At 70.9% G+C, this 84726-nt stretch carries 80 protein-coding genes and 1 pseudogene (1 of these 81 running past the window's edge); 34 read left to right on the top strand and 47 right to left on the bottom strand.

The genetic code is table 11. From position 1 onward, the window contains the following. Window positions 1–189: 189 nt before the first annotated feature. The 7 genes from ACGFZA_RS03785 to ACGFZA_RS03755 all read right to left on the bottom strand — a co-directional run bounded on the left by ACGFZA_RS03785 (window position 190) and on the right by ACGFZA_RS03755 (window position 8270). The gene (locus ACGFZA_RS03785; protein WP_393676921.1) at window positions 190–1776 is read right to left on the bottom strand and encodes a dipeptide ABC transporter ATP-binding protein; all 1587 of its coding nucleotides are present in this window, start codon (window positions 1774–1776) and stop codon (window positions 190–192) included. After that, window positions 1773–2762: an ABC transporter permease gene (locus tag ACGFZA_RS03780; protein WP_385275454.1), complete on the bottom strand. Its 990-nt coding sequence runs from the start codon at window positions 2760–2762 to the stop codon at window positions 1773–1775. Before ACGFZA_RS03780 ends, ACGFZA_RS03785 begins: the two co-directional genes overlap by 4 nt. After that, complete coding sequence (locus ACGFZA_RS03775; protein ID WP_393676918.1) at window positions 2759–3742, bottom strand: ABC transporter permease; 984 nt, start codon at window positions 3740–3742, stop codon at window positions 2759–2761. Before ACGFZA_RS03775 ends, ACGFZA_RS03780 begins: the two co-directional genes overlap by 4 nt. 2 nt (window positions 3743–3744) lie before the next feature. Then, a complete protein-coding gene (locus tag ACGFZA_RS03770) occupies window positions 3745–5472 on the bottom strand; it encodes an ABC transporter substrate-binding protein (RefSeq protein WP_393676916.1) in 1728 nt (575 codons plus the stop codon). A gap of 225 nt (window positions 5473–5697) precedes the next feature. Then, window positions 5698–5793 carry an Ms4533A family Cys-rich leader peptide gene (locus ACGFZA_RS03765; RefSeq protein ID WP_326738590.1) on the bottom strand — a complete coding sequence of 32 codons (96 nt, stop codon included), beginning with the start codon at window positions 5791–5793 and terminating at the stop codon, window positions 5698–5700. Window positions 5794–5949: 156 nt separating this feature from the next. Next, window positions 5950–7296: a DUF3152 domain-containing protein gene (locus ACGFZA_RS03760; RefSeq protein ID WP_393676913.1), complete on the bottom strand. Its 1347-nt coding sequence runs from the start codon at window positions 7294–7296 to the stop codon at window positions 5950–5952. An 8-nt stretch (window positions 7297–7304) separates the two neighbouring features. Further along, complete coding sequence (locus ACGFZA_RS03755; RefSeq protein WP_385275467.1) at window positions 7305–8270, bottom strand: alpha/beta fold hydrolase; 966 nt, start codon at window positions 8268–8270, stop codon at window positions 7305–7307. Between the two features lie 109 nt (window positions 8271–8379). On the opposite strand from ACGFZA_RS03755, the gene ACGFZA_RS03750 reads away from it, so the two are divergent. The 4 genes from ACGFZA_RS03750 to ACGFZA_RS03735 all read left to right on the top strand — a co-directional run bounded on the left by ACGFZA_RS03750 (window position 8380) and on the right by ACGFZA_RS03735 (window position 10256). Then, window positions 8380–8595 (top strand): hypothetical protein, encoded by a 216-nt coding sequence (locus ACGFZA_RS03750; protein WP_385275470.1) that lies wholly within the window; start codon window positions 8380–8382, stop codon window positions 8593–8595. Window positions 8596–8763: 168 nt separating this feature from the next. Continuing rightward, window positions 8764–9405 (top strand): TetR/AcrR family transcriptional regulator, encoded by a 642-nt coding sequence (locus ACGFZA_RS03745; RefSeq protein ID WP_385275473.1) that lies wholly within the window; start codon window positions 8764–8766, stop codon window positions 9403–9405. Between the two features lie 131 nt (window positions 9406–9536). Beyond that, window positions 9537–9764, top strand: a complete 228-nt coding sequence (locus tag ACGFZA_RS03740) for a DUF3107 domain-containing protein (RefSeq protein WP_024490505.1) — start codon at window positions 9537–9539, stop codon at window positions 9762–9764. 222 nt (window positions 9765–9986) lie between these two features. Continuing rightward, on the top strand, window positions 9987–10256 hold the full coding sequence (locus ACGFZA_RS03735) for a hypothetical protein (protein ID WP_385275476.1): 270 nt from the start codon (window positions 9987–9989) through the stop codon (window positions 10254–10256). 24 nt (window positions 10257–10280) lie between these two features. Here the strand turns inward: ACGFZA_RS03735 and ACGFZA_RS03730 are convergent, their stop codons facing one another. Then, window positions 10281–11015, bottom strand: coding sequence for a ferritin-like fold-containing protein (locus ACGFZA_RS03730; protein ID WP_326738584.1), 735 nt, complete (start codon window positions 11013–11015; stop codon window positions 10281–10283). 475 nt (window positions 11016–11490) lie between these two features. On the opposite strand from ACGFZA_RS03730, the gene ACGFZA_RS03725 reads away from it, so the two are divergent. Both ACGFZA_RS03725 and ACGFZA_RS03720 read left to right on the top strand, forming a co-directional pair. Then, entirely contained in the window at window positions 11491–13428 is a 1938-nt protein-coding gene (locus tag ACGFZA_RS03725; RefSeq protein ID WP_393676909.1) for a DEAD/DEAH box helicase, read from the top strand. A 100-nt stretch (window positions 13429–13528) separates the two neighbouring features. Further along, the gene (locus ACGFZA_RS03720; RefSeq protein ID WP_385275482.1) at window positions 13529–14374 is read left to right on the top strand and encodes an alpha/beta fold hydrolase; all 846 of its coding nucleotides are present in this window, start codon (window positions 13529–13531) and stop codon (window positions 14372–14374) included. A 42-nt stretch (window positions 14375–14416) separates the two neighbouring features. Here the strand turns inward: ACGFZA_RS03720 and ACGFZA_RS03715 are convergent, their stop codons facing one another. Further along, on the bottom strand, window positions 14417–15304 hold the full coding sequence (locus ACGFZA_RS03715; protein WP_385275485.1) for an NYN domain-containing protein: 888 nt from the start codon (window positions 15302–15304) through the stop codon (window positions 14417–14419). A 222-nt stretch (window positions 15305–15526) separates the two neighbouring features. Between ACGFZA_RS03715 and ACGFZA_RS03710 the strand changes: the two genes are divergently transcribed. Continuing rightward, window positions 15527–15679, top strand: coding sequence for a hypothetical protein (locus ACGFZA_RS03710; protein WP_198676864.1), 153 nt, complete (start codon window positions 15527–15529; stop codon window positions 15677–15679). Window positions 15680–15774: 95 nt separating this feature from the next. On the opposite strand, the gene ACGFZA_RS03705 is transcribed toward ACGFZA_RS03710, so the two are convergent. The 3 genes from ACGFZA_RS03705 to ACGFZA_RS03695 all read right to left on the bottom strand — a co-directional run bounded on the left by ACGFZA_RS03705 (window position 15775) and on the right by ACGFZA_RS03695 (window position 18135). Then, window positions 15775–16380: a MarC family protein gene (locus tag ACGFZA_RS03705; protein ID WP_385275488.1), complete on the bottom strand. Its 606-nt coding sequence runs from the start codon at window positions 16378–16380 to the stop codon at window positions 15775–15777. Window positions 16381–16549: 169 nt separating this feature from the next. Continuing rightward, window positions 16550–17416 (bottom strand): PHP domain-containing protein, encoded by an 867-nt coding sequence (locus ACGFZA_RS03700; protein ID WP_393676905.1) that lies wholly within the window; start codon window positions 17414–17416, stop codon window positions 16550–16552. A gap of 74 nt (window positions 17417–17490) precedes the next feature. Further along, entirely contained in the window at window positions 17491–18135 is a 645-nt protein-coding gene (locus tag ACGFZA_RS03695; protein WP_385275494.1) for a DUF6758 family protein, read from the bottom strand. 157 nt (window positions 18136–18292) lie between these two features. Here ACGFZA_RS03695 and ACGFZA_RS03690 point away from each other — a divergent pair, with 157 nt between their 5' ends. Beyond that, window positions 18293–19525 carry an MFS transporter gene (locus tag ACGFZA_RS03690; RefSeq protein ID WP_385275497.1) on the top strand — a complete coding sequence of 411 codons (1233 nt, stop codon included), beginning with the start codon at window positions 18293–18295 and terminating at the stop codon, window positions 19523–19525. A 64-nt stretch (window positions 19526–19589) separates the two neighbouring features. Here the strand turns inward: ACGFZA_RS03690 and ACGFZA_RS03685 are convergent, their stop codons facing one another. Further along, entirely contained in the window at window positions 19590–20174 is a 585-nt protein-coding gene (locus ACGFZA_RS03685; RefSeq protein ID WP_385275500.1) for a suppressor of fused domain protein, read from the bottom strand. Window positions 20175–20584: 410 nt separating this feature from the next. Between ACGFZA_RS03685 and ACGFZA_RS03680 the strand changes: the two genes are divergently transcribed. Further along, window positions 20585–21706, top strand: a complete 1122-nt coding sequence (locus ACGFZA_RS03680) for a magnesium and cobalt transport protein CorA (RefSeq protein ID WP_385275503.1) — start codon at window positions 20585–20587, stop codon at window positions 21704–21706. A 33-nt stretch (window positions 21707–21739) separates the two neighbouring features. Next, on the top strand, window positions 21740–22258 hold the full coding sequence (locus tag ACGFZA_RS03675; protein ID WP_385275506.1) for a hypothetical protein: 519 nt from the start codon (window positions 21740–21742) through the stop codon (window positions 22256–22258). 3 nt (window positions 22259–22261) lie between these two features. Here the strand turns inward: ACGFZA_RS03675 and ACGFZA_RS03670 are convergent, their stop codons facing one another. Next, complete coding sequence (locus ACGFZA_RS03670; RefSeq protein ID WP_393676900.1) at window positions 22262–23038, bottom strand: hypothetical protein; 777 nt, start codon at window positions 23036–23038, stop codon at window positions 22262–22264. Window positions 23039–23242: 204 nt separating this feature from the next. Here ACGFZA_RS03670 and ACGFZA_RS03665 point away from each other — a divergent pair, with 204 nt between their 5' ends. From ACGFZA_RS03665 to ACGFZA_RS03655, 3 genes are read left to right on the top strand one after another with little or no spacing between them, the layout of a single operon-like run. Beyond that, on the top strand, window positions 23243–24517 hold the full coding sequence (locus ACGFZA_RS03665) for a magnesium transporter MgtE N-terminal domain-containing protein (protein WP_385275512.1): 1275 nt from the start codon (window positions 23243–23245) through the stop codon (window positions 24515–24517). After that, entirely contained in the window at window positions 24507–25061 is a 555-nt protein-coding gene (locus tag ACGFZA_RS03660) for a DUF1003 domain-containing protein (RefSeq protein WP_393676898.1), read from the top strand. Before ACGFZA_RS03665 ends, ACGFZA_RS03660 begins: the two co-directional genes overlap by 11 nt. Before the next feature lie 44 nt (window positions 25062–25105). Next, window positions 25106–26239 carry an Mrp/NBP35 family ATP-binding protein gene (locus ACGFZA_RS03655; protein WP_385275518.1) on the top strand — a complete coding sequence of 378 codons (1134 nt, stop codon included), beginning with the start codon at window positions 25106–25108 and terminating at the stop codon, window positions 26237–26239. A 75-nt stretch (window positions 26240–26314) separates the two neighbouring features. Here the strand turns inward: ACGFZA_RS03655 and ACGFZA_RS03650 are convergent, their stop codons facing one another. The 5 genes from ACGFZA_RS03650 to sigE all read right to left on the bottom strand — a co-directional run bounded on the left by ACGFZA_RS03650 (window position 26315) and on the right by sigE (window position 31296). After that, a complete protein-coding gene (locus tag ACGFZA_RS03650; RefSeq protein ID WP_385275521.1) occupies window positions 26315–26977 on the bottom strand; it encodes a hypothetical protein in 663 nt (220 codons plus the stop codon). Window positions 26978–27095: 118 nt separating this feature from the next. After that, window positions 27096–27572, bottom strand: a complete 477-nt coding sequence (locus tag ACGFZA_RS03645; protein WP_385275525.1) for a sec-independent translocase — start codon at window positions 27570–27572, stop codon at window positions 27096–27098. Between the two features lie 99 nt (window positions 27573–27671). Next, window positions 27672–29417, bottom strand: coding sequence for a S1C family serine protease (locus ACGFZA_RS03640; protein WP_393676895.1), 1746 nt, complete (start codon window positions 29415–29417; stop codon window positions 27672–27674). Window positions 29418–29539: 122 nt separating this feature from the next. Further along, a complete protein-coding gene (locus ACGFZA_RS03635) occupies window positions 29540–30538 on the bottom strand; it encodes a zf-HC2 domain-containing protein (protein WP_393676893.1) in 999 nt (332 codons plus the stop codon). Further along, window positions 30535–31296: an RNA polymerase sigma factor SigE gene (sigE, locus tag ACGFZA_RS03630; RefSeq protein ID WP_393676891.1), complete on the bottom strand. Its 762-nt coding sequence runs from the start codon at window positions 31294–31296 to the stop codon at window positions 30535–30537. Before sigE ends, ACGFZA_RS03635 begins: the two co-directional genes overlap by 4 nt. A 182-nt stretch (window positions 31297–31478) precedes the next feature. Here sigE and ACGFZA_RS03625 point away from each other — a divergent pair, with 182 nt between their 5' ends. Then, window positions 31479–32144 (top strand): O-methyltransferase, encoded by a 666-nt coding sequence (locus ACGFZA_RS03625; protein WP_385275537.1) that lies wholly within the window; start codon window positions 31479–31481, stop codon window positions 32142–32144. 112 nt (window positions 32145–32256) lie between these two features. Here the strand turns inward: ACGFZA_RS03625 and ACGFZA_RS03620 are convergent, their stop codons facing one another. After that, entirely contained in the window at window positions 32257–32424 is a 168-nt protein-coding gene (locus ACGFZA_RS03620) for a DUF3117 domain-containing protein (protein ID WP_003966491.1), read from the bottom strand. A 314-nt stretch (window positions 32425–32738) separates the two neighbouring features. Between ACGFZA_RS03620 and ACGFZA_RS03615 the strand changes: the two genes are divergently transcribed. Continuing rightward, entirely contained in the window at window positions 32739–33551 is an 813-nt protein-coding gene (locus ACGFZA_RS03615; RefSeq protein ID WP_385275540.1) for an enoyl-CoA hydratase/isomerase family protein, read from the top strand. Between the two features lie 19 nt (window positions 33552–33570). Here ACGFZA_RS03615 and ACGFZA_RS03610 read toward each other — a convergent pair whose 3' ends face one another. Continuing rightward, complete coding sequence (locus ACGFZA_RS03610) at window positions 33571–34197, bottom strand: DNA-3-methyladenine glycosylase I (RefSeq protein WP_393676889.1); 627 nt, start codon at window positions 34195–34197, stop codon at window positions 33571–33573. After that, window positions 34194–34607 carry a hypothetical protein gene (locus tag ACGFZA_RS03605; protein ID WP_385275546.1) on the bottom strand — a complete coding sequence of 138 codons (414 nt, stop codon included), beginning with the start codon at window positions 34605–34607 and terminating at the stop codon, window positions 34194–34196. The genes ACGFZA_RS03610 and ACGFZA_RS03605 overlap by 4 nt, the downstream gene beginning before the upstream one ends. A 127-nt stretch (window positions 34608–34734) precedes the next feature. Here ACGFZA_RS03605 and folP point away from each other — a divergent pair, with 127 nt between their 5' ends. After that, window positions 34735–35607 (top strand): dihydropteroate synthase, encoded by an 873-nt coding sequence (gene folP, locus ACGFZA_RS03600; protein WP_385275549.1) that lies wholly within the window; start codon window positions 34735–34737, stop codon window positions 35605–35607. Between the two features lie 266 nt (window positions 35608–35873). On the opposite strand, the gene ACGFZA_RS03595 is transcribed toward folP, so the two are convergent. Together ACGFZA_RS03595 and dapE are read right to left on the bottom strand one after the other, a co-directional pair. Then, window positions 35874–36659 carry a TIGR00730 family Rossman fold protein gene (locus ACGFZA_RS03595; protein ID WP_385275552.1) on the bottom strand — a complete coding sequence of 262 codons (786 nt, stop codon included), beginning with the start codon at window positions 36657–36659 and terminating at the stop codon, window positions 35874–35876. A 96-nt stretch (window positions 36660–36755) separates the two neighbouring features. Further along, window positions 36756–37835 (bottom strand): succinyl-diaminopimelate desuccinylase, encoded by a 1080-nt coding sequence (gene dapE, locus ACGFZA_RS03590; RefSeq protein ID WP_385275555.1) that lies wholly within the window; start codon window positions 37833–37835, stop codon window positions 36756–36758. Window positions 37836–37870: 35 nt separating this feature from the next. On the opposite strand from dapE, the gene ACGFZA_RS03585 reads away from it, so the two are divergent. Continuing rightward, the gene (locus tag ACGFZA_RS03585; protein ID WP_393676884.1) at window positions 37871–38812 is read left to right on the top strand and encodes a hypothetical protein; all 942 of its coding nucleotides are present in this window, start codon (window positions 37871–37873) and stop codon (window positions 38810–38812) included. Window positions 38813–39101: 289 nt separating this feature from the next. Then, the gene (locus ACGFZA_RS03580) at window positions 39102–39506 is read left to right on the top strand and encodes an ATP-binding protein (RefSeq protein ID WP_385275560.1); all 405 of its coding nucleotides are present in this window, start codon (window positions 39102–39104) and stop codon (window positions 39504–39506) included. An 82-nt stretch (window positions 39507–39588) separates the two neighbouring features. Here ACGFZA_RS03580 and dapC read toward each other — a convergent pair whose 3' ends face one another. Next, the gene (dapC, locus tag ACGFZA_RS03575) at window positions 39589–40683 is read right to left on the bottom strand and encodes a succinyldiaminopimelate transaminase (protein WP_393676882.1); all 1095 of its coding nucleotides are present in this window, start codon (window positions 40681–40683) and stop codon (window positions 39589–39591) included. Between the two features lie 133 nt (window positions 40684–40816). Beyond that, the gene (gene fdxA / locus ACGFZA_RS03570) at window positions 40817–41137 is read right to left on the bottom strand and encodes a ferredoxin (RefSeq protein WP_018956287.1); all 321 of its coding nucleotides are present in this window, start codon (window positions 41135–41137) and stop codon (window positions 40817–40819) included. 117 nt (window positions 41138–41254) lie between these two features. Between fdxA and ACGFZA_RS03565 the strand changes: the two genes are divergently transcribed. Both ACGFZA_RS03565 and ACGFZA_RS03560 read left to right on the top strand, forming a co-directional pair. After that, entirely contained in the window at window positions 41255–42256 is a 1002-nt protein-coding gene (locus ACGFZA_RS03565) for a GNAT family N-acetyltransferase (RefSeq protein ID WP_393676880.1), read from the top strand. A gap of 4 nt (window positions 42257–42260) precedes the next feature. Further along, the gene (locus ACGFZA_RS03560) at window positions 42261–43100 is read left to right on the top strand and encodes a tetratricopeptide repeat protein (protein ID WP_385275569.1); all 840 of its coding nucleotides are present in this window, start codon (window positions 42261–42263) and stop codon (window positions 43098–43100) included. 24 nt (window positions 43101–43124) lie between these two features. On the opposite strand, the gene ACGFZA_RS03555 is transcribed toward ACGFZA_RS03560, so the two are convergent. Further along, on the bottom strand, window positions 43125–45140 hold the full coding sequence (locus tag ACGFZA_RS03555) for a GTP-binding protein (RefSeq protein WP_393676878.1): 2016 nt from the start codon (window positions 45138–45140) through the stop codon (window positions 43125–43127). A 402-nt stretch (window positions 45141–45542) separates the two neighbouring features. Between ACGFZA_RS03555 and ACGFZA_RS03550 the strand changes: the two genes are divergently transcribed. From ACGFZA_RS03550 to thrS, 3 genes and pseudogenes are all read left to right on the top strand, one after another. Beyond that, window positions 45543–46322, top strand: coding sequence for a hypothetical protein (locus ACGFZA_RS03550; protein ID WP_385275575.1), 780 nt, complete (start codon window positions 45543–45545; stop codon window positions 46320–46322). Between the two features lie 196 nt (window positions 46323–46518). Further along, window positions 46519–47277 carry a class F sortase gene (locus ACGFZA_RS03545; protein ID WP_385275578.1) on the top strand — a complete coding sequence of 253 codons (759 nt, stop codon included), beginning with the start codon at window positions 46519–46521 and terminating at the stop codon, window positions 47275–47277. A gap of 198 nt (window positions 47278–47475) precedes the next feature. Beyond that, window positions 47476–48705, top strand: a pseudogene (thrS, locus tag ACGFZA_RS03540) (threonine--tRNA ligase); the annotation flags it as partial. Window positions 48706–48778: 73 nt separating this feature from the next. Here the strand turns inward: thrS and ACGFZA_RS03535 are convergent. Continuing rightward, window positions 48779–49975 (bottom strand): MFS transporter, encoded by a 1197-nt coding sequence (locus ACGFZA_RS03535; protein WP_393676875.1) that lies wholly within the window; start codon window positions 49973–49975, stop codon window positions 48779–48781. A 78-nt stretch (window positions 49976–50053) separates the two neighbouring features. On the opposite strand from ACGFZA_RS03535, the gene ACGFZA_RS03530 reads away from it, so the two are divergent. The 3 genes from ACGFZA_RS03530 to ACGFZA_RS03520 all read left to right on the top strand — a co-directional run bounded on the left by ACGFZA_RS03530 (window position 50054) and on the right by ACGFZA_RS03520 (window position 52166). Then, complete coding sequence (locus tag ACGFZA_RS03530) at window positions 50054–50632, top strand: sugar O-acetyltransferase (RefSeq protein WP_385275584.1); 579 nt, start codon at window positions 50054–50056, stop codon at window positions 50630–50632. Between the two features lie 26 nt (window positions 50633–50658). Further along, entirely contained in the window at window positions 50659–51216 is a 558-nt protein-coding gene (locus tag ACGFZA_RS03525; RefSeq protein ID WP_385275587.1) for a TetR/AcrR family transcriptional regulator, read from the top strand. A 104-nt stretch (window positions 51217–51320) separates the two neighbouring features. Further along, window positions 51321–52166: a class I SAM-dependent methyltransferase gene (locus ACGFZA_RS03520; RefSeq protein WP_393676872.1), complete on the top strand. Its 846-nt coding sequence runs from the start codon at window positions 51321–51323 to the stop codon at window positions 52164–52166. Here the strand turns inward: ACGFZA_RS03520 and ACGFZA_RS03515 are convergent. After that, window positions 52132–52932: a class I SAM-dependent DNA methyltransferase gene (locus ACGFZA_RS03515; RefSeq protein WP_393676870.1), complete on the bottom strand. Its 801-nt coding sequence runs from the start codon at window positions 52930–52932 to the stop codon at window positions 52132–52134. The two genes, ACGFZA_RS03520 and ACGFZA_RS03515, sit on opposite strands and share 35 nt — an antisense overlap. Before the next feature lie 429 nt (window positions 52933–53361). Here ACGFZA_RS03515 and ACGFZA_RS03510 point away from each other — a divergent pair, with 429 nt between their 5' ends. Next, on the top strand, window positions 53362–55173 hold the full coding sequence (locus tag ACGFZA_RS03510) for a coagulation factor 5/8 type domain-containing protein (protein WP_393676868.1): 1812 nt from the start codon (window positions 53362–53364) through the stop codon (window positions 55171–55173). A 154-nt stretch (window positions 55174–55327) separates the two neighbouring features. Here the strand turns inward: ACGFZA_RS03510 and ACGFZA_RS03505 are convergent, their stop codons facing one another. Continuing rightward, on the bottom strand, window positions 55328–55900 hold the full coding sequence (locus tag ACGFZA_RS03505; RefSeq protein ID WP_393676866.1) for a TetR/AcrR family transcriptional regulator: 573 nt from the start codon (window positions 55898–55900) through the stop codon (window positions 55328–55330). 147 nt (window positions 55901–56047) lie between these two features. Between ACGFZA_RS03505 and ACGFZA_RS03500 the strand changes: the two genes are divergently transcribed. Continuing rightward, on the top strand, window positions 56048–56977 hold the full coding sequence (locus ACGFZA_RS03500) for an SDR family oxidoreductase (protein ID WP_385275602.1): 930 nt from the start codon (window positions 56048–56050) through the stop codon (window positions 56975–56977). Between the two features lie 64 nt (window positions 56978–57041). Here ACGFZA_RS03500 and ACGFZA_RS03495 read toward each other — a convergent pair whose 3' ends face one another. From ACGFZA_RS03495 to ACGFZA_RS03485, 3 genes are all read right to left on the bottom strand, one after another. Further along, window positions 57042–58418, bottom strand: coding sequence for an alpha-amylase family protein (locus ACGFZA_RS03495; protein ID WP_393676863.1), 1377 nt, complete (start codon window positions 58416–58418; stop codon window positions 57042–57044). A gap of 182 nt (window positions 58419–58600) precedes the next feature. Further along, window positions 58601–59458, bottom strand: coding sequence for an ABC transporter permease (locus ACGFZA_RS03490; protein WP_393676861.1), 858 nt, complete (start codon window positions 59456–59458; stop codon window positions 58601–58603). Beyond that, window positions 59455–60363 carry an ABC transporter ATP-binding protein gene (locus ACGFZA_RS03485; protein WP_385275611.1) on the bottom strand — a complete coding sequence of 303 codons (909 nt, stop codon included), beginning with the start codon at window positions 60361–60363 and terminating at the stop codon, window positions 59455–59457. The genes ACGFZA_RS03490 and ACGFZA_RS03485 overlap by 4 nt, the downstream gene beginning before the upstream one ends. A 132-nt stretch (window positions 60364–60495) precedes the next feature. Here ACGFZA_RS03485 and ACGFZA_RS03480 point away from each other — a divergent pair, with 132 nt between their 5' ends. Next, window positions 60496–61719 (top strand): sensor histidine kinase, encoded by a 1224-nt coding sequence (locus ACGFZA_RS03480; protein ID WP_393676858.1) that lies wholly within the window; start codon window positions 60496–60498, stop codon window positions 61717–61719. Continuing rightward, the gene (locus ACGFZA_RS03475) at window positions 61716–62399 is read left to right on the top strand and encodes a response regulator (RefSeq protein ID WP_385275617.1); all 684 of its coding nucleotides are present in this window, start codon (window positions 61716–61718) and stop codon (window positions 62397–62399) included. The genes ACGFZA_RS03480 and ACGFZA_RS03475 overlap by 4 nt, the downstream gene beginning before the upstream one ends. A 224-nt stretch (window positions 62400–62623) precedes the next feature. On the opposite strand, the gene ACGFZA_RS03470 is transcribed toward ACGFZA_RS03475, so the two are convergent. The 8 genes from ACGFZA_RS03470 to ACGFZA_RS03435 all read right to left on the bottom strand — a co-directional run bounded on the left by ACGFZA_RS03470 (window position 62624) and on the right by ACGFZA_RS03435 (window position 70667). Then, complete coding sequence (locus tag ACGFZA_RS03470; protein ID WP_393676856.1) at window positions 62624–63235, bottom strand: response regulator; 612 nt, start codon at window positions 63233–63235, stop codon at window positions 62624–62626. Next, entirely contained in the window at window positions 63232–64422 is a 1191-nt protein-coding gene (locus ACGFZA_RS03465) for a sensor histidine kinase (protein ID WP_393676854.1), read from the bottom strand. The genes ACGFZA_RS03470 and ACGFZA_RS03465 overlap by 4 nt, the downstream gene beginning before the upstream one ends. Next, a complete protein-coding gene (locus tag ACGFZA_RS03460) occupies window positions 64419–65159 on the bottom strand; it encodes an ABC transporter permease (protein ID WP_385275626.1) in 741 nt (246 codons plus the stop codon). The genes ACGFZA_RS03465 and ACGFZA_RS03460 overlap by 4 nt, the downstream gene beginning before the upstream one ends. Further along, window positions 65156–66091, bottom strand: coding sequence for an ABC transporter ATP-binding protein (locus ACGFZA_RS03455; RefSeq protein ID WP_385275629.1), 936 nt, complete (start codon window positions 66089–66091; stop codon window positions 65156–65158). The genes ACGFZA_RS03460 and ACGFZA_RS03455 overlap by 4 nt, the downstream gene beginning before the upstream one ends. 401 nt (window positions 66092–66492) lie before the next feature. Continuing rightward, window positions 66493–68409 (bottom strand): hypothetical protein, encoded by a 1917-nt coding sequence (locus ACGFZA_RS03450; protein WP_393676851.1) that lies wholly within the window; start codon window positions 68407–68409, stop codon window positions 66493–66495. A gap of 594 nt (window positions 68410–69003) precedes the next feature. Beyond that, the gene (locus ACGFZA_RS03445; protein ID WP_393676849.1) at window positions 69004–69465 is read right to left on the bottom strand and encodes a DUF6113 family protein; all 462 of its coding nucleotides are present in this window, start codon (window positions 69463–69465) and stop codon (window positions 69004–69006) included. Continuing rightward, window positions 69462–70388, bottom strand: a complete 927-nt coding sequence (gene mshB / locus ACGFZA_RS03440) for an N-acetyl-1-D-myo-inositol-2-amino-2-deoxy-alpha-D-glucopyranoside deacetylase (RefSeq protein ID WP_393676847.1) — start codon at window positions 70386–70388, stop codon at window positions 69462–69464. The genes ACGFZA_RS03445 and mshB overlap by 4 nt, the downstream gene beginning before the upstream one ends. 84 nt (window positions 70389–70472) lie before the next feature. After that, a complete protein-coding gene (locus ACGFZA_RS03435) occupies window positions 70473–70667 on the bottom strand; it encodes a hypothetical protein (RefSeq protein ID WP_326738529.1) in 195 nt (64 codons plus the stop codon). A 211-nt stretch (window positions 70668–70878) separates the two neighbouring features. Here ACGFZA_RS03435 and ACGFZA_RS03430 point away from each other — a divergent pair, with 211 nt between their 5' ends. Then, window positions 70879–72960, top strand: coding sequence for a prolyl oligopeptidase family serine peptidase (locus ACGFZA_RS03430; RefSeq protein WP_393677622.1), 2082 nt, complete (start codon window positions 70879–70881; stop codon window positions 72958–72960). A 6-nt stretch (window positions 72961–72966) separates the two neighbouring features. On the opposite strand, the gene ACGFZA_RS03425 is transcribed toward ACGFZA_RS03430, so the two are convergent. The 6 genes from ACGFZA_RS03425 to ACGFZA_RS03400 all read right to left on the bottom strand — a co-directional run bounded on the left by ACGFZA_RS03425 (window position 72967) and on the right by ACGFZA_RS03400 (window position 80309). Then, on the bottom strand, window positions 72967–74019 hold the full coding sequence (locus ACGFZA_RS03425; protein ID WP_385275642.1) for a hypothetical protein: 1053 nt from the start codon (window positions 74017–74019) through the stop codon (window positions 72967–72969). Window positions 74020–74239: 220 nt separating this feature from the next. After that, window positions 74240–75700: an ABC transporter ATP-binding protein gene (locus ACGFZA_RS03420; RefSeq protein ID WP_393676844.1), complete on the bottom strand. Its 1461-nt coding sequence runs from the start codon at window positions 75698–75700 to the stop codon at window positions 74240–74242. After that, on the bottom strand, window positions 75690–76667 hold the full coding sequence (locus tag ACGFZA_RS03415) for an ABC transporter ATP-binding protein (RefSeq protein WP_385275648.1): 978 nt from the start codon (window positions 76665–76667) through the stop codon (window positions 75690–75692). The genes ACGFZA_RS03420 and ACGFZA_RS03415 overlap by 11 nt, the downstream gene beginning before the upstream one ends. Window positions 76668–76680: 13 nt before the next feature. Further along, window positions 76681–77655 (bottom strand): ABC transporter permease, encoded by a 975-nt coding sequence (locus ACGFZA_RS03410; RefSeq protein WP_385275651.1) that lies wholly within the window; start codon window positions 77653–77655, stop codon window positions 76681–76683. Then, window positions 77648–78571: an ABC transporter permease gene (locus ACGFZA_RS03405; protein ID WP_385275654.1), complete on the bottom strand. Its 924-nt coding sequence runs from the start codon at window positions 78569–78571 to the stop codon at window positions 77648–77650. Before ACGFZA_RS03405 ends, ACGFZA_RS03410 begins: the two co-directional genes overlap by 8 nt. A gap of 106 nt (window positions 78572–78677) precedes the next feature. Next, window positions 78678–80309, bottom strand: a complete 1632-nt coding sequence (locus ACGFZA_RS03400; protein ID WP_385275657.1) for an ABC transporter substrate-binding protein — start codon at window positions 80307–80309, stop codon at window positions 78678–78680. Window positions 80310–80815: 506 nt separating this feature from the next. On the opposite strand from ACGFZA_RS03400, the gene ACGFZA_RS03395 reads away from it, so the two are divergent. From ACGFZA_RS03395 to ACGFZA_RS03385, 3 genes are all read left to right on the top strand, one after another. Further along, window positions 80816–81844: an ABC transporter permease gene (locus tag ACGFZA_RS03395; protein WP_385275660.1), complete on the top strand. Its 1029-nt coding sequence runs from the start codon at window positions 80816–80818 to the stop codon at window positions 81842–81844. Between the two features lie 74 nt (window positions 81845–81918). After that, a complete protein-coding gene (locus ACGFZA_RS03390; RefSeq protein WP_393676839.1) occupies window positions 81919–83703 on the top strand; it encodes an ABC transporter substrate-binding protein in 1785 nt (594 codons plus the stop codon). An 86-nt stretch (window positions 83704–83789) separates the two neighbouring features. Beyond that, window positions 83790–84726 carry the 5' portion of an ABC transporter permease gene (locus tag ACGFZA_RS03385; RefSeq protein WP_385275666.1) on the top strand. The gene runs 44 nt beyond the window's last position, so 937 of the gene's 981 nt are visible here — the first part of the coding sequence; the start codon lies at window positions 83790–83792; the stop codon falls past the right edge of the window.

Below are 84726 nucleotides of genomic sequence, written 5' to 3'. Positions count from 1 at the left end.
CCTCTCCCTACCTCCGCCTTTGTGCGGGGCCGCGTTTGGTGGGGCTACCCGCCGGGGCCCCACCTTATGCGTATCCGCGGGTGGGGCGCCGGAGGTTTGCCCGCCCCACCACCGAAAGGGGTGAACCGTCGTAACTTTCCCGCCCCGGTAGCGTTCTGTCGCGCTATAGAAGCAGTGCGTTACGCAGGGTCAGGCTGCGGCCAGCTCCTTGCGGGCCGCGCGGCGCACCGCCGCGAGCGCCGGATCGAGGGCCGGCACGGCCGCCAGCAGCTGCCGCGTGTAGGGGTCGCGGGGGTCCGCGTACACCTGCTCCACCGGTCCCTCCTCGACGATCCGGCCCCGCCGCATGACGGCGACGCGGTCGCTGACCTGCCGTACGACGGCGAGGTCGTGGGCGATGAAGACCAGGGCGAGTCCCAGCTCCTGCTGGAGTTCCGCCAACAGCGCGGTCACCTGGGCCTGGGTCGTGACGTCGAGGGCGGAGACCGCCTCGTCGCAGACGATCAGCTCCGGTTCGGCGGCCAGCGCCCTGGCAATCCCGACGCGCTGGCGCTGTCCGCCGCTGAACTCGTGCGGATAGCGGTCGTACTGCTCCGGGTCGAGCCCGACGCGCTGCAGCAGATCGCCGACGCGCGCCCTGATCACGCCCTCGTCGCGCTGTCCGCGCGCCCGCAGGGGGTCGGCGACCGACTCGCCGACGGAGCGGCGCGGGTTGAGCGAGGAGACCGGGTCCTGGAAGACCATCTGCACCCGGTCCACCCGGGTCAGCCGTCCGGAGGTGGGCTCCAGCAGGCCGACGAGCATCCGCCCGAGGGTGGTCTTGCCGCTGCCGCTCTCGCCGACGATGCCGAGCGTCTCGCCGCGGCGGACGGTGAGGGACACCCCGTCGACGGCGGCCAGTGCGGACCTCTTCCGGCCGAACACCTGCCCGACGTTCTCGGCCTCGACCAGCACCTCTCCCGCGGCGTCCGCCTTCCGGCCGCCGCCGGCGGTCCCCGTCTCCGGGGCGATGCGCGGCACCGCCGACAACAGCGCCTTCGTGTACGGCTCGCGGGGCGCGCCGAGCACCTCGGCCACCGGACCGCGCTCCACGGCGATCCCCGACCGCATGACCAGCACCTCGTCCACCGACTCCGCCGCCACACCCACGTCATGGGTGACCAGCAGCAGCCCCATGCCCGTCTCGCGGCGCAGATCGTGCAGCAGGTCGAGGATCTGGGCCTGGACGGTGACGTCCAGCGCGGTCGTCGGCTCGTCGGCGATCAGCAGCTGCGGCTCGCAGGCCAGCGCCATGGCGATCAGCGCCCGCTGGCGCATCCCGCCGGAGAACTCGTGCGGCCGGGACCGGGAACGGCGTACCGCGTCGGGAATCCCGACCCGGTCCAGCACTTCGACGGCCCTGGCCCGCGCCGCCCGCCGGGAGACGCGGTGGTGGACCCGGTACACCTGGGCGATCTGGTCGCCGACGGCGTAGTACGGGTCCAGCGAGGAGAGCGGGTCCTGGAAGACCATCGCGGCCTTCGCCCCCCGCAGCCCGCGCAGTTCCGTGTCGCCGGCGGCCTGGACGTCCACGCCCGCGACCCGGATCGAGCCGCCGACCTTCGCACCGGTGCCCCGGTGCAGTCCGAGCAGGGCGTACGCCGACGCGCTCTTGCCGGAGCCGGACTCGCCGACGACGCCGAGCGCGCCGCCGGCCTCCAGCGAGAACGACAGTCCGCGCACGGCGTGCACGTCGCCGAACGAGATCGAGAGATCGGTGACCTCGACCAGACTCATGAGAGCACCACCCGTCGGTCGGCCATCGCCTGGAGGATGTCCGCGACGGCATTGGCAAGGACGACGAAGAACCCGGTGACGAGCACCAGACCGACGACGACCGGGAGGTCCACCTGCTTGACGGCCTCGACGAGTTCGCGCCCGACTCCGGGGATTCCGAAGAGGGACTCGGTGAGCACGGCGCCGCCGAACATCGAGCCGACGTCGAGGGCGCCGAGTGCGATCACCGGGGCGAGCGCGCCGCGCAGGGCGTGCCGTCCGACGATGGTCCGCTCGCCGACCCCGTACGCCCTGAAGGTGCGCACATGGTCCTCGGCGAGCGTCTCCAGCATCGAGGCCCTGGTCATCCGGGCGTACGGGGCGGCGGAGATGAGCGCCAGCGAGATCCAGGGCAGCAGCAGGTTCCAGGCCCACTGCTCGGGGTTCTCGGTGAACGGGACGTAGTCGGGGAACGGCAGGATCTGGAGCGCGGTGACGCAGATGATGATCAGCAGCAGCCCGATCACGAAGACGGGCGTGGCCATGCCGGCCAGGGTGATCCCGGTGAGGATGCGCTCGGTGACGCGGCCGCGCCGCCACACCGAGAGCACCCCGGTGCCGACTCCGAGCACCATCCACAGCACGAAGGCGCCGACGGCGAGCGAAGCGGTGGCGGGCAGCTTGGCGACGATCAGCTGGGTGACCTGCTGACCGCTCTGGTACGAGAGTCCCAGGCACGGGGCCTGGCAGTGCACGACACCGGTACCGGTGGAGTAGTCGCGGCCGGCGACCAGGGCCTGGAGGAAGTGCGCGTACTGCACGTAGAGCGGGTCACCGAGATGCAGTTGTTCGCTGACCTGGGCGACCTGCGCCGGCGAGCAGCGCGGCCCGCAGGCGATCTGCGCGACGTTGCCGGGGGCGACGTAGAAGGCCGCGTAGACGACGACGCTGAGGGCGAGGAGGACGAAGAGCGCCCCGCCGAGGCGGCGCAGCAGGAACCCGCTCATGCTCCGGCCTCCTTCTTGCGCCCGGTGCCGATCCGCAGCCGGGAGGCGGCGCGGGGGTCGAGCGCGGTGCGCACGCCCTCACCGAGGACGGTGAGCGCGAGCACGGTGACGAAGAGCAGCAGGGCCGGGATGAGCAGATAGGTGGGCGCCGCCTGGTACCAGGTGTCGGCGTCGCTGAGCATCTGCCCCCAGGACGGGGTGGGCGGCTTGATCCCGACGCCGAGGAAGGACAGGGCCGCCTCGACGACGATGTTGGCCGGGAAGAGCAGGACGGCGTACGTGATGACGGGGGCGGCCAGCGCGGGCAGCAGTTCGCGCCGGGCGATCTGCCAGGAGCCCCAGCCGCTGAGCCGCGCGGCCGCGACGTGGTCGCGCGACTTGAGGGACAGTGTCTGGGCGCGCACGATCTTCGAGATGCCCGACCAGCCGACCAGGCCGACGATGACGGCGATCAGTACCGGTCGGGGGAAACCGGCCGGGACGACCGCGAGCGCGCCGAGCGCGGTCACCATGACGGGCAGGGCGACCACGACGTCGGTGATCCGGCTCAGCGCCTGGTCGACGAAGCGGTTGCCGAGACCGGCCGAGAGGCCGACGACGACACCGATGGCCACCTGGAGCAGGGTCGCTCCGAGCGCCACGCCGAGCGAGACCCGGGCGCCGTACGCGACGCGGGCGAACAGGTCGCGTCCGGTGAGCGGTTCGACGCCGAGCCAGTGCTCGGCGCTGATCCCGCCGAAGGAGCCGAGCGGCACCCCGCCGGTCGCGGAGTCGACGAGGCCGGGGTGGTACGTGGTGGGGTTCTGGCCCTCGATGCCCGTGAGCAGGGGTGCGGCAAGCGCGAGGAGGACCAGCAGGGCGACGACGGCGGCCGCCACCAGTGCGGCGCGCGCGGTGCGCAGCCGCTGCCAGAACGGATGGGCCCCGGAGGCGGGGGCCGGCACGGCCCCCGCCTCCTCGACCAGCAGTGCTTCGGCCATGGTTACTTGACCGCGACCTGCGAGATGTCGAGCACGCCGGTCCAGTCGCTGATCACGACGTTCTTGACGGACTCGCCGTACAGGCGCTTGTAGACCGGGTGGAACAGCGGCACGGTCAGCGCCTGCTCACCGACCTTCTTGTCGAGCGCGCCCCAGCGCGCGGCGGCGGCCTTCAGGTCGGTCAGCTTGTTGATCTCGTCGATCTCCTTGTTGACCGCGGGGTCGTCGAACTGGGCGGAGTTGAAGTTGTATCCGGCCTTGACGATCTGGCGTCCGTCGAAGATCGGCGCGAAGAACGGACCACCGGAGGGCCAGTCGGCACCCCAGCCGCCGAGGAAGAAGCCGGGCTCGGTCTTCACGTTGTAGACGGTGTCCGAGTAGGCGTTGTCCTCCAGGCCCTGGAGCTTGACGGTGATGCCGGCCTTCTTCAGCGCCTCCTGGAGCGCGGTGGCGATCTCCGGGCTGGTCTCGAAGTTCTTGTCGTTGTTGTGCGTGAGGGTGACCGTCAGCCCGTCGGGGTAGCCGGCCTCCTTCAGCAGTTCCTTGGCCTTGGCCGCGTTGCCGGACTTGCCGGCCGGGAAGGCGTCGTACGGCGTGTAGCCGAACGACGCCTGGTCGGGCAGGAAGGTGGTGGCGGGTTCGGCGAGCGAGGAGCCGCCGGCGGCGTTGACCACGGAGGTGCGGTCGACGGCGTACGAGATGGCCTGGCGCACCTTCGGGTTGTCGAACGGCTTCACCTTGGGGTTGAAGGCGATGTAGTTCGTGTAGCCGAAGTGGCCGGTCCCGACGCGGGCGGCGAGCTTCTTGTCGCCGCTGACCTTGGCGAGTTCGGCCGGGCCGAGGTTGGTGTCGGTGGTGACGGCCGCGGCGTCGGTGCCCTGGGAGGCGGACAGCCGCTGGTTGATGACGGCGGAGTCGAGCCCGGAACGGACGTCGATCCGGTCGGGGTAGGCCTTGCGCTCCTCGTCGGTGGCTGCCGACCAGTGGGTGTTGCGCTCCAGGACGAGGCGCTCGCCGTCCCCCTCGTTCCTGACGACCTTGTACGGCCCGGAGGAGAGGGGGTGCTCCTCGTACTTGGTGCCGGTGTCCTTGGCCTTCGGCACGGGGGTGGTCTGGGTCTGCGTGGCGAGGAAGGGGAACTCGCCCTCGGGCTTGTTGAGGTGGAAGACGATCGTCTTCGCGTCGGGCGTCTCGATCGAGTCGAGGCCCTTCTTGTCCTTGTACGGGCCCTGGTAGTCGGCCCCGCCGATCAGCCAGTCGCGCAGGTAGGGCGCACCGCCGGAGAGCTCGGCGGCGAAGGAGCGCTCGATGCCGTACTTGATGTCGGCACTCGTGATCGCGGTGCCGTCCTCGTACTTGATGCCGTCCTTGAGGGTGTACGTCCAGACGGTGGCGTTCTTGCTGGGCCTGCCCAGGTCGGTCGCCAGGTCGGGGACGACCTTCGAGCCCGCGGCGCCGTTCTCCCGGTTGCGGGTGGTGAGGGTGCGGAAGACGAGGGAGGGGACGTTGCCGCCGCCGGAGGTGTAGAGCCGCGCGGGGTCGAAGTCCTCCTGCGGGCTGCTGTTGAGGACGGTGAGCGTGCCGCCCTTCTTGGGCGCGCCCGCTGCACCGGAGGTGCCGTCGCCGCCCTTGCTGCTGCCCTCGGGCCCGCAGGCCGCGGCGCCCGCTGCCACGAGGAGTACGGCGGCGGCCGCTGCTGTGCGGCGCGATATGACGGACGGATGACGCATCGGAAGATGACCTCTCGGAGTACTGCCTGAACGGAGGGAACAGAAGGTGATGTCCGTGCAGGCGGCGACGAGAGGCATGTGCACACGACCGGTCGGAGCGAGTGAAGGTGACCGGAACACTGGAACTGCCGCGCCTGCGGACGGAGTACGCCCGGGCGCGGCAGTCGGGGAAGGGCGGTCCGGGCCATAGGGCTCGGACGGGGGGCCGACGCGCGCGGGCAGGCGTCAGCAACAGTCGATGTCGGCGACGCTGTGCCCGGTCACGCCGATGAGCGCCAGCTCAATGGCGGCGCGATCGGAGGTGACGAGGCTGCGTGACATGCCGAGAAATATCGGCCAAGGCCCGCCCGATGTCAACGCAATCTGAGACAGGCATCTCACCATGCGGACACCCGTTCCGGGCGGGCGCTTCGCGAGCCGCCCCCGCACACCCGCCCGGGGTGGCCCCGCGGCCACCCCGGCAGGCCCGCCGCGGGCTCAACCCTTCGGGTACACCCAGGGGTTGGGGCGGCACTTGATGCCGTCGATGTCGAGGGACTTGGTCTGCTGCTGCATCACCGGAGCGAGGGCACCCTTGGTGCCGCAGCTCACATGGTTGTGCCCCAGCCGGTGGCCCACCTCGTGATTGATCAGCATCTGGCGATAGGCGAAGAGCTTGTCCGGCCCGAAGGTGGAGGAGCCCTGGGCCCAGCGGTACGCGTTGATCATCACGCGCTCGGTGGCCGCGGAGTCACAGGAGACGTTGTCCTCCGTGGTGTCCAGCCCCGATTTCTCGCACCACTCGCCGGTGGTCCCCGGACTGGCCAGCGTGATCACGAAGTCCGGCTCACCGGCGGAGATCCGCTCGAAGGTCATGTCCCCGTCGTGCGCCCAACTCCGGTCGTCGTTGAGGGTTTTCTGTACCGCCTCGGCAAAGAGCGCGGAGTCGAGCCCGAGGCCCTTCTCGATGTCGATCCGATAGCGGTACCTCTGCCCCTTGCCCGGAGCCTTCGCCGTGCCGGCGACCGCCTGGAACTTCCCCGAGGCGGTCAGCTTCGGCGCGAGCGGATAGGCCTTGGCCATTTTCTGCTCGTACGAAAGGGGCTTGACCGCCGCCGCCTTGGGCGCGGGCGTCTTCCGGACGTCGGAGCGCGAGGCGTCGCCCTCGCCCTCGCGGTCCACGCCCGCGGCCTGCGCCGCGCCGGACCGGCTGCCGCCGTCGTGGGCGACCTGGCCCGCCACGATCACCGCGAGCACGGTCGTGACCGCGGCTGCGGCGATGCCGGTGAAGGTGCGGCCCTTGCCGGCCTTGCCGCCCTTGGCGTCCCTGGCGTCCTCGGCGGGAACCTCCGCGGACGGCGGGCGCTCGTCCCACTCGGTGACGGAGCGGTACGGATCGGCCGGGCCGGAGGGAGCGGTGGCCGGACGGCGGGACGCGGACGGAGCGGGCCGGCCGTCGAACGCCTCGACGAACTCGCGTCGCGGTCCCGGTACCAGCGGTCCGGCTGCGGTGCCCTGGGCGTTCCGCTGCGCCTGCGGGGCCTGCGGACCCCGTGGCCCCTGCGGCCGTCCCGGCGCCTGCGCCGGCCGTTCGCCGTACCGGCCGACGGGCCCGGTCCCCCAGCCGCCGCCGGGTTCACGCTGTTCGGGGTGGCCGCCGCGCACCTGGGGCGTGCCCTGGAACGGGGTGTGGCCGTCGGTGCCCGGAGCGCCGTCCCCCGGCCGTCTGCGCCGGCCGCTGCCGGCGACGGGCCGGGCGCCCTCGCGCCCCGTTTCCGCGTTCGCCTCGGCCGGCCCGGACTCGGGCGCCGTGGGCGCAGGGCCCTTTCGGCTGTGTCGTCCCACGCCCCAAATCAGCTCCCGCCGCATTCGTCGAGCAGTTCCCGGAACGCCTGGGCGACCGCCTCCGGGTACTCCATCATCGCCACGTGCCCGGCGTCGGGCAGTGTCAGCAGTCTCGCATCGCGGAAGGCCGCGGACGCCCTGCGTGCCATCCGGGGCGAGACGAGCCTGTCCCGTCCGCCGTACACGAGTTGGGTCGGCGCCAGCACCCGCTCGGCCTGGCGCCACAGCCCGTGCTGACCGCCCAGTGTGTACGCGTCGACGATGCCACGTGCCGAGCGCGCCATCGCGTCCCAGAAATACGGCAGCGCCAGCCGCCGCTCCATTTCGGCCACCGCATGACGGAAGGCGTCCGCGGAGACACGTGCCGGATCGCCGTAACAGAGTGCCATGACTCCGCGGGTGCGTTCTTCCGCGCTCCAGCCCCGGGTCATCCGGGCGAACAGGGACACGATCCCCGGAACGGCGAGCAGCGCGGTCGGCGTGGCCGACCACTGCACCCGGATCTCGGGCAGTGCGGGCGAGATCAGGGTGAGGGTACGCACCAGGTCGGGACGGACCGCGGCGACCCTGGTCGCCACCGCCCCGCCCAGCGAGTTGCCGATCAGGTGGACGGGACCGCGCTCCCCGGCGTCGAGGAAGCGGATCACCGCGCGGGCGTGGCCGGTGACCGAGTAGTTGCCGTCATCGGGCGGCGGGGAGTCCCCGAAACCGGGCAGGTCGAGCGCCTCACTGTCCACCACGTCCTGGAGCAGCGGCATCAGCGCGGACCAGTTCTGCGAGGATCCGCCGAGCCCGTGCACGAAGAGAGCGGGCGGCAGCCCGGTCCGCTCCGGCGGCCGCGAACGGACGGCCAGCGTCAGCCCGGGCAGCGTGACGGAGCGAAGCCTCTCCCCCTCGGCGACCCTGACGGCGCTCACCGTGGGGGCCACCGCTGCGGCGGCGGCACGGACTCCCGGCAGCTCGGTCGAAGACATGCGGCAATGTTACGAGACGATCACACCGTGGTTCATGTGTTCGCCGTCACAGACCGCATGGCGGCTTCGGGGGGTAGCTCCTAGGCTCGGAGCAAGGAAGGGAGTCACCATGACGGTCGACCCCAGTGACCCGGAGACCTTCGAGGGCGTCCAGCCGGACGAACCCGACCAGGAGGCACCCGACGCGGACGCCGCCGAGCAGCGGAAGGATCTTCGTCCGCAGGACGACGAACCGCTGGCCGACGTCGACCGGGACCGTGCGAACGAGGCGGATGCGGCGGAGCAGGCCCGCCTCGTCCCACAGGATGAGGACGATTACCGCTGATACGCCCCGCTATGCGGCGGGGCGTACGGAAACTATGGCTACCGCAGTCGTCCGGTCCGTGAAATTCTGCGTCCGCGCCGCGCATACCGGGGTTACCCAAAAGTACGATGTCGGTAGGGCGCAGCGTGCACGGAACTGCTGGGTCCGATCACAATTTTGGGAGGCGGCGTGACAGCCATCGAGCAGACCGAGGCGGCGCGCCCGCGGGGCACTCGTTTGCCCCGCCGCGCCCGACGCAACCAGCTCCTGGGCGCTGCGCAGGAGGTCTTCGTCGCGCAGGGGTACCACTCCGCGGCGATGGACGACATCGCGGAGCGGGCCGGGGTCAGCAAGCCGGTGCTCTACCAGCACTTCCCGGGCAAGCTTGAGCTCTATCTGGCCCTGCTCGACCAGCACTGCGAGGCGCTGCTCCTGGCGGTGCGCACAGCGCTGGCGTCGACCACCGACAACAAGCTGCGCGTGGCCGCGACGATGGACGCCTACTTCGCGTACGTCCAGGACGAGGGCGGGGCCTTCCGGCTGGTCTTCGAGTCGGACCTGACCAACGAGCCCTCCGTCCGCGAGCGGGTCGACCGGGTCTCGCTCCAGTGCGCCGAGGCGATCTCCGACGTGATCGCGGGTGACACGGGGCTGTCCAAGGACGAGTCCATGCTGCTCGCGGTCGGGCTGGGCGGTGTGTCCCAGGTGGTCGCCCGTTACTGGCTGTCCAGCCAGTCCACCATCCCGCGTGACACGGCGGTACAGCTCCTCACCTCGCTGGCCTGGCGGGGCATCGCGGGCTTCCCGCTGCACGGCATCGACCAGCACTGACCGGACGGCCGGCGCCGGTGTTCGCTGCGGGCGTTGCCCGGTGAACGCTGCCCGGTCCCCTCAGCGGGCTAATGTGTGCTGCGTAGGGCGCGGTTCACCGCGCAGGGACTGACCGTCGGAGGGACATAGCCGTGGAGGTCAAGATCGGGGTGCAGCACACGCCCCGGGAGATCGTTCTGGAGAGCGGGCTTTCCGCCGAAGAGGTGGAGAGCGCGGTTTCCGAGGCTCTCGCCGGCAAGGCGCAGCTGCTCAGCCTCACGGACGAGAAGGGCCGCAAGGTCCTGGTGCCGGCCGACCGGATCGCCTATGTGGAGATCGGCGAGCCCAGCACACGACGGGTGGGGTTCGGCGCGCTGTAGCGGCACGCCCGGACGCAGAGACCGTGGAAGCGGCCCGGTGGGGGATTCCCCACCGGGCTGCTTTCCTTTGCGTCCCGGGGGACGGCGGGCCCCGCACCGGTGGGCCGATTCCTGTGAGGCGGCTGAGCGAAGCCTGTCCGTCGGAGGGTTGTCCTCCGCTGCCCGGGGGTAGTACCGCCTACGACCGATTTGCCCGCCCCCGCACCTGCGAGGTGATCGCCTGTGATCCTGGAAACCCTGGGCTCCGTCGTACTCGGACTCGCCCTCTCGTTGGCGGCCCTGCGCACCCTGGCGCCCCGGCTCCCGTCCCGCCGCGCCGTGCTCGGCACCGGCGCGCTGGGGGCCCTGTTCGGCGCCTGGCTCACGCACTCGGTGCTGGGATCGGGCCACGCGGCCGCCACGCTGGTCGGGTCGGTGCTGATCTCCGCGGTGACGCTGTCCCTGCTGCTGAGGCCGCGCAACCGCCGGCTCCGCCGGTCGGCGGCGGTCTGACGCCGCCGACCAGGGTCCATACACCTAGGCCGCCAGCCCCAGGGCCGCCATCCGCTTGGTGTGCGCCTCGGTGATCCGGGAGAACATCCGGCCGACCTCGGCCAGGTCGAATCCGTCGGCCACCCCGCCCACCAGCATGGTGGACAGCGCGTCGCGGTCGGCCACCACGCGCTGCGCCTGCGAGAGCGCCTCGCCCATCAGCCGGCGCGCCCACAGCGCGAGCCGGCCCCCGAGCCTCGGGTCGGCCTCGATCGCGGCGCGCACCTTCTCGACGGCGAAGTTTCCGTGACCCGTGTCGTCGAGGACGGCGAGGACGAGGGAGCGGGTGTCCGAGTCGAGCCGCGCCGCGACCTCGCGGTAGAAGTCACTGGCGATCGAGTCGCCGACGTAGGCCTTCACCAGGCCCTCCAGCCAGTCCGACGGCGCGGTCATGCGGTGGAAGTCGTCGAGGGCCTTGGCGAACGGCTCCATGGCCCCGGTCGGCTCCACCTCGATCGCGGTCAGCCGGTCCGTCAGCCGCTCGAAGTGATGGAATTCCGCCGAGGCCATCTTCGCCAGCTCCGCCTTGTCGGCCAGGGTCGGCGCGAGTTTCGCGTCCTCGGCGAGCCGCTCGAAGGCTGCCAGTTCCCCGTAGGCGAGTGCTCCCAGAAGGTCGACGACGGCGGCCCGGTACTGCGGCTCCGCGGACGCGGTGGCCCAGTCCTGGTCGGCGATTTTGGTGGATGCGGGGGTTTCCGTGGCGTTGTCAGGCGTCTCCATGGAGCGCAGAATAGCCCGCCCGGCGAGGGGTGCACGGGCCCGGCCGCCGACTGACGTCACACCGTTCCGATGAATTCGCCCAACACAGATGCGCGAATCCGGGGTACAGTGGTATTGCGCTTACTGAGCATTTTGCAACTGCTCGTTGCGCGAAATTGAATGAGGATGCCCGGTCGGTGGCCCGATCGGCTCCGACCCGACAGCCCTCCACGCGGTGCGTACGACACGTACGACCGCAGATGAGGGGCCCCCTCAGCGGCACGAGCGCTCGAGCGACGGCAGTGGTCCCGCGCCACCCGGCCCATCCACGGCCGGATGACCAACCCCGGCACGGTACGACCCCCTTCGTTCGCCTCGGACCGCGTTTCACAGAAGAGGCAGCACCCTGACTACGTTCCGAGACCTCGGGATCCTTTCCGAGACGGCCGAAGCCCTTGAGGCTGTCGGCATCACGTCCCCCTTCCCCATCCAGGAGATGACGCTCCCCGTAGCGCTCTCCGGCTCCGATGTCATCGGACAGGCCAAGACCGGCACCGGCAAGACGCTCGGTTTCGGCCTGCCGCTCCTGGAGCGCGTCACCGTCCTCGCGGACGTCGAGGCAGGCCGGGCCGAGCCCGGGAAGCTGACCGACGCCCCGCAGGCGCTGATCGTCGTCCCGACCCGCGAGCTCTGCCAGCAGGTCACCAACGACCTGCTGACCGCCGGCAAGGTGCGCAACGTCCGCGTGCTCGCCATCTACGGCGGCCGGGCGTACGAGCCCCAGGTCGAGGCCCTCAAGAAGGGCGTCGACGTGATCGTCGGCACCCCGGGCCGTCTGCTCGACCTGGCCGGCCAGCGCAAGCTCGACCTGTCGAAGGTCCGCGCCCTCGTCCTCGACGAGGCCGACGAGATGCTCGACCTGGGCTTCCTGCCCGACGTCGAGCGCATCATCACCATGCTGCCGGCGAAGCGCCAGACGATGCTGTTCTCGGCGACCATGCCGGGCGCGGTCATCAGCCTCGCGCGCCGCTACATGTCGCAGCCGACGCACATCAACGCCACGTCGCCCGACGACGAGGGCACGACCGTCAAGAACACCGTGCAGCACGTCTACCGCGCGCACAACATGGACAAGCCCGAGATGGTCTCGCGCATCCTCCAGGCCAACGGCCGCGGACTCGCGATGATCTTCTGCCGCACCAAGCGCACCGCGGCCGACATCGCCGAGCAGCTGGAGAAGCGCGGCTTCGCCTCCGGCGCGGTCCACGGCGACCTCGGCCAGGGCGCCCGCGAGCAGGCGCTGCGCGCCTTCCGCAACGGCAAGGTCGACGTGCTCGTCTGCACCGACGTCGCGGCCCGCGGTATCGATGTCGAGGGTGTCACCCACGTCATCAACTACCAGTCGCCCGAGGACGAGAAGACCTACCTGCACCGGATCGGCCGGACCGGCCGCGCGGGCGCCAAGGGCATCGCGATCACGCTGGTCGACTGGGACGACATCCCGCGCTGGCAGCTGATCAACAAGGCTCTGGACCTGAAGTTCCCGGACCCGCCGGAGACGTACTCCACCTCGCCCCACCTGTATGAAGAGCTCGACATCCCGGCCGGCACCAAGGGTGTCCTGCCGCGTACCGAGCGGACCCGCGCGGGTCTGCGGGCCGAAGAGCTCGAGGACCTCGGCGAGACGGGCGGCCGCGGCCGCAAGTCCGCCGCCGCGTCGGCCCCCGCGGTCCGCGAGGAGCGTGCTCCGCGTACGCCGCGCCAGCGTCGTCGCACCCGGGGCGGCTCCGCCGCGGAGGAAGGCGCCGTGACGGTGCCCGCACCGGCCACCGAGGCCACCGAGGCCCCCGAGGCCGCTGACGGCCCCTCCGAGCCGCGTACCCCGCGCCGCCGTCGGCGCAGCCGTGTCGGTGCCGCGGACGTCGCGGCCGTGGACACCGCTGCCGAGGCCGCGGTGGCCGTCGCCGAGGCTCCGGCCGTGGTCGTCGACATCGAGCCCGTGGCCGAGCCGAAGAAGCGGACCAGGACCAGGACGGCCAAGGCGAAGCCCGAGGTCGAGGTGGCGGTCGTGGTCGACGCCGAGCCCGAGGCCGAGGCCAAGCCGCGCCGCCGCCGTGCCCGCGCCGTCAAGCCGGTGACGGAGGAGGTCGACTTCCAGACCGCTCCCGTGGCCGAGCCCGCGCCCGCCGCGGCGACGGTCACCAAGCCGCGCCGCCGCGCCCGGGTGATCAAGCCCGTCGAGGACGAGGTCGACTTCCAGATCGCACCGATCGCCGAGCCCGAGTCCGACTCCAGGCCGCGCCGCCGCCCCCGTGCGGCCGCGAAGCCGAAGACGGAGGCCGTGGCCGTGGTCCAGACCCCGGCCGCCGAGGGCGAGGCCAAGCCGCGCCGGCGCCGCGCCCCGCGCACGGCCGCAGCCAAGTCCGAGGGCTGAGCACGCGTCAACGATCGCCGGACGGGCCCGAGGCACTGCCTCGGGCCCGTCCGGCGTTCCCCGGCATGACGGACCTGGCCCGCGGCCGTAACCTCGTGCCATGAGCAGGCCACCCACCTTCATCCCGCCGCCCTGCGCCCGTCCCCGCGCGCTGCGCACCGAGCGCGGGGACTTCGCCGTCCTGGACGCGGTGCCGCGTACGCCGTCACGGGGCACCGTCCTCCTGCTGCCCGGGTACACCGGCAGCAAGGAGGACTTCATCGCGCTGCTGGAGCCACTCGCCGCCGCCGGCTACCGCGCGGTCACGGTCGACGGGCGGGGACAGTACGAGAGCGAGGGAACGGACCGTCAGGAGTCGTACGCACAGGACGAGTTGGCGCGCGATGTGCTGGCCCAGGCGGCGGCACTCGACCTCGGGGACGGCGCGGTCGACCTGCTCGGCCACTCACTCGGCGGGCAGATCGCACGCGCCGCCGTGCTCCTGGACGCCTCGCCGTTCCGTTCGCTCACCCTGATGTCCTCCGGGCCCGCCGAGGTCGTCGAGGCCCAGCAGATCAAACTGAAGATCCTCGGTGACGCGCTCGCCACGATGAGCATGGACGACGTCTGGGCCGCCATGCGCGCCTTCGACCCGCCGGCCGAGGCGGAGACGGGCGGCGAGGAGCTGCGGCGGCGCTGGCTGCGCCATCACCCCGCGCAGCTGATCGCCACCGGCCGCCTGCTCGCCACCGAGCCGGACCGGGTGGCCGAGCTCGCGGCCGCGGGACTTCCGGTCCATGTGATCTCGGGCGAACGCGACGACGTGTGGCCGGTCCCGCTGCTCGACGCGATGGCGGAACGCCTCGGAGCGCGCCGGACCCGGGTCGAGGGCGCCGAGCACTCCCCCAACACGGACCGGCCGGGGCCCACGGCGGCCGCGCTCGCATCCTTCTGGGACGGCCTGTAAGCGGCTGCGAGGGCGCGGGCGGCAGCCGCGGGGCGGCAGCCGTCAGTACTGCGCCTGAAGGTGCTGCCAGAAGCCGTCACGCAGCGACCGGCGCAGATGGGCATGGCCGCGCAGCGAGTGCTGGAGCAGCCGTTCGGCCTCCACCAGCAGATCCTGGTCGACGGAGCCCGGCAGGTACGGATGCCCCGGCAGCAGGTCGGCCAGGGACTCGCGGCCGCGGGCGGAGAGCCAGGTGGCGGCGATCTGCGCCCCGACGAAGCGGACGTCCTCGCGCGAGGGTGCGGGGGCGTCCTCCTCATAGGTGGTGACGGGGCGTCTGGTCACGTAGGGGCGGCAGAAGTCGAGGTCGAAGGTGCGCTGGCTGTCGACCTCCCAGAGCAGCGGCTCGGCCTGGTTGCGCCCTTCCGCGGCCTCGATGCCCCACAGGTGGACCCGGGCCCCGTAGCCCTGCGCGGCCTCCACGGCCGATACCAGGTCCTCGTCGCCGCCGACCAGGGCGGCATCGCTGATGGCGCGGTGGCGGGCGAGGGATTCGAGGTCGGTGCGGATGAGTGAGTCGACGCCCTTCTGCTGGTTGTTGGCGTTGAGGTTGCCCAGCCTGACCTTGACGTCGGGCAGTTCGGCGATGGACTGCTGCTCGACGGTGTGGATCCGGCGCCTGGCCCCGTCGTACCAGTACACGCGCAGCAGCCTGCTGTCCGCGAAGATGGTGCGGGCCTTGTCGATGAAGGCCTCGATCAGCCCTTCGGAGTCGAGGTCGAAGGAGCGCCGGTCCTCGGTGCCGGTGACGAGCAGCCCGGCGGCGGCGTACACATAGCCCGCGTCCACGAAGATCGCGTGGGTCGACGGGGTCTTCGACACCTCGGCGAGCACGCGCTGGAGCAGTTCGTTGGTGCGGTCCAGGCGGTCGCCGATCTCTGCCTCGTTCATGCGGGCCTCGTCGCGGAATCCGTCGTCCGCGCATGCTCAGTTACCTGCTGGTACTTAGACATCCAAAAAATTTCCTTAGCGTAGGGAATGATTGCAGGGGGCAAGCCGTTGTACACACCGTGGGGCGCGGGACAGGAATGCCGTGCGCTCCACATCCTTGCGGACGGGTCCCCCGTCCTCCCAGTAGTTCTCCAGCAGGAGGATCAGACGAAGGGAAGCCATATGCGCTTCGAGATCATGCGACTCGACGATGTCGACGGTACCGCCGTGGACAGCACCGTCGTGGACGCCGCCTCCGTCAACCGGATCGTGCAGCAGGCCGCAGCAATCGGCCAGCGCATCTATATCCGCCCGGCCGAAAGCTCGGCTTCGTAACGCATTGCCGACGTAAAAAAGACGCCGACGTATAAAGACGCGAAGCGCCCCCGTACGGAAGATCCGTACGGGGGCGCTGTGGTGTCCGGGGCCGGTCAGGCGTTCTGGATGACCTGGGTGACGCCGTTGATGATCTGCTGGACGGCGATGGCGGACAGCATCATGCCCGCGAGCCTGGTGACCAGCACGACGCCGCCGTCCTTGATGACCCGGATGATCAGCAGCGAGTAGCGCATGGTCAGCCAGAGCACGACGTGCATGGCGATGATCGCCGTCCAGACCGAGACCTGGCTGCCGAAGGTGTCGGCGTGCTGCACCGCGAGGATCACCGAGACGATCGCGCCCGGTCCGGCGAGCAGCGGCATGCCGAGGGGCACGAGCGCCACGTTGACGTCCTTGGTCTGCGTCGGCTCGTCGGTCTTGCCGGTCAGCAGATCGAGCGCGATCAGCAGCAGGAGCAGTCCGCCCGCGATCATCAGCGCGGGGACGGAGACGTGGAGATAGTCCAGGATCTGCTGACCGAGCAGTCCGAAGACGGCGATCACGCCGAAGGCGACGGCGACCGCCTGCAGCGCCATCCTGCGCTGCATCCGGGCCGGCCGGCCGGCGGTCAGGGCGAGGAAGATCGGGGTGATCCCGGGCGGATCCATAATCACAAAAAGGGTGAGAAAAAGGGATCCGAAGACAGCGACGTCGAACACAGTGAGCCTTGCGAGGAGAGAGCGGAAATGCGGCGGGGAGGAGCGCACCGCGGCCCGGCTGCCGTCGCACGGGCGACAGCAGCGGCGGCGGACCGGTGCGCGGGGCGGGAACGAGCGGCGTCACACGGACGCGCGCCGGCGTGAGCGTGAAGGGGTGGCCTGTGGGCCGTTACGGGGCGACGGGTCCGCCGGCCCCCGGCACCGGGAAGGCTCCCGTGGCGCGCCGGGTGATCTCGCCGTAGATCTCGGGGTCGGTGGTGTACGCGCCGAGTTCCACGGTCTTGCGGCTGCCGTGGTAGTCGCTGGACCCGGTGGTGAGCAGGCCGAGCTCGCGGGCGAGTCCGCGCAGCCGGGCCCGGGTGGGCTCATCGTGATCCATGTGGTCGACCTCGATGCCGTCGAGCCCCGCGGCCGCGAGCTTCGCGATCGCGGACTCGGGGACCACGTCACCGCGCTTGACGGCGGCCGGATGGGCGAAGACGGTGACGCCACCGGCGGCCTTGACCAGCCGGATCGCGTCGAAGGGGTCGAGTTCGTGCTTCTCGGCGTAGGCGCGCCCGCCGTCGGCGAGCCACTCGGGCGTGAAGGCGTCGGAGACGGTCTCGACGACGCCGAGCTCGACCAGCGCGGTGGCGATGTGAGGCCGCCCGACCGAGCCGTCCCCGGCGATCCGGGCGACCTGCTCCCACTCGACCGGGACGCCCAGCTCGCGGAGCTTGCGCACCATGGTCTGCGCGCGCGGCACCCGGTCGTCGCGGACCAGCTCGCGCTCGCGCGCCAGCTCGGGTTCGTCGGGGTCGAAGAGGTACGCCAGCATGTGCAGGCCCACGCCGTCGACGCGGCAGGAGAGTTCGGCGCCGGTGACGAGGGTGAGCCCCTCGGGGAGCGCGGCCTTCGCCGCCGCGTGACCGCGGACGGTGTCGTGGTCGGTGAGCGCGACGACGTCGAGCCCCGCGGCGGCGGCGTTGCGCACCAGCTCGGCGGGGGTGTCCGTACCGTCCGACGCGGTGGAGTGGGTGTGCAGATCGATGCGCACGACACGTACTCCATTGCTCGCGGCCGGGTGGGGGACGCTCAAGGATAACCGGCGGGCGGGCCCGTTCCGGCCGCTCAGGGTCCCGTGAGCAGCCGGGGCGTGAGCGCGCCGCAGGGCACCAGGTCGACCTCTCCCCCGGCGTCGCGCAGATCGGTCAGCACCAGCTCGTCGTACATCAGCAGTCCCGACTGCTCGGGCCAGACGATCGCCCACAGCCAGAGCCCGCGCGCCTCACCGGCGAAGACCGCCCGGTCGGCGGGGGCGTCCTTCACGTGCCAGAGCGGGGTCGGCCGGCCGGCCGCGAGCACCTTGACGTCCGGCGGCCCGTCGACCCGCAGCAGCGGGCCCGGGTCCGGGCCGTCGATCCCGGCGTACCGCGCCCCGAGTCCGACACCGAGCTCCTCGGCGACGAGCAGCAGCTCGCCGATCCCGCCGAGCGGCCCGGGTCCGGAGCAGGCGACGGCGGTGGCCCGGCCGCCGCTGCGGTCGTCGCCCGCGGCCGCGACGCCGGTGAACAGCCAGCCGACGGGCAGCGGCCAGGGCATCCACACGGGCACCTGGGCGCGGTGCACCACCACCCCGAGCGCCTCGACACTGGGCGGGATGACCGGCTGCATCGGATGCACGCTGCCGTGCATGTCGCACTGCCAGGTGTCGTCGAAGAAACCGGGCGCCTTGACCCGGCCTCCGCACTTCGGGCAACTGGGTTCGCCCCTCATAACGCCCAACGGTCCTCCCCGGTCGTCGCCGCGTCAAGGACGATCACCCTTCCGCAGCGCGGCTCCCACCAGCGGATTTAGATGTAGTTTGCATTTATTAGACGCTCTAACTTATTCTGTGTACAACACACCGATCTAGTGGAGAGCGAGCAGTCCCATGCAGGGAGAGGATCCGTTCGAACAGGGAACGGCGAGCATCCTGCGCCAGCCGAAGGCCGTCTGGGCCACAGCGGGCGCATCCGTCGTCGCGTTCATGGGAATCGGCCTGGTGGACCCGATTCTCCCGTCCATCGCCAAGGGACTGGAGGCGACGCCGAGCCAGGTGTCCCTGCTGTTCACCTCGTACTTCCTGATCACGGCTGTCGCGATGCTCGTCACCGGCTTCGTCTCCAGCCGCATCGGGGGACGCAAGACGCTGCTGGCCGGTCTCGCGCTCGTCGTGGTCTTCGCCGCGCTCTCCGGCACCTCGTCCTCCGTCGCGGAACTCGTCGGCTTCCGGGCCGGCTGGGGCCTGGGCAACGCGCTCTTCGTGTCGACGGCACTCGCCGTGATCGTCGGTGCGGCGGCGGGCGGCAGCTCGGCGGCGATCCTGCTGTACGAGTCCGCGCTCGGCCTCGGCATGGCCTGCGGGCCGCTGCTCGGGGCGCTGCTCGGTGACGCCAGCTGGCGCTACCCGTTCTTCGGTACGGCCGCGCTGATGGCGATCGGCTTCGTCTGCATCACGGCGTTCCTGAAGGAGCAGCCCAGGCCGGCCCGCAAGACCTCCCTGCTCGATCCGATCAAGGCGCTGGGCCACGGCGGACTCGCCTCCGTCGCGACCTCGGCGTTCTTCTACAACTACGCGTTCTTCACGATCCTGGCGTTCACGCCGTTCGTGCTGAACATGACCCCGTACAAGTCCGGCGCCGTCTTCTTCGCCTGGGGCCTGCTGCTGGCGGTCTTCTCGGTGCTCGTCGCGCCGCGGCTGCAGAAGCGCTTCGGTTCGCTCAAGGTGGTCGGCGCCTCGCTGGTGCTGCTCGCCGCGGACCTGGTGATCCTCGGGTACGGCAACCACACGACGGCGATCGTCTGCACCATCGTCTCCGGCGCCTTCATCGGCATGAACAACACCGTCTACACGGAACTGGCGCTCGGGGTCTCGGACGCGCCGCGCCCGGTGGCCAGCGCGGGCTACAACTTCGTCCGCTGGTTCGCGGCCGCCGCCGCCCCCTACCTGGCCCCGAAGATCGAGGAGTGGAGCGACATCCACATCCCGTTCGTCGTCGCCGCCGCCGCCGCGGTCGTCGGTGCGGTCGTCATCTGGGTCCGGCGCTCGGCCCTGTCACACGAGGCGCAGGAGCTGGAGCCGAAGCACGCCACCGAGGACGGCGTCACGGTCTTCGCCAACTGACCGCCCACACCGCCCCGCCCACGGCCCCGGCCGTGCGGCGGGGTCTTTTCCTGTCTCGTTCGTCTCAGTCCAGGGCGACCGAGGCCCGCAGCGGATCGCGCAGGTCCGTCCCCTGCGAGAGCCAGCGCTCCTGAAGCTCCTGCGCGCCGCGGACCCGCTTCCAGGCCGCCTCGTTGTGGGTCATCGGCAGCAACGGCAGGAACCGCACGGGCTCCATCGGCTCCGCCAGTTCCAGGTCCTCCACCAGCCCGCCGGACTCGGCGACCAGCACGGAGCTGAACGGCGCCCCGGGCCACAGCGGTTCGCCCACGTCCAGAGAGGCGCCCGGGGCCACGATCACCCCCTCCACCTGGGGCGAGGCCGCCAGCACCGCGAGCTTGCGCAGCACCTGGTCGGTGTCGGCCAGGCCGACCCGTACCGAGAGGACCAGTTCGGCGCGCGGGCCCTTCACCGGATCGGCGAGCGTGGCGGTCGGATCGGCCATCGGCTGGGCGGACATGCCGAGGGTGGCGTACCTCACCACGTCGCCGTCGATGAATCGGAGTACCTCGATCCGGTCCGTCCCGAGAAACGTCACTGCTGCACGCGCGTCCGGTTCACCCAGGGCCGTCCGCAGACGCGCCTCGACCGGAGCAAGAATTTCTGCCATGTCGCGAGCATAGGACGCGTATGGAACGGGCAAAGTAAGGGATTGGCCCTGTACCGGCTGCTAGCCTGGGGTGCCGGTCGGGACAGCACGCAGAAGCGTCGCTCTCAAGTCCCGACGAAACGTCATCCCCTACGGGGGACCGACCGGAGGAGGTGGGGCTGCGGTGGATCCAAGTCGACCGTGCAGTACCAACCGCTCTTCCGCTCGACACCTTTCTTCTGTGATCTGACGCCTTCTCGGTCAAGGCCCCTGGCATTTCGCACGACGGAAGAGCACTCCCTTTTTGCCTGTCTGTAGCGAACGCCGTCGTCGTGCCTCCGCGGTGCCGCCCGCTTTGCGGACGTGAGCCCACGTCCCCATTCCGGGCTGTTCCACGCCTGCGCCGGCGGCCCTCCGTGAAGGAGCCAGCCATGTCGATGATCCGTGACCTGCGCGCCGTGGTGCGCCCGTCCCTGCGCAAGACCAACCCCCTGCACAACAGCTACGACACCACGCGTGACCCGTCCGCCTCCAGCGCGGTCGTCGACTGCGCGGTCTACCGCGACGGCCGCCGCATCGCCGAGGTGGAGGGCACCTGCCGTACGCCGCACGAGGCGATGCTCCGCGTGCGGGAGAAGGGCGGCTTCGCCTGGATCGGCCTCCACGAGCCGACCGAGGAGGAGTTCGCGGGTATCGCCCGGGAGTTCGGCCTTCACCCGCTTGCCGTCGAGGACGCCGTCCACGCCCATCAGCGGCCCAAGCTGGAGCGCTACGACGACACGCTGTTCACCGTCTTCAAGACCATCCACTACGTCGAGCACGCCGAGCTGACCGCGACCAGCGAGGTCGTGGAGACCGGCGAGGTGATGTGTTTCACCGGCCGGGACTTCGTCATCACCGTGCGGCACGGCGGGCACGGCTCGCTGCGCGCACTGCGCCACCGGCTGGAGGACGACCCCGAATTGCTCGCCAAGGGCCCGTCCGCGGTGCTGCACTCCATCGCCGACCACGTCGTCGACGGGTACATCGCGGTGGCGGCCGCGGTGCAGGACGACATCGACGAGGTGGAGATCGAGGTCTTCTCCACGCCGGACAAGGGCAGTCCGCGCGGCTCGGACGCGGGCCGGATCTACCAGCTCAAGCGCGAGGTGCTGGAGTTCAAGCGGGCCGTCTCGCCCCTGCTGCGCCCGATGCAGCTGCTCAGCGAGCGGCCGATGCGGCTGATCGACCCGGACATCCAGAAGTACTTCCGGGACGTCGCCGACCACCTGGTCCGGGTGCAGGAGGAGGTCATCGGCTTCGACGAACTGCTGAACTCGATCCTCCAGGCCAACCTCGCCCAGGCGACCGTCGCGCAGAACGAGGACATGCGCAAGATCACGTCCTGGGCGGCCATCGTCGCCGTACCGACGATGATCTGCGGCGTCTACGGCATGAACTTCAAGCACATGCCGGAGCTGCGCTGGACGTACGGCTACCCGATGGTGATGGGCTTCATCGGCGTGGTCTGCTTCTCCATCCACCGCATGCTCAAGCGCAACGGCTGGCTCTGACCCCCGCGTGCGGGACCCTCTAAGCTCTGGCCCATGACTGCTGCTGACACGCTGCTCGGACCGGCCCTCGTCGAGGAGGCCACCAAGAAGTCGGGCCTCATCTGGGTGCGCGGCACCGGTCCCGCGCGGGCGCTGTGGCACGTATGGCACGAGGGTGCGGCGCATCTCGTCGGGGACGGTCCCGGCGAGCAGCCGCTCCCGGCCGGTCTCACCGACGGTGCCACCGCGGAGGTGACCGTCCGCAGCAAGGACAAGGGCGGCCGGCTCGTCGCCTGGTCGGCCTCGGTGAAGCAGCTCGCTCCGCACTCCGGGGAGTGGGAGGCGGCCGTAGCCGAGCTCAAGGGCAAGCGGCTCAACGCACCGGACGCCGAGCAGATGCCCGAGCGGTGGGCGCGCGAGTGCCGGATCGTCACGCTGACGCCGCTCGGCTCCCGTACGGAACTGCCCGACACCTCGGGAGCGGCGGCCCCGCTGCCCACCACCGCGACGACCCGGCTGCCGGTGCCGGCCGGGCTGCCGCGGTTGCTGAAGAAGTCCCTGCGCCGGTCGTAGCCGCTACGACGTCGACTTCGGCAACTGCTGCCCGTAGTCGACCGTGTCGTCCTCGGCCGGCGCGGCCAGCGCGAAGTCCTTGCCCCAGTCGGCGAGCGTGACGACTCCCCCGCCACCTCCGCGGGCGAAGCTCAGGGGGTACGGGGTGCCCTCCAGGGACACGTCCAGGGCGCCGCCCTCCCCCGTGCCGCCCAGGATCCGGATGGTGCGCACCCCGCCGACCTTGTCGCGGTCGCCCTTGCCGACCTCGCCGTGCAGCGTGAGCAGCCCGTCGAGCAGCACCTTCTTGTCCGTGAAGCCGCGCAGCTGTTTGTAGGTGGGGTCGTCCTCGGGAACCTTCACGTACTTGTCGTCGAGCTTGTCGGCGGCGGCGCCACCGGCATCGCTCGTCTGCCCGGCGCCCGACTTCTCGTCGTCGTGGCTCCAGAAGCCGGCGTCGGCCTTGAGATAGAGCTCGTCACCGATCCGCAGCAGCTCGAAGGTGCTGTTCTTCGAGGTGACCGAGCCCGCGCCGCCCTTGTCCTTCAGCTTCATGTCGATCTTGTACGTGCCGCCCTTGCTGACCAGCGTGCCGGCCAGCCGGACCGCGTCGGCGGAGCCCGCCGCCGTCCGGGCCTTCTTCTCGATCTCCGGCCCCGTCAGTCTGCCGATGCCGTTGGTCCCCTTGTCCGGATCCTCACCCGCGCACGCGGTCAGGGCCGCGGTCAGCCCGGCGCAGAGCACGAGGGCGAGGGTGGCGGTCCGGCGGCGGGCCCGGACGGGCGGGACGAAAGAGGTCACAGGCGCACTGCCTCTCATCTGCATGGCGGGGGGTGGCAGACGGCAGCGTACCCGTGCGGCCTACGTCTTCCGGCAGAGAGCCGTACGGACGGTTCGCCGGGGCGACACACAGCGGTACGGGCTAGCCTGATCACGTCATAAGCGTGCAAGAACTGTCGGAACAGACCGGATGCGCAGACCGGTCGCGAACGAGGAGGCGCAGGCATGGCACCAGGCACGCCCCGCGTCTTCGTCTCGCACCTGTCGGGCGTACCGGTCTTCGATCCCAACGGCGACCAGGTGGGGCGCGTCCGCGACCTGGTCGCGATGCTCCGGGTCGGCGGCCGGCCGCCCCGGCTGCTCGGCATCGTCGTCGAGGTGGTGAGCCGGCGCCGGATCTTCCTTCCGATGACCCGGGTGACGGGCATCGAGTCGGGGCAGGTCATCACCACCGGCGTGGTCAACATGCGGCGCTTCGAACAGCGGCCCACCGAACGTCTGGTGCTCGGCGAGTTCCTCGACCGGCGGGTCAGCCTCGTGGAGACCGGCGAGGAGGTCACCATCCTGGACGTGGCCATCCAGCAGTTGCCGGCCCGCCGCGACTGGGAGATCGACAAGTACTTCGTCCGCAAGGGCCGGGGCGGGGCGCTGCGCCGCAAGGGCGAGACCCTGACCGTCGAGTGGTCGGCCGTCAGCGGCTTCTCGCTGGAGGAACACGGGCAGGGCGCGGAGTCGCTGGTCGCCACGTTCGAGAAGCTGCGTCCCACCGACGTGGCCAACGCCCTGCACCATCTGTCCCCGAAGCGGCGGGCGGAGGTCGCCGCCGCGCTGGACGACGACCGTCTCGCCGACGTCCTGGAGGAGCTCCCCGAGGACGACCAGGTGGAGATCATCGGCAAGCTCAAGGAGGAGCGCGCCGCGGACGTCCTGGAGGCCATGGACCCCGATGACGCGGCCGACCTGCTTTCCGAGCTGCCCGAGGCGGACAAGGAGCGGCTGCTGACGCTGATGCGTCCGGACGACGCGGCCGACGTGCGGCGCCTCATGTCGTACGAGGAGCGGACCGCGGGCGGTCTGATGACCACCGAGCCGATCATCCTGCGCCCGGACGCGACGGTGGCCGACGCGCTCGCCCGGGTCCGCCAGTCGGACCTGTCCCCGGCGCTCGCCGCGCAGGTGTACGTGTGCCGGTCGCCGGACGAGACGCCGACGGGCAAGTACCTGGGCACGGTGCACTTCCAGCGGCTGCTGCGCGACCCGCCGTTCACCCTGGTCAGCTCGATCGTCGACAGCGACCTGGTGGCACTGACGCCCGGGACCCCGCTGTCGGTGGTGACCAGCTATCTGGCGGCGTACAACCTGGTCTCGGTGCCCGTGGTGGACGAGAGCGGCTCGCTGCTGGGCGCGGTGACGGTCGACGACGTCCTGGACCACCTGCTGCCGGACGACTGGCGGGAGACCGACTTCCACGGCCGCGAGGGGGTGCCCGGTGACCGGTGAGGAGCGTTCCAGGGGGTCGAACGGCTCGTCGGCGCTGACCCGCCCCCCGCGCGCCCGGCTCGACCAGCCAAAGGCCCCGCGCCGCCGGCTGCTGCCGGAGTACGACCCCGAGGCGTTCGGCCGGTTCTCGGAGCGCATCGCGCGCTTCCTGGGCACCGGGCGGTTCATCGTCTGGATGACGCTGATCATCATCCTGTGGGTGGTGTGGAACATCTTCGCGCCCGGGCCGCTGCGGTTCGACGAGTACCCGTTCATCTTTCTGACCCTGATGCTCTCGCTCCAGGCCTCCTACGCGGCCCCGCTGATCCTCCTCGCGCAGAACCGGCAGGACGACCGCGACCGGGTCACCCACGAACAGGACCGCAAGCAGAACGAGCGCTCCATCGCCGACACCGAGTACCTGACCAGGGAGATCGCCGCGCTGCGGATGGGCCTCGGCGAGGTCGCCACGCGCGACTGGATCCGCTCCGAACTCGAGGACCTCGTGAAGCATCTGGACGAGCGGCGGGCACTGCAGCACGCCGAGAGTGACGAAGACCGCTGACGGAGCTACCCGCGCGTAGCAGCGGGCGCCGTACCATCGTCCGTATGGCTACGGAAGACGCGGTGCTTGAGGCACTGGCGACAGTGAACGACCCGGAGATCCACCGTCCGATCACCGAGCTCGGCATGGTGAAATCGGTCGACATCGATCCTGACGGTGTGGTCGCTGTCACGGTGTATCTCACCGTCTCCGGCTGCCCGATGCGCGAGACGATCACCAAGAACGTGACGGACGCGGTGGCCCGCGTCGAAGGGGTGTCGCGGGTCGAGGTCACGCTCGACGTGATGAGCGACGAGCAGCGCAAGGAGCTCGCGACCTCGCTGCGCGGCGGCACGGCGGAGCGCGAGGTGCCGTTCGCCAAGCCCGGTTCGCTGACCCGGGTGTACGCGGTCGCGTCCGGCAAGGGCGGCGTCGGCAAGTCCTCGGTGACGGTGAACCTCGCGGCGGCCATGGCGGCCGACGGGCTCAAGGTCGGTGTCGTGGACGCGGACATCTACGGGCACAGCGTGCCCCGGATGCTCGGTGCGGACGGCAAGCCGACCCAGGTCGAGAACATGATCATGCCGCCGTCGGCGAACGGTGTGAAGGTCATCTCCATCGGCATGTTCACCCCGGGCAACGCCCCGGTGGTGTGGCGCGGACCGATGCTGCACCGCGCGCTCCAGCAGTTCCTCGCCGATGTGTACTGGGGCGACCTGGACGTCCTGCTGCTCGACCTGCCGCCGGGCACCGGTGACATCGCGATCTCCGTGGCCCAGCTGGTTCCGAACGCGGAGATCCTGGTCGTCACGACCCCGCAGCAGGCCGCGGCCGAGGTGGCCGAGCGGGCCGGTTCGATCGCCGTGCAGACCCACCAGAAGATCGTCGGCGTCGTCGAGAACATGTCCGGCATGCCGTGCCCGCACTGCGACGAGATGGTCGACGTGTTCGGCTCGGGCGGTGGCGCACGGGTCGCCGAGGGGCTGACGAAGACGGTCGGCGCCGAGGTGCCGGTGCTCGGCTCCATCCCGATCGACGTACGGCTGCGCGAGGGCGGCGACGAGGGCAAGCCCGTCGTGCTGTCCGACCCCGACTCCCCGGCCGGCAAGGCCCTGCGCTCCATCGCGGACAAGCTGGGCGGCCGTCAGCGCGGCCTGTCCGGCATGTCCCTGGGCATCACCCCGCGCAACAAGTTCTGACCGCGGGCGCGACGCGCGAAGGTGCCGGGACCCGAGGGTCCCGGCACCTTTCGTTTCGTCCGTGAGCCGTCGGCGCTACGCGTCGTACGACGCGATGTCCCCGACGACGGAGAACCCGAGACCGTACGCGCTCATCCCCCGCCCGTACGCCCCGATGTGGACGCCGCGCGCCGATCCTGCCAGCACCCAGCCGAATTCGGACTCGCGGTAGTGGAAGGGCACCGGCACGCCGTCGACCGGCAGGGAGAGCGCCGACCACGCGGGGCCGTCGAGGTCGTCGGCGAGCTCGAACGCCGTCTCCGTCTGCTGGTCCAGCCAGTCGTCGCGCAGCGTGTGGTCCATCTGCGGGGGCCAGGTGTAGGCGAGCAGGCCGGAGCCGGCCAGCCAGGCCGCGGAGGAGACCGTCGTCGCGTCCAGGACCCCCGTGCCGTCGCCGCTGCGCCGCACCGGGCTGCTGGCCACGGTCACGACGACCGCGAACCGCTGCTTGTCCGCACCACAGTCGCCGCCCCGTACCGAAGGTTCGTCACCGTGACCGGTGGAACCGTGCTGCACCGTGCCGTCCGCGGCGGTGCCCACCTGCATCAGCCAACGGGGCCCGGTGAAGGCCTCGTCCAGTCCGTACCAGGGGAACGGCGCCTGCAGATAGCCGTCGACCGTGAGCCGGGCCGCCGGCACCCCCTCCGCCGTGGCTGTGTCCGGCGCACCATCCGCGCCCACCCGACTCGTTGTCTCCATCTGCCCGGCCGCCTCCTCGATCGTCAAGGTCCGGAGCGGCCCACCCCCCGCGGGCGTACTCACAACCGGACAGATGGAGAATAGCCATACCGTCCGGATGAGTCGGGATTGACGGGTGTCAGGTGGCGTCTGCGTCGAACGGCGGGTGGTCGGTCTTCGCGGGCTGCTCACGCTTCTTGAGCAGGTCGGGAGCGCCCGGCGAGCCGTTCGCCGCGGTGACCGCGGCAGCGCCCGACACGCCGCTCTTCGCCTCGACTGCGGAGCTCGCGCGCCCGTTCACCGCGTCGGTGACCTCGGTGACCTCCTTGCGCAGGTCGAAGCTCTCCCGGATCTCCTTCAGCCCCAGATCGTCGTTGCCGTCCATGAGCTGCTTGCGGACGAACGTCTTGGGGTTGAGGTCCTCGAACTCGAAGTCCTTGAACTCCGGGCCGAGCTCCGTGCGGATGTCTTCCTTGGCGCTCTCCGAGAACTCCCGGATCTTGCGGATGAAGCGCGAGGCGTCCTGGATGACCTTGGGAAGCTTGTCCGGGCCGAAGACGAGCACGCCGATGATGGCGAGCGCCACCAGCTCGAGTGGTCCTATGTCATTGAACACCTTGCGGCTCCTCGTGTTCTCCGCGACCAGGTCGGCTGAGGTCCGGACCCGGCCCACGGTACCCGGCGAAACTGTCCGGGCGGTAGCTCCTCATGACCGTCATGTGCCCGTTGCCGAACCGAGCGTCAAAGTCATGGACAGGTCTTTACCACCTCGGGTCAGTGTGAGCTTCAGCCGGTCGCCCGGCCGGTGCGAGCGGATCTTCACTATCAGCTCCTCGCCGCTGTGCACCCGCCTGCCGTTCACTTCGGTGATGACGTCGCCGGGCTCGATGCCCGCCTCGGCCCCGGGACCCCCCTCGGTGACGGAGGACTTGCCGTCGGCGCCCTTGGCCCCGACCTTGGCCCCGTCCCCGGTGTACTTCATGTCGAGACTCACACCGATCACCGGGTGGGTGGCCTTCCCGGTGTTGATGAGCTCCTCGGCGACGCGCTTTCCCTGGTTGATCGGGATGGCGAAACCGAGACCGATGGAACCGGCCTGGCCGCCCTCCGTGGTCGAACCGCTGTCCGCGGCGCGGATGGCGCTGTTGATCCCGATCACGTGTGCGTCGGTGTCCACCAGCGGGCCGCCGGAGTTGCCCGGGTTGATCGGGGCGTCGGTCTGGAGCGCGTCGACGTAGCTGATGTCGCTGCCGTCGCCCTTCTCGCCGCCCGCGGTGATCGGCCGGTCCTTGGCGCTGATGATGCCGGAGGTGACGGTGTTGGACAGGTCGAAGGGTGCGCCGATGGCCACCACCGGGTCCCCGACCTGCACGTTGTCGGAGTTGCCCAGGGGCAGCGGCTTCAGCCCCGAGACGCCGCTGACCTTGACCACGGCCAGGTCGTAGCCGCTGTCCTTGCCGACGATCTCGGCGCTCGCCGTCTCGCCGCCGCTGAACGTCACGGTGATGTCGCCGGAGGAACCGGCCGGGGCGACCACGTGGTTGTTGGTCAGGATGTGGCCCTGGTCGTCGAGGACGAAGCCGGTGCCGGTGCCCGATTCGGTGGTACCGCTGACGTGCAGGGTGACCACGCTGGGCAGGGCGCTGGCCGCTATGCCCGCGACGCTGTCGGGGGCGCGTCCGCCGCCGTTGCGCTCGTCCTGGCTCAGTTCGACCTGGGTGAAGCCGCCGTTGCGCTCTATGTACGCGCCGATGCCGCCGCCGATGCCGCCCGCCACCAGGGCGAGGAGCAGTGCGCCGACGAGGACCGGTCCGCGCCGGCTCTTCCGGCGGCCGTCGGGGCCGAGCGGGGGCCCGGGCCGGGTGACGAGCGGCTGCCGGGGCGCGCCCCAGGGGTCGTACTGGAGCCACTGCGGCGACGGGGGCTGAGGTTGGGGGTGCGGCTGGGGTTGCGGGTGCGGCTGGGGTTGCGGGTGGGCGGCCTGGCCCGGGACCTGCGGGTGCGGCGGCAACGGGGGCGGGGGCTGGAACGCGGGCGGGACCGTCATGCCGGAGCCGTTCGTCCCCGCGTAGGCCGAGGGTACGGGGGTGCCGTGCGCCGGGGTCGGCCGCTGCACGGGCGGTGCCGGCGCCCAGGGGCCGGGACCGCCGTAGGGCGGGGTGCTGTACTGGTCGGGCTCGTGGAGCGGCTGGGCGGCCCGCGGTGCGGGGGCCTCGCCCTCGCGTGCGGGGATCCCGGCTGTCGCGGTTTCGAACCCCGCGGCCTCGGGTGCCACGGTTTCGGCCCCGTGCGGCACGGCCTGAGGGGTCTCACTCACGGGCGGCGCGTCTGCCGGCACGGCTGCCGGGGGCATCGCGTCCTCTACGGGCGACGGCTCCTGAGGCGCTGTGCGCGTGCTGCGTCCCGGCGTGGGCCGGCTCCACCACTTCGCCTTCGGCTCGGTGGTCTTCCCGTCGTCCATGCTCTCCCCGCAACTGCCGTCACCGGCCTCCGCACACCCCGACAGGGGCGTCCCTCCGGAAATCCTGCCGGAATTCAACCAGGTTTACGGATGCCCTGCGCAGCCCCGTACACGGACCTTCATCAGCGGCGGGGCGAAAGCGGCAGGCCGTGATCGGCGGGGGCCGGTACTCCGGAGGCCGATGTGGGCGTTCGGGAGGGCTTCGCGGAGGGCGCGGTGGATTCGGCCGGGGCGAGTCCGCTGCCGAGGGCGCGGGAGAACAGGGGGTTGGTGGCGTCGGGACGTATCAGCGAGGGCGCGGACACGGTGGACTGGACGGGGAGGGCGAACGGCTTCCCGCTGAGGCCGCCGGTGCCGAGCAGGGAGGGCGCCGAGGAGAACGCCAGCGGCGCGGCGTTCACCGCGAGCGAGAACGGGCGATCGGCACCGGCCGCGGACAGTGTGCCGTGGCTGCCGCCACCGCGCCGGCTGACGGTGCCGCTCGCCGCACGGGCGTCGGCGTCGAGCGGGGCCACGGTGTTGCCCGGGCCCCCGGCCCGTGCCGGGGTCTCGATACCGGTGTCCGTCGGCAGGGCGCCGCCGAGCGCGATGGCGGCCAGCGAAACGGCGCTGGCTGCTGCGAAGGCGAACCGGCGTCCCCGCCACGGCGAGCGCTCGCTCTCACGGCCGACCTCATGGATCCGGAAGACGGATCCGGCCTGACCGGCAGGCAGCACCGCCGTCGACCCGTGCAGGGTCGGGAGATAGCCGAAGGCGGCCGGCGGGGAGGCGGCCGAGGGCGCCTGGGCGCGGCTGCCCGAGGGCTGCATCACGGGAAAGACCCCGTCACCGAAGCGCCCTGAGTCGCCCGACGGTCTTCCCCGGACGTCGTCGTCACCACCGGGTCCGCCGGGAAGGCCCTGGAGCCGGGCGAGGAAGCCCTCGGAGGGCGAGGGCGGGGCCGACTGCGCGAAGACACTCTTCAGGCGCCGCTGGGCGGCAGCCTCGGCCTTGCACTTGGCGCAGGTCGCGAGGTGCGCGAGCACCCGGTCGCGGGCGTCGTGCTTCAGCTCCCCGTCGACGAGCGCGGCGAGGCGGTCCCCCAGGTGTTGTTCCGCGGAGGTCGGACCTGTGCCGCTCACGCCGTTCCGCCCTCCCCTGAGACGAGGGCTCCCGCCAGCGTGCGCTGCTCGGCACGGGCCTCGGGCGAACGGTGCTGGAGCGCCTTGCGCAGGTGCGAGCGCCCGCGGTGGATACGGCTGCGCACGGTGCCGAGCTTCACGCCGAGTGTCGCGGCGATCTCCTCGTACGAAAGTCCCTCGATGTCACAGAGCACGACCGCGGCCCTGAATTCGGGCGCAAGGGTGTCCAGCGCCTGCTGGACATCCGCGTCGAAGTGGGTGTCGTTGAAGACCTGCTGCGGCGACGGCTCACGGCTCGGCAGCCGCTCGGCGGCGTCGTCCCCGAGGGAGTCGAAGCGGATGCGCTGCTTGCGGCGGACCATGTCCAGGAACAGATTGGTCGTGATGCGGTGCAGCCAGCCCTCGAAGGTGCCGGGCGTGTACGTCGACAGCGATCGGAACACCCGGACGAAGACCTCTTGGGTGAGGTCCTCGGCGTCGTGCTGGTTACCCGTCAGTCGGTAGGCAAGGCGGTAGACACGACCGCTGTGCGTGCTGACGATCTCTTCCCATGTGGGCGGCGTCCACGCCTGGGAGTCCGCATCTGAGGCGAAGGTCGCGGTCGGTGCGGAGTCGTTGGAAGAACGGTCAGCAATGTTGGTCACGGATTTCGGCTCACCCGCCGACCTGAGAAAGCGCCACAGCACTCCTCCCCGATCCACAGGCGCAGCCGCACCTCCCCTGTCGGCTCTGGTGGTGTCCAGTGGAGCCCCTACCATAGCCACCTCGCCCGTTAGCTCCGGATAAGCCTTTTTCCTGCTGGGGCCGGGGATCTCCCCGGGAACCGCCTGCCCGCCGGTCCGGCGCCCGGTCTGCGGGCCCGATCCACGTGCTTTCCCCTGCCCTTCTCTAACGCCCGGTCCCATCTGCGGGTTCCCGGGCGCAGCGGATACAGTCACCGTTGCGCCAACTACGGGGACAGGAGAGGGTCATCACCGCCAACCGGCAGACGAGCTGGGCGTTCGCCGACGCCTTTGTCGCCGAGGACGAAGCACTGCGCTGGGCCCGGGACCGGGCACGGGATGCGGGGCTCCGCTCGGTGTCGCCAGGCACCGGCTCCGCGCTGCGCCTGCTCGCTGCCACGACGGACGCCAAGGCGGTGGCCGAGATCGGCACCGGGACGGGCGTGTCCGGCCTCTATCTGCTGCACGGCATGCGGCCCGACGGGGTGCTGACCACGGTCGACCCGGAGCCGGAGCGCCAGCAGTTCGCCCGCGAGGCGTTCCGCGCGGCGGGCTTCGCCGCCAATCGGGCCCGCTTCATCCCCGGCCGCGCCCTCGACGTACTCCCCCGGCTGGCGGACGGCGGATACGACCTCGTGTTCTGCGACGGCGACCGGCTGGAGAGCCTGGACTGCCTCGCTGAATCGTTGCGCCTGCTACGACCTGGGGGTCTGGTCTGCTTCGAGGGCGTCTTCGCGGACGGCCGTACGGTCGACTCCGCCGCCCAGCCCGCGGAGGTACTGCGCCTGCGCGAGCTGCTGCGCGCGGTCCGCGAGAGCCAGGAGCTGATGGCGACACTGCTGCCGGTGGGCGACGGCCTCCTCTGCGCGGTACGACGCGGCTGACCCCGGCGGGCGGCCGGCGCGGCCGGCCTCCGCGCGGCGTGTCATGCCCCCGGACACACCGCTGCCCCGGCACGGAAACCGCGCCGGGGCAGGTGAAGTGTGGGCGCCTCTGTCAGCCGACGACCTTCTTGAGGGCATCGCCGAGTGCATCGGCCTCGTCCGGAGTCAGCTCCACGACAAGCCGACCGCCGCCTTCGAGCGGAACGCGCATGACGATGCCCCGCCCCTCCTTTGTCACCTCGAGCGGGCCGTCGCCCGTCCGCGGCTTCATGGCCGCCATGCTCGTTCCCCTTCCTGAAACCAGCTCATCGCAACCGGCGGCCCCATGACAGGCGCTGCCTCACCGGCATCGAACACATTGCTTCCAGGCCATTATCCCGCATCACAGACCCCGATGACCAACATCGCTCTGCATCGCTTGCGCAACGCGCTCACTCAAAACCACCCAATTCGGCGATCCGACTGCGATACTCCGTCCCCTTCCACCCTGCATCGGGGCGCAATCGTTAGACGCAGGTCACATGTTCGCTCCCGTCGAAGTCCGCCATGCTTGCCTGGACAGGCACGTTCGACGAGGCGCAAAGGGGACCGCACATGGCCGATCACGACGACACCGTGCTCTACGAGGTGAGCGACGGGCTCGCGACGATCACGATCAACCGCCCCGACGCGATGAACGCGATGAACACCGCGGCCAAGGTGGCGCTGCGCGACGCCCTGCAGTCGGCCGGCGCCGACACCGCCGTGCGGGCGGTTCTGCTCACCGCCGCCGGCGGGCGCGCCTTCTGCGTCGGCCAGGACCTCAAGGAACACCTCTCCAAGCTGGCCGAGGTCCGTGCGTCGGGCGGCGGCAACGCGCTGAGCACGGTGCAGGAGCATTACAACCCCATCGTGCGAGCACTCACCGAGATGCCGAAGCCGGTCGTCGCCGGGGTCAACGGCGCCGCGGCCGGGGCGGGCTTCGGTTTCGCACTCGCCTGCGACTACCGGGTCGCGGCCGACACCGCCTCGTTCAACACCTCGTTCGCCGGGGTCGCCCTCACGGCGGACTCGGGCGTCTCCTGGACGCTGCCCCGGCTGATCGGCCACAGCCGCGCCGCCGATCTGCTGCTCTTCCCGCGCTCCATCTCCGCGCAGGACGCCCATGACCTGGGCATCGTGAACAAGCTGGTGCCTGCGGCCGACCTCGTCGCCGAGGCCACCGCCGTGGCCCGCGCCCTGGCGGACGGCCCGACGGTGGCGTACGCCGCCCTCAAGGAGTCACTGGCCTACGGGGCCGGCCACACCCTGGGCGAGACGCTGGAGAAGGAGGACGAACTCCAGACGGCGGCGGGCGCGTCGCAGGACCACGCGATCGCGGTGCAGGCGTTCCTCGACAAGGAGAAGCCGAAGTACCTCGGCCGGTAGAGCCGGTCCGGCCCACCTCTCAGGGCGCTCCGGGCGACGGAGCGGCTCCGGCCCGCGCCGCGGTGCCGGCGCCGCGTGCCACGCAGTCCGCCAGATGGTCGTCGACCAGGCCGCACGCCTGCATCAGGGCGTAGGCCGTGGTCGGGCCGATGAACTTCAGCCCGCGCTTCTTGAGGTCCTTCGACAGTGCCGTGGACTCCGCGGTGACGGCCGCCACGTCCCCGAGGACGCGCGGCACGGGGCGGCCCGCCGGATCGGGGGCGTAGGACCAGATCAGCTCGTCCAGCTCGCCGTCCTGCCAGCCGGCCAGCACCTGGGCGTTGGCGAGGGTGGCGTCGATCTTCGCCCGGTTGCGGATGATGCCCGCGTCGGCGAGGAGCCGCTCGCGGTCCTCGTCGGTGAACGCCGCCACCTTCTGGATGCCGAACCCGGCGAACGCGGCGCGGAAGCCCTCCCGGCGGCGCAGGATCGTCAGCCAGGACAGTCCGGACTGGAACGCCTCCAGGCACAGCCGCTCGAAGAGGGCGTCGTCGCCGTGGACCGGGCGGCCCCATTCGGTGTCGTGGTAGACGAGGTAGTCCTCGGTGGACAGGCCCCACGGGCAGCGCAGCCGGCCGTCCGCCGCCGCTTCGGCGCCGCCGCTCATCGTCCGGTCTCCTCGTCGGGGCGCGGGACCCCGCCCTGCGGCTCCGGGGCCTCCCAGGGCGACCGTGTGGCGTCCTCGGGCTGCTTCAGAAGATCGGGACGGCCGGCTCGGGTGGCCTGGGCGCCGGCCAGCGCCGACTCCAGCTCCGCGATCCGCGCGTCCCGCTCGGCGAGCTCGGCGCCGAGGCGGCCCAGCGCGTCGTCCACATCGGCCATCCGGTAGCCGCGGGCGGTGACGGGCAGCCGGAGCGCCTCGACATCCGCCCGGCCGACCGGGCGCGTCACGGGCAGCGGATCCGTCAGCTGCTCGGGCGCCACGTCCTGCAGGATGGCACTCTTCCCTCCACCGACCACCGCGAGGGTGACCGCGGCAACCACCACCACCATCGCGAGCAGCAAGAACCAGAACACGCGTATCTCCCCGGGAGCGGAATTCGTCCGGGTCCGATCGTGCCATGCGGCACTGACAGTTAGGGTCGCAGTCGGCTCCGGCGGAGATCTGCTGGGCGGATTCAAAGGTTCGAAGGAGAGACACGGGATGCGAAGCGGTGCGCTGAGGCTGGGCCGGCGCGAGTTCGGCGCGCACGAGCCGGTGATCATGGCGATCGTGAACCGCACCCCGGACTCTTTCTACGACCAGGGCGCCACCTTCCACGACGAACCCGCGCTCTCCCGGGTCGAGCGGGCCGTGGCCGACGGTGCCGCGATCATCGACATCGGCGGGGTGAAGGCGGGCCCGGGCGAGGAGGTCACCGCCGAGGAGGAGGCCCGTCGCACCGTCGGATTCGTCGCTGAGGTGCGCCGCCGCCACCCGGACGTGGTGATCAGTGTCGACACCTGGCGCCACGACGTCGGCGAGGCGGTCTGCGAGGCCGGCGCGGACCTGCTGAACGACGCGTGGGGCGGGGTCGATCCGAAGCTGGCCGAGGTCGCCGCGCGCTACGGGGCGGGCCTCGTCTGCACGCACGCGGGCGGCGCCGAGCCGCGGACCAGGCCCCACCGGGCCGGATACGAGGACGTGATGGCCGACATCCTGCGGGTGACCGTGGGGCTGGCCGAGCGGGCCGTGGAGCTGGGGGTCCGGCCGGACGGAATCATGATCGACCCCGGTCACGACTTCGGGAAGAACACCCGGCACTCACTGGAGGCGACGCGCCGGCTCGGGGAGATGGCGGAGACGGGGTGGCCGGTGCTGGTCTCGCTCTCCAACAAGGACTTCGTGGGCGAGACGCTCGACCGGCCGGTGAAGGAGCGGCTGCTCGGCACGCTGGCCACGACGGCGGTGTCCGCATGGCTGGGGGCGCGGGTCTACCGGGTCCACGAGGTGGCGGAGACGCGGGACGTCCTGGACATGGTGGCGTCCATCGCCGGGCACCGGGCCCCGGCGGTCGCGCGGCGCGGGCTGGCGTAGCCCGGGGCCGGCGGGCGTAACCCGGAACGGGCAGGCATGACCAGGGACGGGCAGGGCGGGCGGGTTGCTCCTGAGGCGGGGCTCTCCCCCTGCCCGCCCTCTCCCTGTCACACGGGGCCACCCTCTCCCCGTGGCGGCGGGCTCTCCCCCGCCCGTCCCTTCCCGTAGCCAGGAGTTCCGCCTCCGGGCCCCTGCTCCTCACCCGCAGGAAGGGCCGGACGGCAGACGCCGGAGGGGCTCGAAGGCACGCCGGGCGCGACCGGGGTTCAGCGCCCGACCTCCTTGGTCACCAGGTTCACCGCCTCGTCCACGTCGTCCGTGACGTGGAACAGCAGCAGGTCCTTGGCCGAGGCCTTGCCCTGGGCCACCACCGTGTCGCGCAGCCAGTCCACCAGGCCGCCCCAGTACTCCGTACCGAACAGCACGATCGGGAAGCGGGTGACCTTGCCCGTCTGGACGAGGGTGAGGGCCTCGAAGAGCTCGTCCAGGGTGCCGAGGCCGCCGGGCAGGACAACGAAGCCTTGCGCATACTTCACAAACATCGTTTTCCGGACAAAGAAGTACCGGAAGTTGACGCCGATGTCGACGTGCGGGTTGAGGCCCGACTCGAAGGGCAGCTCGATGCCGAGGCCGACCGAGACACCCTTCGCCTCCCGCGCTCCCTTGTTCGCCGCTTCCATCGCTCCGGGGCCTCCCCCGGTGATCACGGCGAAGCCCGCCTCGACGAGCGCCCGGCCGATCCGCACGCCGGCCTCGTACTCCGGCGAACCGGCCGGGGTACGGGCGGAGCCGAAGACGCTGATGGCGCTCGGCAGTTCGGCGAGCGCACCGAAGCCCTCGACGAACTCCGACTGGATGCGCATGACCCGCCACGGGTCGGTGTGCACCCACTCGGAGTCGCCCTCGGAATCCAGCAGCCGCTGATCGGTCGTGCCGGGCTGTACCTGGTCCCTGCGGCGCAGCACCGGGCCGAGCCGCTGCTCCTCGGGCCTGACCGCGCCCTCGGGGATCTCCGCGCCCTCAGGAATCCGTGCGTCCTCCGGGTTGCCCATGATCTGCTCCCTACGCCGACGTCAGAGCCGCCCTGCGGCGCCCTGTCTCAGGCCAGCGTAGATCCCCGGAGGTTACGGACAGGGGAACGCCCGAGGTCAGGTCGTGAGCCAGGAGCGGAGCCGGTCCTCGCAGTGGGTGATCCGGTCGGTCCGTACGTGCTCGTTGCGCTTGTGCGCCAGGATCGGGTCGCCGGGTCCGTAGTTCACCGCGGGGACGCCGAGGCCGCCGAAGCGTGCCACGTCCGTCCAGCCGAACTTGGGCCTGGCGGTGCCTCCGACTGCGTCCATGAAGGCCTTGGCCGCCGGGTGGGAGAGGCCGGGCATGGCCGCCCCGGAGTGGTCGTCGACCACGAACTCGGTGACGCCGCAGCCGGCGAAGACCTCGTGCACGTGGGCGATGGCCTGCTCGGCGCTCAGGTCGGGGGCGTAGCGGTAGTTCACGACGACCGTGCAGGCGTCGGGGATGACGTTGTTGGCGACTCCGCCCTCGATCCGTACGGCGTTGAGGCCCTCGTGGTACTCCAGCCCGTCGATCACCGGCTTGCGCGGTTCGTAGGCGGCGAGCCTTTCGAGGACGGGCGCGGCCGCGTGGATGGCGTTGGACCCCATCCAGCTGCGGGCGGAGTGCGCCCGCTCGCCCTCCAGACGCAGGAAGACGCGCAGCGTGCCCTGGCAGCCGCCCTCGACCTCGCCGTTGGAGCCCTCCAGGAGCACCGCGAAGTCGGCCGTCAGCCAGTCGGGGTGGGCGTCGGCGATGTGGCCGAGGCCGTTGAGGTCGGCGGCCACCTCTTCGTTGTCGTAGAAGACGAAGGTGAGATCGCGGTTGGGCTCGGGCACGGTCGCGGCGATCCTCAGCTGGACGGCGACGCCCGACTTCATGTCGGAGCTCCCGCAGCCCCACAGCAGGCCGTCCGCGTCGAGCCTGGAGGGCACGTTGTCGGCGATCGGCACGGTGTCGATGTGACCGGCCAGTACGACGCGTTCGCCGCGGCCCAGGTTCGTCCTGGCCACGACGTTGTTGCCGTGCCGGTCGACGGTCAGGTGCGGAAGGGTCCGCAGCGCCGACTCGATGGCGTCGGCGAGGTCCTTCTCCTCCCCGCTGACCGAGGGGAAGTCGACGAGCCACGCGGTGAGGGCGGGCCCGTCCAGGGTGAGGTCAAGCGTGCTTTCGGCCATGGCTACGACCCTAGTACCTCGCGTACGGTGGCCCCGTGCCCCGGACCGTTGCCCCCGCCCGCCGACACTCCGCCCGCAGTCGCCGTCTGCGCCTCACGGCGGCCTTTGCCGTACTCGTGGCGGTGGCCGGTTATCTGACCGTGCAGTACGTGACCGGCGGCACGAGCTCCGACCAGTGCACGGTGGAGTCGGCCGACGGTTCGGCGGGCGACGGGCGCACGTACCGGATGAGCTCGGAGCAGGCGGCGAACGCCGCGACGATCTCCGCGGTCGGCACGACGCGCGGCATGCCGGAGCGGGCGGTGACGATCGCGCTGGCGACGGCGCTGCAGGAGTCCGGGCTGCGCAACATCGAGCACGGCGACCGGGATTCACTGGGCCTCTTCCAGCAGCGTCCCTCGCAGGGCTGGGGCACCGAGAAGCAGATCCTCGACCCGGTCTACTCGGCCGGGCAGTTCTACGAGCACCTGGCCGAGGTGCCCGGCTACTCGCGGCTGCCGCTCACCGTGGCCGCGCAGCGCGTCCAGCGCAGCGGCTTCCCGCAGGCGTACGCGAAGCACGAGCCGGACGCCGCGCTGCTGGCAGCCGCGCTGACCGGCCGGACGCCGGCGTCGCTGAACTGCGAGCCGCCGCGGAGCACGGCCGGGACGGGCGGGATGACGAAGGTCCGGGCCGCACTGGTGCGCTCCTTCGGTAAGGACGTGCTGCCCGCCACGGACGGGGCGGGCGCGGAGACGCCGGCCGCGGGTGCGGCGGCGGGTGCGCTCTCGGTGCCGGTGGACACGCCCCTCAGGTCCGGCAAGGGGGGTACGGCACAGCGCGGCTGGGAGCTCGCGCACTGGGCGGTCGCCCAGTCCGAGGCTCTCGGTATCGACGAGGTCGCCTACGCCGGCAAGACATGGGAGTCCGGTTCGGGCTGGCGGACGGAACGCAAGGAATCGGGCACTACCTCGATCCGCATACAGCTCGCGCGGTAGTACGAACCATCCCCCGCACAGGGGGTGCCGCGCCTTCTCCGCACGCGCTCCGCACGGGCTCCCGCACAGCGCCTTCCGAGCACGTCCATTCCCTTGCGGCCAAAGGGAAGTGACGGTTCGGCGGGTAGCCTCCGAATGCGGGGTCCGTGCGGGTTGCCGCATTGCGGATTATGTGACGCGTTACCTGATCTTTACCTCGGTTCACCGCAACCTCTCCCTCCCCCACGGCGGTTGTCATGGCGTCCGGTCCACGGACACCAGCATTTCCCCACCCCGTCGAAGGAGCATCATGTCCCTCCCCCTGACCCGCCGGATCGCCCGCACCGCGCTGCTGATCGCGGCGGGTGCGGCCCCCGTGGTCGGTGCGGCCGGTGTCGCAGGTGCCGCGGCGCTCCCGCAGGCTCCGGAGCTCGGCGGCCTCACGACCGTCGACGGTGCCGGACTCGGCAAGGCCGTCGACGCGGCCCAGCCGGCCGCCGACACCGCGGGCAAGGCCGGCGGCAAGGTCGTCGGGACCACGCTGCCGGTGGCGGCCAAGACCCTCGGCGAGACGGGCGCCAAGGCCGCGCCCGCGGCGAAGGGTGTCAGCAAGACCGCCAAGGGCGGCGCGAGCGACACCCTCGGCGACGCGACCGGCGCCGTGACCAAGGGCGGCCTGCCCACCGACAGCCTCGGCGGCCTGCCGATCGGCTGATCCGCACCGCGCCCGTACGGAAGCGCGAGGGCCTCGGGAGTGCGTACTCCCGAGGCCCTCGCGCGTCTGTCCTGCTCCGGGCTCAGCCCAGCCGCTTGACCGCGGCCGCCACGCGTTCGTCGGTCGCCGTGAACGCGACCCGTACGAACCGGTCGCCCGCCGGCCCGTAGAAGTCCCCGGGCGCCACCAGGATGCCCAGCTCCGCCAGGTACGCCACGGTGTCCCAGCAGGGCTCGTCGCGCGTCGCCCACAGGTAGAGGCTCGCTTCGCTGTGCTCGATCCGGAAGCCGTGGGCCTCCAGGGCCGTGCGCAGGGCGGCGCGCCGGTCCGCGTACCGCGTGCGCTGCTCGGCCACGTGCGTGTCGTCGCCGAGCGCCGCGACGGTCGCCGCCTGGACGGGGGCGGGCGTCATCATCCCGCCGTGCTTGCGGATCAGCAGCAGCTCGCTCAGCACGGCCGCGTCGCCCGCGATGAAGGCGGCGCGGTAACCGGCGAGGTTGGAGCGCTTGGAGAGCGAGTGGACGGCGACGATGCCCTCGTACGTACCGCCGCTGACGTCCGGGTGGAGCACGGAGACCGGCTCGGCCTCCCAGCCGAGCTCCAGGTAGCACTCGTCGCTGAAGACCAGCACGTCGTGCTCGCGCGCCCAGGCGACGATCCGGGTCAGCTCGGCCTTGGAGAGCACCTTGCCGGTCGGGTTGGACGGCGAGTTGAGCCAGAGCAGCCTGAGGCCGGCCGGGTCGAGGTCGGTGGGGTCGTCGTACGCGACGGGCTCGGCGCCGCAGAGGCGGGCACCGACCTCGTACGTCGGGTAGGCGAGCCGCGGGTAGGCGACCTTGTCGCCGGCACCGAGGCCCAGCTGGGTCGGCAGCCAGGCCACCAGTTCCTTGGAGCCGACGACGGGCAGCACGTTCTCGTGCGCCACCGAGACCGCGCCCAGGCGGCGCTCCACCCAACCGGTGAGGGCGTCACGCAGCGCGGCCGTCCCCCACACCGTCGGATAGCCGGGGCTGTCCGCGGCGGCGACGAGCGCCTGCTGGATCAGCTCGGGCACCGGATCGACGGGCGTGCCGACGGACAGGTCCACGATGCCGTCCGGGTGGCTCTCGGCCGTCGACTTGTAGGGCGCGAGCCTGTCCCAGGGGAAGACCGGGAGGCGGGAGGAGACTGCGGACACGGATCTCTGCTTTCTCGTACGGGGGTTCACGCGAGTGACACGGCGACAGCCTCTGGATCCGAGGGGGAAACACCACGGTCCCGCACGGTGACGAGCCGTACGGGACCGGGGTGACGCACGTGCCTGGACGCTGCTACTGGTTCTGCGGCGGCAGCGCGGCGATGAACGCGTGGTCGCGCTCGATCAGACCCAGCTTGGAGGCACCACCCGGCGACCCGAGGTCGTCGAAGAACTCGACGTTCGCCTTGTAGTAGTCCTTCCACTCCTCCGGGGTGTCGTCCTCGTAGAAGATCGCTTCGACCGGACACACCGGCTCGCAGGCTCCACAGTCGACGCACTCGTCCGGGTGGATGTACAAGGACCGCTGGCCCTCATAGATACAGTCGACGGGGCACTCTTCGATGCAGGCCTTGTCCTTTACGTCGACACAAGGCTGCGCGATGACGTAGGTCACGCTGTCGTTCCTCCTCGGTAGGGCGTTGGCTCTCGCGCGGGAGCGCGGCGTCGTCGATGCCCGCACCTAGTATCTCCGTTCCCGGGCACGATCCGAACAGGAGGGGCGGACAGAGCTGTGGAATTCACCATGGGCGGACGGCTGGAGGTCCGAATTGCACCGGCTGACGTGGGCAAACGGGTATCAGTCCGGCGCCTGACCGAGGATGGCCCCCAGGGTCCGAAATTCACCGACACGGTCGGTGTTCTCACATCCTGGAACACGGGTGTGCTGTCGGTCACACCGAAGAACGGTGAGTCCGTCCGGATCCCCGAAGCGGCCCTGGTGGCGGGCAAGGTCGTGCCGGCCGCCCCGGCCCGCCGGCGTGGCCCCACGGCCTCCTTCGCCGAACTCGCTCCCGTCTGCGCCCGTGCCTGGCAGCCCGTGGAGAGCCGGCCGCTGGGCGACTGGGTGCTGCGCGCGGCCGGTGGGTTCACCCGGCGCGCCAACTCCGTCCTGCCGCTCGGTGACCCGGGCGTGCCGCTCGGCGCGGCACTCGGGCAGATCCGGCAGTGGTACGCGGACCGCGGCCTGCCCGCCTACATCCAGACCGCGACCGGCGCCGAGGGCACGCAGGAAGAGCTGTGCGCGGCGCTGGAGGGTCACGGGTGGCGGCGCGAGGTGACCGCGGAGGTGCGCATCGCGGCGCTGGCGCCGGTCGGCGATCTGGCGGCCGAGGTGTCTCGGGTACGGCTGAGCCGCACGGTGGACGACGCGTGGTTCGCACGCTACCAGCGCGTCGGGACGCCGGGCCCGGAGGTGGCGGCGGTGCTGAACAGCGGCCCGTCGGTGTGGTTCGCGACCGTCCCGGGCGAGGCCGGGGACGGCGCACCCGCCGCGATCGGGCGGTGCGTGGTGGACGGGCGGTGGGCCGGGTTCATGGCCGTCGAGGTGGCTCCCGAACACCGCAGGAAGGGGCTCGCCACCACGGTGATGACCGCGCTGGCCCGGCAGGCGATGGACGAGGGCGCGTCGGCCGCGTGGCTCCAGGTCGAGACGGACAACGACGGCGCCCGGGGGCTGTACGACGGCATGGGATTCGCGACGCACCACCGGTACCACCACTTCCGGGCGGCGTAGCGCGATGACTTCCGGGAGGCACGACAAGGACGGACTGCGCCGGCGGTTCGCCGAGGAGGCGCGGGCGGAACGGCCGGATCTGGCACTGCTCTGCCTGCTGCTGAGCGCGGAGGCCGATCCCGCTCTGGACGCGAACGGGACCGACGCCGCGCAGATCGAACTGGACCGGCTCGCGGGCCTGCTGCCGTACGGTCTGCACGGCGGCCGGGCCTGGGCATCGGCACTGGCCGAACTGCTCGGTGAGCGGTACGGGTTCGAGGGCGCGTCGGCGGACTACCAGCGGCTGGAGTCGTCGCTGCTGCACGAGGTGCTCCGGCGGCGGCGCGGGCTGCCGATCCTGCTGTCGGTGGTCTGGATCGAGGTGGCGCGGCGGGCGGGTGCCCCGGTGTACGGAGTGGCCCTGCCGGGCCATTTCGTGGTGGGTTTCGGGGATCCGGCGGAACGGGTGCTGGCCGATCCGTTCGCCGGTGGGCGGCCGCTGACGGACCAGGACGCGGAACTGCTGGTGGCGGGCGCGACCGGGGAGCCGCTGGACGCGTCGATGCTGGTGCCGGCGCGGCCGCTGGAGATCGTGCTGCGGATCCTGAACAACATCCGGGCCTGGGCGGCGGCCCGCCCGGAACGCAACGACGTGGCGCTGTGGGCGGTGGAGCTGTCCCTGCTCCTGCCGTCGCACCCGGCGAGGCTGCGTTACGAACGGGCCCAGCTGCTGGTCCAGGGCGGGGAGTTCCTGCGCGGGGCGGCGGAGATGGACGAGTACGCGCAGGTGATCGCGGACATCGACCCGGCCGCCGCGGAGGTGGTGCGCGGGAGCGCGCGGGCGGCTCGGGCGATGCTGAACTGAGGCTCCCGCCCGGGGGCGGGGCCTTCACTCCGGGACGCCGCCCGGCCGCCGCACCGTGTGCAGCAGATACTCCTTGCGGCTGAGCGGGTTGTGGTCCGTGCGGGAGCGCTGCGGGACGGGGCCGGTGACGGGGCGATGGGTGTCGAAGGCGGTCTCCAGCAGCCCTTCGCCCCGGGTCAGCCCCGGGAGCCGCTGCTGGAGTCCGTGCACCCGGGCGGCCGGGATCTCGCCCTCCAGTACGCAGTGGGCACCGTCGACGGACGGGAGGCCCGGGACCGCCCGCAGTCGGGCGAGGACCGGCAGGAGAGGGCCGAGCGTGTCCGCGGGCAGCTCCAGCCGGAAGCGGTGCATCGGCTCGTACACCGTGGTGCCGGCCTGTCGGAGCGCGGCCATCAGCACCAGCGGGGTCAGATTGCGGAAGTCCCCCGCCGTACTCGACATGGACTTGTCGAACACGGCGTGCGAGTGGCTCTGCCGGGGCCAGTACCCGGAGTGCGTCATCGTGACCGTGCAGTCGGTGACGCGCCAGCCGTAAAGGCCCTGGCCGAGCGTCTCGACGACGGTCTCCTCGACAGCTCTCATCAGCGAGTACGGCATCGAGCCGAGCTCCACCTCCAGCCGGTAGGCCACACCGCTGCCGGGCGGGGCCGGGTCGACGCGCAGTCCGACCGTGGCGAGAAAGGGGTTGTCGTCCTTGTCGATGATCTCGAAAGCGGCACCGGTGCCGGACGGTTTCTCCAGACAGATGGTCGTGGTTCCGCGGAAAGCGACGTCGATTCCGAATCCGTCCGCGAGCGTCGCCCGGATGACTTCTTTCTGCACTTCGCCGTAGAGCGATACGGAGATCTCCTTGCGGATGTCGTCCTGCCGCAGATCGATCAGCGGATCCTGCTCGGCGAGCTGCGCGAGCGCGAAATGCAGTTCGCCCCGGGAGGCGGGAGGGGCGGCCACCACCACGGATTCCAGCGTCGGAGGGGCGAAGTGGCGCGCGGTGGCCGCCGCACGGATGTCGCCGACCGCGTCGCCGATCCGGATGTCACCGAGTCCCCGGAGCTTCGCGATCTGCCCCGGTCCGGCCGATGAGGTCTCGGCGTCCGCGCCGTCGGCGAAGACCCGGATGCCGGTCACCTTGCCCTCGGACACCTCGCCCGGGCCCTGCCCGTACACCAGCCGGTCACGGGTGCGTACGGTCCCCGAGAACATCCGGGCCCAGGCCAGCTTCTCGCCGGCCCGGCCGCGTTCGACCTTGAAGACGGTGCCGGAGACCGGCCCGTCCGCCTCGCCCCCTGCCCCGGGCAGCAACTCCTTGATTCCGCCGGTCAGTGCGGTGATGCCGGCGCCCGTGACGGCCGAGCCGAAGTACACGGGGTGGACGAGTGCCCGCCCGGTCTGCGCCGCAAGTCCCGCGCGGAGCCGGGCGGGGGCGAGCGCCTCGCCCTCCTCGACGTACGCGGCGAGCAGGTCGTCGTCGTGCTCGGTGAGCAGTTCGGTGAGCCGGCCCGTGAGCCGGGGGTCGTCGTCGGCGTACGGCACGCTGCGGGCGTCGCGGGTGCCGAGTCCGGTGACGGCCGGTCCCATCGCGACCGCGTGCGGCGTGAGCTTCTCCGCGATGTCGCGCAGCACCTGGGCGTACCGGGCTCCGGCCCGGTCGGTCTTGTTCACGAAGACGAGCGTGGGGATGCGCAGGCGCTGGAGCGTCCGCATGAGCACGCGCGTCCGGGCCTGCACGCCCTCCACGGCGGAGATGACCAGCACCGCGCCGTCGAGCACGCTCAGCACCCGCTCCACCTCGGCGACGAAGTCCGGGTGTCCGGGCGTGTCGATCAGGTTGACGGTGACGTCGTCGAGGGCGAACGAGACGACCGCGGACTTGATCGTGATGCCGCGCTGCCGTTCGAGGGCGAGGGAATCGGTCTGTGTGTTCCCGTCGTCGACGCGACCGATCTCGTCGATGATTCCGGCGGTGTGGAGCAGCCGCTCGGTCAGGCTCGTCTTACCGGCGTCGACGTGCGCCAGAATGCCAAGATTCAGCGTGTGCACAGAACTCCATGTTCTCAGGGGTGGGGTGAATTCCCGTCGAGACGAACATGTGAGATCGGCGCATCGATATCTCCTGGTCCTGTCGGCTGATGCGGCGAGTAGAACAGCGGGCGGTCGGGCCGTGCAACCCGTTTACCGGGAGGGGGCGCGTGCCGCCTCGCGGTGAGACTCCGTCAGCGAACGGGGGATGCGGCGCCGAAACCTCTCTCCGGCGCGCCGTGCCGTCCAACGGGTGATTATCCGTTTTCCGCCACTCGATGAGCCCACTCCGTAGCTCCAATGCGGTGCTCTCCGATGGCGCGCTTCCGGCTCCGGGCTGACGGTGGATCACGTAGCCGCTGCGCCACTCAGAGTCGATAACCCATCACTCTTCGCAGTCGCGACGAAAGGAAATGTGTTCAGATGCGCTCTGCCCGCACACTGTTCGCTTCGGCCGCCGTCACGGCGGTCCTCACGATCACAGCCCCCTCCGCCTACGCCATGACGGCCGGCGACTGGGAGCACGACAGCGGTTCGTCCTCCAGCAGCGAGGACGGCGGCTGGACGAAGGACAAGCCCAACGGCGGTGTCCACACCGGCGGCGGCGCCCTGGCCAAGACGGTCGCCGGCGACGAGCACGGCAAGTCGGACGACGAGGGCTGGAAGAAGGACAAGCCCCACGGTGGCGTCCACACCGGCGGCGGCGCGCTGTCGATGACGGTCGCCAAGGAGTGGCAGCCCGGCAACGACGAGGAGAGCGGCTCGTCCGACTGGAAGAAGGACAAGCCCAACGGCGGCGTCCACACCGGCGGCGGCGCGCTCTCGTCGACGGTCGCCAAGGAGTGGCAGCCCGGCAACGACGAGGAGAGCGGCTCGTCCGACTGGAAGAAGGACAAGCCCAACGGTGGCATGCACGCCGGTGGCGGTGCCATGTCGATGACGGTCGCCAAGGAGTGGCAGCCGGGCAACGACGAGGCCGGCAAGACCGAGAAGGCGGACAAGTCCGCGAAGGGCGAGAAGAGCGAGAAGAGCGACGAAGGCTGGAAGAAGGACAAGCCCAGCGGCGGTGTGCACACCGGTGGTGGCGCGATGGCCATGACCGGTGGCGGTCTGGCAGCCGGTTCGCTGCTGCTCCTCGGCGGTGTCGGTGTCGGCGCGTACAAGGTGCGCCGCCGCCAGACGACGGGTGGCGCGATGGCCTGACCCGGCCGCACCGCGAGCCGGTCGCTTCGCAGTCGCGGCCGCCGTCCTTCCGGACGGCGGCCGCGGCGCCTTCGTTTTCCCGGGGACTCCCGCCCGGATCAGGCCCGGGTCGCTCGGCCCGCCCCGACCCGGGCGGGGAGACCCCGGCCCCACGCCACCACCCGCACCGCCCCGCACGGACGAAAGGCACGTTCCCATGGCCGCCCCGCAGTCGCCCGGTTCCCCCTCCTCCCGGACTGCCTCCGACACCGTCTCGCTCGGCCGCGCCCTGCTCTGGCCCGCCGCAGTGGCCGGGCTCGGCATGCTCCTGATCTACAACTCCATCGGCCCCTCGGCCGACGACAAACCACCCGCCCCGTTCGCCGCCCCGGCGCCCGTCGCCCCGGCCCCCGCGGCTCCTGCCCCCGCCGCCTCCTCCTCACCGGCCGCGTCGGTCCCCCGGCAGGCCACCCCCGCCCCCACGCCGACTCCCACCACCGCGCCGGCCCTGTCGCGTTCCGTACCGACCCGGCTCAAGATCCCGGCCATCGCGGTGGACGCCCCCTTCACCCCGCTGTCGATCGGTGCCTCCGGCCGTCTGGACGCGCCTCCGCCGAACGACAAGAACCTGGCCGGCTGGTTCAAGGGCGGCGTGACGCCGGGTGAGCGCGGGGCCTCGATCGTGGCGGGCCACGTCGACACGATGACCGGCCCGGCGATCTTCCTCCAGCTGCGCTTCCTGCGGCCCGGATCGACGGTCGACATCACGCGCGCGGACGGCAGCGTGGCCACGTTCAAGGTCGACACGGTCGAGACGTTCAGCAAGGCGAAGTTCCCCGACAAGCGGGTCTACGCCGACACCCCGGACGCCCAGTTGCGCCTGATCACGTGCGGCGGCACCTACGACAGGAAGGCCAAGGACTACGAGGACAACGTGGTCGTGTTCGCGCACCTCGACTCGGCCAAGAAGGGATGAGCCGCCGTGCTCCCCCGGCGGAAAACCCCGTGCGACGGACCCTGGGCCGCTGCTAGCGTCCCCCGCGTGAAGAAGCGCGCTGCGATGACGACGACGCCGGAGAGTGTCCCGGCGCGCTGACTGCTGACCAGTGAGAAGCCCCGGGGCGAGTGCCCCGGGGCTTCTGCTTGCGGTCACTCGCCCTGCGTACGCGAGGAGACCGCCATGCACGACCACCGCAGGCTCGGCCGTGAGCTGGAGCTGTTCGACACCGACCCGCTGATCGGCGCGGGACTTCCGTACTGGCTGCCGGACGGTGCGGCGCTGCGGCACACCCTGGAGGAGTACATCCGCACCGCCGAGAGGCTGGCGGGCTACCGCCACGTGTACTCACCGGTGCTCGGCAAGCGGGAGCTGTACGAGATCTCGGGGCACTGGTCGCACTACAGCGACGACATGTTCCCGCCGATGGACCTGGGCGGCGAACAGGTCGTCCTGCGGCCGAGTCTGTGCCCGCACCACGCGGTCATCTACCGCTCCCGCTCGCACAGTTACCGCGAACTGCCGCTGCGGATGGCCGAGCTGGGCGGCATGTACCGCTCCGAGCTCTCCGGGGTGCTCGGCGGGCTGACCCGGGTGCGGGCCATCCAGCTGAACGACGCCCACATCTTCTGCACCCCGGACCAGGTCGGCGACGAGGCGCGGGCCGCGCTGGACATGATCCGCCGGGCGTACGGGGCGCTCGGCATCCGGCCGGCCCGCTTCCGGCTCTCGCTGCCGGGCCCGGGCGGAAAGTACGTCGCCGCGCCGGAGATGTGGCAGCGCTCCACCGCCCTGCTGACCGATGTCCTCGACGCCTCCGGGCTGCCGTACGAGGCGGTCGAGGGCGAGGCCGCGTTCTACGGGCCGAAGATCGACGTCCAGGTCGCCGACGCGGCGGGCCGGGAGTCGACCCTGTCGACCGTCCAGGTCGACTTCCACCAGCCGGAACGGTTCGATCTGCACTACATCGGCGCGGACGGGGCGAAGCACCGTCCGGTCATGGTGCACCGCAGCATCATCGGCAGTGTGGAGCGGGCCGTCGCGCACCTCATCGAGCAGCACGGCGGCGCGTTCCCCGCCTGGCTCTCGCCGGTCCAGCTGGTGATCCTGCCGGTCTCGGACACCGAGCTGCCGAACGCCGAGGCTCTCGCCGCGCGTTGCGCCGCCCTCGGGCTGCGCGCGGAGGTCAGCGGGCGGGAGCGTGGCAGCCTGGGGGCAAGGATCCGGGAGGCCCGGCTGGTGCCGTACCAGGCGGTCGTCGGCGCCGCGGAGGCCGCGGACGGGCGGGTGGCGCTGCGTCTGCGGGACGGCCGCCGCCTCGATCCGCTGCCGTCCGCCCGGGTCCTGGAGAGGATCGGCGCGCTGGTCGCGGCGCACAGCACCGAGCTGTGGGACTCGGGAAATTAGGGCCTCTTGCTCGGATCGTGCCGGGCTCCCGGGCCCGGCACCCTGTTCCCGGCCCGATCCAAACGAAAGACCCTCAGGCGATGAGGGGCTCCGCGTCCGCCCGCCGGCCGGTGGCGAGCGATCCGGCCAGGGTGGAAGCGACGGCCAGCAGGGCGAGGACGACGGTCATGGTGAGCCGGAGTCCGATGTGGTCGGCGAGGAAGCCGAGCGCGGGCGGCCCGACGAGGAAGGCGATGTAGCCCGCGGTGGAGACCGCACCGACGCGCGCCGCCGCGTCGTGCGGGTGGTCGCCCGCCGCGGACACGGTGACCGGGAAGCCCAGCGAGGCACCCAGGCCCCACAGCACCGTGGCGGCGCCCGCCATCACCGGGCTCGGCGAGACGATCACCACCGCCAGGCCCAGCGCGGCGATGACCGCGCTGATCCGGACGACCCGGACGGGTCCGTAGCGCTCCAGGAGGGGGCCGCCGGCGAAGCGGCCGAACGTCATCGAGGAGGCGAAGACCAGGAAGGTCAGCGAGCCGGCGGTGGCGCTCACCTCGTATCCGTCCACCATCAGCAACGGCAGCCAGTCGTTGGCCGCCCCCTCCGCGAAGGCCATGGCCAGCACGATCACCCCGATGAGGACGAGCCGCCGGTCCCGCCACACCGTGAACTGGCTCCGCCACCCACCCTCTCCGGCCGTCCCTGCCGTCTCCTTGCCCGTGCCGTGCGGGAGCGCGCGGACGGCCAGGACCGCGGCGGCGGCGACGAGCACCGAGACGGCCGTCAGATGCCAGCCGACGGGAAACGCGGCCGCGGTCAGCGCCATGCCCAGCAGCGCCCCGACGACGGTGCCCAGGCTGAAGCAGCCGTGCAGCACCGGCAGTACGGGCCGGCCGATGAGCCGCTCCACGTCCGCGCCCTCGATGTTGAACGCGACCTCCGCCAGCCCCATCCCACCGCCGAACAGGGCCAGTCCGCAGAAGACCCCGCCCGCCAGCGACACACCCGTGCCGGCGGCGACGACCAGCAGCCCGGCGACGATCAGTCCCGCGCCGACGGTGATCGCCGCCCGGCCCCCGTAACGGCGTACGAGCGGCCCGGAGGCGGTCACGCCGGCCATCGAACCGGTGGACAGCCCGAAGAGCACCAGACCCATCGCGCCGGTGGACACGTCGAGTCCGTCCCTGACGGCCGGGGTGCGCGCCACCCAGGAGGCCATGCCGGTCCCGGCGGCAAGCATGAAGAGGAACAGGGCGGCACGCCTGCGGCGTGTGGCGGCATCCATGAAGCGGGCCTCGGCAGTCCAGAAGGGAAATCAGCAGGAGCGTACGATCGTACGCCCTTGGAGTGTACGATCGTACCCATGACGGACCACTTCGCGGGAGACCCGCGTACGAACCATGAGCGGATGCTCGCCGGGGACCTCTACGTCGCCGACGACCCCCACATCGTGGAAGCCCAGCGGCGGGCCGTGCGCCTCGCCGCCCGGTATCTCGCGGCCTACACAGAGGACCCCGACGCCGCGCAGCCCGTCGTCGCCGAGCTCCTGGGAGGCCTCGGCGCCGGTGCGCACATCCGGCCGCCGCTGTACGTGGACTACGGCTCGTACATCACGGTCGGCGAGGACACGTTCATCAACTACAACCTCACCGCCCTGGACGTGGCCCCGATCACCATCGGCCGCGACTGCCAGATCGGGCCGAACGTCCAGCTGCTCACCCCCACCCACCCGGTGGAACCGGAGCCGCGCCGGGACAAGCTGGAAGCGGCGAGGCCGATCACGATCGGCGACAATGTCTGGCTGGGCGGCGGCGCGATCGTGCTGGCCGGGGTGACCATCGGGGACAACAGCGTCATCGGCGCGGGAGCCGTCGTGACCAAGGACGTGCCCGCCAACGTGGTCGCGGTCGGCAACCCGGCCCGGGTGATCCGCTCGATCTAGAACCCCTCTCGGCAGAAGGAACCACCGTGGCGACCGGACAGAACGACCCCGAGCGGCGGGAACGCATCATCACCGCCGCGCTCGACCTGATCGCCGAGGAGGGGGTCGCCGGGACCTCGCACCGCAAGGTCGCCGCGCGTGCCGGTGTGCCGCTCGGCTCGATGACGTACCACTTCGGTGGCATGGACGAGCTGCTGCGGGAGGCGTTCACACGCTTCTCCAGCAGCATCGTCGCCGTCTTCGAGCAGCGTCTCGGCGCAGCCTCGACTCCCGACGAGGCCCGCGAGGCGGTCGCCGATCTGGTCCACCACCTCTCCGGTGGCAACCAGCGCGAGCTCGTCCTCACCCACGAGCTGTACACCCTCGCCGCCCGCAAGCCGGCCTACCGCGAGCTGACGCGGGAGTGGATGCGCCGCAGCCGCGTCGCCCTGGAGTGGCACTTCGACCCGGCGACGGCACGTCAGCTCGACGCGCTGATCGAGGGCCTGTCCATCCACCGCGCCCTGGAGACCGAGCCCCACGACCGGGCCCTGACCGTCGAGGCGATCGCCCGCATCACCCGCGCCCACGGCGCACGTTCCTGACACCTGCCCCCCCCACACTCCTGGCCGGCACCCCACCTGACCAAGGTGCCGGCCAGGTCGCTCCTGTGGTTCGCTGCTCACGAGGCGGACCGAAGGGACTGGGCATGGCTGAGGAATGGCAGTGGGACAGCACCCTGTTCCGGGGCAGCGCGGCCCACTACGCGCGCGGGCGGCTGCCGTACGCACCCGGCTACGCGGACGTACTCGCCGACGCGCTCGGCCTCACCGGACGCGGCCGGCTCCTCGACGTCGGGTGCGGGCCGGGCACCGTGACGCTCGACATGGCGCGGTACGTCACCGAGGTGGTGGGGCTCGACCCGGACGCGGACATGCTGGCCGAAGCGGACCGCCGGGCCCGAGCGCGCGAGCTGCACCGCGTGCGCTGGGTCCACGCCCGGGCCGAGGACCTGCCGGCGGACCTCGGTCTGTTCCACGCCGTGGTCTTCGCCCAGTCGTTCCACTGGACGGAGCGGGAACGGGTCGCGGCCACGGTGCGGGACATGCTGGAGCCGGGCGGGGCGTTCGTTCATGTGAACGACCTGAAGGATCCGCCTCCCGCTTCGGGGCCGCTCCCCCTGCCCGCGCCTCCGTACGAGCGCATCGCGGACGTGGTGCGCCGACGCCTGGGCCCGGTGCGCCGCGCCGGAAGCGGAATGCTGGTCCACGGCACAGCGAACCAGGAGGAACGGGTGCTGGAGCAGGCCGGGTTCGGGAGCTGCGAACGGCATGTGGTGCCCGCCGGGGAGGTCGTCGTGCGCGGCGCCGACGACCTCGTGGCGTGGGTGTTCTCCCGCTCCGACTCGGCCCCCCACCTGTTCGGTGACGAACGGGCGGACTTCGAGCAGGAGGTGCGCACCGTGCTGCGCGACGCCTCGCCCGGCCTCCGCTTCGCGGAGCGGCTGCCGGCGACCGAGATCAGGATCTGGCGTAAGCCGCGCGGGGAGCGCTGACGGCGTCGGACCGACGGCCCGCCAGACAGGCCCATGGCCAGGTGTCGCCCTCGCCCAGCATCCGTGCGGTGACGGTGAACCCGGCCCGCTCCATCAGTTCGCCGACCCGGTCGGGCGAGAGCAGGTGGATGTCGTAGAACACGCCGCCGTCCCGCTCGCGCCCCGCGTACGGCTGGTCCTCGCCGGCATGGAACCCGAGCAGCAGCCGGCCGCCGGGAGCCAGCACCCGGTGGAACTCGGCGAACAGGCCGGGCAGCATCGGCGGAGGCGTGTGCATGATCGACCACCAGGCGACGGCACCCCCGAGCTCCCCGTCCGACAGCTCCAGACGGCTCATCGAGCCCACGTCGAACCGCAGTTGCGGGTGGCTGCGCCGGGCGATGTCCACCATGCGCGGCGACAGGTCCACGCCCCGGACCGCGAGACCTTGCGCAGCCAGGTGCGCGCTCACGTGCCCCGGCCCGCACCCGAGATCGGCGACGGGCTGGCCGCCGTCGCCCCGTACCTCCTCGGCGAACGCGCCGAGCATCGCCCGTCCCCACACGTCCTGCGCGAAGGCACCCTTCACGCGCTCGGCATAGCCCTCGGCCACGGTGTCGTAATAGGCCCTGGTCGCTGTCAGTCGGGCGGCGTCCGTCACATCGCCCGACCCTAGACCACCCGGCTCCGGCCCGTCGGCCCGGGCGCCGACCGTCCCCGTCGGGCCCGCGACCGACGCGGCCGGGTCCGCGCCGGCGTACCGGTACGCGCGGAGCGCGGACTGCATCGCAGGTGCGGCGAGTTCAGCATCTCCGACGAACTGACAGGCTCCGACGGCGAGCTCGGAGAATGCGGCGAACTGACATGCCCCGACGGCGAGTTCGGAGAGTGCGGCGAACTGGCATTATCCGGCGGCGAGTTCGGAGAGTTCGGCCTCTTCGACGAACTGGCGTTCTCCGGCGGCACGTTCGGAGAGTTCGGCAACATCAATTTCTGAACTCAGCCGCACCCCGAACTGAGAGCGAAGCGGGTCAATTGCCGTTCCCCTGACGTTAATTATTGCGCCCAGAGGGATCGGTTGAGGCTCCTGTTGCACACCTCTTGACGTGTCCCGGGTAACGGCGGAACCATCGACACCGGTCGGAGAGCGCTCTCAGAGCGCTCTCAGAGCAAGCACGTCGTGTCACCCGCACCACGACCCAGGAGACGTACGCCCATGCATGTTCCCCCCACGGAAACCCCCACCACTCCCCCCACGGGAACCCCCACAGCACCCCGGCGCAGGCGCAGGACCCGCTCGTTCGGGTTCGCCGCGTTCGCCGTTTCCCTGCTCATGGCCGTCCCCACGGCGCAGACCGCCTTCGGCGAGAACGCGCAGGCCATCGAGGGCGGCGGCGATCTCGGACCCAACGTGATGGTGTTCGACCCGTCCACGCCGGACATCCAGGCCAAGGTCGACGAGGTGTTCAAGAAGCAGGAGTCGGCGCAGTTCGGTGACGGCCGCTACGCGCTGATGTTCAAGCCGGGCACGTACAACAACATCAACGCGCAGATCGGGTTCTACACCCAGATCGCCGGCCTCGGGCTGAACCCGGACGACACCACGTTCAACGGTGATGTGACCGTCGACGCGGGCTGGTTCAACGGCAACGCCACGCAGAACTTCTGGCGCTCGGCGGAGAACCTCGCACTCAACCCGGTCAGCGGCACCGACCGCTGGGCCGTTTCCCAGGCCGCTCCCTTCCGCCGGATGCACGTCAAGGGCGGTCTCAACCTCGCGCCCGACGGCTACGGCTGGGCGAGCGGCGGGTACATCGCCGACAGCAAGATCGACGGCCAGGTCGGCCCGTACTCGCAGCAGCAGTGGTACACCCGCGACAGCTCCATCGGCGGCTGGGGCAACGGCGTCTGGAACATGACGTTCTCCGGCGTCGAGGGCGCGCCCGCCCAGAGCTTCCCCGAGCCGCCGTACACGACCCTGGAGAACACCCCGGTCTCGCGCGAGAAGCCGTTCCTGTACCTGGACGGCAACGACTACAAGGTGTTCGTCCCCGCCAAGCGCACCAACGCACGCGGCACGTCATGGGGCAACGGCACTCCGCAGGGCGAGTCGATCCCGCTGGACCAGTTCTACGTGGTCAAGCCCGGCGCGACGGCGGAGACCATCAACGCGGCCGTACAGCAGGGCCTGCACCTGCTGTTCACGCCCGGTGTCTACCACGTCGACCAGACGATCAACATCGACCGCGCCGACACGGTCGCGCTCGGTCTGGGTCTCGCGACGATCGTCCCGGACAACGGGGTCACGGCCATCAAGGTCGGTGACGTGGACGGTGTGAAGCTCGCCGGACTGCTCATCGACGCCGGTACCACCAACTCCAAGTCGCTGATCGAGGTCGGCACGGAGGGCTCGACCACGAGCCACGCGGACAACCCGACGTCCCTCCAGGACGTGTTCGCCCGGGTCGGCGGCGCGGGGGCCGGCAAGGCCACCACCGCCATGGTGATCAACAGCAACGACACGATCATCGACCACACCTGGCTGTGGCGTGCCGACCACGGCGAGGGCGTCGGCTGGGAGACCAACCGTTCCGACTACGGCCTCCAGGTCAACGGCGACAACGTGCTGGCGACGGGCTTGTTCGTCGAGCACTTCAACAAGTACGACGTCCGCTGGTCGGGCGAGAACGGGAAGACGATCTTCTTCCAGAACGAGAAGTCGTACGACGCCCCGAACCAGGCCGCCGTGCAGAACGGCGACACCAAGGGGTTCGCGGCCTACAAGGTCGACGACTCCGTCACCACCCACGAGGGCTGGGGGCTGGGCAGTTACTGCTACTACAACGTCGACCCGACGATCGTGCAGGGTCACGGCTTCGAGGCACCGGTGAAGCCCGGCGTGAAGTTCCACGACCTGCTCGTCGTCTCCCTCGGCGGTCAGGGCCAGTACGACCACGTCATCAACGACACGGGCTCGCCCACCTCGGGGACGTCCACCGTTCCGTCGCAGGTGGTGTCCTTCCCGTAGGGAAGCGAACGGTGCGCTTCCCGTAGGGAAGTGAACGGTGCCGGGAGACGTTCGCCGTACCGCGTCCGCCCGGCACCGTCCCCACCCCTGCCACCATTCCGCCCTGCCCCGCGACACCGTGCGCCCCGTCCTTCCGTGACGGGGCGCACTGCTGTCAGGCGCCGCCGCCCGCCGTCAAGGACTTGAGCTCGTCGAGCGCCTCCTGGATGAACCGGCCCATGCCCTGTTCGCCGGTGGCGCCGATCCAGCGCACGAACGCGACCTTGAAGACGGCGACTCCCGCCTCGCCCGCCAGGCTCGCGGCCGGCTCCGTGACGCCGCGGGCCCGCAGCGCCTCGGCGAGGGCCGCGGCGAGGGAGTCGAGCTTGACCAGCTCCCGCTCCTGAAGCTCCGCATTGGCCGAGATGATCTTCTGCCGCTGCCGGGACTGTTCGCGCCGCTCGTCGAACACGGCCGCGGCGGCGTGGAGCGCCGCGGCCACCGCGTCGATCGGCGAGGCGGTGGCGGGCGCCTCGGCGAGGGTGTCCACGAGCAGTCCCTGGAGCAGGACCGAGCCCCCGAACAGGACCTCGCGCTTGTCGGCGTAGTGCCGGAAGAACGTGCGCTCCGTGAGCCCCGCCCGTCCGGCGATCTCGGTCACGGTCGTCTTCTCGTAGCCGCGCTCACCGTAGAGCTCCATCGCGGCCTGCTCCAGCCTGCCCCGCGCGTTCGGCTCCCATCGACTCATGCCGCCGATTCTATGTGCCGCCGACTCCGCGTGATGACAGTGACCGACATCAGGAGTAGGGTGATGTCAGTCGCTGACATTGACCCGTGTGGTGCTGCCCTTTCCGACGGCACGATCCGCACGGTCGACCAACCCGGGAGGTCTCCCATGCGTGTATTCATGACCGGCGCGTCCGGCTGGATCGGCTCCGCCGTCGTCCCCGAGCTCGTCGGCGCGGGCCACCAGGTCGTCGGGCTCGCCCGCTCGGACGCCTCGGCCGAGGCGCTCACCGCCGCAGGCGCCGAGGTGCTGCGCGGCGACCTGGACGGCCTCGGCGCCCTGCGCGACGCGGCTGCCGGTGCCGACGGCGTGATCCACCTGGCGTTCAAGCACGACATCGCCTTCTCCGGGGGCTTCCAGGACGCGGCCGACGCGGACCGCCGCGCCGTCGAGACCTTCGGCGAGGCGCTCGCGGGTTCGGGCAAGCCCTTCGTCATCGCTTCCGGCACGCTGGGGCTCGCCCCGGGCCGTGTCGCCACCGAGCGGGACGGCCTGAGCCCCGGCCATCAGGCGCCGTTCGAGGGCGCACGGGCCCGGCTGGCCACGGCCCTGCTGACCATCGGCCTCGCCTCGCGGAACGTCCGCTCGTCCGTCGTGCGCTTCCCGCCGACGGTGCACGGCGAAGGGGATCACGGGTTCATGGCGGCCCTGGTCGGCACCGCCCGCGACAAGGGCGTCTCCGGCTACATCGGCAACGGCGCCAACCGCTGGCCGGCCGTGCACCGCGCCGACGCCGCGCACCTCGTCCGCCTCGCACTGGAGAACGCCCCCGCGGGGTCGACCCTGCACGCGGTCGGCGAGGAGGGCGTCCCGCTTCGCGAGGTCGCCGACACCATCGGCCACCGGCTGGGCCTCCCCGTCGCCTCCGTCTCTCCGGAGGACGCGGAGGCGCACTTCGGCTGGCTGGGCGGAGCCGTGAGCATGGACGGGCCGGCCTCCAGCGACCTGACCCGCGCCTCGTTCGGGTGGCAGCCGACGCACCCGGGGCTGATCGAGGACCTCGCCAAGGGGCATTACTTCGACGCCCCGTCCGCATGACGGCGCACCACCGGCCGGGTGTCTCCGACGGAGGCACCGACGGCCAGTGGCACCCGGTCGGAGATCAGCCGTGCAGTGCCAGCGCGCCCTTCGCCGGTACGGTCGCCGTCACCGTGCCGCCGTCTCCGACCTGCACCGTGTTGCCGTCACAGGCGTCCGGGGCAGCCTGCGCCACATTGCAGTAGGTGCCTGCGGGAAGCGAGGTGCTGAACGTCTGCCGGAGCTCGCCGTCGCCGTTGTTGATGGCCACGAAGCCCTTGTCACCGCGGCCGAAGGCGATCGCCGACGAGCCGTTGTCCCACCAGTCGGTCAGCTCCGCGCCCGCCGTGGCGTTGTGGAAGCCGACCATGCCGGTGATCGCCGTCTGCGCGTGTGTACAGGTCCACCCTTCGCCGCCGCACGCGGCCGCACCGCCGTTCGGCGGGCCCGCGTCCTTGTCCGACCACGCGTAACCGGAGTAGACGTTCGGGGAGCCGTAGGGAGAGGCGAGCATGAAGACGTTGGCCAGGCTGTAGGCCGCGCCGTCCTTGTACGTCAGCGTGGAACCGTTGCGCTCGGTGTCCCAGTTGTCGACGAACGTGCGGGCGCTCGCGCTCGCCAGCTTGCCGTCGGCGATGTTCTTCAGACCTGTGAGCGAACCGCCCTGGAAAGCGCTCTTGAGGTGGCCGCCGTACCGGAACTCGTCGACATCGCCGACGCCGGTGTACTCGTCGGGCTGGACCGCCTCGCCGCCGCCGTAGATGACCTCGGTGACCCAGAAGCCCGGGTCGGACATCTTGCCCTTGATCGCGGCGATGTCGTCGGCGGCCATGTGCTTGGCGGCGTCGATGCGGAAGCCGTCGACCCCCAGGCCGCGCAGGTCGGAGAGGTATGCGGCGATCGTCGTACGGACGGCATCACTGCCGGTGTCGAGGTCGGCCAGGCCCACCAGTTCGCAGGTCTGGACATCGCCCCGGTCACCGTAGTTGCTGATGTCCTTGCGGCAGCCGTGGAAGTCCTGGTCCTGGAAGTACCCGGGGTAGGCGTACTTCGTGTACGCCGTGCCGCCGGTCCCGGTGCCCGAGCCGGACGACATGTGGTTGATGACGGCGTCTGCCACGACCTTCACTCCGGCCGAGTGACAGCTCTCCACCATGGACGTGAACGCATCGCGGTCCCCGAGGTGTCCGGCGATCTTGTAACTGACCGGCTGGTAGGAGGTCCACCACTGGTCGCCCTGAATGTGTTCGGAGGCGGGCGAGACCTCCACGTAGCCGTAGCCGGCCGGACCGAGCGAGTCCGTGCAGGCCCGGGCCACAGCGTCGTACTTCCACTCGAACAGGGTGGCGGTGACGGTCTTCTCGCCCGGTGGGGTCGCTTGGGAGGTCCAGGGGGCGAGGGCGGTGATACCGGCGGCGGCGAGCAGGCCGGCCAGGGTCGCGCGAGCGACGCGGGAACTCAATTGCGGCTCCTTCGTTCGCGGGTACGGATGTGGGGTCCGCACCCGGCGTGGGTGGCCACGCGCCTGGCCACCGTGGGGGACTTCGGAGCCTGCCGCCACGGCAGTGAACACGTCAAGAGAGTCGCAAGAATTTCCAGCAGGTTTCTGAAATATATTGCGGGGCAAGCGAGTTGTGGAACCGGTCATTGGTCCCGGTGGTGCACCGCGACCACGGCGACCGCTCCCGCCAGGAGCGCCCAGAGCGCGTAAACCGTCCAGGCCCCGGAGACCGTCCACGGATAGAGGCCAGATGCATGGAGATCCGAGACGGACAGCCGCTCCCACGCGCTGTAGGGAAGCGTGTGCTGAAGCACCGCCGTCAGGTGCCGGCGGTCGCTCAGCACCATCGGGAGCAGAAGCAGCACGACCACGCACCCGATGACGGAACCTCCGGTGTGGCGGATCACCGCCCCGATCGCCAGGCCCGCAAGCGCGGCCACCGGCGCGAGCAACGCAGAGGCGACGACGAGGCGCAGGGCGCCGGGGTGGGAGAGGGAGACCGAGGCGTCCCGGCCGGAGAGGATCGCCTGTGTCGAGGCGAACGAGGCCAGGGCGACGAGTGCGCCGAAGACAGTGGTGACCACGGTCAGGACGAGGGCCTTGGCGGCCATCAGCGAGCGGCGGGCCGGGACGGCGGTGAAGGTGGTGCGTAACAGGCCGCTGCCGTACTCGCCGGTGATCGATACGGCACCGATCGCGGCGACGGCCAGCACCAGCACCAGGGCCCCGTTCCCGGTGAAGGCGTCCATGAGCGGTGAGCCGTTGGCGATGAAGGACTCGCGGCCGCGGTCGTCGTACTGGTACCAGTACTTGTAGTGGTCGTAGGCCGTGCCGGCGTTGAAGGCGATGACGGCCAGCGCGGTGATCGCGTACATCCAGGAGGTGGAGCGCAGCGACCACGTCTTGAGCCACTCGGCGGTGAGCAGCTCACGGAAGCGGGCACGGGGTTCGTCCTCGGTCATGCGGGTGCGTGGCGCTGTCGTGGGCGCGGCCATGGTCATCGGGTCTCTCCTGCGAGGTATTCGACGCTTTCTGCGGTGAGTTCCATGAACGCGTCTTCCAACGAGGCGCCGGACGTGCTGAGTTCATGGAGCAGTACGCGGTGATGCAGGGCGAGCTCACCGATGCGGGCGGCGGTGAGCCCGGTGACCGTGAGCCGATCGCCATCCCGGACCACGTCGGCGCCCTCCCCGGTGAGCAGCGGGGTCAGTGCTGCGGGGTCGGTGGTGCCTACCGTCACGCTGAGGCGGCTACTCCGGGCGGCGAACGCCGTCAGGCTCTCGGCTGCGATGAGTTCGCCGCGGCCGATGACGACGAGCCTGTCGGCGGTGTGCTCCATCTCCGTCATCAGGTGGCTGGAGACGAATACGGTGCGGCCCTCGGCTGCGAGCCGGCGGAACAGGCCGCGCACCCACAGCACCCCTTCCGGGTCGAGGCCGTTGAGCGGCTCGTCGAAGAGCAGCACCGGCGGGTCGCCGAGCAGCGCGGTGGCTATACCGAGGCGCTGGCGCATCCCGAGGGAGAAGCCGCCGATCCGGCGGCGGGCCGCCCCGGCGAGACCCACCTCATGGAGCAGCTCGTCGACCCGGGAGCGCGGGATGCCGTTGCTGCGGGCCAGCACGGCGAGATGGGCGCGGGCGGTGCGGCCGCCGTGCACGTCACCCGCGTCCAGGAGGGCGCCGACGTGCCGCAGCCCGCGCGGATGCTCTCGGAACGGCCGGCCCCGGAGGGTGGCCGTCCCGGCGGTCGGCTCGACCAGGCCCAGCAGCATCCGCAGCGTGGTGGTCTTGCCGGCCCCGTTGGGTCCGAGGAAGCCGGTGACCTCGCCCGGCCGGACGGTGAAGGTGAGGTCCTTGACGGCGGTGGCGCCGCCGTATCGCTTGGTCAGTCCGTTGACTTCGATCACACCGTCAACTGTCCTGTGCGTGGCCACCGTTCGTCGTCGGACCGGCGGTGACACCTGCCCGGCCCGGTGTCGACCCCGGTTGTACAACCGTGGCCCGATGCCCGTCCGGGGGGCGGTGGCTACGATCGGCGCATGTCCGATTCACCCTCTCTGCCTCGTCTCAAGCGCGTGCCGCCTGGTTGGTGGGTAGGCATGGGCTGGTACGCGGGCATGCTCCTCACCTTCCTCGTGCGGGTGCGGCTGCCCGGCGAGTACGAGCCGTCCGTCCGGCCCGGGGTGCTGCTCTACCGGTGGGACGGCCTGCTGACGCAGCTGCTCGCCACCGCCCTGGCAGCGGCCGGCTGCTTCTTGCTGGAGCGGCGTCCACTGAGGGCCCTGGCGCTGGTGCTGGGCGCCGCCGCGCTCGCCACGTTCTCGCTGAGCGTGGGAGAGATACCGCTCGCCCAGTTCCTGGCCGTCGATGTGGCGCTGTACTTCATAGCCGCCACCCGGTCGCGCCGGACCGCTCTCGTCGCCCTTCTGATGGCCCTCGGCACCCTCACCGGCTTCCTGGCCGTCCGGTTGCTCGCCGGGTGGCACGTCGGCACGTCGGCGGAGCTGGTCGTCGCGCTGACCGCGGTCGTCGCCTGGCTGGTGGGAGGCTCGGCGTACGAGACCCGTCGGCACGGCGAGACCCTGGCCGCGCGGGCTGCCGAACGGGCGGTGGTGGAGGAGCGGTTGCGGATCGCCCGCGAGATGCACGACATGGTCGCGCACAGTGTCGGCATCATCGCCCTTCAGGCAGGTGCGGCGGCCCGGGTCGTGCACACCCAGCCGGAAGCCGCGCGCGAGGCGATGAGTGCGGTGGAGACCGCGGGCCGGGAGACGCTGTCGGGGCTGCGCCGGATGCTCGGTGCGCTGCGTCAGGCGGATCCGGGTCACGAGGGACGGGAAGCGTCGGAGTTGCAGCCCGCGGAGGGGCTGGCCGACGTCGAGCGGCTGGCGCGGTCAACGACCGCCGCCGGGGTCCGGGTCGACGTGGACCTGCGGGGCGAGCCCCGGCCTCTGCCGCCGGACATCGATCTGTCGGCGTTCCGCATCATCCAGGAGTCGGTGACCAATGTGGTCCGTCACGCCGCGACCGGTTCCTGCCGGGTGTCGATCGTGTACGGCACCGAGGCGCTCGCCATCGAGGTCGCCGACCGCGGCCGGGGCGCGGGCCTCTCCACCGAACCGGGATTCGGTCTGGTCGGCATGCGGGAGCGGGTCGCCCTGCTGCAGGGAGATTTCACCGCCGCCCCTCATCCGGAGGGCGGCTTCCGAGTGACGGCCCGGCTGCCGGTGCCCGCCACAGCGTCGACGGGAGACGTGGCATGAGCGACGAGACCGCCCAGCCGCCGGCGCCGACCCGCGTCGTGCTCGCCGACGATCAGCCGCTGGTGCGCACCGCACTGCGCATGGTCATGGCCGACACCACCGACATCGACGTCGTCGGTGAGGCGGGGACGGGCGAGGAGGCGGTCCGGCTGACCGCCGAACTGGACCCCGATGTCGTCGTCATGGACATCCGGATGCCGGTGCTGAACGGCATCGAGGCCACCGAGCGGATCGCCGCGAGCCCGGCGACCGCCCATGTGCTGGTCCTGACCACGTTCGACGACGACGACTACGTGTACGGCGCCCTGCGCGCCGGTGCGGCCGGATTCCTGGTCAAGGACATGGCGCTGGACGACATCCTGGCGGCGGTCCGGGTGGTGGCGTCCGGGGACGCGCTGATCGCGCCGAGCGTCACCCGGCGGCTGATCAAGGACTTCGTGGGGCGCCCGGCCTCCCCGTCCCCGCCCCGCCCGCTTCCCGCGATCACCGACCGGGAGCGCGAGGTGCTGATGCTGGTCGGCAGCGGGCTGTCCAACGCGGAGATCGCCGAGCGGCTCGTCATCAGTGTCGCCACGGCCAAGACGTATCTGACCCGGCTGCTCGCCAAGCTCGGCGCGAGGGACCGGGTACAGCTCGTCATCATCGCGTACGAGGCGGGGCTGGTGTCGATTGCCCGGTAGGGAGGACTGCGGGCCCTCCCGTAATCCCGCATGGATCAGCGCGCGGCATCGGATGCGGTGCATCGCAAGGCGGAGGGGCGTTCGCATACTGGATGTATGCGGACGTTCCGACAACAGAGGGGGTCCCCCGTGCCGTTGAGGCTACGGGGGGGGGAGAGGCCCCGTAGCTGTCATCGTGCGCCCGCCGGGGACTACGGGACAGCCCAGAGACTACGGGGCAGCCCTTAGAGCCAGCCCTTTTCCCGTGCCATCCGGACCGCCTCAGCCCGGTTGCGCGCTGCCATCTTCTGGATCGCCATGGAGAGGTAGTTGCGGACCGTGCCCTGGGACAGGTGCAGTGCCGCGGCGATCTCCGCGTTGGTCGAACCGTCCGCGGCGGTGCGCAGCACATCGCGTTCGCGCTCGGTCAGCGGGCTGGCCCCGTCGGCGAGCGCGGCGGCTGCGAGGGTGGGGTCGATGACACGCTCCCCGGCAAGCACCTTGCGTACGGCTTCGGCGAGTTGGGAGGCCGGGGCGTCCTTCACCAGGAAGGCGTCGGCGCCCGACTCCATCGCACGGCGCAGGTATCCGGGCCGGCCGAAGGTGGTGACGACGACGACCTTGACGTCCGGCATAGCGCGGCGCAGTTCCGCCGTCGCCTCGATGCCTGTCATGCCCGGCATCTCGATGTCGAGGAGGGCCACGTCGATGCCGTGCTCCCTGGCCGCGGCCAGCACCTCGTCGCCGCGGGCGACCTGGGCGACCACCTCGATGTCGGGTTCCAGGCCGAGGAGCGCCGCGAGGGCCTCGCGCACCATGGACTGGTCCTCGGCGAGGAGAAGTCTGATCATGCTCATTCCCGGGATCCTAGGCCGGATTCGAGCGGAACGCCGAGGACCGTGGTGAAGCCTTTGCCCGAGCGGGAGTTGGTGGCGCGCGTGACGAGCGTCCCGTCGACGGACGCGAGCCGCTCGGCCATGCCGGTGAGGCCGTTGCCCCGCTTCGAGCCGGCGGCGCCCCGGCCGTCGTCGGCGACGGTGAGTTCGAGGACGCGTCCGTCGAGGGTCTGGCGGGGGGTGAGCGTCACCGTGCAGCGGCCCGCGCCGCTGTGGCGTACGACGTTGGTGACGGCTTCCCGCAGCGCCCAGGCGAGCGCCTCCTCCGCCTTCTCGGGGAGGTCCTCAGGGAGGTCTTCGGGGCCGTCGGCCGGTATCTCGGCAGTGACTCCGGCGGCGGCGAGGGCGGTCCTTGCCCCTGCCAGTTCGCCGGGGAGGGTCGGCCTGCGGTAGCCGGTGACGGCGCTGCGTACGTCCACGAGGGCCTGTCGGCTGACCTGTTCGATGTCGGCGACCTGCGCGGCAGCCTGGTCGGGATGTCCGGGGAGCATCCGCCCGGCCAGTTCGCTCTTGAGGGTGATCAGGGAGAGGGAGTGGCCGAGAAGATCGTGGAGGTCGCGGGCGAGCCGCAGCCGTTCCTCGTTGGCGGCGAGCTGGGCGACGGTGGCGCGGGCCTCGCGCAACTGGATCGTGGTGCGGATCATCTGCCGGATGCCCGACATCGCGAAGCCGCCGAGCAGTGCGGGGAAGACCAGGGCCGTGATGATCTCGCGGGGGTGCTCCTGCGTCAGGCCGATGGCCACCAGGACGGCGGTGACGGCGGGGATCAGCCAGCGGGCGGTCCGCAGCGGCAAGGTGGCGCCGACGGAGACGGCCACGTACACGAACAGGACCAGCCAGGGGGCGCCGAGCGTCAGGGACAGCAGGACGGCCAGGGCCCCGAGGAAAGCGAGGGTGGCGCGGACCCGGAGCGGGTCGATCGCCTTCGAGGTGTGGCGGAAGACCAGGACCAGGTAGACGCCGACGAAGACCAGCAGCCCGAGGGTGCCGAGTGCCGTCGCCCACGGGGTGTGGTTGCCGTCGATGAGGTCCTTGACCGGCGCGCTCATGAACGCGAGCCAGATACCGATCCACAGGAGCTTGGTCCCGGTCTGTCTCGCGTTCGTGGGCGGGCGCCCGAGCCCCACGGACATCTCGTCCTCGTTCACGCCTTCAACGTGTCCTTCCGGTAGAGCCAGGCGGCGCCGCCCGCGAAGAGCAGGAAGTAGACGCAGAGGATGGCGACGTCCTTGGCATGCGGGGCGCCGCCCATCTCGACGGCCTGGCCGAGAGCAGCGTACGCGTGGGTGGGCAGCCATTCGGAGATGTTCTGGATCCACTGCGGGAAGGTCGTGCTCGGCATCCACAGGCCGCCGAGGATCGAGAGCCCGAAGTAGATGATCATCGTGATCGGGCGGACCGCGTCACCGCTGGCGAGGTAGCCGATGGCGACGCCGAGTGCGGCGAAGACCAGTGAGCCGGCCCAGATGACACCGGTGAGGGCGAACCACTGCCACAGGTCGACGCGCACGTGCTTGACGGATGCGGCGACGAGGAAGACGACCACGATGCAGGGCAGGGTGATCACGGCGGCGCTGGCGATCTTCGCCAGGATGTAGCCCCGGCTCGGCAGCGCGGTCAGCCGCAGCTGACGGACCCAGCCCTTCTCGCGCTCCTTGGCGATGCGCTCGCTGTTGCCCATCAGCACGGCGGTCAGCGCGCCGAAGGAGGCCATGGAGACCATGAAGAAGGCCTGCAGGGTGAGCTCGGTGCCCGGCACCTTGTCGGTGGTGTTCTGGGTACCGGAGATCAGCAGGTAGATCACCGACGGATAGATGATCGAGAAGAACATGAACTTCTTGTTCCGCAGGGTGCGGGTCACTTCGAGCCTGATGAGGGTGTTCATGCGGTCCTGGCCTCCTCGGCCTCGGTGATGGCGACGAAGGCCTGCTCCAGTCCGAGTCCCGCGACTTCGATCTCGCGCGGGTAGAGGCCGAGGCCGTAGACGGCGTGCACGGTCGCGTCGGCGTTGTGCGACTGGATGCGGACGCGGTGGCCGGTGATGTCGAGCGTGGAGAGGAACGGCAGGGCGCGCAGGGCTTCCTCGTCGATCGTGCCCTCCAGTTCGAAGGAGATCCGGCGGGCCCCCGCCTTCGCCTTGATCTCGGCGGCGGTGCCGTCGGCGAGGATCCGGCCCTTGTGCAGCACGAGGACGCGGTCGGCGATGGCGTCGGCCTCTTCGAGGTAGTGCGTGGCGAACAGGACGGTACGGCCCTGGTCGGCCTGCTCGCGCATCGTGGCCCAGAAGGCCTGGCGGGCGGTGACGTCCATGCCGGTGGTCGGCTCGTCGAGAACGATGAGGTCGTTGGCCCCGGCGGTGGCGAGCGCGAACCGTACGCGCTGTTCCTGACCGCCGGAGAGCTTGTTGACCATGCGGTCGGCGATCGGTGCGATGCCGGCCCGGCCCAGCACCTCGTCGACGGGGTAGGGCCTGGGGTGCAGATCGCAGACGAGCCCCACCAGCTCGCCGACGGTGACGTCCTCCATCAGCCCACCGGACTGCAGCATCGCTCCGACGCGTCCGGCGGCGATGGCCGCCTGCGGGGTCGTACCGAAGAGGCGGACCGTCCCGGAGTCGGCGGTACGCAGACCGAGGAGGAGGTCGAGGGTGGAGGACTTGCCGGCGCCGTTGGGGCCGAGGAGCGCCACGGTCTCACCGGGGTGCAGGTCGAGGGTGAGCCCGTCGACGGCGCGTACGTCTCCGTAGGCCTTGCTGACGTGGTCGAAGCTGACCACGGCGGTCTTCGCCGCGGTGACTTCGGAGGCTGTCGTTGTCATGCGTCCAGCCTGGCTGAGCAGGGGGTGCGCGCGGCAGGGTCACGGGTCGTGGATACGGGATGACAGATGTCATGCCGTACGTGTGACGGCGACGCGAGACGCGTACGCGCCGCCCCGGTCCGGACTGGGGACGGCTACGCGGGACGAGCCCGACACCGCCGCCGGTCCGGGCCGGGGCCGACGACACGGAACGACCCGGCACCGCACCCGGTCCGGGCTTCGGCCGGATACTCGGGGCCGGTGCTGTTCCCGGCCGGACCCGAGGATCCGGCCGGAAGTCAGGTCGGGGGCGGTGGTGTGCGGTGCGGGCACGGGCCGGACGGCCGGGGGTCATCGCCCGACGCACCGGAGCGCCCCCGGTCCGATGGGACCGGGGGCGCTCCGGAGGATCGTGCGCCGGGTCAGCCGTTGCCGCCGAGGTCGATCGTGACGGTCCGCTCGGCCTCGGTCTTGCCGAGCAGTGCGCCCCTCATGGCGAAGGCCACGTCGTCCGGGCCGACCTGGTGCTTCGTACCGTCGCCCTTGGTGACCATGATCCCGTCGAAGACGCCTCCGCAGAGCTCTTCGATGGCCTTCTTGTCGTAGTGGTCGACGAGCTTGCCGTCGACCGCCACCATCGAAAGGATCTTCGGCAGCGACTTGGCCGGACCGAACGGGATCTGCTTCGCTCCCGCCTTGATGACGATCAGGCCGGACATCGCGGGCTCCGCGAACTCCTTCATCGCCCGGTCCAGTTCGGCCTGGCTGATGGTGGGCTCGCTGGTGGTGACGGGCAGCTGGACGGTCTTCGCGTTGCCCGTCTCGACCTGGGCGCGGTAGGCGTCGCGCACCGAGCCCATCGACTGGTTGACGTCGAGCGCCTTGCCCGTCTTACCCGGGACGGCGACGGCCTTGCCCGGGACGAACTTGATCGTGCCGTCGCTGGCCGACCCCGAGGCGCCGGCCAGGTCCTTCAGCGCGACGCCTAGCTTCTCCTCGTCGACCGGGATCACCGGGTCGACGGTGCGCTCGCCGCCGAAGAGGGAGCCGATGACGGAGACGGGGTTGTAGTCACTGCCCGCCGCGGCACGCACGGTCGCCTGGCTGTCCAGGGAGAGTCCGGCCTTGTCCGGGGCGAGCTTCGTCTCCTTGCCGTCCACGGTCAGCCGGAGCGCGGCCGTGGAGCGCTCACCGAACGCGGCGTCCATCTTCTCGACGGCGTCGTCCCTGGTCCCGCCGCCGATGTCGACACCGAGGACGGTGGTGCCCTTCGGCACGTCGGAGTGGTTCATGAGCAGCCCGGCGCCGTAGGCGACCCCGAGCACGCAGACAGCGGCCACGCAGAGCATGACCAGCTTCGATCGGCCCTTCTTCGCCGGGGCGCTCGGCGCCGCGGCGGGGGCGGTACGGGCGGCGGGCTCGGGCGCCTGCTCGGCGAAGCCGCCCGGTCCGGCCGGGCCGGTGCCCATCGGGCCGGCCGGCGTCCGCGGGGCGGAGTCGGGGCCCGGGAACGGCGACGGAGCCCCTGAACCGCGATGGTCCGGGGGCACGACGGGGATGCCGCTGTTCAGCGTGTCACCGGAGACGTTGCCGCCGGGGCCCGGCGGGAACTGCGGGGTGAGCACGGCGGTGTCGTCCGACATCCGCGGCGGTACGCCGCCGGGGCCGCCGGGCCCCTGAGGCGCGCCCGGTCCCTGCGGTCCGCCGGGACCCTGCGGTCCACCCGGCCCCGGGCCGAAGGGCGCCCGGCCGTCGAGGTCCGGGGTGAGGGCCGAGGTGCCGGTGGCCGGTCCGGTGGTGGGGCCGGACGGTCCCGGCGTACGGATACCGAGGTTCGGCGTGGCGCGGGGCCCGCCGGGGCCGTCGCCGCCGAAGCCGTCGCCGCCGAAGCCGTCGGGACCGGGCGCGCCCGGGTCACCGGCGCGCTGCGGTCCGTCGGAGAAATAAGGCAGATCGGCGCGGGGGCTGCCCGCGGGCGGGGTGGCCGGACCGGACCCCGGACCGTCCGGCCGGCTGCCCGGGCCGCCGGCCGGGAACCCGGCACCGCCCGTACCGCCGGGACCACCGGCCGGGACGCCGGTCCCGTCCGTGCCGTCGCTCGCCGGGGTCCCGGACGGAGTGCCCGCGCTCGCCGGGCCGCCGGCCGGGGCCTTGCGCGGTGCGAACCAGTCGCTGCCGCTCTTCTCCCTGGCCGGCTTCTCGGCAGCGGGCTCCGCCGCCGCGGGCTCCCGGGGCTCGGGCCCCGGTGCGGCCGGAGCCGCCTGCCCGCCGTTGGACGCGGAGGCGCCCGGGCGCGGGGTGGAGCCGGTGCGCTCGCCGCCCTCGTCGACGTCGCTCATGGGCGTACGCATGACAACCGGCGGGATGGGGCGCGAGCCCGGAATGTTGATCCGGATCCGCGTCGTCAGCGTCGTCTCGGTCCTCGGCTCGTCGGGCCGAGGCGGATCCGCGGCCTCCGGGGACTCCTCCGGAGCATCCTGCGAAGGGTGCAGCGACGGATACTGGCGGGATCCGTACGGCGGCGTACCCGAGGGGTACGCGGCTCCCCCGCGCCCCTGGGGACCGGAGGACGAACTGTCAGTTTCACGACTCAAAGCAGGTTCTCCCGATTGGCTCCGCCGCCCGTACTTCCCCCATCCCGCAGGCCGGGGGGCGGCTTAGAAGGTGCTGAAGATCTTGGCCGGATCAGGGAGCGGCGCCTGGTGCGTGCAGCCAGGAGGAGCCGGAGCGCCCTCGTGGCGGAGCTATTGGGGCGTTTGGGTAACGCCGCAGTTATGCGTGCCAGGCCTCGCGAGCCCGGTCAAGATCTTCAGCACCCGACTAGGCGCGCGAACCACCATACTGGCCGCGGCCGACAGACACCCCGCGACCGGGGGAAACGACTGCGCACCCCCCGGACGGACAGGGGGCATTACGGGATCGGACGTGGCACATTACTTGCCAGGTCGGCCGCTGTCGGCGCCCAGTTGGGGCATCCGCGACAGGGTGGCGCAGATCACAGCGATGGCCATGCCGCCCAGCATGAAGAGCGCCAGGCCGAGTTCGTCCCCGAAGACGTAGTCCCCTTCGGGTCGGCCGCCCAGCAGAAGAATGACCGAAATCAGCCATCCCGCGGCGGGTGCGATGGCCCCCGTCTGGGTGCCCATGAGGCAGCGCCCGCCGTAGAAGAGGCCTGCGGACGCGAGCAGCGCCAGCAGCAACCCGCCGGGGAACCAGGCAGGTTGGACCAGGGTGCCCGCGATGCCGACGAGCGCGCCCAGGACCGCCAGGCCCACCAGGGCGGCGATCCGCCGGGGGTTGAGGGGCGCGGCCAGACCGGTGGCCGGAATGTCCCGCGCAGGGGCGTCTGTCCGTGGTGCACCGGTCCGTCCGGCCCGCGGCCTGCTGCTGCTCACTGGTCCGCCTCCGGAACGCCCGCGACGGGATCGTGTTCCGGCACGCCCGCGAAGAGATCGCGCTCCCGGTCGCCCCCGGCACGGCCCGCCGCACCCTTCACCAACTCGTAGTACTCGGTGGTGAGGACGGGCTGGCCCAGGTCGTTCGACAGGGCGAAGAAGGGGCCGTCGAGCGCGATCTGCGTGGCGTGCGCCCGCATCGCCGCCGCTTTCGCCTCGCCGTGGCCGGTGCCGTCGATCTCGGTGGTGACCAGGGCGTCGTCCACCACACCCGGTACGTCGTCGATCGCGGCGATGCCCGGGAACGCGTCCGGGGCGGTGGCCCGCAGCCGGGCGAAGCCTTCCTCGACGACCGAGCGCGGCACCCGGTTCCAGTAGGTCTTCGCGATGGCGTGCGGGGCGCCGGAGCCGGGTCGGTACGCGGGGTCGGCGGCCAGTTCGGCGGCGCGCGTCGCGACCCGGTGCGCCTGGATGTGGTCGGGGTGTCCGTAGCCCCCGTCGGGGTCGTACGTCACCAGGACCTGGGGTCGCACCTCGCGGATCACCTCCACGAGGTACCCGGCGGCCTCGTCGAGGTCGGCGGACCAGAAGGCGCCGGGGCGCCGGTTCTGCTCGGTGCCCATCATTCCGGAGTCGCGGTAACGGCCCGCGCCCCCGAGGAGGCGGTGGTCGGTGACCCCCAGTTCCTTCATCGCCGCCGCGAGTTCACCGCGTCGGTAGGGGCCGAGGGCATCGTCCCGGTCCGCCGCGAGGTGCGCGAGCCCGGGCGGGATGATCTCGCCCTCCTCGCCGAGCGTGCAGGTCACCAGCGTGACCAGGGCGCCGTCGGCGGCGTACCTGGCCATGGTGGTGCCATTGTTGATCGACTCGTCGTCGGGGTGCGCGTGCACCAGGAGCAGACGCCGGGCGGGGAGATCCGTCATGGGGACCACCCTACGAGCCGACGACCCCCGGGACCGACTGCGGCCACCGTGCGGGCGCCGCAGGACCACGGCCGGCTGCCGGGCTCAGAACTTCATGCCCCCGATCATGCCGGCCACGTTGGTGGTCAGCTCGGAGATGGTCGGCGCGACGGACGAGCTGGCGAGGTAGAAGCCGAGCAGCATGCAGACGACCGCGTGTCCGCCCTTGAGTCCGGATTTCCGGATCAGCAGGAAGACGACGATCGCCAGCAGCACTACCGCCGAAATCGAGAGCACCACAGCGGTTCACCTCCATCTGTACGGTCGGGACAGGCAGCACGCATGGAGCCAGCAGGTTCATACCCACCGAGCGCTACGGATCATAACTATCCGTGGCAGGGCATTGATCGGGGCACGGCAGCACGAGGGGCGCACGGGCGGCGGGGGCGGCCGATAGGTTCGGCCTATGACTTCGCCAGAGATCACCTTCCCGCTGCAGTTGGCCCGGACCATGCGATTCACTCTCGGCGCACCGCGCGCGTTCACGGTTTCACCCGATGGTGAACGGGTGGTCTTCCTCCGCTCGGGGTCGGGCACCGACCGCTCGGGGCAGCTCTGGGTGCTGGACCTCAGCGACGGCAAGGCCCCGCGGGAGCGGGTCGTGGCCGATCCGGCGGTACTGCTGGCCGGTTCGGCGGAGCGGCTCTCGGTCCAGGAGCGGGCCCGGCGTGAGCGGAGCCGCGAGGGGTCGTCGGGGATCGTCGGCTACGCGGTCGACGCAGCCGCCGAGCTGGCGGCGTTCGCGCTCTCGGGGAAGGTGTACGTCGCCGAGCTGCGGGCCGGAACGGCGCGTGCGCTGCCCGTGCCGGGACCGGTGATCGACCCGCGACCCTCCCCCGACGGGCGACACATCGCATATGTGTCCAAGGGTGCGCTGCGCGTCGTGGGCGCCGGCGGCGAGGAGGACAGGGCGCTCGCGGAGCCGGAGGACGAGCACGTCTCCTACGGCCTCGCGGAGTTCATCGCGGCCGAGGAGATGGCGCGTTCGCGCGGTTTCTGGTGGTCGCCGGACTCGGACCGGCTGCTGGTGGCCCGGGTGGACGACAGCCCGGTGCGGCGCTGGTGGATCGCCGATCCCGCGCACCCGGACCGCAAGCCCGCCGAGATCGCGTACCCGGCGGCCGGTACACCCAATGCCGAGGTGCGGCTCTTCGTGGTGGGGCTGGCCGGGGAACGTACCGAAGTGGTGTGGGACCGGGTCCGGTTCCCGTATCTGGCGCGGGTGCACTGGTCGTCGGACGGGGCGCCGCTGCTGTTGGTGCAGGCCCGTGACCAGCAGAGTCAGCTCTATCTGGCGGTGGATCCGGAGACCGGGGCGACCCGGACGGTGCACGCGGACGAGGACCCGGTGTGGCTGGAGCTGTTCCCGGGTGTGCCCGCGTGGGCGCCGGACGGGCGGCTGGTGCGGATCGCGGACGAGGGCGGGGCCCGGGTTCTCGCGGTGGGTGACCGGCCGCTGACCGGGGCCCAGTTGCAGATCCGGACGGTGCTGGACATCGGGGAGTCGGACATCCTGGTCACGGCGTCGGCGGGCGAGCGGGCGGCCGCGGCTGAGATCGGCGAGACCCATGTGTACCGGGTCAACGAGCTGGGCGTGGAGCGGGTCTCGGAGGGCGCGGGCGTGCACGCGGCGGTCCGGTCCGGCGGTGTGACCGTCATGGTCTCCACGGCTCTGGACGTGCCCGGATCGACGGTTCGGGTGTTCCGGGACGGCAAGCAGACCGCCGTCGTCGCGAGCCACGCGGAGCAGCCGGTGCTGTCCGCCCGTCCGCAGCTCACCGAAGGGGGCGCACGGCGGATTCCGTGCGCCGTGATGCTCCCCTCCGGGTACAAGGAGTCGGACGGTCCGCTTCCGGTCCTGATGGATCCGTACGGCGGGCCGCACGGCCGCCGGGTCCTCGCCGCCCACAACCCGCATCTCACCTCGCAGTGGTTCGCGGACCAGGGCTTCGCCGTGATCGTCGCGGACGGCCGCGGCACCCCGGGCCGCTCGCCCGGCTGGGAGAAGGCCGTCAAGCACGATCTCACCGTCACCCTCGACGACCAGGTCGAGGCGCTGCACGCGCTCGCGGAGCGGTTCCCGCTGGACCTGGGCCGGGTGGGCATCAGGGGCTGGTCGTACGGCGGTTTCCTGGCCGGCATGGCGGTACTGCGGCGGCCCGATGTCTTCCACGCCGCGGTGGTGGGCGCCCCGGTGACCGACCAGCGGCTGTACGACACCCATTACACGGAGCGCTACCTCGGCGACCCGGCGAGCCGGCCGGAGGTGTACGCGTACAACTCGCTGCTCACCGACGAGGGACTCTCGCACGCCGCCGAGCAGGTGCATCCGATGCTGATCGTCCACGGCCTGGCGGACGACAACGTGGTGGTCGCGCACACCCTGCGGCTGTCGTCGGCTCTGCTCGCGGCGGGCCGTCCGCACGAGGTGCTGCCGCTGAGCGGGGTGACCCACATGACCCCGCAGGAGAAGGTGGCCGAGAACCTGCTGCTGCTCCAGGTGGACTTCCTGAAGCGGTCGTTGGGGATGTAGAGGCCGCTACCAGCCCGGCGGCGGCTGCGAGGGCGGCGGAGGCGGCCCGAAGCCGCCGCCCTGCGGGTAGCCGTACCCCTGGGTGGGCGGCTGCTGCTGCCCCGGGTACGGGGCGGGCTGGTAGCCGGGGGGACCGAATTCCGGGGGGCCGTAGCCGGGGCCGGGCCCCGGCCCGTAGGGACCGGGCACGTCGGCGAAGCCCCTCGGCGCCAGCGCGATCAGCACCACCAGCGCAACGATCAACTCGAAGATCCAGCTCAGCAGCCTGAGCTGGGTCTCCGTGGGCAGCGAACCGAAGTCGTCGAGCAGGTCGTAGTGCACGATCTCGGCCACACCCAGCACCCCGCCGGGCAGCAGAAGCGCGGCGGCCACCAGACCGAACGGCCGCGCGTGCACGGCGCGGAAGAGGGCACCCGCCCCCGCGACCAGGCACAGCAGCGCGAGCGTCACGTTGCCCCAGCCCGGCGGCGGGTCGATCACGCCGTGCGGGAACCGGTCGCCGCCCACGTACCAGTCGGGGTAGATCCTGTACTTCACCGCCTGGCGGATCTCCCAGGCGATCAGCACCGCGCCGGCCGCGCCCAGCAGCAGGAACGCGGTGACACCGGCGCCCGGTCCCGGCCGGGTGGGCAACTGCTCGTAGGAGTCGGCCGGCGGACGGCGTCCGGCTCCGGCGGTGATGAGCAGCGCGATGCCCGCGGCGAGGGCGACGAAGGCGCAGATCAGCGCCCGTGAGCGAAGGTCGTCCGAGAACAGCGCCTCCGTCCGGCGGCTGCCGATGCCCCAGAGACCCGGCAGGCGCACGGCGAGGGTGACCACTGCGGTGGCGACGAGCGTGGTGGCGGCGACCGGGGAACGCAGCGCGGCGACGGTGGCGACGGCGTACACCACGAGGAGAGCGACATCCAGGGGTGCGGTCGCGGGCATCGCCTGCGGGCGCGCGTCCCGGAAACCGGCCCAGTAACGCCACAGCTGGTCGGCGTCCACGGCCCTGATGTCCCGTACGAGCCAGCTCGCGACGATCAGGGCGAGCACCGCGCAGAGAGCGGCGCCGGTCACTCTTGCTCCACGGGTGAGTATCACCTCAGCGATACTCCACCGCACCCGGGCTCCCGACAAGAGGGCCGTCGGCGCGGCCCCTACGGGCGACCGGCCGGAGGAACGTGACGTCCTTCCGGCCGGTCCACGGCACCCGCACGGCCGTACGTCATCCATGCTGACGGGTCCGTATATCGGACGTGAGACGCCCGAGTTGCCCCCGCGTTAACGGACCGGCGGCTCAGCTGACCCGGCTGCTGCCGGAGGGCGGCGGCGGGCCGCCGTCGTCGTCCCCCGCCTCCGGGGACGGCCCCGGCCGGGGCTCCGCAGAGGGCTCGGCCCCGGCCGGCGGCTCCGCAGAGGGCTCGGCGGGCGAGGGCTCCGGCGAGGGCTGGGCCTCTGCCGACGGCTCCGGCTCCGGCCCCACATCCGACGGCTCCGCCTCACGCGGCACATCCGACGGCGACTGCTCCTCCTCACGCGGCACATCCGACTGCGGCGGCTTCCGGGCCTCCCGGTCCACCTGCTCCACATCGGGGCCGGCTCCCGCGCCGCCCTCGCCCACCTGCTCCAGCGTTCCCTCCGGCGGCACCACCCGCTTCTCCTCGGCGAAGTGACATGCCGAATCGTGCTTGGCCGGGGTCTCCGTCAGCCGGAAAACCGCGGGGACCGCCAGCAGCGGCACCTCCAGCTCGCACCGCTCCTGCGCCTTCCAGCAGCGGGTACGGAAGCGGCAGCCGGACGGCGGGTTGGCGGGCGAGGGCACGTCGCCGTGCAGGATGATCCGCTCGCGGTACTCGCGCGCCATCGGGTCCGGCACCGGCACGGCGGAGAGCAGCGCTTGGGTGTACGGGTGCGTGGGGTGGTCGTAGATCTCCTCGTCCGAACCGATCTCGGCGAACCGGCCGAGGTACATCACGCCGACCCGGTCGGAGATGTGCCGGACGATGGAGAGGTCGTGCGCGATGAAGACGTAGCTGAGGTTGAACTCCGCCTGGAGCCGGTCGAGCAGGTTGACGACCTGCGCCTGGACCGAGACGTCGAGGGCCGAGACGGGCTCGTCGGCGACGATGATCTCGGGGTTGAGCGCGAGGCCGCGGGCGATGCCGATGCGCTGGCGCTGGCCGCCGGAGAACTGGTGGGGATAGCGGTTGATGTACTCCGGGTTGAGGCCGACGACGTCCAGCAGGTCCTGGACCTTGCGCCGCCGCTCGCCCTTCGGGGCCACCTCGGGGTGGATCTCGTAGGGCTCCCCGATGATGTCGCCGACCGTCATCCGCGGGTTGAGGGAGGTGTACGGGTCCTGGAACACCATCTGGATGTTGCGGCGTACGGCCTTCAGCGCGCGGCCGGACAGCTTGGTGACGTCCTCGCCCTTGTACCGGATCGCACCGGCCGTCGGCTGTTCCAGGTGCACCAGCATCCGGGCGACGGTCGACTTGCCGCAGCCGGACTCGCCGACGATGCCGAGGGTCTCGCCCGCCGCCAGGTCGAAGGAGACCCCGTCGACGGCCTTGACGGCTCCGATCTGCTTCTTGATCAGGATGCCCTGGGTCAGCGGGTAGTGCTTGACGAGGTCGCGCACCTCCAGGATCGGCTCGCCGCCCGCGTACGCGCTCCCCTCCCGCGACTTGGCCAGCAGGTCGCGGGCCACCTCGCCCTCCTGGCGCGCTTCCTTGCGCCCCGTGTGGTCAGCGTGCATCGAGCGTCTCCTTCCAGAAGTAGCAGGCGCTCTGACGGTTCTCGGCCACGTCGAACAGCGGCGGCACGTCCGTGCGGCAGACGTCCTGGGCCATCGGGCAGCGCGGGTTGAAGGCGCAGCCGGGCGGGATGTGCAGCAGGTTGGGCGGCAGGCCCTTGATCGCGTACAGCTCCTGGCCCTTCTGGTCCAGGCGCGGGATCGAGCGGAGCAAGCCCTTGGTGTACGGATGCGCGGGCGCCCGGTAGATGTCGTGGACCGGTGAGGTCTCCACGATCCGGCCCGCGTACATCACGGCGATCTTGTCGGCGACGTCGGCGACCACGCCCAGGTCGTGGGTGATCAGGATCAGGCCCATGTTCAGTTCGCGCTGGAGCTCCGCGAGGAGGTCCATCACCTGGGCCTGGACGGTGACGTCGAGGGCGGTGGTGGGTTCGTCCGCGATGATCAGCGAGGGCTCCAGGGCCAGCGCCATCGCGATCATGATGCGCTGGCGCATGCCGCCGGAGAACTGGTGCGGGTAGTTGCCGACCCGCTCCTTGGCCGCCGGGATGCGGACCCGGTCCATCAGCTCGACGGCCTTGGCCTTCGCGTCCTTGCGGGACAGTCCGCGGTGCACGACGAACATCTCGCCCAGCTGCTCCCCCACCGTCAGCACGGGGTTGAGGGAGGAGAGCGCGTCCTGGAAGATCATGGCCATCTCCTGGCCGCGGATCTTCCGGCGCTCATCCTTCTTGAGCTTCAGCAGGTCGCGGTCCTTGAAGAGGATCTCGCCGCCGCTGATCTTCCCGGGCGGCATGTCGAGGATGCCCATGATCGCCTGTGCGGTGACCGACTTGCCGGAGCCGGACTCGCCGAGCACGGCGAGCGTCTCGCCCTCGGCCACCGAGTAGTTGACCCCGTTGACGGCCTTGGCGACCCCGTCCCGGGTGTGGAACTCCACGTGCAGATCGCGCACTTCGAGCAACATGGCAGCGGACTCCTCAGCGCAGCTTGGGGTCGAGGGCGTCGCGCACCGCGTCGCCGAGCATGATGAACGCGAGCACGGTGACCGCCAGCGCGCCGGCGGGCCAGAGCAGCATGTGCGGGGCGTTGCGGATGTACTGGGACGCGGCGGAGATGTCGATGCCCCAGGAGACGGCCGGTGGCTTCAGACCGACGCCGAGGAACGACAGGGTCGCCTCCAGGGAGATGTACGTGCCGAGCGCGATGGTCGCGACGACGATGACCGGGGCGACGGCGTTCGGCGCGATGTGGCGCAGCATCATCCGCCCGTTGGAGGCGCCGAGTGCCCGGGCCGCCTGGACGTAGTCGTTGTGCTTGGCGGTGATGACGGAGCCGCGGGCGATGCGGGCGATCTGCGGCCAGCCCAGCAGCACGATGAATCCGATGACGGGCCAGACGGTGGAGCTGGTCACCACGGAGAGGAAGACCAGACCGCCGAGGACGACCGGGATGCCGAAGAAGACGTCGGTGAGGCGGGAGAGGATCGAGTCCCACCAGCCGCCGAAGAACCCGGCCAGACCACCCAGGACGGAGCCGATCAGCGAGACGCCGATGGTGGAGCAGATGCCGACGGTCACGGAGTTGCGGGCACCGTAGACGACCCGGGTGTAGACGTCGCAGCCCTGGCCGTCGTACCCGAAGGGGTGGCCGGGCTGGGAGCCTTCCTGGGCCTTGTCGAGGTCGCAGTCGAGCGGGTCGCCGGAGGCGATGAGCTGCGGCCAGATCGAGATGATCACCAGGAACAGGATGATCAGCGCGGAGATGATGAAGACGGGATTGCGGCGCAGGTCGCGCCAGGCGTCCGACCACAGGCTCTGCGGCTTGGTGTCCGGTCCCGTCCCGGCGGGACCGCCGGGGGTCTTTTCGAGAGAGTCGCCCTCGTCGAGTGCGAGGTCCATCGTTCCGCCGGCTCCGGCCGACGAGATCGCCTCGTCCGGTGTCTGCTCAGGCATAGCGGATCCTCGGGTCGAGTACGGCGTACAGCAGGTCGACGATCAGGTTCGCGGCCAGGAAGACGAGGACCAGGACGGTGACGAAGCCGACGACGGTCTGCGAGTTCTGGCGCAGGATGCCCTGGTAGAGCTGGTAGCCGACGCCGTGGATGTTGAAGATCCGCTCGGTGACGATCGCTCCGCCCATCAGGGCGCCCACGTCCGTACCGATGAAGGTGATGACGGGGATCAGCGAGTTGCGCAGCAGATGCCGGAGGACCACGCGGCGCCTGGGCAGGCCCTTGGCGGTCGCGGTACGGACGTAGTCGGCGCGGGCGTTCTCGGCGATCGAGGTCCGGGTGAGCCGGGTGACGTAGGCCAGCGAGACGGAGGCGACCACGAGCCCGGGGATGATGAGTTCGTTGAGCGGGGCCTCGCTGGAGACGGACGGTTTGATGACGCCCCACTCCACGCCGAGCAGGAGCTGGAGCAGCAGGCCGGTGACGAAGGTCGGGATGGAGATGACGACCAGGGTCAGGATCAGCACGGTGGTGTCGATGGGGCGGCCGCGGCGCAGGCCGGTCACGACACCGAGGCTGATGCCGATGACGATCTCGAAGAAGATCGCCACGAGGGTCAGGCGGATGGTGATGGGGAACGCCGTGGCCATCAGCTCGGTGACCTTCTGCCCGTTGAACGCGGTGCCGAAGTCGCCGGTGAAGACGTTGCCCATGTAGGTCAGGTATTGCTGCCAGACCGGCTTGTCGAGGCCGAATTCCGAGCGGAGTTGGGCGGCGGTCGCCGGGTCGCACTGGCGGTCGCCGCAGAGGCCCGCGATGGGGTCACCCATCACGTTCACCATGAGGAAGATCAACAGCGTGGTGCCGAAGAAGACCGGGATCATCTGCAGCAGCCGCCGGATCACATAACGTCCCATGAAGGGCTCCGGGGGTCGCGGGGTGGCTGAGGTGTCATCGGGGGCCGGGGACGGGGAAGCCGGGTGACCGGTGCGGGGAGCGCACCGGTCACCCGGCCTCGGCCGCCTACTTGACCTTGATCTGCTCGTACACCGGGACGCTGAACTGGTTCAGCGAGACGTTGCTGACGTTCTCCGAGTAGCCGGCGCTGCCGTTCTGGTACCAGAGCGGGATGACGGGCATCTGCTGGACCATGACCTTCTCGGCGTCCTGGAAGGTGGAGACGGCCTTGGCCTTGTCCGACTCGGCGTTCGCCTTGTTGACGAGGTCGTCGAACTGCTTGCTGTTCCACTTGCCGTCGTTGGACGAGGCGTTGGTGTAGTAGACGGGCTGCAGGAAGTTCTGGATCAGCGGGTAGTCCATCTGCCAGCCCGCGCGCCAGGCGCCGTGCAGCTTCTGCTGGGAGACCTGGCTGCGGAAGTCGGCGAAGGTGCCGACCGGGGCGCCCACGCACGCCTTGTTGTTGCCCATGACCTTGTTGATGCTGTTGCAGACGGCGTCGACCCATTCCTTGTGGGAGCCGGTGTCCGCGTTGTACGAGATCTTGAGCTGGCCGCCGGGGATGCCGCCGCCGTCCTGGATCATCTTCTTGGCCTCGGCGGCGTTGTACGTGCACTCCTTGCCGCAGAGACCCTTCTTGAAGCCGCCGTCGGCGCCGAGGACCGGGGAGGTCCAGTCGGAGGCCGGGGTGCGGGTCTGCTGGAAGATCTGGTTGGTGATCTGCTCGCGGTTGATCGCCATGGACAGGCCCTGGCGGACCTTGATCCCGCCGGGGGTGTCCCACTCCTTGTCGTAGAAGGGGAACGCGAGGGTCTGGATGATGCCGGCCGGGGTGTTGATGTAGCGGTCGCCGAGGTCCGCCTTGACGTTCTTGAGCTGGGACGCGGGCACGTCGTCGACGAGGTCGAGGTTGCCGGCGGTCAGGTCGGTGTAGGCGGTGTTGTTGTCGGTGTAGACCTTGAGGTCGATCCCGCCGTTCTGCGCCTTGTCGTCGCCGGGGTAGTCGTCCCACTTGCGCAGGTCCATCGACGAGCCCTTGGTGTACTTGTCGATCGTGTACGGGCCGTTGCCGATCGGCTTGGACACCCAGGCGGCGTGGTCGTCGAAGAAGGCCTTGGGAAGCGGCGCGAAGGCGGGGTAGCCGAGGGTGTCGGGCCACAGGGAGAACTTCTGCGTCAGCTTGACCGTGAAGGTCATGTCGTTCACCTGCTTGAGACCGGAGAGCGTGTTGGCGCTCGCCGAGCCGGTCTCGGGGTGGACCTTGTCGTATCCGTCGATGTAGCCGAAGAAATAGGCGTTCTTCTGGTTGTTCTTCAACAGGGCGCCGTAGTTCCAGGCGTCCACGAACGACTTGGCGGTGATCTTCTCGCCGTTGCTGAAGGTCCAGCCGTCCTTCACCGTGATCGTGAAGTTCTGGTTGTCCGTGGACTCGATCTTCTCGGCGAGCATGTTCGTCGCCTCGCCGGTCTTCGGGTCGTACTTCTTGAGCCCCCGGAAGATCATGTCGAGGACCTTGCCGCCCTGCACCTCGTTGGTGTTGGCGGGCTCCAGCGGGTTCTGCGGGTCACCCCAGGAGGAGCTCACGATCCCATCGGCGCCACCGCCACCACCGCCACTGTCCCCTCCGCCGCAGGCCGTCGCCGCCAGGGCGACGGCCACCGCGCATGCGGCCCACTTGACCTGTGTGGCTCCGCGCATGGAGTGCCTCCTCGTAGTGCTCCGTCTTACGTGAAGTCAAATATCACTGCATACCGGAGCTTGTGCACATTTACTCCCGCCATTCGGGCGCGGCAAGGAGCGGAGGGCGACCCGCGAGACGCCGCACGGGTGACGTCTTCTGACGAGGACACGCCATGCGGGAGCCCTGCCCGACCGGGCTTGACGAGCGGCGAAGCGATAACGACGGAACAACGAACGCGCATCGAAGCGCCCCGGCGTGTCCGGATGTACGAATTCCGAGACAGCCCCGCCCGGATATCGGACTCAATGCCGGAATGCATCCGGTTTGCGGGGAAATTGGATTTACCCAAGGTAAATCAAAGGTAAAGGCATGGCCACGTCATGGTCATGAACGAGTCAAGCTCCCAAAGAGCACCTCAAGGCGGCCCGACATTCATTGACCCTGCATGAATTGCGTTGAAAAAGTCCGGGTAGCCCGTAGGTGTGCCCTGCGGAGTCCTTCGACCCTCCGGGCCAGGAGCACCATGACGATTCCCACCTCGAACGCAGCAGCCCCCCTTCAGGCTGCGGATCCGACGACGCCGGCGGCGCCGAATCCCTCCGCGCCCAAGGGCAGTGACGGCCGGTCACCGGGAAAGCTGGCCTGGCGCCGTTTCAAGCGTGACCGTACAGGCGTCATTTCGGCTTATGTAGTTATTTTCTTCTTCGTGGTGGCCATCGCCGCCCCGCTGATCGCCAAGCTGTACGGGAAGGATCCGTACACGACGTACGGCCAGAACGACACCAGCCTGCTGGACGACTTCGGCTCACCGGTCCTGCCCAACGGTGGAATCAGCGGTGACTTCTGGTTCGGTATCGAGCCCGGTCTCGGCCGGGACGTCTTCACCTTCCTGCTCTACGGCATGCGCAACTCCCTGCTGATCGCCACGGCCACCACACTGCTGATCACCGTGATCGGCATCGCCGTCGGCATCACGGCGGGCTACCTCGGAGGGAAGACGGACTACCTGGTCGGCCGGGTCATCGACATCCTGCTGGCCTTCCCCTCCACGCTCTTCTTCATCGCCTTCTGGCCCGTGATGATCTCGATCCTGGTCGACCCGGAGGAGAACACACCGGTCTGGCTGACCGTCGTCACCCTGATCTCGGTCATGACCGCCTTCGGCTGGGCCTCCATCGCACGACTGCTGCGCGGCGAGGTCCTCGCCCTGCGCGAGCGCGAGTTCGTCGAGGCGGCCAAGGTCACCGGAGCGTCCCCGGCCCGGATCATCTTCAAGGAACTGCTGCCGAACCTCTGGACGCCGATCCTCATCCAGGCCACGCTCGCGCTGCCCGCCTACGTCACGGCGGAGGCGGGCCTCGCCTTCCTCGGTGTGGGGCTGACCTCCCCGACACCCGACTGGGGCGTGATGATCCAGCGCGGATCGGACGTCTACCAGAGCGACATCACGTTCATGCTCTTCCCCGGCGCGTCGATGGTGATCTTCGTCATCGCCTTCAACCTCCTCGGCGACTCGGTGCGTGACGCACTGGACCCGAAGACCAAGCGCTGAACCCAGCGGTACTCCGGACGGGCGACGGGGCCCACCGGATCCATAGTTTCTCCACTCGACCAGAGCAGGAAGCCATGTCTCTCTCCCGCAGAAACTTCGTCATCGCCACGTCGGTCGCGGCCGGCGGCTCGATGGTCCTCTCCGCCTGCAGCAGCGGCAGCTCGACCGCCGACAAGGGCAAGGACAAGGGCCACGGCGGCGCCGACAAGTACACCGGCGCGGTCGTCGTCGGCACCAAGGAGGACTCGACGGGGCCGGCTCCCGAGATCGCGGGCGCGAAGAAGGGCGGGACGATCCGCGGCATATCGCCGGACGACTTCTCCCACCTCGACCCGCAGCGCATCTACTACTCGTGGAACTCGCAGATCGGCAACCTCCTCATCCGTGGCCTGACCGGCTACAAGATCGCCACGGACGGCTCCATGAAGCTCGTCGGCGACCTCGCCACCGACGCGGGCACCATGAGTGACGCGGGCAAGACCTGGGCGTTCACGCTCAAGGACGGCCTCAAGTGGGAGGACGGCAAGGAGCTCACCGTCGAGGACGTGCGCCACGGCATCGAGCGCGGCTTCGCCAGCTTCACCACCGAGGGCGCGGGCTACGCCCAGCAGGCACTGACCGGCTCGGCCGACTTCCGGTCCAAGTACAAGGGCCCGTTCAGCGGCAAGCACCTCGCGTCCGTCGTGACGGACGCCGCGGCGAAGACCATCACCTTCAAGCTCGTCGAGGCCCGCCCGGACTTCAACTTCACCCTGGCGATGACGTCCTACGGCGCCGTCCCGGTCAAGGGCGACAGCAAGGACAAGTACGACAAGGACCCGGTCTCGGCCGGCCCCTACCGCATCAAGGCGCACTCCATCGACAAGTCGATGACGCTGGTGCGCAACGAGCACTGGGACCCGAACACGGACTCGATCCGCAACGCCTACCCGGACAGCTTCGCCTTCGAGTTCGGGCCGGAGTCGCTCCAGGCCGCCGACCGCATGATCGCCGACTCCGGCGACGACCAGTACGCCTTCATGGCGTACAGCGGCGTCCCGGCCGAGCGGATCCAGAAGGTCCTCACCGACCCCGAGCTGAAGAAGCGCACCTTCAACGGTCTGCTCACCGGCATCTACTACTACGCCATCAACACCAAGCGCATCACCGACCTGAAGGTGCGCCAGGCGCTGATCCACGCCTGGCCGCTGGAGCAGATCCGCAAGATCTACGGTGGTCCGTCGGCCGGTGACTACGCCACGTCCATCCTGAGCCCCGACATCATGGGCTACGCCAAGGACGACGTCTACGGCAAGCTGAAGAAGCCGCAGGGCGACCCGGAGAAGGCGAAGCAGCTGCTGAAGGAAGCGGGCAAGGAGGGCCAGAAGATCGTCTACGCCTTCCCGCAGAGCAACGTCTACGACAAGACCAAGGTCGTCATCGAGAACGCCCTCAAGGCGGCGGGCTTCGACCCGGTCATCAAGCAGCTGGACTCCTCCAGCTACTACGACCAGATCCAGCAGATCGACAACAAGTTCGACGTGATGTGGTTCGGCTGGTCCCCGGACTGGCCGACCGGCTACACCCTGGTGCAGCCGCTGTTCGACGGCGGCACCATCGCCAACGGCGCCAACAACATCTCGCAGCTGAACGTCGACTGGGTCAACGCCGCGATCAAGAAGAACGTCGTCATCGCCGACCCGGCCGAGGCCGGCAAGCAGTGGGCGGCCCTCGACAAGCGGATCATGACGGAGGAGGCGCCGATCATCCCCGAGACGTTCCAGCGCCGCTTCTACCTGCACGGCTCGAAGGTCGGCGGGGCGATGTTCGACCCGCAGTACTCCTCGGCCGTGATCTACAAGCTGTTCGTGAAGGCCTGAGCCGACACTCCAGAGGCGGGGCGCCCCTGCGGCGCCCCGCCCGCTCCCCTCCCCCTCGTCGGCGCCTGCCAGGGAAATCCATCGCCATGTTCCGCTTCCTCATCCGCCGGGCAATCGGCGCACTGGTCATCCTGCTGATCATCAGTGCCATCACCTTCGTCCTCTTCTATGTCGCGCCCCGCGACCCCGCTCGTGTGGCCTGCGGCAAGGTGTGCACGCCGGAGACACTGGCGCTGGTCAAGCGCAACCTCGGCATCGCCGACCCGCTCCCCGTGCAGTACTGGCACTGGCTCCAGGGCGTGTTCGTCGGACGCGACTACACCTCGTTCGGCCACTGCCCCGCGCCGTGCCTGGGCTATTCGTTCCACAACCGCGAGCCGGTCCTCGGCACCATCCTGGACCGCTTCCCGACCACGCTCTCCCTCTCCATCGGCAGCGCGTTCGTCTTCGTGATCTTCGGCGTGGGCACCGGCATGCTGGCAGCGGTCAAGCAGGGCAAGGCGATGGACAAGATCGCTTCCTCGGCGTCGCTGATCGGCTCCTCGATGCAGATCTACATCGTCGGCGTGGTCGCCATGTACTACCTGACCGACCAGTGGCACATCCTGAGCCGCCCCAAGGACGTCCCGTTCACCGAGGACCCGGCCGCCTGGTTCAACGGACTGCTGCTCCCCTGGCTCGTGCTGGCGCTGATCTTCACCGCCAACTACACCCGTATGGCGCGCTCCCAGCTCGTCGAGACGCTGAGCGAGGACTACGTCCGGACCGCCCGCGCCAAGGGCCTCTCCCGGCGCACGGTGTTCTTCCGGTTCGCCTGGCGCGGCGCGATGGGCCCCATCGTCACCATCTTCGGTCTCGACATCGGCGTACTGCTCGGCGGCGCGATCATCACGGAGAAGGTGTTCGGCCTGCACGGCATCGGCGCCCTCTCGATCAAGGCCGTCAACGACAACGACCTGCCGCTGATCCTCGGCGTCGTCCTGGTCGCGGCGGCGGCGATCGTCGTCTTCAACATCATCGTCG

The organism is Streptomyces sp. NPDC048211 (assembly GCF_043202315.1).
GTDB lineage: Bacteria > Actinomycetota > Actinomycetes > Streptomycetales > Streptomycetaceae > Streptomyces.
This window is presented reverse-complemented; position numbering and strand designations above follow the sequence as displayed.

Coding starts and splice junctions, on each gene's coding strand:
- ACGFZA_RS03730 (WP_326738584.1), bottom strand. CDS start 11,015: ATGGAGACGCCTGACAACGCCACGGAAACCCCCGCATCCACCAAAATC.
- folP (WP_385275549.1), top strand. CDS start 34,735: ATGCGAAGCGGTGCGCTGAGGCTGGGCCGGCGCGAGTTCGGCGCGCAC.
- ACGFZA_RS03535 (WP_393676875.1), bottom strand. CDS start 49,975: ATGGATGCCGCCACACGCCGCAGGCGTGCCGCCCTGTTCCTCTTCATG.
- ACGFZA_RS03665 (WP_385275512.1), top strand. CDS start 23,243: ATGGCACCAGGCACGCCCCGCGTCTTCGTCTCGCACCTGTCGGGCGTA.
- ACGFZA_RS03520 (WP_393676872.1), top strand. CDS start 51,321: ATGGCTGAGGAATGGCAGTGGGACAGCACCCTGTTCCGGGGCAGCGCG.
- ACGFZA_RS03475 (WP_385275617.1), top strand. CDS start 61,716: ATGAGCGACGAGACCGCCCAGCCGCCGGCGCCGACCCGCGTCGTGCTC.
- ACGFZA_RS03530 (WP_385275584.1), top strand. CDS start 50,054: ATGACGGACCACTTCGCGGGAGACCCGCGTACGAACCATGAGCGGATG.
- ACGFZA_RS03620 (WP_003966491.1), bottom strand. CDS start 32,424: ATGGCGGCCATGAAGCCGCGGACGGGCGACGGCCCGCTCGAGGTGACA.
- ACGFZA_RS03545 (WP_385275578.1), top strand. CDS start 46,519: ATGGCCGCCCCGCAGTCGCCCGGTTCCCCCTCCTCCCGGACTGCCTCC.
- ACGFZA_RS03775 (WP_393676918.1), bottom strand. CDS start 3,742: ATGGCCGAAGCACTGCTGGTCGAGGAGGCGGGGGCCGTGCCGGCCCCC.
- ACGFZA_RS03690 (WP_385275497.1), top strand. CDS start 18,293: ATGCAGGGAGAGGATCCGTTCGAACAGGGAACGGCGAGCATCCTGCGC.
- ACGFZA_RS03410 (WP_385275651.1), bottom strand. CDS start 77,655: ATGCCTGAGCAGACACCGGACGAGGCGATCTCGTCGGCCGGAGCCGGC.
- ACGFZA_RS03675 (WP_385275506.1), top strand. CDS start 21,740: ATGACTGCTGCTGACACGCTGCTCGGACCGGCCCTCGTCGAGGAGGCC.
- ACGFZA_RS03455 (WP_385275629.1), bottom strand. CDS start 66,091: ATGACAACGACAGCCTCCGAAGTCACCGCGGCGAAGACCGCCGTGGTC.
- ACGFZA_RS03580 (WP_385275560.1), top strand. CDS start 39,102: ATGTCCCTCCCCCTGACCCGCCGGATCGCCCGCACCGCGCTGCTGATC.
- ACGFZA_RS03785 (WP_393676921.1), bottom strand. CDS start 1,776: ATGAGTCTGGTCGAGGTCACCGATCTCTCGATCTCGTTCGGCGACGTG.
- dapE (WP_385275555.1), bottom strand. CDS start 37,835: ATGGCCGAAAGCACGCTTGACCTCACCCTGGACGGGCCCGCCCTCACC.
- sigE (WP_393676891.1), bottom strand. CDS start 31,296: ATGGTAGGGGCTCCACTGGACACCACCAGAGCCGACAGGGGAGGTGCG.
- ACGFZA_RS03510 (WP_393676868.1), top strand. CDS start 53,362: ATGCATGTTCCCCCCACGGAAACCCCCACCACTCCCCCCACGGGAACC.
- ACGFZA_RS03460 (WP_385275626.1), bottom strand. CDS start 65,159: ATGAACACCCTCATCAGGCTCGAAGTGACCCGCACCCTGCGGAACAAG.
- ACGFZA_RS03715 (WP_385275485.1), bottom strand. CDS start 15,304: ATGAACGAGGCAGAGATCGGCGACCGCCTGGACCGCACCAACGAACTG.
- ACGFZA_RS03450 (WP_393676851.1), bottom strand. CDS start 68,409: ATGAGCGACGTCGACGAGGGCGGCGAGCGCACCGGCTCCACCCCGCGC.
- ACGFZA_RS03415 (WP_385275648.1), bottom strand. CDS start 76,667: ATGTTGCTCGAAGTGCGCGATCTGCACGTGGAGTTCCACACCCGGGAC.
- ACGFZA_RS03655 (WP_385275518.1), top strand. CDS start 25,106: ATGGCTACGGAAGACGCGGTGCTTGAGGCACTGGCGACAGTGAACGAC.
- ACGFZA_RS03505 (WP_393676866.1), bottom strand. CDS start 55,900: ATGAGTCGATGGGAGCCGAACGCGCGGGGCAGGCTGGAGCAGGCCGCG.
- ACGFZA_RS03765 (WP_326738590.1), bottom strand. CDS start 5,793: ATGTCACGCAGCCTCGTCACCTCCGATCGCGCCGCCATTGAGCTGGCG.
- ACGFZA_RS03420 (WP_393676844.1), bottom strand. CDS start 75,700: ATGCACGCTGACCACACGGGGCGCAAGGAAGCGCGCCAGGAGGGCGAG.
- ACGFZA_RS03685 (WP_385275500.1), bottom strand. CDS start 20,174: ATGGCAGAAATTCTTGCTCCGGTCGAGGCGCGTCTGCGGACGGCCCTG.
- ACGFZA_RS03695 (WP_385275494.1), bottom strand. CDS start 18,135: ATGAGGGGCGAACCCAGTTGCCCGAAGTGCGGAGGCCGGGTCAAGGCG.
- ACGFZA_RS03500 (WP_385275602.1), top strand. CDS start 56,048: ATGCGTGTATTCATGACCGGCGCGTCCGGCTGGATCGGCTCCGCCGTC.
- ACGFZA_RS03400 (WP_385275657.1), bottom strand. CDS start 80,309: ATGCGCGGAGCCACACAGGTCAAGTGGGCCGCATGCGCGGTGGCCGTC.
- ACGFZA_RS03490 (WP_393676861.1), bottom strand. CDS start 59,458: ATGACCATGGCCGCGCCCACGACAGCGCCACGCACCCGCATGACCGAG.
- ACGFZA_RS03560 (WP_385275569.1), top strand. CDS start 42,261: ATGACTTCCGGGAGGCACGACAAGGACGGACTGCGCCGGCGGTTCGCC.
- ACGFZA_RS03550 (WP_385275575.1), top strand. CDS start 45,543: ATGCGCTCTGCCCGCACACTGTTCGCTTCGGCCGCCGTCACGGCGGTC.
- ACGFZA_RS03680 (WP_385275503.1), top strand. CDS start 20,585: ATGTCGATGATCCGTGACCTGCGCGCCGTGGTGCGCCCGTCCCTGCGC.
- ACGFZA_RS03595 (WP_385275552.1), bottom strand. CDS start 36,659: ATGGGCAACCCGGAGGACGCACGGATTCCTGAGGGCGCGGAGATCCCC.
- ACGFZA_RS03390 (WP_393676839.1), top strand. CDS start 81,919: ATGTCTCTCTCCCGCAGAAACTTCGTCATCGCCACGTCGGTCGCGGCC.
- ACGFZA_RS03725 (WP_393676909.1), top strand. CDS start 11,491: ATGACGCTCCCCGTAGCGCTCTCCGGCTCCGATGTCATCGGACAGGCC.
- mshB (WP_393676847.1), bottom strand. CDS start 70,388: ATGACGGATCTCCCCGCCCGGCGTCTGCTCCTGGTGCACGCGCACCCC.
- ACGFZA_RS03615 (WP_385275540.1), top strand. CDS start 32,739: ATGGCCGATCACGACGACACCGTGCTCTACGAGGTGAGCGACGGGCTC.
- ACGFZA_RS03640 (WP_393676895.1), bottom strand. CDS start 29,417: ATGGACGACGGGAAGACCACCGAGCCGAAGGCGAAGTGGTGGAGCCGG.
- ACGFZA_RS03610 (WP_393676889.1), bottom strand. CDS start 34,197: ATGAGCGGCGGCGCCGAAGCGGCGGCGGACGGCCGGCTGCGCTGCCCG.
- ACGFZA_RS03480 (WP_393676858.1), top strand. CDS start 60,496: ATGTCCGATTCACCCTCTCTGCCTCGTCTCAAGCGCGTGCCGCCTGGT.
- ACGFZA_RS03780 (WP_385275454.1), bottom strand. CDS start 2,762: ATGAGCGGGTTCCTGCTGCGCCGCCTCGGCGGGGCGCTCTTCGTCCTC.
- ACGFZA_RS03710 (WP_198676864.1), top strand. CDS start 15,527: ATGCGCTTCGAGATCATGCGACTCGACGATGTCGACGGTACCGCCGTG.
- ACGFZA_RS03650 (WP_385275521.1), bottom strand. CDS start 26,977: ATGGAGACAACGAGTCGGGTGGGCGCGGATGGTGCGCCGGACACAGCC.
- ACGFZA_RS03395 (WP_385275660.1), top strand. CDS start 80,816: ATGACGATTCCCACCTCGAACGCAGCAGCCCCCCTTCAGGCTGCGGAT.
- ACGFZA_RS03755 (WP_385275467.1), bottom strand. CDS start 8,270: ATGTCTTCGACCGAGCTGCCGGGAGTCCGTGCCGCCGCCGCAGCGGTG.
- ACGFZA_RS03720 (WP_385275482.1), top strand. CDS start 13,529: ATGAGCAGGCCACCCACCTTCATCCCGCCGCCCTGCGCCCGTCCCCGC.
- ACGFZA_RS03430 (WP_393677622.1), top strand. CDS start 70,879: ATGCGATTCACTCTCGGCGCACCGCGCGCGTTCACGGTTTCACCCGAT.
- ACGFZA_RS03405 (WP_385275654.1), bottom strand. CDS start 78,571: ATGGGACGTTATGTGATCCGGCGGCTGCTGCAGATGATCCCGGTCTTC.
- ACGFZA_RS03750 (WP_385275470.1), top strand. CDS start 8,380: ATGACGGTCGACCCCAGTGACCCGGAGACCTTCGAGGGCGTCCAGCCG.
- ACGFZA_RS03770 (WP_393676916.1), bottom strand. CDS start 5,472: ATGCGTCATCCGTCCGTCATATCGCGCCGCACAGCAGCGGCCGCCGCC.
- ACGFZA_RS03470 (WP_393676856.1), bottom strand. CDS start 63,235: ATGAGCATGATCAGACTTCTCCTCGCCGAGGACCAGTCCATGGTGCGC.
- ACGFZA_RS03515 (WP_393676870.1), bottom strand. CDS start 52,932: ATGCAGTCCGCGCTCCGCGCGTACCGGTACGCCGGCGCGGACCCGGCC.